Here is a 115343-nt window from a genome sequence, read left to right as displayed (position 1 = left end):
GGATCCAATGGCCACGCTGATTCCAAGCCGCAGCACCTGCCTGCCACGCATGACGTCGGGAGAACGCCGCTTTTCTTCCCGACTGGACGACAAGCTCGACGATGACTATCTCTGTTGGTACGACGTGCCGGTCGGGCCGCACTACCGGCATCCGGACTTTGTCGTTCTGCATCCCTCCCGGGGTTTTCTGGTCCTGGAGGTCAAGGACTGGAAGCCGGATACGCTGGCCGAGCTGGACCGGGACCGGGCCATCCTCAACACCGAACGCGGCCGCGTGACCCAGGCCAACCCGTTGCGGCAGGCGCGGGACTACGCGATGGAGATCGTGCGCCTGCTGCAGGACGATCCGGCCCTCTGCCACCCACCCGGCGACAAGCGCGCGGGCAAGCTGCTGATGCCCTGGGGCTTCGGCGTGGTGCTGGCCAACATCACCCGCAACCAGTTCGATCAGATGGAACTGGAGCACTTCCTGCCGCCGGGCAGCGTGATCTGCCGCGACGAGATGACCGAAGGAGTGGACGCGGAAGAGTTCCAGAAGCGGCTCTGGGACATGTTCCTGATGCCCTTTCCCTGCCTGCTCGGCCTGCCGCAGATCGAGCGCGTGCGTTGGCATCTGTTTCCGCAGCTGCGCATCCAGGTGCAAGGCGACCTGTTGTCGGCGCCAAGCCAGTCTGAGGCCGCACCAGTCGAGATCCCGGACATCATCCGGGTGATGGACCTGCAGCAGGAGCAGTTGGCGCGCTCGCTGGGCGACGGGCACCGCGTGATCCACGGTGTGGCCGGCTCCGGCAAGACGATGATCCTGGGCTACCGCTGCGTCGAGCTCGCCCGCCGGCAGCACAAGCCGGTGCTGGTGCTCTGCTACAACAAGACACTGGCCAGCCGCCTCGAGCATCTGATGCACGGCCACGGTGTGCAGGACCGGGTGGCCGTGCGCAACTTCCATGAGTGGTGTGGCGAACAGCTCAAGACTTACGGGCTGCGCAAGCCCGCCTTTCAGAAGGGCGATGGCGCGTACTGGCAGAAGCTGGTGCAGGCGGTGATCGACGGAGTAGAGTCCAAGGCCATTCCGCGCGGACAGTACGGAGCGGTTCTGATCGACGAAGGCCACGACTTCGCACCGGAATGGCTGCGGCTCGTCGCGCAGATGGTGGACCCCGAGACGAACGCGCTGCTGTTGCTCTACGACGATGCTCAGACACTGTACGGCAGCAGCACCCAGCGGAAGTTCTCCTTCGCCAGCGTCGGAATCCAGGCCCAGGGCCGCACCACCATCCTGCGTCTGAACTACCGCAACACCCTGGAAGTACTGGCGGTCGCCAAGGCCTTCGCCGAGGAGGTGCTGACCGGACAGGACGCCGATGACGACCACGTGCCGGTCATTGCGCCCGAGAGCGCCGGCCGCCGCGGCCCGATGCCCGAGCTGCGGCGGGCGCGCAACATCTGGGCCGAAGCCGATTTCATCGCCGCCCGGATCCGGGACGCGATCGACAACGGTGCCAATCCCAACGACTTCGCCGTGCTATGCCATTCCAACCGGCTGTCCGGATTGATCGCCGCGCAACTGCAGAAGCGAGGCTTGCCCGTATTGCTGGCCTCGGACGACCAGCGGCGCGCCATGTTCAACGGGCCAGCCTCGGTCAAGGTGATGACCATGCACTCCAGCAAGGGACTGGAGTTCGATACCGTGTTCATTCCAGGGATCTGCGAGTTGGCGGCCCCGAGCGATGACGTGGACCGCAAGCGACAGCAGGTGCGCGTGCTCTATGTCGCCATGACCCGCGCGCTGCGGCAGCTGGAGATGTCGCACCATGGAGACGGCGCGACGGTGGAGCAGATCCGCAGCGTGGTGGAGGGCGTTTCGCGGCGGCTCGCGGCGTAAGGATCTTGGTCGGCCCTGGAAAGTCTCTTACCGCTTTGCCTCAACGCAGCAATGCCTGCCTGTGGGCATGGTGACGTGCTCAGAAAGTGCACTCTGACGCCCGAAGGCGGCGGCGCGCAGGCTAGAGGTGGAAATGGCCTGTGGCTTCGGGCTGGTAAAGCACCTTTTCGATCCGGATATGGCGAGTCCTGTCCGGCATCCGCCAGTCGAGCGCATCGCCCGCCCGGTAACCGAGGATGGCGGTGCCGATGCCCGAGCACACCGACAGCTTCCCGGCCCTGCAGTCCGCGTCCTCCGGATAGACCAGGGTCACCTCCAAGGTCTCGTCATCCAGTTGCAGCAAAGCCCTGGAGTTCATCGTGACCACATCACCCGGTACCTCTCCCGGGTCGACCACGATGGCGCGCTCGATCTCGTGTTCCAACTCGAACGCTGCCGGGTCCTGCACGAATGCAAGCAGACGGCCGAGCCGGTCCTTGTCGATCTCGGTGATCTGGATACCGGCGCCATGGCTAGCGGGGCTTCCGCGCAGGCGCTGGCGGTAGCGCGCCGAGGTCAAGGCGTAGGACGTCAGGGCAGGCGTGTGGCTGTCCGGCAGGAACCCGCAGCGCTCGAAGGCTTTCAGCGAACGCACGTTGTCCGGGTGGATCCTGGCGATGAGCCTCTCGGCCCGCATGTCCAGGAAGGCGAGCTTCATCGCTTCGCGGATGGCGGCGGCCCCGAGTCGGCGACCCCAGTCGTTGCGATTGCCGATGACCAGAACCATCTCGCAATCCGCCCCGGTCCTGACCAGGCGCACGAAGCCCACCCGCGCATCATGCCGGTCGTAGGCCATGAAGAACCGGCCGCCCTGGTTGAACAGGGGGGTCAGGATCGGCAACCGGACCCGACCGAGGACCTGCTCGATGAACCGTGAGACATGACGCGAGTCGCTCAGGTAGCGGGTGACGCACTCGTCTTCCAGCCAGTCCATCAGCGCAAGCGCGTCTGTCCGCGTGATTTCCGAACACAGCGAAACGAAAGGCCCGTTCATCTCCACCCTCATCCTGGCAGCAAGAATGAAAGCCCTTCCTGGCGCCGCCATGACGGTTCTTTCGACACATGGATGTTAGCCCGGCGTGCGGATGCAGTCATCCGATCCCCTGCTCGGCCGTGCCGGCGTCGCGTGCAGGCTTCCTCCAGCAGGATGCAGCGTGCTTTGAATGGCACCGCTACCGGACCGTGGCCCCGGCGATTCGGGTGGCTGATCGCGCCAGGTCGAAATCCGCCGCTACTGGTCCAGCGATACAAGTCCAGGAATCCATTCCAGTCAACCCGGATGGCCGCCTCCGGCCGGAAGCGGACTATTGGCTGAAACACTCGACTTACGTTTCAGTCTTCCAGCTGACTCAATGCCCGGATTATGTCTTCCTCCGTGTCAATGGGAACTAGGGAGCCGATTAATGCCCGCAACTCATCCAGATCCTCACCTGCGTCGCGGTTGCTGACAAAGAATTCCAAGGACAGTCCTGCGCTGACACGATTGATGTCTGTAACGCTAAAGTGCGTCGCGACTCCGGGTCGGCGGCCGACAATGCAGCGCACGGGAGAAGATGGCAGGAACACCATATTCACCTCAACATTGTTGTCAAATGCGGTGAGCGCCAACCTAGGTTTTCCGTCGGAGAAAACTGCAGCGGGGCCGCAGTCACCTAAGATGAAGAATTCACCTGACGGGGCATCAAGTAACTCAAACACCATCTCAGCAGCCATGCGTCTTGCGCGGATGTGCATCTCCGGATCCTTCGCCAGAGCTGCAAGGTAGGCGCCATCAGCAATAGTGTCGGCCTCTGCGCGAGCCCTTGCCAACACTGTGTACGCCAGTTGCCAAGCGTCGGCGACCAGCTTGTCTTGTTGATCAGCTACATGGGTCTTCCACCGCGGAAGCAGCGCGCCATAGATCTTGGCGCGCTGCTCGCGGGGCAGCGGGCCGAAGCGTTTATCGATCTGCTCGTAGATGAGTCGCTTCCTTTCCGTCGAGTTGGTCAGGCTGGCCACAAGATCCTGGCGCGGGCGTGTGATGTCGAGCAGACGGACGCGGAACGCAGAAAGCAGCGCAGGAAACAACCCGATTAACGCCTCGCGCATGGCCTTTGTGCGGAAAGCCAAGGCACAGATGAGGATGGCGATGTCCACGGGAGCCACATCGGCACCTTGATTTACGGCCTGCACTGTCTCTGCCAATTCACCCTCCCCCCGGGTGATGGCGTCATCTAAGCTCGTGTCATCAGGCCCGCCGTAAAAATCCAGTTCCTTGCCTAGGCCACGGGTGTTAGGAGTGAATCGGCCGCGAGTGCGATGATGGGCGTGGACATAGAACTCCTTACCCTGTCGGCGATAGGCGAATGGACGCTGAATGAACTGAGGCAAGTAGTGGTGTTGGCGGCCGGCCATTATCGAAGGGTAGCCTGTCACAGATGTTCTAAAGAGAAGTACTCCTCCTCAGAGCGGCAACAGGTCACGGATATAGAGGACAGGTCGTCCCACCCTGCGATCGCGCTCGTCCCACGCGCGCTTGTGCGACCGAAACGTGTTCCATTCGATTCCACGAAGGCGCCAAGCGCGGGCATTGTCCACATCCCGATGCCCGAACTCATTGATCGCAATGGAAGTTCCAGGTTAGGAGCGCCATGTCGCCAGAAGGTCGCCGGCCGGAGGCCGCGGATGCGGGTGCGCGGGCGGACCGGCATCGGGATGCGCCTGCGTGGGGATGGCGATTGGGCCGGAGCACCACGCGTAGGCGGCGGCCCGGGCGCGCCTGCGAATCCGCGCGAAGCGCTAGTCCGCGCCCAGTCTCCACGCCAGTCCCGATACACGCCGCACGTGCCGCGACAGTGCCTGGCGCAGTACCGGCTCACTCGCGACCAGGTGCAGCTCGTTCCTGGCGCGGGTCAGTCCGGTGTAGACCAGCTCGCGCGAGAGCACCCGGTTGTCGCGCACGGGCAGCAGCAGCCAGACCGCGTCGAACTCCGAGCCCTGCGCCTTGTGCACGGTCATGGCGAAGGCGCTGTCGTGCGCCGGCAGGGTGGCGGGATGGAAGGCGCGCGGATTGCCGGGCGTGTCGCCGGGGAACCAGGCCACGAGGTGGCCGTCGCCGTCCTGCAGGCAGATGCCGATGTCGCCATTGAACAGGCGGTGGCGATAGCTGTTCTCGGTGACCAGGACCAGGCGGCCGTGGAAGCCCTCCTGCGCCGGGCCTCCGCGGCTGCGCGGCGAGGCGTCGAGGCGGCCGCGCAGCAGCGCTTCGATCCGCGCGTTGAGCGTGCGCGCGCCCTGCGGGCCTTCGCGCACTGCGGTGAGGATGCGCAAGCGCGTGGCCTCGGCGAGCGCGGCGGCAGGAGTGTCGGCTTCGGCCAGGGCCTGCCAGTGGCCGAGCAGGCGCTCGCGATGCGCCTGCAGCGGGTCGCCCCCGTCCTCGTAATGCACGTTCGACAAGCGCCCCGCGCGCAGCAGCGACAGCGCCTGGTCGCCATCGCCTTCGCGCACCGCTTTGGCCAGCGGCGCGAGTTCCAGCCTGTCGGACTGGCGGTAGCCGCGGACGAGGTGGACGCGGCGTCCGCCGAACGCGGACTGGGTGCTGGCGGCCCCGGTCGGGGACGCGGGCGTCCCCAGCAGCGGCGCCATCGCTCGGCCCTCTTCGGCATCGAGCGCGTCGCCGGGGCCGGCGGCGCGCAGGATCGCGGCCAGCACGTCGCCGGCTTCGACCGAGGGCAGCTGGTCGGGATCGCCGAGCAGGACCAGGCGGGTGCCGTCGGCGACGGCGTCGACCAGCTTGGCCATCAGCGGCAGGTCGATCATCGAGGCCTCGTCGACCACGACCACGTCGTATTCGAGCGGATTGGCCGCGTCGTGGCGGAAGCGCGGCGAGTCCGGCAGGGTGCCGAGCAGGCGGTGCAGGGTGCTGCCGCTGGCGGGCAGCGCGGCGCACAGCGCGGGGTCGATGCCGGCCACTTCCAGTTTCGCCAGCGCATTGCGCACGCTCTCGGCCATGCGCTCGGCGGCGCGGCCCGTGGGCGCCGCCAGCGCGATGCGCGGCGCGGGCGCGCCGGACTGCGCCGCCTGCGCGGCCAACAGCACCAGCAGGCGGGTGATGGTGGTGGTCTTGCCGGTGCCGGGGCCGCCGGTGACCAGCAGCAGGCTGTGGCGCAGCGCCAGCGCGGCGGCGCGGGCCTGGTGGTCCGGCGCGTGCTCGCTGCTTGCCTGCGGCGCGGCGGCGAACAGGTCGCGCGAAGCGCCTTCTTCCAGCTGCGCGGGCACGGCGCCGGGAAACAGCTGCGCGAACAGCGGCGCCAGCGCCGCCACGTCGGCGGCCGGTGGCGGATGCGCGGCGATGCGCCGCAGGCCCAGCGCCAGCGCACGCTCGTATTCGCGGTAGCGGCGCAGGTAGAGCAGGCCGCGTTCGAGCACCAGTGGTGCATCGGCGCGCGCCGGGTCGTCGCCGTGGCCGGGCTGGTCGACCCAGGGCGAGGCCGACAGCGCGCGCTCCCAGGCGTCGGGCGCGGGCCAGTCGGCGTCGGCATCGACCAACAGCCCGGGTGCGGCGAGGTCGAGCCCGGCATGGCCGGCGGAGACCGCGTGCGCGGCCAGGGCGGCGGCGACCAGCACGGCATCGGGCGTGTCCGGATCGAGCCGGCGCAGGCTGTGGGCGAAGGCATGGTCGAGGGTGCGCAGGGCACCGTCGCGGCGGAGCTGTTCGAGCAGGCTCATGCGGGGGGCTCCGCCTGGCCAGACTGCTGTGGATGTCCCGGGTCCGACCTTCCCGCGCGCGCGCGGAAGGTGGCTTCGAGCGGCGGCTTCCGCATGCGAGCGAAAGCCGGGAAGCACCCCGCCGCCGGCGCCTTCCCCCGCCTGCGGGGGAAGCTTGGGATGGGGGCAGGTTCCCACGTGGCGTCATTGATCGCGGCGACCGGGACGCGCCCCCACCCCAACCCTCCCCCGCCAGCGGGGGAGGGGGTGGACGCGTCGAGGGGGCGGGACTGGCCGCCGCGCCAGAGGGTGTCGGGCAAGGTCATGCGGAGGACTCCGCTTGGCCAGGCGGCTGCGGGGACGCCGACCCCTGCCCTCCTCCCCCGTGGACCGGGGAGGGAGCGAAAGCGTCGGCGATGTCGGGGTGCGCTTCGCCCGCGAACAGCGCATCGACCGCATGCACCAGCGCGGGCGCGAAGGTCCAGGCCTGCACGCCGGGCGAATCCGCGCGCGTGGCGTCGATGCCGCGGCAGAACAGGTAGCGCACGCCGCCGAAGTCACGCGCGTAGTCGTAGCCCGCACCAAGCCGGAAGCGCAGCCAGCGGTGCAGGGCCACGGTGTAGATCAGCGCCTGCAGCGTGTATTCGCTGTGCTCCATCGCCTCCGACAGCTGCGCCGGTCCGTAGCCGGGCAGGCGGTTGGACTTGTAGTCGAGCACGTACCAGCGGCCATCGTGCTGGTAGGTGAGGTCGATCAGGCCGGTCATCAGGCCCTCGAGGCGGCGGCGCGCGCCGAAGGCTTGGCGGCCGCGCACCAGGCCGTGCCGGTGCAGCAGCGACAGCAGCGCATCGACGCGGGTGGGCGCGAGCGCGAACTGGAATTCGATTTCCGGGCGCCGGCGTCCGGGCGGCAGTCCGGCCAGCGCGATGCCTTCCGGCAGGGCGACGGTGAGGGTGTGGCCGACCAGGGCGGCGAGGAAGGCTGCGCCTGCCTCCATGTCGCCGGCCGCGTATCCGCCGCGGCCCAGGGCGTCGAGCAGGTGCTGGCGCTCGCTCGCCGGCGCGGCGTCGCCGGGACGCCAGTCGCGCCAGGCCTGGAAGTCGGTGTGCTCGAAGACATCGTGCAGTACCACGCCGAAGCGGGTGCCGCCGAAGCGCGGATCGGCCTCGTCGGCCACCGGCGCCACGTCCTCGGCCTCGCCGGCCGGCTCGTCGCGCCCACCGGCGGCGGGCTGGGTCGCGGCGCTGGACGGATCCTGCCCGGCATCGGCATTGGCGAGCTGGGTGAAGCTGTAGACCCACCAGTCGCTGGCCAGGTGGCGGATGGCGCTGCGCGCGGGCGGCACCTCGCCTTCCTGCTCCGGCGCCAGCCAGGGCAGGCGCGCGGGCGGCGCCGCGGTGCCGAGCACGATCTCGCCGGGCGCGGCATCGGCCAGCGCCTCGAAGTTGCGCAGCATCGGCGCCAGCGGCGACTGGCCGTGGTTGTAGAACGGGCCGCCGGCCAGCCACAGCGCGTCGCGCGCGCGGGTGAGGCCGACGTAGAGCAGGCGCGCGTCCTCGGCGTCCTGCGCCAGCTTCCAGCGCGCGGCCGCTTCGTCCCAGCCGCTGGTGGCCGCCTGCAGCTTCCACTGCAGCACGCGCCCTTCGCCGGCGTGCACCACCACGCGCCGTCCGGGATCCGGCGTCTTGCCGCCGATGCCGACATAGGGCAGGAACACCAGCGGGTATTCGAGGCCCTTGCTCTTGTGCAGGGTGACCACCTGCACGCGGTGCGCATCCGACTCCAGGCGCAGCAGCTGCGCCTCGTCGTCGGCATCGGCCTCGGCGATCATGCGTTCCAGCCAGTCCACCAGGCCATGCAGTCCCAGCGTGCTGCGCTGCGCTTCCTGCAGCTGCTCGGCCAGCTGCAGGTAGTTGGTGAGCCGGCGTTCGCCATCGAACAGGCCGAGCAGGCGCGGCGCCTGCGTGGCGCACAGCTCGCCCACCAGGGCCAGCGGCCCGCCGCGGCGCAGGCGTTCGCGCCAGGCCAGCGCCTGCATCCGCCACTGGCGCAGCGCGTCGCCGGCCTCGTCGAGCGCGGCGATGCGTTGCGCGTCCTCGCCGACCAGGACCGTGGCCAGCGCGGTGCGCAGGCGGCCATCGTCGGCGCCATGCAGCAGCGCCTGCAGCAGGGCGTACAGCTCATGCGCCTCGGCGGTGGCGAACAGGCTCTGCTTGCCGGCCGAGACCGCGGGAATGCCGACCGCCGCCAGCGCCTCGCGGATGCGCGTGGCCTCGTGGTGCTTGCGCACCAGCACCGCGATGTCTCCCGGACGCACCGGACGGCCGTCGACCAGCGCCCTGCCGGCACGCGCATCGACCAGGACCGCGTGGATGGCGGCGACGCAGGCGTCGGTGGCGAGCTCGCGCGAACGCGTCGCGCTCCATGGCTTCTGCCTGCCGTTGCGATCGGGCGGCGGCGCCGGTGCGCGCCACAGGACCAGCGCCGGCGCGGGGACGCCGTCGCGCAGGTAGTCGGCGTCGTCTCGCTTCCCGCCCGGCGCAACGCGATGGAAGGCGATGCGGCGATCGACGAAGGCCGCCTCGCCGGCATTGGCGTAGAGCGCGTCGATCGCGCGCAGCACCGAGGGCCGCGAACGGAAGTTCTGCGAGAGCGGCGGCGCGGCCTCGGCCGTGGCGCGCGCGGCGAGATAGGTCTCGACATCGCCGCCGCGGAAACCGTAGATCGCCTGCTTGGGATCTCCGATCACGAACAGCGCCGGATCGCCGCTGCCGGCGCCGAAGACCCGGTCGAAGATCCGCCACTGGCGCGGATCGGTGTCCTGGAACTCGTCGACCAGGGCGATGCGGTACTGCGCGCGCAGGCGCTGCACCAGGGCGTCGGCCTGGTCGCCTTCGAGCGCGTCGGCGACGCGGTCGATCAGGTCGTCGTAGGTCTGCACCCGCAGCTCGCGCTTGTGCAGGGCGAGGCGGCGGCGCGCGTCCCCGCGCAGGCGGTGCAGCAGGGCGACCTGCTGCGCCTCGCGGTAGTCGCCCATCGCCGCCAGCGCGCCGGCGTATTCCTCGACCGCGCCGCACAGCGGTGAATCGGGCGTGCGGCCCTGGCCGGACTTGCTGGTGCGCGCGCGCAGGGTCTCGCGATGCAGCTGCGCGAGCTTCTGGTGCGAGAAGGGCTGCTGCGTATCGCCCGACGCGCACCAGGCCTTGAGCGCCTCGAACAGGTCCGCGATCCACTCCGCCTTGTAGCTGCCGCCATGCAGCACCTTGCCCTCGACCGCGCGCAGCAGTTCGTCGCGGAAGCTGTCGCCATGCATGCGGCCGGCGTCGACCAGGCCCTGCGCCGCGGCCTGCAGCATGGGCGTGGGATCGGGGAGCGCGGGTGCGGGCTCGGGCAGCAGCACGCTTTCGCGCACCAGCGGCGGCAGGTCGCGCGCCAGGGCTTCCGGCCCATCGGGCCAGAGCCCGGCCAGCGCATCGACCGCGGCGGCATCGGTGGCATGCGCACGCCAGAGGTCGGCGGCGATGGCTTCGCGCAGCGCGCCATCGTTGGCCAGCAGTTCGGGGGCGTCGAAGCCCTGGCCGCTTTCCAGCGCGTGCTCGCGCAGCACCCGCGCGCAGAAGCCGTGGATGGTGAAGATCGCGGCGAGGTCGATGCCGTCGGCCGCCGCACGCAGGCGGCGCTGCAGCGCGGGACGCGCTTCGCCGCCGCTGGACAGATGCGCTTCGATCAGCCCGCGCGTGAGCGCCGCTTCCGGCGATTCGTCCTCCGCGCCGGGCACCGCGGTTTCGGCCGCGATCTCCGCTGCCAGCAGCAGGCGACGGCGGACGCGCGCGCGCAGTTCCTGGGTGGCCGCCTCGGTGAAGGTGACCGCCAGGATCTGGCCGATGCTGATGTTCCGCTCCAGCACCAGGCGCACGACCAGGGTGGCGAGGGTGAAGGTCTTGCCGGTGCCGGCCGAGGCCTCGATGGCGCGCACGCCCTCGAGCGGCAGCGACAGGTAGGCGTCCTGCGCCGTGCTCATGCGCCGCCCTCCGCATCGACGGCAGCGGCCAGGCCGGCCAGCGCGCCGGCATCGACGCCGCCGTAGACCTTGCCGAGCTGCAGGGCGGAGAACACGGTGAGCGCGACGTCGGCGAAGCGCAGCAGGGCCTCGTCGTCGGCGAAGGGGTCACGGCCGCGCAGCGCCAGGCGCAGGGCCGGCGCCTCGGCCTCGGCGAATCCGCGGCCGTTGCCGCGCCATTTCTCCGCGGCCAGGCGCACCGCGCGATCGAAGGTGTCGCCGTGCAGGAACAGCTCCCAGCTGCTGTAGGGCGCGAACGGCAGCGGCTCGCGCAGGCCGCGCGCGCGCAGCTGCAGCAGCTGCCGCAGCGCGCGCTGCGCGTCTTCGGGCGACAGCACCGGACGCGCGTGCGGGCCCAACCGGTCGTCGTCGCCCTGGTGGAATTCCGCCATGGGCAGGTCGAGGCCAGCCGCACACGCCAGCAGCCAGTCGAGGCCGTTGCGGATCGCGGCCGGGCCGTTGGGCTTGCCGAAGCGCAGGCGCGCAAGGCCATGCGGATAGGCGTCGTCGAGCTTGCCGTACACGCGCACGCCGTCGATCAGCGCTTCCGCGGGCAGCGAGGTCGGCGCGGCGTCACTGCGCCAGCCGGAGAACGCGACGACATAGGGCGCCAGCTGCGCCTGCTGTGCCGCCAGCACGCGATGGCCCAGCGGTCCGGACGGCAGCAGCCCGCGTGCGCGCAGGTCGGCATGGATGGCGGCGGGCCGCTCGCCGCGCAGCAGCGCGTCGAACACCGCGCGCTGCAGGCGGGCGCGCTCCAGCCCGCCGGCGGGTGCGGCCAAGGGCTCGATGTCCTCGCCGCGCGCCTCGACCTCGGGCAGGCGCAGGCCCATCCGCGCCAGCAGCTGCTCGGCCGGGCGCAGCAGGAAGCGGCGCAGCGCGTCGATCGACAGCGCAGGCTCTTCCTCCAGCGGATCCAGTGCCTCGCCGTCGAACCAGGGCGGCAGCGCCACGCGCTTCGCGGTGGAACCGGCGGCGGCAACGCGCCAGTGCTCGCGGTAGGAGAAGCGGCGCGGCTCGCCGCCGGCGCCGAAGGCCGCGGGCGAGAACGGCTGCAGCGGATGCTGGACCACGAGGTCCGAGGCTTCGACGCCGGGCCCGTGTTGCGCACGCGCCACGTCGAGCAGTTCGGACACCAGCACCGAGGGTTCGCGCGCGCTGCCGTCGCGCGGATCCGCACCCTGCCAGCTGACGTAGAACACGTCCTGCGCCGCGGCCAGCAGCTGCAGGAACAGGAAGCGGTCGTCCTCGCGGGTGGAGCGGTCGCCGATGCGGCGCGCATCGCCGCCGAGTTCCGCGGTCAGGCGGTTGAGGCCAGCGGCCGGATCGCGGCGCGGAAAGTCGCCGTCGTTCATGCCGAGCACGCAGATCACGCGGAACGGCAGCAGGCGCATCGGCACCATGCGCCCGATGCTGACGCCGCCGGTGAGCAGCGGCGCGCGTGTATCGGCCTCGCCCAGCACGGCGGCGAAGTGCGCGCGCACCGCCTCGGCCGGGACCGGCGCGTCGAAACCGGCGCGGGTGGCGCCGTTGGCGAAGTCGTCGACCAGCGAACGCAGCCGGTCGAGCGCGCGCCCGGTGGCGGGATTCGACGGCGGGCGCGGCAGCAGCGCGTCGAGCAGGCCGAGCAGGCGCTCGCGCCAGGCGGACGGCGGCAGCGACTCGCCCAGCGCGCGCGCGTTGTGGGCCAGCACCCGCAGCAGGCGCACGAGGGTGTCGAGCGCGTCGAGCGCCCCGCCTTCGAGTTCCGGCATCGGCGCGACCAGCACGCCCGAGGCGGTCGGGATCGGCGCGTCGCTGCCGCTGGCGTGGCCGAGCAGCAGGCGGTCGAGCGCGAAGGCCCAGGTATAGGCATCGTCCTCCGGCGCATCGAAGCGGCGTCGATGCGCGGCATCGATGCCCCAGCGCGCGCCGGCCGCGGAGAGCCACAGCTGCAGGCGGTCGATATCGGCCGCCTCGAGGCGGTTGGCCTCGGCCAGCGGCGGGCTGGCGAGCAGGTCCAGTGTCTCGTGCAGGCCGAAGCGCGAGACCGGCAGCGCCAGCAGGCGCAGGAACACTTCGGCCAGCGGTTCGCCGGCCAGCGGGCTGGCGTCGGCGAGCGCATAGGGAATCGCGTCCTCCTGCGCGCGGCTGCCGAACACCGCTTCGAGGTAGGGCAGGTAGGGATCGATGTCCGGCGCCAGCACCGCGACCTCGCGCGGCTGCAGCGGCGGGTCGAAACGCGGGTCGTCGAACAGGCCGCGCAGCTGGTCGTGCAGCACCTGCAGTTCGCGCAGGCGGGTGTGGCAGGCATGCAGCTGCAGGCTGGGATCGGCGGGGTCGACCGCCTCGCGCAGCGGCCAGCCCGGCGCGCCGCGGCGATGGTAGAGGTCGGACTGCAGGCGGCGCAGCAGGCTGCCGTGCAGCGCGCCGCCACCTTCGCCCGGATCGGCATGCACCTCGAACTCGGCCGAGGCATGGACCACCTCGTAGCCGCCGATCATGCGCATGAAGTCGACGCCGGCCGCGCCCCAGCGCTGCAGCAGCGGGTTCTCCGCCTCGAGCGCCATGGACGCCCCGGTGCCGCCCTGGCGCCAGCGCTGCAGGTCGCCCCAGTAGTCGCGGGCCGGCGAGGGCACGAAGAAATGCAGGGTGCCGACCCGCGCCTGGGTGGCGATCACGCGCAGCACGTCAGGCGAGACGTTGAGCGTGGCGAAGGCCGAGAGCCGCGCCGGCAGGCCGGCGGGCAGCGGGCCGTCGGCCGCGCCGTGGCGGTCGAGGTACTGCTGGATGCGGCGCGCGCGATGCAGCCGGCCCTGGGCGACACGGCGCCAGAGGATGGCCTGCGGATCGGCAGGATCTGCCCCGGCCTCCCAGCGCAGCAGCCAGTCGCGGCGCCAGGCCTGGTATTTCTCGAACACGCCGGCCAGCTCGCCCGCCAGCGACCAGGCGCGCAGCGGGTCGTCGCCGGCGACATGCGCCGCGATCGCCGCCAGCGCCGGCTCGGCCAGCACCGCGCGGTCGGTCAGCGCCGCGTACAGGTGCCAGCGCAGCGCCACCGCGTCGAGTTCGTCGCGTACCACACCCGGCTCGACGCCGGCCGGCGGATTGGCGGCCAGCGCGCGTCCGACGAACTCGCCCGGGGTGAGGAACTCGATGTTGGCCGCGACGCCGTGCTCGGCGGCGAGCGTGGCCTGCAGCCAGCGGCGCATCGCGACCTGCGGGATCAGCACCACGTCCGGCTCCAGCAAGCCCTGGCCGGGGACCGGCGTGCGCAGCTCGGCGGCCAGCAGCCCCGCCAGCACGTCCAGGGCGTTGGAGTGGTAGAGGCGGAAGTCGGTCCGGGCGCGGGTCTGCATGGGCCCGGGCATTGTGCAGCAAGCCGTCGCGGCCCTTGAGACGCGGCCGGGCCGGGCACCGGGGTGGGTCCGGCGGGCTTTGGTGTTTATACTGCGGGGCTAGCTGCGGCTCCGTCTGCCGCGGGCAAAGGTGCTTTCGTGCGCAATTACGACCTCGAGTTCCTCAAGCGCTTCTCGCTGGTGATCGGCTTCCTCGTGCTGCTGACGCTGGGCCTGATCATCGCCGCCGCGTTCCTGCACCGCGCACTGCCGACGGAGGTCGATCCGGCCGCCGCCAGGCGCACCGAGAACCGCATCGCGCCGTCGGGCGCGGTCTACGCCGGCAGCACCGGCGCCGCGGCCCAGGCCGCTGCCGCCGCGGCCGCCGCCGCCCAGGCCGCGTCGCAGGTCGCCTATGGCGGCACCCTGGACGGCTCGGTGATCTACCAGAACCTGTGCGCGGGCTGCCACACCTCCGGCGCCGGCGGTGCACCGACCCTGGCCCGTGGCCAGTGGACCGCGCGCCTGGCCCAGGGCACCGAGACCCTGTACCGCCATGCGATCGAAGGCTTCACCGGCGAGACCGGCGTGATGCCCGCCAAGGGCGGCAACCCCGCGCTGACCGCCGAGCAGGTGGAAGCCACGGTCGACTGGATGGTCGACAACCTGCAGTAATCGCGACCGCCCGGGCGGTCGCCGCAACGCCGCCCCCGGGGCGGCGTTTTCGTGTCCGCGCTACGAGAAACCGGAATGGCCCTGTCCAGTTCCCTGTCGCCGCTCGCATTGGCCGCCCTGCTCGCGGCCTGCGGCACGCCCGCGGTCGAGTCTCCCGCCACCGTGCCGGCGCGCGCCGACGGCGTGCTCGCCATCGGCCAGGTCCAGGGCCGCGGCGAGGCGAGCCCCCTGCTCGACCGCACGGTCATGGTCGAGGGCGTGGTCACCGGCAACTTCGGCCGCCACCTCGGCGGCTGGTTCGTGCAGGACGCGGGCGATGGCGACACGGCCACCTCCGACGCCGTCTTCGTGGTCGCCGATGTCGATCCTGGCCTGCGCGCCGGCCAGCGGGTGCGCGTGCGCGGCCGGGTGGTCGAACATGGCGAACGCGCGCGCGGCACCCTGACCACGCTGCAGGCAGCCTCGATCGAGCCGCTGGGCGAGGGCCAGGCCCCGGCGCCGGTGGCGCTGTCCGCACCGCCGGCCGACTGGGAGCCGCTGGAAGGCATGCGCGTGCGCATCGACACCCCGCTCGTCATCGGCGGCCAGCACGAGCTGTCGCGGCGCGGCGTGCTGCACGCCAGCTTCGGCGAGCGCCTGCGCACGCCCACCGAACTCGCGCCGCCCGGCCCCGATGCGGCCCGGGTCGCGGCCGACAACGCCCGCCGCCGGCTGCTGCTCGACGATGCCCGCGCGGACGAGCGGCCGTCCAGGATCTGGTACCTCGACGGCGCGCCCGCGCCGCGCTCGGGCAGCCTGGTCCATGGCGCCGAAGGCATCGTCGAGCAGCGCTGGGGCGAGTGGCGCCTGCAGCTGACCGCGGTGCCGCACATCGAGGCCGCGCCGCGCCCGGACGCTCCCTCCGTGCCGGGCCGCGTGCGCCTGGCCTCGTTCAACCTGGGCAACCTGTTCAACGGCGACGGCCGCGGCGGCGGCTTTCCGACTCCGCGCGGCGCCCGTACCGAGGCCCAGTGGCAGGCGCAGCTGGCCCGCGCCGTCGCGACCCTGCGCGAACTGGACCCGCACGTGGCCGCGCTGATGGAGCTGGAGAACGACGGCGACGGCCCGGAATCGACCATCGCCCAGCTGGTGGAAGCGCTCAACGCCGGCGGCGGCGACTGGGCCTTCGTGCGCACGGGCAACGGTCCCGGCAGCGATGCGATCCGGGTCGGGCTCATCTACCGCAGCGCGCGGCTGCGCCCCGAGGGCGCGCCCGCCACCCTGCGCAGCGGCCCCTTCGGGCGCAACAGCCGGGTGCCCCTGGCCCAGGCCTTCGTGCCGGTGGTGCAGGGTCGCGACGCCGGTCCGGCGTTCGTGGTCGTGGCCAACCACTTCAAGTCCAAGGGCTGCGGCGAAGCCGGCGGCGACAACGCCGACCAGGGCGACGGCCAGGCCTGCTGGAACCCGGTGCGGGTCGAGTCCGCGCGCCTGCTGGACCAGTGGCTGGGCAGCGATCCCACCAGAACCGGCAGTGATCTTGTCGCCATCGTGGGCGATCTGAACGCCTACGCGCAGGAAGACCCGCTGCGCCTGCTGCGCGGCGAGGGCTGGGTGGATGCGCTGGCGGCAATCGCGACGCAGCGCCACAGCTTCGTGTTCGACGGCATGGCCGGACGGCTGGACCACGTGCTGCTGAGTCCGGCGCTGGCCGGGCGCCTGGCGGGCGCGGCCATCTGGCACAGCAATGCCGACGAGCCGGCCAGCGCCCGCGACCGCGGCGAGGCCGGCGCGAGCGCCCTGCCCTGGCGCAGCTCCGACCACGATCCGCTGCTGGTCGGCCTGGACCTCTGAGACCTGGCGCATGCTCGCCTGGCCTGCGCAGGGCCGCGGGTATCATTCGGCCATGCCCTCGCATCCCGACATGCCCGCCGAAGGCGGCAGCCTGCTGCTCCCCGGCCCCGCCGGCGCGCTGGAGGTGGCCGTCGATCCGCCCGAGGGCGACGCCCCCGCCCTGCCGCTGGTGGCCATCGTCTGCCATCCGCTCCCGACCGAGGGCGGCACCATGCACAACAAGGTGGTGACCATGGCCGCGCGCGCCCTGCGCGAGTCGGGCGCCACCACGGTGCGCTTCAACTTCCGCGGCACCGGCCAGTCGCAAGGCGAGTTCGACAACGGCGACGGCGAGCTGGACGACCTGCGCGCGATCGCGGCCTGGGTGCGCGCGCAGCGGCCCGGCCATGCGCTGTGGCTGGCTGGCTTCAGCTTCGGCGCCTATGTCTCGCTGCGCGCGGCGGCCGAACTGCAGCCGGGGCTGCTGATCTCGATCGCGCCGCCGGCGGGGCGCTGGGACTTCCAGGCCATCGACCTGCCCACCATGCCCTGGCTGGTGATCCAGGGCGAGGCCGACGAGATCGTCGATCCGCAGGCGGTGTACGACTGGCTGGAGCGCAGCGGCGCCCAGGCCGAACTGGTGCGCATGCCCGACACCAGCCACTTCTTCCACCGCAAGCTGATCGACCTGCGCGGCGCGATCCGCCACGGCGTACGCGCCTACCTGCCGCCCGCCGATGTCTGAGCCGGACGCGGCACCGCCGTCGGCGCGCTACCTGGCCGGCGTCGAACGCGGCGAGTGGGGCGATGATCCCGCCCAGCGCGAGGCGCTGCGGGCGCTGGACCGCATCCACGCGGCACTGCTGCAGCCGGAGCCGCGGGGCATGTTCGCGCGCCTGCTCGGCCAGCGCGCCGAGGTGCCGCAGGGCCTGTACCTGTGGGGTGGCGTGGGCCGCGGCAAGACCTTCCTGGTCGATCTGTTCTACGCCGGCCTGCCCCTGCCCGAGGTCCGCGGCGCCAGCCTGGCCAGCGGCGCGCTGCCGCAGCGCGCCCCCGCGCGCGGCCCCGCCGGCAAGCGCCGCACCCACTTCCACCGCTTCATGCGCAGCGTGCACGCGCAGCTGCGCGCCCACGGCGGCGAGCGCGACCCGCTGGCGACGATCGTGCACGACTGGCGCCGGCAGATGCGCGTGCTGGTGCTGGACGAGTTCTTCGTCAACGACATCGGCGACGCGATGATCCTGGCGCGGCTGCTCGAGCGCATGTTCGCCGAGGGCATCGTGCTGGTGACCACCTCCAACGTCGACCCGCCCGACCTGTACCGGGACGGCCTGCAGCGCGCGCGCTTCCTGCCGGCGATCGAGCTGCTGCAGCGCCACTGCCAGGTCGTGTACCTGGACAGCGACACCGACTACCGGCTGCGTGCGCTGACCCGCTCGCCGGTGTACCGCGCGCCGCTGGACGCGCAGTCCGACGCCTGGCTGGACACGCGCTGGCGCGAACTCGGCGGCGACGATGCGCATCGCGACGCCGGCATCGAGATCGACGGTCGCCGCATCCCGGTGCGCGCGCGCTGCAAGGACATGGCCTGGTTCGATTTCGCGGCCCTGTGCGAAGGCCCGCGCGGCACGACCGACTACATCGAGATCGCGCGCGAGTTCCATACCCTGCTGCTGGGCGGCATCCCGGTGTTCGACGAGTCCCGCAACGACGCGGCGCGGCGGTTCGTGCACCTGGTCGACGAGCTCTACGACAGCCAGGTCAACCTGGTCTGTACCGCCGCCGCGCCCGCGCATGCGCTGTACGCGGGCGAGCGGCTGGCGGGCGCGTTCGAGCGCACCGCCTCGCGCCTGGTCGAGATGCAGGGCGCGGAGTACCTGGCGGCCGAGCACCGCGGCGGCTGAGGGCGCCGGACGGCCGGATCCGCGCCCGCGCGAAGGACATCCGCGGGCGCATGGCGCCGACGTCAGGCCGGCGGCGCAGGCCACTACATTTTCGGTTGACCGCACCCGGGGACCCCACTATCTTGTGGCCGTCGGTTCTCCGCGCCTGGCGCGGGGATGAAAAGGGAAGCCCGGTGACGCCCGTCCATCGCGACGCGGCCAGTCCGGCACTGCCCCGCAGCGGTAACCGGGAACGAACCCGCCACCAGCACTGGAGCCTGCGCTCCGGGAAGCGGCGGGGGAGGTGGACGCCCCAGGCGTTCCGGACCCGGGAGTCCGAAGACCTGCCGACAGCCGCGCGCATGCACGCCGCGCGGTGCCGGCCGCGGAATCTCCGGGGGGAGATGGCTGGTGGAGCAGTCCGGGCCGCGCCCTGCGCCGTCCCGGGTTCTGCGACGCCGCTTGTCCACCCTGCCTCCAACGCCACGCCCGCCTGCGAGGGACAGGCCGGTCGTGCGACACCGCGGAGGACGCATGCCCCAGATCCACGACACCCCAGACACCGTCGCCACCGCCAGCGCGGGCCGGAACCGGGCGACGACGCCCGGCGAGCCCGCCGATGCCGCCCGCGCGCCATCGGACGGCGCCGACGGCGGCGACACGATCCCCACCCCGCGGGCCGACGCCACGCCCGGGGCCGACGCGGCCACCGGCCAGTGCGTCGACACCTGGATCACCAAGGAAGCCGGCAACCGCCGCATGCCGTTCGACCGCGCCCGGCTTGAGCGTGCCATCGACCGCGTCCATGCCGAGTTCCCCGCGCTCGACGTCACCGACTACAAGCGCAGCGTGCTGGGCTTCGTCGAGCGCAAGGAGGCGCTCAGCGCCGACGACCTCACCGACCACCTGATCCGCGAGGCCGAGGCCCGGGTCGACGTGGCCGCGCCGGAATGGGAGCTGTTCGCCGCGCGCCTGTACCTGCACCGGCTGTACAAGCGCGCCAGCCGCAACCGCTTCTACGACGTCGAGCAGAAGTACGGCTCCTACGTCGGCCTGCAGGAATCGCTGGCCGACCGCAACATCTATTCCAACGACATCCTGCGCGCCTACTCCAAGGAGGAGCTGCAGGACGCCGCGCGCATGATCGATCCGGATCGCGACCGGCTGTTCGCGTACAACGGCCTGTACCTGCTGGCCACGCGCTACCTGGCCACCGACCACGCGCGCAATGTCTACGAGCTGCCGCAGGAGCGCTGGCTGACCATCGCCCTGTACCTGATGCAGGACGAACGCCCGCGCGAGCGCCGCATGCAGCTGGTGGGCGAGGCCTACTGGGCGCTCTCGAACCTGTTCATGACGGTGGCCACGCCGACCCTGCAGAACGCGGGCAAGGTGGGCGGCCAGCTGTCGAGCTGCTTCATCGACACCGTCGACGATTCGCTGCAGGGCATCTACGACTCCAACACCGACATCGCCCGCGTGTCCAAGGGCGGCGGCGGCGTGGGCGCCTACCTCGGCTACGTGCGCGCCGCCGGCGCGCCGATCCGCGGCGTGCCCAACTCCTCCGGCGGCGTGGTGCCGTGGATCAAGCAGCTCAACAACACCGCGGTGTCGGTGGACCAGCTCGGCCAGCGCAAGGGCGCGGTGGCGGTGTACCTGGACATCTGGCACCGCGACATCGAGGCCTTCCTCGACCTGCGCCTCAACAACGGCGACCAGCGCCTGCGCGCGCACGACGTGTTCACCTCGGTCTGCATCCCCGACCTGTTCATGGAGGCGGTGGAGCGCCGCGGCGACTGGTACCTGTTCTGCCCGTACGAGGTGAAGCGGGTGAAGGGCTGGTACCTGCAGGACTTCTACGACGAAACGCGGGGCGCGGGCAGCTTCCGGGCAAGGTACGAGGAAGTCGTCGCCGACGAACGCATCCCGCGCAGGACCGTCAAGGCGATCGACCTGTTCAAGCGGATCATGGTCTCGCAGCTGGAGACCGGCAACCCGTTCATGTTCTACCGAGACGAGGTCAACCGGAAGAACCCGAACAGGCACGCCGGCATGGTGTACTCGTCAAACCTGTGCACCGAGATCCTGCAGAACATGAGCCCGACCCGGCTCATGCAGGAAATCATCTCCGGCAACCAGATCGTGACCACGAAGCAGGCCGGCGATTTCGTGGTCTGCAACCTGTCCTCGATCAACCTCGGCCGCGCCGTCGTCCCGCAGGATGGCCAGGGCGACCTGATCACCGACGTTCTGGAGCGGCTGATTCCGATCCAGGTGCGCATGCTCGACAACGTGATCGAGCTCAACGCGCTCCCGGTGCCGCAGGCGACCATCACCAACCGCAAGTACCGCGCGATCGGGCTGGGCACGTTCGGCTGGCACCACCTGCTGGCGCTCAAGGGCATCCACTGGAACGATCCCGAGGCCGAAGGCTTCAGCGATGCGCTGTACGAGCGGATCAACTTCCTGACCATCCAGGCCAGCATGGAACTGGCGAAGGAAAAAGGCACCTATCCGGCGTTCACCGGCAGCGACTGGCACACCGGCGCCTACTTCCGCGACCGCGGATACGTCTCACCGCAGTGGCTGGACCTGGCGGCGCAGGTGGCGGTGAACGGCCTGCGCAACGGCTGGCTGCTGGCGGTGGCGCCGAACATGTCGACCGCGCAGATCGCCGGCAGCACCGCCTCGATCGACCCGATCTACTCGGCCTTCTACTACGAGGAAAAGAAGGACTATCGCCGGCCGGTGGCGGCGCCGGGGCTGTCGCTGGAGACCTGGCCGTACTACGGAAAGGGCGCCTACCAGGTCGACCAGTTCGCCTCGGTGCGCCAGAACGCGCGACGCCAGCGCCATGTCGACCAGTCAGTCAGCTTCAACTTCTACGTGCCCGCGACGATCCGCGCCTCGACCCTGCTGGAGCTGCACATGACGGCGTGGCGGGAAGGGCTGAAGACGACGTACTACGTGCGCTCGAACGATATCGATATCGACGAGTGCGAATGGTGCAGTAGCTAAAGCGCATTCGCGCTTTCGCTTCCACGGTTCGCATGGCGAACCGTGGACCCTGCACTCATCGAACAGCCACACCCCTGCGCCTTCGGCGCGCCCCCCTGACTCAGGGGGGCTTTCCTCCCGACAGATCCGTTCGCCCGCAATCGGAGAAGAGCAAGCCAATCATGTCCGCCACCGCACCGCTCACCCGTACCCCGCTCGAGCGCATCCGCATCCTCGAGCCGCGCCATCCGAACCGCTCGACCGGGATCATCAACGGCCGCACCTCGGGCATCCTCAACTGGAACGACATTCCGTATCCGTCGTTCTACCGCGCCTACAAGGAGCTTTCGACCAACTTCTGGATCCCCGACGAGGTCGACATGAAGGGCGATGCGCGCCAGTACGGCGAGCTGTCGGCGCGCGAGAAGTACGCCTTCGATTCGATCATCGGCCTGCTGGCCACGCTCGACTCGCCGCAGACGCGCTTCATCTACAACGTCGCCGAGTACATCACCGACCCGGCCGCGCACGCCAACGCCGCGATCATCGGCCAGCAGGAGGTGATCCACAACGAGAGCTACAGCTACGTGCTGGCCTCGATCACCGACCTGGCCAACCAGAACCGGATCTTCGAGATCGCGCGCACCCATCCGACCATCCTGCGCCGCAACGCGCCGATCATGGCGTCCTACGACGACTTCATGCGCGAGAAGACCGCCGAGACCCTGCTGCGTTCGCTGATCCAGTCCTCGATCCTCGAGGGCATCAACTTCTATTCCGGCTTCGCCTACTTCTACAACCTGGTGCGGCAGAACCGGATGACCGGCACCGGCAAGATCATCAGCTTCATCAACCGCGACGAGCTGGCCCACACCAAGTTCATCAGCGAGGTGATCCGCGCCATCGTCGGCGAGAACCCGGAGCTGCAGACCGACGAACTGGCCGACTACGTGCACACGGCCTTCGCCCACGCGATCGAGCTGGAGACGCAGTGGACCGGCGAGGTGCTCGACGGCATCGACGGCATCGACGTCGACGAGATGATCCGCTACGTGAAGTACCGCGCCAACAAGATGGCCGGCATGCTCGGCATCGAGCAGCTGTACCCCGGCGCCGGCGACAACGTGATGCCCTGGATCCGCGCCTACGCCGACAACTTCACCGAGACCAAGACCGACTTCTTCGAGATGCGCAATGCCTCGTACAAGAAGACCAATGCGGACAACGGTTTCGACGATCTGTGATTCGGGCGTGATTGGTGATTGGTGATTGGTGATTGGTGATTGGTGATTCGATGAAGCGTGAGTATGTCCGGCAACCCACGACCGCAAATCGCAGCATGCGCATCCTGATTGCCTTCGCTTCGCTCAGCGGCAACACGCGCGACCTCGCGCGGATGGTGCGCGCGCGCTGCCAGTTGCGCGGGCATGCGGTGAGCTGGGTCGAGGCCGACATCGCCGGGCTCGCCGCAGCCGGCGCCGACCCGCGCCATGACGCCTACCTGCTTGGCGCCTGGACCGACAACGGCGGACGCACGCCGGCGGAGATGAAGCGCTTCATCGCCGAACTGGTCGAGGCGGTGGGCAAGCCGCGCCATGTCGCGGTCTTCGGCACCGGCGAGACCCAGTGGGGCGAGGCCTACTACTGCGGCGCAGTGCGGCGAATGGCGCGCTTCTTCGGCTCGCCCCATCCGCGACTGGAGATCGAGCAGATGCCGCACGGCGCGCGCGACGCGCACCGGATCCAGCAATGGACGGACCAGATCCTGACATCCATCGAGAACACGCCCGATGCAGACCCTGCACGCATCATCGCCTGACGACTATTTCGCCACCCTCGCCGCGCACCCGCGCCTGCTGGTGGACTACTACAAGGACGACTGCCCCGGCTGCCGGATGCTGGACATGTCGCTGCAGAAGTTCGCCGGCGAGTCCGCCGCCGCGGGACTGGTCCTGCTCAAGGTCAAGCTGGAGACGGTGGGCGAGGAATTCTTCCGCGCGCTCGGGCTGCGCCAGACGCCCACGCTCGCGCTGTTCGACCGCGGCGCCGAGGCCAGGCGGCTGCCCGGGTTCCAGGCGCCCGGCCAGATCCTGCGCGAGGTACAGCTGTGGCTGCCGGTCGCCGAACCGGTGGACGCATAGACGCGCCCACGCCGTGCGCGCATGCGGCCGGAGGACGCCGGAGCGCGCATGCCCGGACCGTGCTGCGCGATCGCAAGGCCCCGCGTCCGCTCTGGCGGCATGGATGACCCGGCGGCTTCTCGATGTCCCGCGCTTCGCGCGGGACACGGTGGTCGCCGCGCCTGCGGGGCAGGACCTCCGGCGGCATCCGGCACGGCCGCTGGCCGCAGCGTTGTCGGCGTGCTGGACGACGGCCCGCGGTGCAGTGGGAGCGGGCATGGCCGGCGCCCTGCGCCCCCTTGCGCGCGAGGCTGCACCGTGACGGCACGCTGGACGGGGCGGATGCTGCGCTCACGCCGCGTTGGCGGGCGCGCCGCGATCCTGCCGTCCCGGCCGGCGGCGGCCATTGGCGAAGGCGCGACGTGGACGAGACCAGCCCCACCATGACCCATCTCTTCGAGCAGCTGGGCCTGGATGCCGGCCCGGAGGCGATCGCCGGCTTCATCGGCGCGCACCAGCTGCCTGGCGAGGTGCACGTCCACGAGGCGCCGTTCTGGAACGCGGGCCAGCGACAGTTCCTGGCCGAGAGCATCGGCGCCGACGCGAAGTGGGCCATCGTGGTCGACCAGCTCAACGAGTCGCTGCACGCTGACGCGGTCCGGCACCAGACGGGATTCTGACGGGGCGCCTTTCGTTGCCGGCGCAACCGAAACTGCGGGCATCCCCGTCGCTGTGACATAGTCCCGCGCCCGCCTTCCGCCGCGACGCGATGTCCCGCGACCACATCCTGACCCTGTCCTGCCCCGACCGCACCGGCATCGTCCACGGCGTGTCGGGCCTGCTGTTCGAGCATGGCTGCAACATCATCGACGCCCAGCAGTTCGGCGATCCCGAATCCGGGCGCTTCTTCCTGCGCGTACATTTCGACGTGCCGGCGAGTACGCCGGTGGACACGGTGCGCGAGGCCTTCGCGCCGCTGGCCGCCGCGCACGCCATGGACTGGGCCATGCACGACGCGCGCAGGCGCGCGCGCCTGCTGGTGCTGGTGAGCCGGCAGGGCCACTGCCTCAACGACCTGCTGTTTCGCACCCACAGCCGGCAGCTGCGCGCCGACATCGCCGCGGTGGCCTCCAACCACGCCGATTACGCCCGGCTGGCCGGCAGCTACGGCGTGCCGTTCCACCATTTCCCGGTGGACGCCGGCACGCGCGAGGCGCAGGAGCAGCGGATCCTCGACCTGGTCGAGCGCGAGCGCATCGACCTGGTCGTGCTGGCGCGCTACATGCAGATCCTCTCGCCGCGGCTGTGCGAGGCGCTGGCCGGGCGCGCGATCAACATCCACCACAGCTTCCTGCCCAGCTTCAAGGGCGCGCAGCCCTACCACCAGGCGCACGCGCGCGGGGTCAAGATCATCGGCGCCACCGCGCACTACGTGACGCCCGACCTCGACGAAGGCCCGATCATCGACCAGGACGTGGCCCACGTGGACCACGCGATGACCCCGGCGGCGCTGATCCGCATCGGCAGCGACGTCGAGTCGCGGGTGCTGGCGCGCGCGGTGCGCCTGCACGTGGAGCACCGGATCCTGCTCAACGGCCATCGCACGGTGGTGTTCCGCTGACGCCCCCACGCTGCGCGGCGCGTCAGCAGATCCACAGCATCGCGTTCGCAGCGACGCATATTCCGGGGCACCCGGGGGCCGCAGCACGGTCCGCCGCGTGCTGCACGGCGCCTCCGGGTCCAGACGAAGATCGCGCGGTCCCGCCCGTCCGGAAGGTCCGGCCTTGACCGACGCCCCAACCAGGCGTACCGTCCACGCCGCCAAGGTATGTATCGCTTAATCTCGATAGAGCGATATGTTCAAAAGGGAAGCCGGTAGGACCCCCGGGTCGAAGCCGGCACTGCCCCGCAGCGGTATGTGGAAACGACCTTCGCCATGAAGCACTGGGCCATGCCCGGGAAGCGGCGAACAGTAGGAAGGGCGAGAACCGTCCTGTGTCCACGAGTCCGAAGACCTGCCTGGCCGGAGAACGATCTCCGTCGACCTGGCGCCCGTGGGAGGTGCGGGGAGCCGTGCCCCTCGACCGGGCGCGTGTCTTCGCGCGTGTCTCACGGCTCCGAATCGCCCGAGGGGGCGACCACGAATCGAGGATGACACGCACATGACCACCGTATGCAACCTGGGCTTCCCGCGCATCGGCCTGCGACGGGAGCTGAAGAAGGCTGTCGAAGCCTACTGGCGCGGCGACGCCACCGCCGCACAGCTGCACGACCAGGCCAGGACACTCCGGCTGAGGCACTGGCAGCTCCAGCACGCCACTGGCGCGGACGTCGTGCCCTGCAACGATTTCTCGCTGTACGACCACGTGCTGGACACGGCCGTGCTGTTCGACGCCGTCCCGCAGCGTTACAGGTCGCTGCTCGAATCGGACCCCCTGCGCGGCTACTTCGCGATGGCGCGCGGCGACCAGCGCGATGGGCTCGACCTGCCTGCGCTGGAAATGACCAAGTGGTTCGACACGAACTACCACTACCTGGTCCCGGAACTCGAGGCTCGACAGTCGTTCCGGCTGCGCGGCGACAAGCCGGTCGCCGAGTTCATCGAGGCGCGCGACGCAGGCGCGAAGGCACGCCCGGTGCTGCTGGGTCCAGTGAGCTTCCTGCTGCTGTCCAAGTGCGTCGATGGCAGTCGGCCGCTGGAGCTGCTGCCGGCGCTGCTGCCTGTCTACGCGCAACTGCTGGTTGCGCTGCGACGCGCGGGCGCCGAGTGGGTGCAACTGGATGAGCCCTGCCTGGTGCTCGACCTCGACGAAGATGCGGCCCAGGCCTTCCAGCATGCCTACGCTGTGCTCACAAAAGCCGGCGGGCCGAAGCTGCTGCTGGCGACGTATTTCGGGCCGCTCGGACCGCGCCTGCCGCTTGCCGCATCGCTGCCGGTCGATGGCCTGCACGTGGATCTGGTGCGTGCGCCCGAGCAGCTGGACGCGGTGCTGGACGCACTGCGCGTGGAGTGTGTGCTGTCGCTGGGGGTTGTCGACGGGCGTAACATCTGGCGGACCGATCTCGATCGGGCGGTGACGCTTGTCCGCTCGGCCGCGGACAGAATCGGCAACGACCGCCTGCAGGTGGCGCCCTCGTGTTCGCTGCTGCACGTCCCCATCGACGCGAGCCTCGAAACCGGGCTGGCGGGCGAACTGCGCGGCTGGCTCGCCTTCGCCAGGGAGAAGATCGGCGAGCTGCGCGTGATGGCCGACGCCGTGAACGGCCTCGCATCGGCCGGCGCCACGCTGGAGCTCGCGCGCGAGCGTCTCCAGGCCCGCCGCGGCTCGCGCCGTGTCCACCGTCCCGAGGTGGCCGCGCGGGTCGCCGGCGTGTCGCCGGACGAGACCCGCCGCGCGACGCCCTACGCCCAGCGGAGCAGGCTGCAGCAAGACCGCCTGCAGCTGCCGCCATTCCCGACCACAACGATCGGGTCGTTTCCCCAAACCCCTGAGATTCGCAAGGCGCGCGCCGCGTTCAGGGCTGGTCGGCTGGACGGGGCGGCGTACGAGGCCTTCCTCGAAGCGCAGACCGCGCGCTGCGTCGAGGCCCAGGAGCGTCTCGGCATCGACGTGCTGGTGCACGGCGAGTTCGAACGCAACGACATGGTCGAATACTTCGGCGAACAACTGGAAGGATTCGCCTTTACCCGCAATGGCTGGGTGCAGAGCTACGGCTCGCGCTGCGTGAAACCGCCGATCATCTACGGCGACGTGTCGCGTCCCGCGCCGATGACGGTGCGCTGGTCGACGCACGCGCAGTCGCTCACGCGCCGGCCGATGAAGGGCATGCTCACCGGCCCGGTGACGATGCTGCAGTGGTCGTTCGTGCGCGACGACCAGCCGCGCGCCGAGACCTGCCGGCAGATCGCGATCGCCCTGCGGGACGAAGTGGAGGACCTGGAGGCGGCGGGCATCGGCATCATCCAGGTCGACGAACCCGCTCTGCGCGAAGGCCTGCCCCTGCTGCGCCAGGACTGGGGCGAGTACCTCGGCTGGGCGGTGGAATGTTTCCGCATCACCACCGCGTCGGTGGGCGATTGCACGCAGATCCACACCCACATGTGCTATTCCGAGTTCAACGACATCATCGAAGCGGTCGCGGCGATGGATGCGGACGTGATCTCGATCGAAACCTCCCGCTCGCGCATGGAACTGCTGGATGCGTTCGTGCGGTTCCGCTATCCCAATGCGATCGGACCGGGCATCTACGACATCCATTCGCCGCGCGTGCCCGACCGCCGGGAAATGAGCGAACTGCTGCGCAAGGCCATGTCGGTCATCCCTGCCGACCAGCTCTGGGTCAATCCGGACTGCGGGCTCAAGACCCGCGGCTGGACCGAAACGATGGCCGCGCTTGAGGCGATGGTCGCGGCGGCCCGGGCGCTGCGCTCGGGCCAGGCCGCAGCGTAGGCGCCACGGCCTCCCGGCCGGATCACTCCTAGGCCAGCGATGCACCCACCGCGTTCAATGCGGCGCGCGTGGGTGCGTCGCCCTCCGGCGTCACCGGTCGGGTGAGCTGCCACAGGAAGCGCACGCGGAACCCGGCCTCGACCGCATCCTGCGCCGACCACAGCACGCAGTAGTCGCGCGCCAGGCCGCACATGTGCAGCTCCTCGATGCCGCGCTCGCGCAGCCAGCCGGCCAGGCCGGTCGGCGGGCGACTGCCGTCCGGGCCGATGTTCTCGCGCAGGGCGCTGTAGGAATCGACCTGGGGGTTGCTGCCCTTGCGCAGGACCAGGTCGAGCGGGCTCCAGTCCACGCGCGGATCCAGCGCCGCGCCCGGCGTGCCCTGCACGCAGTGGTCGGGCCACAGCACCTGGGGATGGCCGTGCAGTTCGACGGTGTCGAACGGCCGGCGGCCGGCATGGCTGGAAGCGAACGAGGCGTGTCCCGGCGGATGCCAGTCCTGGGTGGCGACCACGGTGCGGTAGCGGCGCGAGGCCAGCAGTCCGGCGATGCCCGGCACCACCGCATCGCCCTCGTGGCAGGGCAGGGCGCCGCCGGGCATGAAGTCCGGCTGCAGGTCGATGACGAGCAGGGCGGTGGTGTCGGGATGTTGCGACATCGGTCAGCCCTCGGAGCCCGGCGCGATGCCGGGCTCCGCGTGCGTCAGGCGATCGAAGCCTGGTAGATCGACTCGATCGACGCGTCCAGCGCCTGGTTGTAGGCCGCATCGTCCTGCTGCGCACTCAGGCCTTCGGTCAACGCGCGGCTGAAGCTGGCAATCACACCCGGGTTGCGGGCCAGGCGGGCGTTGGCCTCGTCGCGGCTGTAGCCGCCCGACAGCGCCACCACCTTGAGCACGGCCGGATGGTCGACCAGTTCCTGGAAGTAGCCGTCCACCTCGGGCAGGGTCAGCTTGAGCATCACCGGGGTGGCCGGATCGATCTTGTCCAGGCGCGCGAGCAGGCCCTGCTTGAGCGCGACCTCGATCGCCTGCTTGTCGACCGACTTGATGTCGACTTCCGGTTCGATGATCGGCACCAGGCCGGCGTCGAGCACCTGCTGGCCGAGTTCGAACTGCTGGTCCAGCACCGCGGCGATGCCCTGGGCGTTGTTGGCCTTGATGACCGAACGCTCCTTGGTGCCGAACACGCCCCTGGTCTTGGCCCGCGCCAGCAGGTCGGCCAGGCCCGGGATCGGCTTCATCAGCTGCACGCCGTCGGCCTCGTCGGCCAGGCCCTTGTCGATCTTCAGGAACGGCACCACGCCCTTGTCTTCCCACAGGTAGGCGACCGCGTTCTTGCCGGCGAAATCCTCGTCCATGGTGCGCTCGAACAGGATCGCGCCGAGCACGCGCTCGCCGCTGAAGGCCGGGCTGGTGACGATGCGGGTGCGCATCGCGTGGACCTGGTCGAACATCTCCTGCTCGTTCGAATACGCCGATTCGTCGACGCCGTAGAGCTTGAGCGCCTTGGGCGTGCTGCCGCCGCTCTGGTCGAGCGCGGCAATGAAGCCCTTGCCGGAGGCGATGCGGTCGCGTTGCTGGGGATTGATGGCCACGGTCGGGGTGTTCCTGTGCGATGGCGGGACATGCGCCGGAGCCGGGCATGATAGCGCCGCCCGCCGGCGGCTGCCGCCAGGAGGGAGCCCCGGACGCTGCGGCAATGCGCGCGCGGCGGGCGCCGCCGCCGCGGCCGCTCAGGCCTCGCGGTCTTCGGCCTCGCCGGCCGCTGCCGCCGCGAGGATCTCGCCGCTGTGCTGGCCCAGGGTGGGCGCGGCGAAGGGCTCGGGTCCCGGCGTGCGGCCGAAGCGGATCGGCCGCGCCACGCCGCGGTAGCTGCCCAGCACCGGATGCGGGATCTCGGCGATCATGCCCTCGGCCAGCACCTGCGGATGGTCGAACATGTCCTCGACCTGGCGCGCCGCGGCGCAGGGCACCTCGTCGGCGAAGATCCGCTCCCACTCCAGCGCGGCGTGCGCCTGCAGCGCCCGGTGCAGCTGCGGCAGGATCTCGTCGGCGTGCAGGGCGCGCTTGCGCACGCTGTCCAGGCGCGGGTCGTCGGCCAGCGCGTGCAGCCCGGTCTTCTCGCACAGCGCGCGCCAGAAGCGCGGCGTGTTCGCCGAGATGTAGAGGAAGCCCTCGCGCGTGGGATGGATGCCGGTCACGCCGCCCGAGCGCATGTCGCGGCTGATGTCGTGCCCCTCCCCCTGCGCCCAGACCATGCGCGCGGACTGCATGGTCAGCGCGCTGCGCAGCAGCGACACGCCCACGTACTGGCCCTGGCCGCTGCGCTCGCGCTCGTACAGCGCCGAGGACACGCCTGCGGCCAGCAGCGCGGCGGCGTAGTAGTCCACCACCGAGCCGTAGATCAGCTCCGGCGGGCCGCCGCGCTTGCCCTGCATGGCGCACATGCCGGTCATGGTCTGCAGCACCTGGTCGTAGCCGGCCTTGTCCTTCATCGGCCCGGTCTCGCCGTAGCCGGTGACGGCGCAGTAGACCAGGCGCGGATGCAGCGCCGACAGCGACTGGTAGCCGATGCCCAGCCGCTCGGGCACGCCGGGGCGGAAGTTGTGCACCAGCACGTCGGTCTCGCGCAGCAGCCGGTAAAGCACGGCGCGCTCGTCCTCGCGCTTGAGGTCCAGCACCACCCCGCGCTTGCTGCGGTTCACGCCGAGGAAGGCGCGGCTCTCGGCCTCCAGGGTGGAGGGATAGTTGCGCAGGTTGTCGCCGCCGGGCGGCTCGACCTTGATCACGTCCGCGCCCTGGTCGGCCAGCAGCGAGCAGCCGTAGGGCCCGGCGATGTAGGCGCTCAGGTCGAGCACCCGCACGCCGGACAGCGGACCGGCATCGCCGCCGCGGCCGTGGTGGAAGACAGGACTCAACGGGGCCTCCAGCGGGTCGTCCATGGTCGTGGATGCGCAAGTCTTGCCGATGCACCGGCGGCGTGACAGCGCGGGCGCCTATCTTCAGCGCACAGGGAATCTTGCTTGAGCGCGGGCATCGTCACAGCGCGCCGCAGTCGTCTTCGGCGCGGCCGTCCGGCGTGGGCGCCAGGTGCAGCCAGGTGAGGCGCCAGCTGCGGTCGCGCCGGTCGCCGATCGCGTACCAGGGCGCGAACTCCAGCGGCGCGCGATCGTCGAAATGCAGGCGCAGGCGGACGGCGTGCGCGCCTTGCGCCGGCGGCAGCTCCTCGATCCGCAGCGCGGCGTCGTCTTCTGGCAGGCGCACGGTTTCGCGCGGCTTGTAGCCGTCGACCAGGCCGGTGGCATAGGCCAGCGGACCGCGCGACAGCGCCAGCCAGGCGTTGTGCAGCACCTGCTGGCGCACCGGCGAGCCGTCGGGCGCGCGCGACTCCTGCACGTTGCGGTGCACGCGGCGGTGCACGCGCGGGCGCATCGGCAGCGCCAGCAGCAGCGCATCGCCGGGCGACCATGTGCGTTCGACGTCGGCGTATTCGCCGGCGACCACGCCGGCAGCGGGTTCGCCGCCGACCGCCAGCGTCGCGCCGTCGGCCCAGGCGGGCACGCGCAGGCGCAGGCGGAAATGCGCGGGCGCGTCGGACTCGACCTCGATGTGCACGCTGCCATCGAAGGGATAGCCGGTGCGCTGGCGCAACCGCACGCTGCCGCCTCCCGGCAGCGGCAGCCGCGCCTCGCCCGGGCCGAGCAGGTTGACCACCACGCCGGCGTCGTCGTGCGCCCAGGCCACCGCCGGCAGCTCCTCCAGCGCCATCGCGCCGCTGGACTTGCAGCAGCGCCAGTAGTTGGTGTGGATGCGGCGGCCGTTGGCGTAGGAGTAGTAGACCCAGTTTTCCCCGTCGGGCGCCTGCGCGCCGAGCAGGTCGTTGTAGGCGCTGCGCTCGATCTCCTCGGCATAGCGCGCCTGCCCGGTGATCGCCAGCAGCTCGCGGTTGAGCTGGATCCAGGCCAGCACCGAGCAGGTTTCGATGTAGGCCTCGGGGTCGAACACGCCGGCCGGGTTGAACACCTCGCGCGAGCGATGGCCGATGCCGCCGAACGGGCCGCCGCCGAGGCTCAGGTGATGGTCGCGGATCGCCTGCCACTGGCGGTCGACCGCCTCGCGGTAGTCGTCGCGGCCGGTGGCGCGGTGCAGGCGGGCCAGGCCGACCAGGTTCCAGCACAGCTGGTAGGCCTTGCCGGTGGCGATCTCGGAGGGGTCGGCGCCGCCCAGCGCGCGCTCGAGCAGGGCCAGGCGCGGGTTGGCGTCGGCCTGCGCGAGCACGCGTTCGGCAAGCTCCAGGTAGCGCGGCTCGCCGGTGAGCAGGTAGAGCTCGGCCGCCGGGTCGAGCAGCACCGTGGCCGACATGCCGTGGTGGTTGCCGACGCTGGTGATGTCCAGGCCGTCCCGGCAGAAGCTGCGCCAGCACAGGTCGGCGATGCGGCACGCGGCCTCCAGGTGCTGCGGCTGGCCGAAGCAGCGGTGCACTTCGACCAGGCCCAGCAGCAGGTAGCTGTGGGTCCAGATGTCCCAGGTGCGCAGCGCAGGCTCGCCGTTCCAGCTTTCCGGCTTCGGCGGCTGCGGCACCATGAAGCGGCGCTGCGGCGCGTAGTTGCCGAGGTAGCCGTCCGCGTCCTGGACCGCGGCCAGGTGGTCGGCCACCCCCAGCACGCGCGCGCGCAGCGGCGCGTCGTCGGCGCGCGCGGCGGCCTTGGCCGCGGCCGCCAGCCACTTGCCGGCGTGCTCGCCGTACCAGTCGCCTTCCTCGTTGTGCTCGCGGTGGGCGGGATCGAAGATCGCGATCGCCGGGCTGTCCGGCCCGGTGATGAAGTGCGACAGCCGCCCGCGCCGGTTGGCCTCCAGCGCCTCGCCCAGCAAGCCCTCGAGCCGCACCTGCCCCGGACGCGACAGCTGTTGCGCCTGCGCGCCGCGCTCAGCCACGGGCCGGCTCCGCGTCGACCACGCAGCGGAAGCCGATCGTGCCCGAACGGTCCTTGCACGGCGCCATCAGCAGGTACTTGCCGTGCTGGTCGAGCCGGTAGGCCTGCGGGAAGTACCAGTGCGAGGTCTGCGGCTGGTAGCTGCTGCCGCCGCGCAGGATCGCCGCGCGGGTGTGTTCGTCGACGAACTCGTCGGTCCACTGCCAGACGTGGCCGACCAGGTCCTCGACGCCGAACGGCGAGGCGCCCTGCGGGTGCTGGCCGATCCCGTCAGGCGGCAGCAGCCGGCGGCCGCGGTTGATCCGCGGCACGTAGGCCTCGTTCCAATCGTTGCCCCAGGGATACAGCCGGCCGTCGCCGCCCTGCGCCGCGTACTGCCATTCCCATTCGCGCGGCAGGCGCTTGCCGGCCCAGGCGGCGTAGGCGCGCGCATCCTCCAGCGACACCCAGGTCACCGGCCGATGCTCCCAGCCCGGGCGCGGCGCGCCGTCGACCCAGTGGCGCAGGAAGTTGGCCGCATCGCGCGGCGCGTAGCCGCTGTCCTGCAGGAAACGCTGGAACTGCGCATTGGTCACCGGGTGGCGGTCGATGTGGAACGCCGGCAGCTGCATGCGCCGGTGGTGGTGGCGGCGCGGACCGGGCTCCCAGGGGTACTGCACGTCCACGCCGGCCCAGTTGAAGCCCTCGATCTCGATGCCGTCGACCTTGAACAGGAACTCGCCCGCCGGCACCGTGACCATGCCCTCCGGCGCCGTGGCCTGCGGCGCGGTCGGCGCCACCTCGACCATCGTCTGCGGCAGCGCGCGCCAGGCGCCCGAATGGGCATTGAGCGGCTGCCGCGCCTGCGCGGCGATGGTGGCGAGGAAACCGTCGAGCCCCGGTTCCTCGACGCCCGGCGCCAGCGCCAGCACCGCGCCGAACCCGCGCGCCTCCATTCCCAGTTCGATCAGCGCCTGGCCGTCGACCACCCGCGGCGACAGCGCGCGCCCGTGCCAGACGTCGTAGTAGCGCGTGCCCTCGACATGCTCGACCGCGAACTGCTCGCCGTCGACGTCGTATTCGTTGCGGTTGGCCATCGTCCACAGCACCCGGCCCTCGCCGGGGAAGCGGCTGATGAACACGTTGCGCTGGGCGGTGAGCTGGTACGGCGCCCAGTCCATGCTGACCACCAGCGCGGGGAAGCGCCGGTAGATGGTGGCGATGCGGCGCAGCGCCTCGGCATTGCGCGGAGTGAACTGGTTCCAGATGCCCCAGATGTTTTCCCAGGCGTTGTAGCCGATGCCATTGAGGAAGCAGTACTGCAGGTCGTGGGTGCGGTCGCGGCCCCAGCGGTTCTCGTAGTTCACCATGTGGCGCGGCTCGAGCCACTTCCACTTCGACACCGGCGGCACCGGGCCGTCGGGCGCCTTCTTGCCCCAGCTCTGCACGTTCCAGATCAGCTGCTCCTCGGCGCTGATCGTGGATTCGGGCTGCACCACCACCGGGTGGCCGATGCGGTCGCAGGCGTCGAAAAACGCGCGCGGCACGCCGTTGAAGGTATCGCCGTTGATGCCGTCGGCGCCGACCGCCTTGACGATCTCGGCCAGGCCTTCCCAGTGCGTGCAGCCCGGGTCGCGGGTGCCGTGGTCCCAGGGCTTGGCCGGCAGGAACACCTTGACCCCGCGGCGGTGGAAGGCGTCGACCGCCTGCTTGAGGCCTTCAAGGCCGCCGGGCAGGTCGTGCGCCAGGTCGAACTGGTTGCGGTCGTCGATGCCGATGTTGGGGTAGATGTACCAGACCAGCACCGAGTCCAGGCCGCCGAAGCGCGCTTCCAGGTCGTCGAGATAGCGGTCGACGGTGTACTGCCCGGTCTCGACGTCGAAGAAGTAGCGGTCCTCGACCATCATCTGCGCGTGCACGAAGTTGCGCTGCGCCCACTGCAGCTCCGGCCGCCGGTAGTTGGCGTCGTCGTAGCCGATGCGCACCAGGTGCTCGCGGCGCCAGTCGCGCAGCTCGGCCAGCCAGTCGGCCGAGCTCTCGTTGGCGTCGATCATCCAGTGGCCGATGTCGGCGAACGGCCAGGCCGGCGCCTTGCCCGGGGTGGGCAGGTAGCGGCCGGTGGTGACGTGCGAGAACTTGTACTCGGTGCGCGGCGGCAGCGAGCCGTGGTCGGCGCCGTCGGGATCGTGCTCGGGGATGTCGTAGGGAGAAGTCATGGTGCGCTTGATCGTAGGGGAATGCGGGTCCTGCCGCAGGCATCGCGCAATGGCGGCGCGCTCGTCGCTCGGGGACGGCACATGCGGCGCCGCCGGCGGCTGCGCTCAGCCGCGCGTGCCGCGGCGGTGCGCCGGGCCCGCGCCTGCGCGGCGCGCGCCCGCGTCTCGCGCCTCGAGCATCGCCTGCACCGCCGCGCGCCCGGGAATGCTCGACTGCGCGCCTGCCGCGGTGCAGGCCAGGGCCGAGGCCGCGCTGGCCTCGCGCAGTGCGTGCGCCAGCGGCTCGCCGCGCGCCAGCGCCGCCACCAGCACGCCGCAGAAGGTGTCGCCGGCGGCGGTGGTGTCCACCACGTCGACGCGGAACGCGCCCTGGCGCAGGATCGCCTCGCCGTCGCGCGCCACGCAGCCGTCGCCGCCCAGGGTCACGATCGCGCAGGGCACGGGCAGGCGCCGCAGCGCGGCCTCCAGGTCGCCGGTGTCGCCGGCGAGCATCGCCAGCTCGCCTTCGTTGACCACGAGGATGTCGATGGCCGCCAGCAGCCGCGGCGGCAGCGTGCGCGCCGGCGCGGCGTTGAGCACCACGGTGACGCCGGCCGCGCGCGCGCGTTCGGCATAGGCGGTGACGCTGGCCAGCGGCGTCTCCAGCTGCAGCAGCAGGTGGCTGATGCCATCGAGCGGCGGCAGGTCCTCCCCGGCCAGCAGCTCGTTGGCGCCGGGCGCGACCACGATCGAGTTCTCGCCCGAATCGGCGATGCAGATGAAGGCCACGCCGCTGGCGACGCCCGGCGCGCGCTTCTCGACCAGGGCCACGCCCGCGTCCCGCAGCGAATCGCGCAGGCGCGCGCCCTGCGGATCGTCGCCCAGCGCCACCAGCATCGTGGTCGGCGCATCGCCGGCGCGCGCGCAGGCCACCGCCTGGTTGGCACCCTTGCCGCCGGGGAAGGTCTGCAGCCCGCCGCCGAGCACGGTTTCGCCGGGCGCCGGCGCGCGCGGCGCGCGCACCACGAAATCCAGATTGGCCGAGCCGGCCACCAGCACCCGCCTGCGCGGCATCGTGTTCATTGCGCCAGCACCTCCTGCACGTGGTTGTAGAAGGGCAGCGCCACGCGCGGCAGCTCGTGGGCGCCGTCGCCGGGCAGATGCTGCAGCATGAGGATGCCGATGCCGCCGCTCGCCGGATCGATCACGAAATAGGTCGAGGCCGAGCCGGTCCAGCCGGCCTGGCCCGGCGCGCCGCTGCGTCCGATCGCGGCCGGATCGAGCAGCACCGACAGCCCCAGCCCGAAGCCGCGGCCGCGCCCTTCCTCGATCCAGGGATGGGCCAGGCACATCGGCGCGAGCTGGTCGCGCAGCATCTCGTCCACCAGCCTGGCCGGCACCAGTTCGGCGTCGCCGTGGCGGCCACGCGCAAGCAGCATGCGCGCGAAGGCGAGGTAGTCGGCGGCCGTGGAGTACAGCCCGCCGGCGGCGCTGGGATAGGGGCGCAGCGCCGTGCCCGGCACGTGGCCAGCCGGTTCGGTCGCGGCCGCCAGGCGGCCGTCGGCGCCCATGCGCGAGAGCTCCACCAGCCGGTGGCGCTGGGCCTCGGGCACGCTGAAGCCGGTATCGCGCATGCCCAGCGGTTCGAAGAAGGTCGCCTGCAGGTAGGCATCGAGCGGCTGCCCGCTCCAGACCTCGACCAGTCGCCCGAGCACGTCGGTGGCCAGGCCGTCGTAGACGAAGGCGGTGCCCGGATCGCGCTCCAGCGGCACCCCGTGCAGGCGCTCGACCAGGTCGGCCAGATCGCGGCTGCGCTCCAGCTGCGCGGCTTCGCGCTGCTCGAGCGCCGGGCCTGCGTCCACCGCGAAGCCGGCGGTGTGGGTAAGCAGGTGGCGCACCGTGACCGGCCTGGCCGGTTCGCGCAGCTGTCCGCCATCGAGCACCTGCAGCCCGTCCAGCGCGGACAGGTGCGCGGCCACGGGATCGTCCAGGCCCGCATGCCCTTCGCCGATCAGGCGCAGCGCCGCGGCCGAGACGACCGGCTTGGTCATGGAGTGGATGCGGTAGATCGCGTCCGGATGCAGCGGCCGCGTGCGCGCGATGTCGGCATGTCCGGCGGCGAGATCGACGGGCACGGCCCCGTCCCTGGCGATCAGCAGGCGTGCGCCGGGATAACCGGGCTCGAGCACGGCCTCGCGCAGCCAGGCCCCGGACTCGGCATGGGCCGGGCGATCGGCGGCAGTGGCCACCAGGCAGGCCGACCAGGCGGCGAACAGGAACAGGATGCGGAAGGGTCTGGGGGACATGTGGTCGAAGGGCAGGTGCCGCGCCGCTCCTGAAGGGGAGGTCGAAGCGGCGCAGCACCGCCGGGAAACGGACCGGGCCGCCCGGTGGCGGCCCGGCGGCGGCGGGGCCGTGCCCGCCGCGTCCGTCCATCAGAACGTGATGGTGTGGCTCAGCGAGAACATGCGGCCGCGGCCCGCCATCCAGTCGTCGTTGCTGGTGCTCGATTCGGAACCGAACAGGATGTACTGCTTGTCCAGCAGGTTCTCGATGCCCACGGTCAGGCGGCCGTAGTCGCCGGTGTCGTAGCCCAGGGTCAGGTCGAGCAGGGTGCGGCCCGAGGTCTCCTCGCCGGTGTTGAGGCTGCGCCCGCGGTAGGTGGTCGAGGCCAGCACCAGCTCGGCATTGGGCGCGAAGCCCCATTCCACGTTCAGGCCGAACTTGTCGGGGCTGATGTCGCCGGCGCCCATGTGCTTGTCCAGCGGACCGCCGGCGGTCCACCAGGTGCGGCCCAGGGCGCGCGAGTACATCGCGGTCGCGCGCAGCGCGTCGGTGAAGGCGAAGCTGCCCAGCAGCTCCAGGCCGTCGATCTCGACCGGGCCGCGGTTCATCACGAAATCGCCGGTCTCCGGGTTGGTGCTCAGCGAGACGCCGAACTCGGAGTAGCTGCGGTACAGCGAGGCGCTCGCCGTGGTCCGCTGGCCGCGGTAGTTGAAGCCGATCTCCTTGTTCTCCACCACGATCGCCTGCAGGTCGAGGATGCCTTCGACCGTATTGCCCGGGGTGTTGATGTTGCGCAGCGGGATGCCGACGTTGGGCAGGCTGAAGCCTTCCGAGTACGAGGCATAGGCCGACCACTCGTCGTTGAAGCGCCAGACCATGCCCACGTTGGGCAGGGTGGCGCGGTAGTCGAGCGATCCGCCCTCCACGAGCACGCGGTTGTTGTACCAGGTGGTGGTGTAGCTATCGACCGACAGCTCGCCGCGCTCGCGGCGCACGCCGGCGCTCAGGGTCAGCTGGTCGAGATCGTAGGAAACCTGCAGGTAGGGCGCGGTGCTGGTGTACTCCATCGGCGGCACCCATACGCGCTGGGTCAGCGCCAGGCGCTGGTCGGTGGTGTCGGTGACGTGGTCCACGCCGCCGCGCAGCTCCAGGCCGGCGATGCCGAACGCGTCGCCGCGGGCGTAGGAGGCGCGCGCGCCGCGCTTGGCCGAGTTGACCTCGGACTGGTCGATCAGCGTGCCGATCGGCGCGATCTCCGGATCCTGGCGGTCGCTGCCGTCCTCGGCCGGGTAGCGCATGGCCTGGTCGGCGCGGTAGGCGTCCACCAGCAGGCTGCCGCCGAACAGGTCGTCGTGGCGGTACTGCAGCTGCACCTGGTCGAAGTCGTTGAACTCGGTCTTGGCGCCCAGCGGGGTGCCGCGCACCACGGTGTTGGTGATGTTGTTGGCGCGGTCGCCGTCGACGCCGGTGTAGTTGCCCTTGCCGACCAGGTGGAACTTGCTGATGGTGGCCTGCAGGCGCTGCATGCCGTCCTCGCCGAAGTTGGTGCCGAACTTCAGGAACAGGTTGCGCGACTCGGAGTCGTTGATCGTGCCCGAACCGCGCATGCCGATCGCGCGGCCGTTGCCGTCGTAGGCCATGCCGCGGTCGACGAACGAGGCCGACATCAGCACGTCGTACTCGTCCTGGCCGTGGCCGACGGTCATGCCGACCTTCCAGCCGTGGCTGTCGCCCTTGCCCTGCGTGCTCCAGCGGGTGCTGAGCGTGGCCTCCGTGCCGTCGACCGGGCGCTTGGAGATGTAGTTGATGATGCCGCCGGCCGCGCCGATGCCCTCGGCCGCGGACGGGCCGTTGATCACCTCGATGCGCTCGACGATGCCCAGGTCGGTGAAGCTGCCGGCGCGATTGGTCTCGCGCAGCGGCGAGGTCTGCGGCACGCCGTCGAACAGGCGCAGCGCGATGCGGCCGCGCAGGGTCTCGCCCGAGTTGGTCAGCGCCTGCGAGGATTCCGAATAGCCCGGGATCATGCGCGAGAGCACCGCGGTGGCGTCCTCGGTCAGGCTCAGCGAGTTGCTGATCTCCTCGCGGGTGATCACGCTCACCGCGCCGGGGATGCGGTCGGCGGCGCGCGGCATGCGCGTGCCGGTGACGATCACGTTGTCCAGCGTGGCCGGCGTGGCGGCTGCCGGCTCGGCGGCCGCGGCATCGGCGGACTCGTCCTGCGCGTGCGCGGGCTGGAGCGTGCTGAGGACGAGCGCCGTCGCGACAGCGAGACTGAGCGGCTTGAGCATGGGTCGGTGGCTCCGATGTGGTTCGGGAAAGGCCGGACGCGGGTCCGGCGGCGGAGCGCATGGTAGGTGGGGGTGCACGCGGCACGGAGCGCATAACGCTACGTTCACTCGACAGTTTTTATTGCCTTTGATGTCAGGCAATCTATGTTGCGGCGCAGCAACACTGGGCCGGGCGCTGCGGACGCGGCGCCCGGTCCAGCCCGTCGCAACAGGGGAATGCCGCGCATGAGTTCTTTCCGTCTTCCGTGCATCGCCGCCGCGCTCGCGCTGGCGACGTCGGGCTGCATGCATCCGCCGGCGTCCGCGTCCGCATCGCATCCGCCGACTGCGGCCACGCTCGTGCCGGAAGCGGCGCCCGCGCCGGAAACCGCCGCCTGGTGGTACCGCAACGGCGCGCTGCACGCGCAGCGGCTGGGCGCGGGCAAGGCCGACGCGCGCAACGTGATCGTGTTCCTGGGCGACGGCATGAGCCTGACCACCGTCGCGGCCGCGCGCATCCTGGCCGGCCAGCGCGAAGGGCGTAGCGGCGAGGAGCACCAGCTGGCGTGGGAGCACTTCCCTTACACCGCGCTCAGCAAGACCTACAACACCGACCACCAGACCCCGGACTCGGCCGGCACCATGACCGCGATCGCCACCGGGGTGAAAACCCACATGGGCGCGATCGGCGTGGCGGCCGGGACGGTCGACGACTGTCGAGGCAGCCGGCAGCGGCAGCTGCTGTCCTGGCTGCGGCTGGCGTCGAGCGCCGGCATGGCCACCGGCATCGTCACCACCGCGCGGCTGAGCCATGCGACCCCGGCGGCCGCGTACGCGCATGCGCCCAGTCGCGAGTGGGAAAGCGATCGCGAGACGCCGGCCGAGGCGCTGGCGGCAGGCTGTCGCGACATCGCGCAGCAGCTGCTCGACTTCGCGCCCGGCCGCGGCCCGCGCGTGCTGCTGGGCGGCGGGCTCGGGCGTTTCCTGCCCGAGTCCGCGGACGCAGGCGCCGCGCCCGGACGCCGACGCGACGGCCGCGACCTGACCCGCGAATGGACCGAGCGCAATCCCGGCGGCGTGGTCGCGCGCACGACCGCGCAGCTGCGCCAGGCCGCCGCCGCGCCGGCGGTGCTGGGACTGTTCGCCACCGACCACATGCCCTACCACCACGACCGGGATCCGGGCGAGGGCGGCACGCCCGACCTGGCCGAGATGACGCGCATCGCGATCGAGCGGCTGTCGCGCGAGCCGGAAGGATTCGTGCTGCTGGTGGAAAGCGCGCGCATCGACCACGCCCACCACGCCGGCAACGCCTACCGCGCCCTGGACGAGACCATCGCCTTGTCGCGCGCGGTGGAAGCGGCTCTGGCGGCGACCTCGCCGCAGGACACGCTGGTCGTGGTCACCGCCGACCACGCGCACACGCTCAGCTTCGCCGGCTACCCCGCGCGCGGCAACCCGATCCTGGGCACGGTGCGCGGCCGCCTGTCGCCCGACGGCCGCGCCGACGGCGAGATGCTCGACAGCCTCGGCCTGCCCTACACCACGCTGTCCTATGCCAACGGCTCGGGCTACGCCGGGAGCAGCGCGAGCCAGCCCGGGGGGCCCAAGCGCTTTCCACACAAGCCCGGCGGGTTTTCGCCCGCGCTGGGGCGTCCCGACCTCGCGGCGGTGGACACCACCGATCCGGACTACCTGCAGGAAGCGCTGGTGCCGATGCACGACGAGACCCACGGCGGCGAGGACGTGGGCGTCTGGGCGCAGGGTCCGGGCAGCGAGGCGTTCCGCGGCACCCTCGAGCAGAACGTGCTCTACCACCTGATCGTGCAGGCGGTGCCGCGGCTGCGCCAGCGCCTGTGCGCCGCCGGCACCTGCGACGGCGGGGGCGTGCCGGTGCGCCTGCCCGATCCTGCCGACTTCCGCGACTGACGCGGCGCCACGCGCTACAGCGTGGCGCAGACCTTCAGGCATTCCTCGCGCAGCGCCGCCACCGCCCGCGCGCGTACGCTGCTGGCCGACCAGACGATGCCGATGCGCCGCGCCTCGCTCTGCTCGGGCAGGCGCAGCCGCGCCAGGCGCAGGCCCTCGGGCCAGGGCGGCAGCCAGTCCGGGACCAGCGACACGCCCAGCCCGCGGTCGACCATCACCGCGATGGAGTTGAGCGCGTTCAGCTCGAAGCGCTCGCGCGGGACGATGCCCACCCGGCGCAGGTATTCCTCGGCCAGGCGCCCGCCCCACTGGTGGCGGTCGTAGCGGATCAGCGGCTCGTTGGCCAGCACCTCGTGCGGATCGCGGTGCGCGAACTTCTCCGGCACCAGCACCACCAGCGGCTCCTCGCGCAGCAGCTCCCAGCGGCAGGTCTTGGGCAGTTCGAACGGCGCCTGCAGCACCAGCGCCGCGTCCAGCTCGCCGCGCTCGACGTCCCCGTACAGCTCGGCCGAATGCCCGGGCTTGATGAACACGTTGATCTGCGGCAGGCGGCTGACCATGCGCGCCAGCACGTCCGGCAGCATGCCCACCAGCACGGTCGGGCAGGCGCCCAGGCGCAGCTCGCCGGCGATCGCGCGGTCGTTGGCGACGCTGCGCAGGTCGGACACGTCGCGCAGCACCGCGCGCACGCGCTCCAGGATGCGCGCACCCTCCTCGGTGACATTGACCGTGCGCCCGGCGCGGGCGATCAGCGGCACGCCCAGCTCGCGCTCCAGGGTGCGGATCTGCTGCGCCACCGCGGCGGGGGTGATGTTGAGGAAGCGGGCCGCGGCGGCCATCGAGCCGCGGTCGACCACGTTGACGAAGGTGTAGAGAAACTGCGTATCCAACTGCCCTGCCCCGGTCGCGCGCCGGGCAGGCGCGCGCAATGCGGGCGCCATGATGACACCCGCGCCGCCGCGTGGGGCGCGCGGGTGTCCGCGGGTTCAGCCCGCGGCCGGCGTGTGGATGGTCAGCCCTTCCAGCGAACGCGACGGCGGCGGGAAGAACAGGCTGGCGAGGTAGCCGATCACGATGCACAGCGCGATCGAGATCGCCAGGTAGAAATACGGATGCACCAGGTCCATCGACCAGCACACCAGGGTGATCACGATCGAGCCGGCCACCCCGATCGCCACCCCCGCGGTGTTGGCGCGGCGCGTGAACATGCCCAGGGTGTAGGCGCCGGCGAATCCGCCGCCGAGCAGGCCGGCCAGCTCAATCGACACGTCGAACAGCGAATGGATGTCGTAGCGGCTCATCACCAGCGCGATCGCGATGCCGACCAGGCCCACGCCCACGCCCGACCATTCGGCGATGCGCAGCGCGGTCTTCTCGTCCGGGTTGCGGGCGATCTTCTGGTAGAAATCCACCGAGACCAGGGTCGAGACCGAGTTGATGATGCTCGACAGGGTCGACATCGCCGCGGCGAAGATGCCGGCGATGATCAGTCCGGTCACGCCGGCCGGCAGCTCGGCGGCGATGAACAACGGGAACGTCGCGTCGATCGGCAGCAGCGGATTGAGCCGCTCGGGATTGTTGCGGTAGTACATCCACAGCGCGGTGCCGATGCCGTAGAACACGATGCCGCCGGGGATCATCATCGCCGCGAAGGCCCAGATCGAGCGGCCGGCGGCCTTGTCGTCCTTCGTCGACAAGGTGCGCTGCATCAGCACCTGGTCCTTGGGGAAGGTCAGCACCACGTCGAACACGACCAGGAAGACGAAGCCCCAGACCGTGGCCTTGGTGAGGTCGAAGCTGAAATCGAGCAGCCGGGTCTTGTCCTGCGCCGCGGCCGCGTCGATCAGCTGCGGCAGGTCCGCGCCGGACTGCCAGAACATGAAGCCGACCGCGAACAGCGCGCCGCCGAACATCACCACCACCTGCACCACGTCGGTCCAGATCACCGCCTTGGAGCCGCCGACGGTGGAATAGACGATGGTGAACACGCCCATCAGCAGGATCGACCAGACCACGTCCACGCCGGTGATGGTCGAGATCGCCAGCGCCGGCAGGAACAGGATCACGCTCATGCGCGCGCCGATCTGCATCACGATGCACAGCGCGCTCGAAAGCATGCGGATCGCGGGGTGGAAGCGCGTCTCCAGGTAGGAGAACACGCTCATCAGGTCGAGCCTGCGCAGCAGCGGCACGATCCACACCGCCACGAACATCAACCCGACCACCGCCATCAGGTTGTTGGTCATGTACTGCCAGTTGGTGTCGAAGGCCTTGGCTGGGATCGCGATGAAGCTGATCGAACTGGTGTTGGTGGCGTACAGGCTGATGCCGGCGGCCCAGAACGGGATGCTGCGGCCACCGACGAAGAAATCGGAGGTGCTGTCGGCCTGGTCGCGGAAATAGAACCAGAAGCCCATGCCCAGCATCGCCGCCAGGTAGAGGGAGATCACCACCCAGTCCAGCGCGCGCAGCAGGTGCCTGCCGGCCTGCAGCTGGCTGGAGGTCAGCGCACCGCCGGCGCCGCGCCAGAGCACGCCATCGCCATGCACGCGGCCCGAAGCGGCCGCTGGGGTCGCGCCGGGCCAGTCGGCCCAGGCCTCGGTGATCACGTGGAACAGCCGCGGCTGCGCGCCGCCCGGCGACTGCAGAAGGTAGAGCAGGTGCGCCTGGCCGATCGCGCCGACCTGGCCGGGGATCGCCGCGGCGGGCAGCGCGGCCCGTCGCGACCAGCCGGCGTCAGAGGTCCAGCGCCAGAGCGCGCCGTCGTCGTCGGCGAGGTAGAGCGCCGACTTCTGCGCCGCCAGCGATTGCGGCGCGGCATCACCCGGCCAGCCGTCGAGCGAGCGCCAGGCGCCGTGTCCCGTTCCCGTCCGAGGCAGGACCCAGAGCCGGGCGCGACCGTCGGTGGCCAGGCCGACCAGGTACAGGGCGTCGCCGAGCACGGCCGCCTGCGGGTCACGCAGCGGTTCGGGCAGGGCCGGCACCGGCGTGGCCACCAGGCGGTCGCCCGACCAGGCCAGGGCATCGATGCGCTGCAGCGCTTGGTCGCCGAGCAGGCGGTAGCCGCGCGGGCCGTCGACCGCGGTCGCCTGCAGCGCGAGGCCGCCGTCGTCGGGCAGCCGCACCGGGCGCCAGGCGGCCGCCCCGGGCGCCAGTGCCCAGCCGGTGTCCTGGCCTTGAACCACCAGCTGGCCCGCCAGCGCGGTCAGCGCGGCCGGCTCGGCCCCGTCCGGCAGCTGCGGCAGCGCGCGCTCGCGGGTCAGCGCCACGCTTTCGGCCCGGGCCGGGAGCGCCAGGGCCGCCAGCAGCGTCAGCAGTGCCAGCCACCAGATCCGCGACGTCCACGGCCGGGCCCGTCCGGGCAGGCGCACAGGGGTCACGGCTCGCCGGCCTGGGCCAGCAGGCGTTCGGCCCGGCGCAGGTAGGGCGGATCGACCATGCGCCCGTCCACGGCGAAGGCGCCGCGCGACTGCGCCCTGGCCTCGGCCGCGGCGGCCACCACCCTGCGCGCCCAGGCCAGCGCCTGCTCGTCGGGCGTGAAGACCGCATGCGCCCACTCGACCTGGCGCGGATGGATGCAGCTCTTGCCGACGAATCCCAGGCCCTGGGCCATCCGCGCTTCACGCTCGAACGCGGCCGGGTCGCGGAAATCGGGATGCGCGCCGTCGCAGGCCCACACCCCGGCCTCGGCCGCGGCCATCGCCACGGCAAACATCGCGGCGTGCACGTTGGCGGGGTCGTCGCGGCGGATGCCCTGGGCTTCGAACAGGTCGCCCAGGCCGAGCTGCAGGCCCGCCACGCGCGGGTGGGCCGCGGCGATCTCGGCGGCGGCGCGCAGGCCACGCGGGGTTTCGATGTTGAGCAGCAGCCGCGGCGCGCAAGGACCAGGGCCGGACTTCTCCAGCGCCGCCGCCACCGCCTGCACCTGCTGGGCGCTCTCGAGCTTGGGCACGTTGATCAGGTCGGGACCCGCGCCCACGATCGCGGCCAGGTCGGCGTCGAAGTGCGGGGTCCCCGGCGCGTTGACGCGCACGATCACCCGCTTGCCGTTGCGCTGGCGGGTGGCGACGAACGTGGCCACGTCGGCGCGGGCGGTGGCCTTGCCCTCCTCGAGCACGGCGTCCTCCAGATCGAAGGACACCGCATCGGCGGCACTGGCATAGGCCTTGGCGAACAGATCCGGACGCCCGCCCGGTACGAACAGCTTGCTGCGCATCACCTCTCCCGCTATCGCGGGCAGTGTGCGCAATCCGGGCCGCCACCAATAGGCGACGCCGCGATGTTCAGAAGATAAATTTGCTTTCGTCCGGCTTGCCGCGCGATACCCGCTGCTTCAAGCTGCGCCGTCGAGACCGGCGCCGCGTGCCGGCAGGAATCCCGCATGCATCCGTCCCTGTCCATCGTCCCTGATCTTCGCCGCCCGGGCGGCGGGACGTGACGCGGCTGCTGCCCGCCTGGCTGCAGTCCTGGCCGGAGGAAGTCACGGCGCTGCTGCAGGTGGCGCTGGTGGTGGTGTGCGCGCTGCTGCTGCGCTGGGTGCTGCTGCGGGTGGTGCGCCGGGTGGCGCAGCGCTACGAGCTGCCGGCCGAGATCGTGATCATCGCGCGGCGCATCATCGGGTTCCTGGTCGGGTTCGCGGCGCTGCTGCTGGTGTTGCGCGTGCTGGGCGTGTCGGGCGCGGTGCTGTGGGGCGCGTTCACCGGCTTCGCGACCGTGGCGGCGGTGGCGTTCTTCGCGCTGTGGAGCGTGCTGACCAACGTGTTCTGCGCGCTGCTGATCCTGATCACGCGTCCGTTCCGCCTGCTCGACCACATCGAACTGGTGGAGAGCGGCGACAAGCCCGGCCTGCGCGGCCGGGTGATCGACATGAACCTGGTCTACGTGACCCTGGAAGAGCAGCACCCGGGCGGCGGAGAGAGCGTGCTGCGCGTGCCCAACAGCCTGTTCTTCCAGCGCGCGACCCGGCGCTGGCGGGGCGAGCCGCCGCCGCGCCTCGAGCCCGCCGCGCCGTCCCAGGCCGGCGACGACAGCCCGCGCCCGCCCGCTGCCGGCGGTGGCGGCAGCGCCGTGGCGACCCCGTTCCCCTGACGGACCCGCGTCCGGGCCGCCGCTGGCCCGGCCCGTTGCGGGGCGACGGAACACCGGGCCGCCCCGGTCGAGCCCCGCGCCACCTGGCATAGGATGCGGGGGCCACCGCGTCCATGGACTTCCGCATGCTCCGACCTGTCCCCGCCCTGCTCGCCCTGGCCCTGGCGCCCTTGCACCTGTCCGCCCAGGCGGCCGGGCCCGACGCCGCCGCGCGCGCCCTGCAGCCGAAGGTGGTCGAGTGGCGCCGCGACCTGCACCGGCATCCGGAGCTCGGCAACCAGGAGACGCGCACCGCGGGCGTCGTCGCCGACCACCTGCGCGCGCTCGGCCTGGCGCCGCGCACCGGCATCGGCCCCACTGGCGTGGTCGCGGTGCTCAAGGGCGGCAGGCCGGGCCCGCGCATCGCGCTGCGCGCCGACATGGACGCGCTCCCGGTCACCGAGGCGACCGGCCTGCCGTTTGCCTCGACCGTGAAAAGCGAGTACCGCGGCCAGCCGGTCGGGGTGATGCACGCCTGCGGCCACGACATGCACGTGGCCATCCTGATGGGCGTGGCCGAGGCGCTGGCCGGCATGCGCGAGGAGCTGGCCGGCGAGGTGATGTTCGTATTCCAGCCTGCCGAGGAGGGGCCGCCGGTGGCCGGCGAGGTGGCCGGCGCCAGGCGCATGCTCGACGAGGGCATCTGGAAGGAGTTCCGGCCCGACGCGGTGCTGGGCCTGCACGTGTGGTCGCGCCTGCATGCCGGCCAGCTGGGCGTGCGCGCCGGCCCGTTCATGGCCAGCGCCGACGAGTGGACGCTGAAGATCCGCGGACGCCAGACCCATGGTTCGCAGCCCTGGGCGGGCGTGGATCCGCTCACCGTCGCCGCGCAGGTGCTGCTGGGCGCGCAGTCGATCATCGCCCGCCAGGTCGACATCACCGCGCATCCGGTGGTGCTCACCGCCGGCCAGATCCAGGGCGGCACGCGCTTCAACATCATCCCGGACGAGGCGACGATGGTGGGCACGCTGCGCACCTTCGACCCGCAGGTGCGCGAGGACGTGATCGCGCGCCTGCGCAGCACCGCCGAGCACTTCGCCGCCGCCAGCGGCGCGACCGCCACCCTCGAGGTCGCCGGCAACGCGCCGGCCACCAGCAACGATCCCGAGCTGCTGCAGCGGCTGCGCCCGGCGCTGGAACGGGCCGCCGGCGCCGGCAACCTGGTCGAGGTGCCGCGCTACACCATCGCCGAGGATTTCTCGGTGTTCGCCAACGAGGTGCCGGGCCTGTACTTCTTCGTCGGCACCACGCCCGCCGGCCAGGACCTGGCCACGGCGCCGATGAACCATTCGCCGCACTACGCGCCGGACGAAAGCGCGCTCGACCTGGGCGTGCGCGCGATGCTGCAGGCCACGCTGGCGTTCCTGGAAGGCGGCTGAAGCCGCAGCGAAAGGTCCCGGCAATCCCGTCGTTCCCGCGAAAGCGGGAACCATGCGCGGACCTGCACCAACCTCCACGCCTGCTGGATCCCCCGCTTGCGCGGGGACGATGGACACGGGCTTGCCGGAGTCCGGGCGCTTGAACCCCGCTTCCGCGGGGATGGCGCACAGGGGGCCTGTTTCGAGCCCGGCTAGAGTCCGACCCACTGCCGCAGCGGGTGCGCCGGGTCGGCCAGCAGCCTCACCGCCAGCGCCAGCGAGACCACCACCAGCAGCGGCCGGATCACGCGTGCGCCCTGGCGCATGGCGAAACGCGAGCCCAGGCGCGCGCCGATCCACTGGCCCACGCCCATCACCAGGCCGACCTTCCACAGCACCGCGCCGGCGGCCAGGAACACCAGCAGCGAACCGGCGTTGGAGCCGAAGTTGAGCAGCTTGGTGTGCGCCGTGGCCTTGAGGATGCCGAAGCCGGCCAGCGAGATGAAGCCCAGCATCAGGAACGAGCCCGTGCCGGGGCCGAACACGCCGTCGTAGAAGCCGATCGCCGGCACGAAGGTCAGGCCGAACAGCAGCGGGCTGATGCGGCGCTGGCGCTCGATCTCGCCGACACCGCGCTTGAAGCCGAAGTACAGCGCGATCGCCACCAGCAGCACGGGCAGCACGGCCTGCAGCCAGTCGGTGGGCATCGCCGTGGCCAGCAGCGCGCCAGCCGCCGCGCCCACTGCCGCGGTCAGCGCCATCGGCCACTGCGCGCGCAGGTCGACGTGGCCGTGGCGCGCATAGCTCAGGCTGGCGGTGCCCGAACCGAACACCGCCTGCAGCTTGTTGGTGCCCAGCACCTGCAGCGGCGGGATCCCGGCCAGCAGCATCGCCGGGATGGTGACCATGCCACCGCCGCCGGCGATGGCGTCGATGAAGCCGGCCAGCAGCGCGGCAAGGAACAGCCACGCCAGCAGGTGCAGGGCGAGTTCGTGCATCGGCGGAAGGGGACTGGTCGCGGGCGCCGCGGGGAGCCGCGCATTGTACGCGGCCACGCCCGGCCCGACCCGGTAGCATCGGTGCCATCCCCGACCGGAGAGAGACGATGCGCCCGAGCCTTCAGCCGCTGTGGTTCGCACTGGCCGCCTGCCTGGCCCTGCCCGCCTTCGCGCAGGACGCACAGCGCGCCGAGGTCATCGATGCCGCGCGCAAGTTGCAGGCCCCCGTGGTGGAATGGCGCCGCGACCTGCATCGCCATCCCGAGCTCGGCAACCGCGAGACGCGCACCGCCGGCGTGGTCGCCGAACACCTGCGCGCGCTGGGCCTGGAGCCGCGCACCGGTATCGCCACCACCGGCGTCACCGCCGTGCTCAAGGGCGGCAAGCCCGGCCCCCGCATCGCGCTGCGCGCGGACATGGACGCGCTGCCGGTGACCGAGCGCACCGGCCTGCCCTTCGCCTCGACCGCCACCGCCACCTATCGCGGCGAGACCACCGGCGTGATGCACGCCTGCGGCCACGATGCGCACACCGCGATCCTGATGGGCGTGGCGCAGGCGCTGGTGGCGATGCGCGACGAGCTGCCGGGCGAAGTGCTGTTCGTCTTCCAGCCGGCCGAGGAAGGCCCGCCCGACGGCGAGGAAGGCGGCGCCGAGGAGATGCTGGCGCAGGGCCTGTTCGACGACTTCAAGCCCGACGCGATCTTCGGCCTGCACGTGTTCTCGACCCTCAACGCCGGCCAGATCGGCGTGCGCGGCGGCCCGCTGATGGCGGCCTCGGACCGCTTCAACATCGTGGTGCAGGGCCGGCAGACGCATGGCTCGCGGCCCTGGGGCGGGATCGACCCGATCGTGGCCGCCGCCGATGTCGTGGGCACCGCGCAGAGCATCGTCAGCCGCCGCCAGAACATCTCCAGGCAGCCGGTGGTGGTGAGCTTCGGCGCGATCCGCGGCGGCATCCGCTACAACATCATTCCCGACAGCGTGGAGCTGGTGGGCACCATCCGCACCTTCGACGAGGACATGCGCCAGCAGGTCTTCGCCGACCTCGCCAACGTGGCCGGGAAGGTGGCGCAGGCCCACGGCGCCACCGCGGTGGCCAAGGTGCCCGATACCAAGGGCAACCCGGTGACGGTCAACGATCCGGGGCTCACCGCGCGCATGCGCCCGAGCCTGGAGAAGGTGGTCGGCGCCGGCAGCGTGATCGACCCGGGCCTGACCATGGGCGCGGAGGATTTCTCGTTCTACGCGCGGGAAGTGCCGGCGATGTTCTTCTTCGTCGGCGCCACGCCTGCCGGCCAGGATCCGCTCAAGGCGCCGAGCAACCACTCACCGGAGTTCTTCCTCGACGAATCGGCGCTGGACGTGGGCCTGCGCGCACTGCTGCAGGTCTCGCTCGACTACCTGCACGACGCGCCAGCCGCAGGGGGCTGAGGCGCCGCGGCTAGAATGGGCGCATGTCACGACCCGAAGACTCGCTGCTCGGCCGCGAGGTCGCCTATCCCCGCCAGTACGACCCCGGGCTGCTGTTCCCGATTCCGCGGACGGCGGGACGCCAGGGGCTGGCGCCGGGCGACGCGCTGCCGTTCATCGGGCACGACCGCTGGCACGCCTACGAACTGTCGTGGCTGGATCCGCGCGGCAAACCGCTGGTCGCAACCGCGACCCTGACCGTGCCGGCCGCCACGCCCAACCTGGTCGAATCCAAGTCGCTCAAGCTCTACCTGAACTCGCTCAACGGCGCGCGCTTCGACGATGCCGAAGCCGCACGCGCGGCGATCGCGGCGGACGTGTCGCGCGCGGCCGGCGGCGACGTGGAGGTGCGCTTCGGGCTGCCGCCGCTGTCGGGAGCGGACGACGTCGCCTGCATCGACGGCCTCGACGTGGCGATCGCGCGCTACGGCCCGCCCGATCCTTCGCTGCTGCTGGCCGAAGATGGCGCCATCGTCGAGGAAACCCTGCGCAGCGAACTGCTCAAGTCGAACTGCCCGGTCACCGGCCAGCCCGACTGGGCCACCGTGGACATCGCCTACCGCGGCCCGCGCATCGATCGCGCCTCGCTGCTGCGCTACCTGGTCTCGTTCCGCGAGCACGCCGGCTTCCACGAGCAGTGCGTGGAGCAGATCTTCGTCGACCTGCTGGCGCGCTGCCGGCCGCAGGCGCTGTCGGTGGAGGCGCGCTACACGCGGCGCGGTGGCCTGGACATCAATCCCTGGCGGGCCACGCCCGGCCTCGCGCCGCCGCCGGCCCGGCGCGATCCACGGCAATAGCCTCCGCTGCCGCCACCATGCGCCCTTAACACCCTGCGTGCCACCGTCCTGCCGCACACCCACTGGCCAGGAGCCCGGCGGTCATGAGCAACGACAGGAAACCCGATTTCTCCAACGTCCAGAGCGGTGCCAACAGCAAGCCCGCCGACGCCGGCAACAAGCCGCTCGCGGGCGCCAGGCCCGACTTCTCCAACGTCTCCAGCGGCGCCGATACCGTACCCACCGCCCAGGGCGGACCGGGGAGCATCGGCGCGCGCAGCTACACCATCGAGAAGGGAGACACGCTGTCGGCGATCGCGCAGCGGGTGTACGGCAAGGCCAGCCACTGGCAGCGCATCTTCGAAGCCAACCGCGACACCATCGACAACCCGGACCGCATCTTTCCCGGACAGGTGATCGTCCTGCCGGAGATCGAGCAGGACGGCACGGGCAAGGGCCCGCCGCCGTCCGGCGACTGAGCGCTTCCGACGAACCCGACCCTTGAGGACACCGCCATGAATCGCACCCGTTCGACCCAGGCCCTGTTCGCCGCCCTCGTCGGCGCCGCCGCCCTCGCCGGCTGCAAGCGCGACGAACCCGCGCCCGTCGCCACGCCCTCGACCCCGGCCGAGACCACGCCCGCCACCACGCCACCGCCGGCGCCGGCGCCCGCTCCGGCACCGGCCAGCACGGCCAGGGTCACCCTGGGCAACGCCATCGACGCCAACAACACCATCGCCACGCCGCTGACCTCGTTCTCGGCCGGCGACACCATCCACGCCTCGGTCGCCACCGACGGCGCCAGCCCCAGCCGCCTCACCGCGAAGTGGACGCACCTGGACAGCAACCAGACTGTCGCCGAAGAAACCAAGGACATCGCCGCCGGCGCGCAGACCACCGATTTCCACATCAGCAAGCCGGACGGCTGGCCGACGGGCCGCTATCGCGTCGAGATCTCGCAGGACGGCAACGTGATCAACAGCAGCGAGTTCGAGGTCAAGTAACCGCCCATTCCAGGCGTCTGGACGGGAAGCGCGGCGCGAGCCGCGCTTCTTCCGTTCCGCGGCACGGACTGCTGCGCGCTGCCCGCATCGGCTTGCCGGGTTGCGCCGCTTCGCCTGGGAAACGCCCGAACCCGTCACCTCACCAGCGGGCAGCGAGCGCCCGCATGTCCGTGTGTTGCCCTGCCACGTTGTCCGCGCAGGTCTGAGCCGCCGCGTCCGGTGGACCTGCGCAGCGAGATCACGGAAGAGGCATGCGTGGCGCGCATGCCGGCGAAATGCACGGAGCAGGCCCACCGGCAGCGGCGGCCTCTCGGTCGCGATCGCCCCATCAACCGGCACGCGTTCCCGACAAGGCGCTGGGCGAGGCAGCGCGTCGACATCGAAGGCATACGCCCCCGTTTTGCCCTGCACTGGCCGAAAGCGCGACAATGGCGCGTTGACCGATCCCGCCATTCGAGCCGAGACCCGCGCATGTCCGATACGCCGAAGATCCTCTACACCCTCACCGACGAAGCGCCGTTCCTGGCCACCGCTTCGCTGCTGCCGATCGTGCAGGCGTTCGCGGGCGCCGCGGGCATCGCGGTGGAAACGCGCGACATCTCGCTGTCGGGCCGGATCCTGGCGCAGTTCCCCGAACTGCTGGGCGGGCGCGCGGTGGGCGACGACCTGGCCGAGCTGGGCGCGCTGGCCAAGACGCCGGAAGCCAACATCATCAAGCTGCCCAACATCAGCGCCTCGGTGCCGCAGCTCAAGGCCGCGGTCAAGGAACTGCAGGCGCAGGGCTGGCCGCTGCCCGACTATCCGGACGAGCCTGCCGACGACGCGCAGCGCGACATCAAGGCGCGCTACGGCAAGGCCATGGGCAGCGCGGTCAACCCGGTGCTGCGCGAGGGTAATTCGGACCGCCGCGCGCCGGCGTCGGTCAAGAGCTACGCGCGCAAGCATCCGCATCGCATGGGCGCGTGGTCGGCCGGTTCGAAGTCGCACGTCGCGCACATGGACGACGGCGATTTCTACGGCAGCGAGCAGTCCGCGACGATGCCCGCCGACGACGTCCTGTCCATCGCCTTCCACGGCAATGACGGCAGCACGAAGGTGCTGAAGGATGCGCTGAAGGTGCAGGCCGGCGAGATCGTCGACGCCGCGCGCATGTCGCGCGGGGCGCTGTCCGCCTTCATCGCGCGCGAAATCGAGGACGCGAAGGCGCAGGGCGTGCTGTTCTCGCTGCACCTCAAGGCCACCATGATGAAGGTCTCCGACCCGATCATGTTCGGCGTGGTGGTCGGGGAGTTCTACCGCCCGGTGCTGGACAAGCACGCCGACGCGCTGGCCGCGGCCGGCTTCAACCCGAACAACGGCATCGGCGACCTGTACGCGCGCGCCGGTGCGATCGAGGGCGGCGAGGCGATCGTCGCCGAACTCGAAGCGCTCTACGCGCAGCGCCCGGCGCTGGCGATGGTCAATTCCGACAAGGGCATCACCAACCTGCACGTGCCGTCCGACGTGATCGTGGATGCCTCGATGCCGGCGATGATCCGCGACTCGGGCGGCATGTGGAACGCCGAAGGCAAGCTGCAGGACGCCAAGGCGGTGATCCCGGACCGCTGCTACGCCGGCATCTACCAGGCGGTGATCGAGGACTGCAAGGCCAATGGCGCCTTCGACCCGGCCACCATGGGCAGCGTGCCCAACGTCGGCCTGATGGCGCAGAAGGCCGAGGAGTACGGCAGCCACGACAAGACCTTCCAGGCGCCGGGCGATGGCCTGATCCGGGTGACGAACTCCAAGGGCGAGACCGTGTTCGAGCACGCGGTCGAGGCCGGCGACATCTGGCGCGCCTGCCAGACCAAGGACGCGCCGATCCGCGACTGGGTGAAGCTGGCGGTGGACCGCGCCGCGATCAGCCAGACGCCGGCGGTGTTCTGGCTCGACAGCGCGCGCGCGCACGACGCGCAGGTGATCGCCAAGGTCGAGCGGTACCTCAAGGAGCACAGCACGGGCGCGCTCGACATCCGCATCCTGCCTCCGGTGGAGGCGATGAAGCTCTCGCTCGAGCGCATCCGCAGGGGCGAGGACGCCATCTCGGTCACCGGCAACGTGCTGCGCGACTACCTCACCGACCTGTTCCCGATCATGGAGCTGGGCACCAGCGCCAAGATGCTGTCGATCGTGCCGCTGATGGCCGGCGGCGGCCTGTTCGAGACCGGCGCCGGCGGCAGCGCGCCCAAGCACGTGCAGCAGTTCCTGGAAGAGAACTACCTGCGCTGGGATTCGCTGGGCGAATTCCTGGCGCTGGCCGCATCGCTCGAGCACATCAGCCACCGCTGGCTCAATTCCGCCGCGCCGGCGCTGGCCAGGGCCCTGGACGAGGCCAATGGCCGCTTCCTCGACAACAACAAGTCGCCCGGCCGCAAGCTCGGCACGATCGACAACCGCGGCAGCCACTACTACCTGGCCCTGTACTGGGCGCAGGCGCTGGCCGCGCAGGACGAGGACCCGGGCCTGAAGGCGAAGTTCGCGCCACTGGCGCAGGCGCTTGCCGCACAGGAGGAGACGATCGTCGCCGAACTCAACGGCGTGCAGGGGCGCGCGGTGGACATCGGCGGCTACTACCGTCCGGACATGGACAAGGTCGCGGCGGCGATGCGCCCCAGCGAAACCTTCAACGCCGCGCTTGCGACGCTGGCCGGCTGACCCGGTCCCGCCCCGGTCGCCCGCGACCGGGGCGTTCGGCTGAAGGCCCGGACCGCGCCTTCAGCGGAACGCCGAGAGCAGCGCCGCCCACAGCTCCACCCCGACCACGCGGCCGCGCCCCTGGAGCAGGCGCGCGGCGTCTTCGCGCGTGCCCGGCCGGGCGGTGGCGGGCGGACCTTCGCCCGCCGCAGGCGCAGGCGCCGGTCCCGGTGCCTCCGACAGCATCCGTGCCGTCTCCACGTCCTGGACGTGGCCCTGGTTGAACAGCAGTCCGGCGTAGAGGTTCATCGCCTTGCTCCTTCGTTGAGTACGGCGAAAGTTAGGAGCATCATCTACGCCGTAAAAGCGACGTTTTCGCAAGCCAGTCTTGAAGGTATCTCAAGATGTCCCGACCTCCGCTGCATGCGCTCCAGGGCTTTGTCGCCGCCGTCCGGCACGGCAACCTGACCCGCGCCGCCGAGTCGCTCAACCTCACCGTCAGCGCGCTCAGCCACCAGATGCGGGCGCTCGAGGAGCGGCTGGGCTATGCCCTGCTGGCGCGCGGCGCACGCGGGGTCAGCCCGACCGCCGACGGACAGCGCCTGCTCGAGCGCATCGCCCCGCACCTGGAGGCGATCGCCGACGCGCTGCATCCCTACGCCGCCCGCCGCGGCCAGGTGCTGACCATCAGCCTGCTGCCGTCGATGGCTTCGGCCTGGCTGCTGCCGCGGCTGGGCGGTTTCCTGTCCGCGCACCCGGACATCGAGGTCAACGTGCAGTCGCAGACCGGGGTCGTGGACTTCGAGCGCTCGCCCGACGTCGACGCAGCGCTGCGGGTCGGGCGCGGGCAGTGGCCCGGGACGGTGGCCGAACACCTGTTCGACGACGAGCTGGCGCCGATGGCCAGCCCCGACCTGGTCGCGCGCATGGGCGGCATCGACGCGCGCCCGCTGCCGGAATGGCCGCTGCTGGGCGACGGGGACGGGCAGTGGAACCGATGGTTCGCGCAGGCCGGACAGCAGCCGCCCTCGCGCTACGTGGCCGTGCTCGACGACACCGAGGCGCACCATCGCGCGGCCGCCGCCGGGGTGGGCGTCGCCCTGGGCAGGATGACGCGCGCGCGCCTGCTGCTCGAGGCCGGCCAGCTGGTGCTGCTGTCGCCGCGGCGGTTGCGCACCGCCAACGGCCACTGGCTGGTGTATCCCGAGCGCTCGCGCCAGCACCGCGGCTTCACCCTGTTCCGGGAGTGGCTGCTGGAACAGGCGACCGCCTACGCGCAGTCGGACGGCAGCCGGCCGGGATGACACCGGCGGACGCGGGATGTGGCAGGCTGCGCCCACCTGACGTCACCGGAGATCCCGATGCGCCGCACTTCCGCTTTCCCGATCCGTGCTTCCCTGCTGGTCCTCGCCCTCGCCACCGCGGGCGCGATCCCGGCACTGGCCCAGGACGCACCGGCGCCCGCTTCGCAGCCGGCCGCCGACGCCGCGCTGCAGGCCGTGCTGGCCGGCGACTGGCGCAGCGCCGACAACCGCGCGCGCGACGCCTACCGCCACCCGGCCGAGACCCTGGCCTTCTTCGGCCTGGCCCCGGGCCAGACCGTGGTCGAGATCACCCCCGGCGGCGGCTGGTACGCCGAGATCCTCGCGCCCTACCTGCGCGGCAACGGCCAGTACGTCGCGGCCATCGTCGACCCCGCCGCGGTAGCCGAAGGCCGCGGCCGCGACTACCAGCAGCGCGGCAAGGACGCGCTGGAGAAGCGCTTCGCCGACGCGCCCGCCCAGTACGACGCGGCGAAGATCGTGGCCTACGACCCGGCGGCGCCGAAGTTCGGCGACGCGGGCTCGGCCGACCTGGTGCTGACCTTCCGCAACGTGCACAACTGGCGCGGCGCCGGCCAGGCCGAAGGCATGTTCAAGGGCTTCTTCGAGGTGCTCAAGCCGGGCGGGGTACTGGGCGTGGTGGAGCACCGCGCCGCCCAGGACGTGCCGGCGGACGACCGCAGCGGCTACGTGGGCCAGGCGCAGGTGATCGCGATGGCCGAGGCCGCGGGTTTCGTGCTCGACGGCAAGAGCGAGGTCAACGCCAACCCGAAGGACACCAAGGACCATCCCAACGGCGTGTGGACCCTGCCCCCGGGCAACAACCACGATGCCGCCGACGCGGCGAAGTACCGCGCCATCGGCGAGAGCGACCGCATGACCCTGCGCTTCGTGAAGCCCGCCCGCGACTGACCACCGGCCTTGTCGGGGCCCACACCGCGGGCGCCGGCGACATCGCCTGGCGGCCCGTTCCCGGGCACCTGGCCAGCTGCCCGCGCGCGCGATCGGCGCCGCCGCTGCCCCGGGGCCTCGGCCCCGTCCAGCGCAACCTCCCTCTAAGCTATGCCTCCCCGGGCGGGGAGCCCGGGGACCGTTGCCGCGCGGCGCGCCGCGGCCACGTGCCACGCGCGCGCCAGCCACAGGACTCCCATGCGCAAAACCCTTCTCGCCCTGAGCCTCGCCGCCGCCGCAGTGCCGGCCTTCGCCGCGCAGCCGCTGTCGATCGGCACCTCCGTGCAGGGCCAGCTCCAGGCCACCGACCGTTCCAGCGACCGCGGCGGCCGCAGCCACGACTACACCCTGCGCCTGGCCGAGGGCCAGCTGGTGGCGGTCACGGTGAAGTCGACCGACTTCGATCCGGTGGTGATCGTGTTCAAGCCCGACGGCGACCTGCTGGGCGAGAACGACGACCGCGAGGACGGCAGCACCAATTCGCTGCTGGTGGTCACCGCGCCCGAGGCCGGCGACTACACCGTGCGCGTGAACTCGCTGCCGATGGGCGAAGGCCACCTGGGCGCCTACACCCTGCGCGCCAGCGTGATCGCCGACGACTGACCGCGCCGGCATGGCGCTGATCGCGCTCAACAAGCCGTTCGGCGTGCTGTGCCAGTTCACCGACCGCAGCGTGCCGCCCCGGCGCACGCTCGCGGAGTTCGGACTGCCGGCAGGCGTCTATCCCGCCGGCCGCCTCGACCACGACAGCGAAGGCCTGCTGCTGCTCACCGACGACGGCCGGCTCGCCCATCGCATCACCGACCCGCGCCACAAGCAGCCCAAGACCTACCTCGTGCAGGTCGAGGGCGCGCCGTCGCCGGAGCAGCTGGCGCGGCTGCGCGCGGGCGTCGAGCTCAACGACGGGCCCACCCTGCCGGCCGACGCGGCGCTGGTCGAACCGCCGGCGCTGTGGCCGCGCGATCCGCCGGTACGCTACCGGCGCAGCGTGCCCGACGCCTGGCTGCGGCTGGCGATCCGCGAGGGCCGCAACCGCCAGGTGCGGCGCATGACCGCCGCAGTCGGGCTGCCGACCCTGCGGCTGGTGCGCGTGGCGGTCGGGGACTGGTCGCTGGGCGCGCTCGCGCCCGGACAATGGCGCGAACTCTCCGGCCCGAGCGGCCGCCGCGGCTGAGCGGAACCGCCGATTCCCGGCCGTACCGCGGGTCTGCTAACGTGTCCGGCCGAGGCGCCCGTCCAGGCAGCCGGCGCAGACAGGGACCTCCAGAGGCAAATGCCGACGAGCAAGAACATCGCTGGGCGCGTGCTGGTGGTCGACGACCAGCCGTCGAACCTGCGCATCATCAGCGCGCTGCTGTCGCGCCAGGGCTATACGGTGCACACCGCCGAAAGCGGCGAGGAGGCGCTGGAGGCGCTCGAACGCCAGAGCGCCGACCTGCTGCTGCTGGACATGATGATGCCGGGCATGGACGGCTTCGAACTGCTCGAGGAAGTGCGCCGCCACCCGGCGTGCTCTTCGCTGCCGGTGGTGTTCCTGACCGCGGCGCACGACCGCGACCTGCTGCTGCGCGCGTTCGATTCGGGCGCGGTCGACTACGTCACCAAGCCCTTCATGCCCGAGGAACTGCTGGCGCGGGTGCAGGCCCATATCGGGCTCAAGCTCACCCGCGACCGGCTCGAGCGCGTCGCGCGCGAGCGCCAGGAGCTGGTCAACCTGGTCGCACACGACCTCAAGAACCCGCTGAGCAGCATCTTCTTCGCCAGCGACCTGCTGATCACCGGGCAGACGCGCGAGGACCGCATCCCGCGCTACCTGCAGATGATCCGCGACAGCGCCGAGGACGCGCTGGGCTACATCCGCCGCTATCTCGAGACCCAGGCCTCGGCGCGTCCCCGCGACGATGCCGACGCGCGCGCCTGCCTGGCCGAACTGGTGCAGTGGATCGAGCGCCGCTACGCGCTGCAGCTCGAGGAGCGCGGCTCGCGCCTGCACATCGGCGAGCTGCCCGCGCAGACGCTCGTCTCGATCGACGCGCTGGTGGTGCGCCAGGTCTGCGAGAACCTGATCAGCAACGCGATCAAGTACGCGCCCGGCAGCGACATCGAACTCTCGTTCCGGCCCGGGGCGCCCGGCTACTGGCAGCTGCGCGTCGAGGATCGCGGACCGGGCATTCCGCCGGACAAGCAGTCGGCGCTGTTCACGCCGTTCTTCCGGATCAGCTCGGGCGATGCCGCCACCGACCAGGTCTCGACCGGCCTCGGGCTCTCGCTGGCACGGCAGATCGTGGCGGCGTCGGGCGGCGAGCTGCGCTACGAGGACCGCGACGGCGGCGGCGCCAGTTTCGTGCTGGAACTGCGCCAGGCGCACTGACGCGCGGCCCGGCACCCGGACGCCGCGCGCAACCGGGTAGGCTGCGCGCGGCGTCCGCCTGCAATGACTTACTCGTCCGCCGCCTGCGCGGCAGCCGCCTTGCGGCGCGTGCTGTTGCGGCGCGCGGTGGCCGAAGGCTCGATGCGGCGCGACTGCCCGTCGAGGGTCTCGCCGGCCGCCTGCTTCTTGCGATAGCGGTGCACGGCGTACCAGGCGGCACCCGCGCCGATCACGGTCGCCACCACCAGGGCGGGATTGCGCCGCAGGAAGTGGCCGGCCACGCGGCTGCCGGTGCGCGCAGCGCCCAAGGCCGCACCGGTGCGCAGCAGGGTGCCGTTGCGGGTGGGCATGTGGTCGCGGATGCCGTCGCCGACCTGGCCGACGAGGTCCATCACCCTGTCTGAAATCGAGTCGAGTCTGCTCATGGAAAAGGTCCTGGGGTCGATGCCTGCGGAGTGTGCGACAGGCCGCGTGGCGTCGGCGTGATCCGCACGGCGGCCGGAGCGCGACGGTTCACCATGCCGCACGCCCTGCGCCGGCGCCGATCGTGGCGTCCCGCCGGCCGCGCGGCCCAGGTCCGCGCGGCTTGGCGCGATGGGGCCGGTGCATTCCAGGGATCCTCGGGCCGCGCCGCAGGGGGTCTGCCGACGTCGGGATGCCGCACCGTCGCCACGGGCGAAGCGGGTGAACGGGCGTTGCCCCAGGTGCCACGCGGCTTGGCGCGATGGGTGGCCGGTGCATTCCAGGAATCTTCGGGCCGCGCCGCAGGGGTCCTGTCGACGTCGGGAGCCGCACCGTCGCCCCGGGCGAAGCGGGTGAGCGGGCGTTGCCTCAGGTGCCACGCGGCTTGGCGCGATGGGTGGCCGGTGCATTCCAGGGATCTTCGGGCCGCGCCGCAGGGATCCTCTCAACGTCGGGATGCCGCACCGTCGCCACGGGCGAAGCGGGTGAACGGGCGTTGCCTCAGGTGCCGCGCGGCTTGGCGCGATGGGTGGCCGGTGCATTCCAGGGATCTTCGGGCCGCGCCGCAGGGATCCTCTCGACGTCGGGATGCCGCACCGTCGCACGGGCGAAGCGGGTGAGCGGGCGTTGCCTCAGGTGCCACGCGGCTTGGCGCGATGGGTGGCCGCTGCATTCCAGGGATCTTCGGGCCAAGGGTGGCGCGGGTAGCGCCCCTTCATCTCGCGCCGCACTTCCGGCCAGGTCCGCTCCCAGAAGCTGCGCAGGTCGCGCGTGACCTGCAGCGGGCGCCCGGCCGGCGAGAGGAGGTGCAGGGTCAGCGGCACGCGGCCGTCGACGATGGCCGGCGTTTCGCCCAGGCCGAACAGTTCCTGCAGCTTGATCGCCAGCACCGGCGGTTCCGGCTCGCCATCGTGCCCCAGCGCGTAGGCGATGCCGCGCTCCATGCCGGACGGCACGCGGATGCGCGCCGGCGCCAGCGCGTCGAGCTGGCGTCGCTGCTCCCAGGCCAGCCGCGCGCGCAGCGCATCGGACAGCGCCTGCGCCGGCAGCGCGTCGATCCGGCTGGCGCCCTCGAACAGCGGGCGCAGCCAGTCCTCGCGCGTCGCCATCAGGGCGGCATCGGACAGGTCGGGCAGGCCCAGATCCGGCGCCCAGGCGCGCAGCGACTGCACCCGCGCGCGCCACTGGCGCAGCTCGTCGCTCCAGGGCAGCGCGTCCAGGCCGAGTGCGGCGACCGCATCGGTGAGCGCCTGCGCGGCGAGGGCCGGATCGACGCGTCCGGCGGGCCGCACATCGAGCACGATGCCGTCGAACCGGGCGACGCGCTCGGCCACCAGCGCGCGCCGCTCGGCATCCCAGCGCACTTCGTCGCGCTCGAGGAACCGCGCCGGCCAGGCCCGGCGCAGGTGGGCCTCGTCCACCGGTGCGCCGCGCAGCACCAGCGAATCGCGATGTTCGAAGCGCAGCTCGCTGGCCACGATCCAGGGCTCGCCGCGCAGGCCGCTGTCGTCGGCCAGGCGCGCCATGCGGCCGTTGGCCAGGACGTAGCGCTGCGGATCGCGCGGATGCACCCGGCCGATGCGGTCGGGGAACGCATGGGCGAGCACGTCGCCAGCCAGGTGCGCCGGCAGCGACGCCGGTGGCGGGCCGCCCGCGCCGACGCGGCGCCGCCACTGTCTGGCGGCGGCGTCGATCGTGGCGAGCGCGCCGCGATGGGCTTCGCCGGACACCCGCCCGTCGCGGAAGGCGGCCAGCGCCAGCCAGCGCTCCCGCCAGCCGTCGCTGCGCGTGCGCAGGGGATCCCGCGCCTCCACCAGGGCGGCGAGGTCGCAGGCCAGCGCGCGCACCTCGCCTTCGGGCGCGGCCAGCAGCATGGCCGCCAGCCGCGGATGCGTGCCCAGCGCGAGCATGCGCCGGCCCATGGACGTGATCGTGCCGTCGGCGCCGAGCGCGTCGAGCCGCTGCAGGAGTTCGCGCGCGGCCGCCAGCGCGCCCGGCGGCGGCGGGTCGAGGAAACGCAGGCCGGCATCGCCCCAGGCGGCCAGCTCCAGCGCCAGGCCGGCCAGTTCCACCTGCGCGATTTCCGGCCGGCGCTGCGGCTCCAGCCGCTGCGAGGCGGGCCACAGCCGGTAGGACCAGCCCTCGGCGACGCGTCCGGCGCGCCCGGCACGCTGGTCGGCCGAGGCCTGCGACACCGTCACCGCGTCCAGCCGCGAGAAGCCGCTGTTGGGGTCGTAGCGCGGCTCGCGCGCCAGGCCGCTGTCGACCACCACGCGCACGCCGGGCAGGGTGACGCTGGACTCGGCGACGTTGGTGGCGAGCACGACGCGCCGGCGACCATCGGGCCCAGGCTGCAGCACGCGGGCCTGCTGCTCGACCGGCAGGTCGCCGTGCAGCTGCAGGATATCCACGCCCTCGCGCCCGGCACCCTCCGTCAACGCCTGCTGCAGCGCCGCTTCCGCGCGTGCGATCTCGCGCCGACCCGGCAGGAAGGCCAGCACGTCGCCGGGATGGCGCGCCAGCGCCTGTTCGACCGCGCGCCGCAGCTGCGCCTCCAGCGCCTCGTCGCGGCGCGCCGGGAAATGCTCGATCGCCACCGGGTGGCTGCGCCCCGCGCTCGACAGGCGTGGCGCGTCGAGGAAGGCGGCCAGGCGCTCGCCATCGAGCGTGGCCGACATCACCACCAGGCGCAGGTCCTTGCGCAAGGCCGACTGCACGTCCAGCGCCAGCGCCAGGCCGAGGTCGCCGGCGAGATGGCGCTCGTGGAACTCGTCGAACAGGAGCGCGCCGACGCCCGCCAGCTCCGGATCGTCCTGGATCATCCGGGTGAGGATGCCCTCGGTGACTACCTCGATCCGGGTGGCGGCCGAGACGCGGTGCTCGAAGCGGATGCGATAGCCGACCGTGCCGCCGACCTCCTCGCCCAGCTGCCGCGCCATGAACATCGCCGCGCTGCGTGCCGCCACCCGCCGCGGCTCGAGCATCACGATCTTCCGGCCCGCGAGCCACGGCGCGTCGCGCAGCGCCAGCGGCACCTGGGTGGTCTTGCCCGCGCCCGGCGGCGCCTCCAGCACCAGGCGTGGATGCGCGGCGAGGCTGCGCTGGATTTCCGGCAGCAGGGCGGTGATCGGGAAATCCATGGGCGGCAGCATGATAGCGGCGCGGCCGGGTGGCGCCGCGGCAGTCGATGGCTGCAACGCGCCTTGCGCGATGCAGGACGCCCGCGCGTGCCCGGATCCGCCGGATGGTGCAGGCCCGCGGCGAACCCGTCCGCTGCGCGGACCGCGACAGGCACGCGGGTAAACTGGCCGTTTTCGCCAGTCCGCGCGCCATGCAACTGATCGACATCGGCCTCAACCTCACCCACGACAGCTTCGACCGCGACCGCGACGCGGTGTGGCAGCGGGCGCGGGAGGCCGGGGTGGCGCGCGCCATCCTCACCGGCGCCAGCCGCGCGCACTCGCCCAAGGCGCTGGCGCTGGCGCGCACCCGCCCGGGGGAATGGTTCGCCACCGCCGGCGTGCATCCGCACCACGCCAGCGAATACACCGCCGAGTGCGATGCCGAGATGCGCGCGCTGCATGCGCACCCGGAAGTGGTGGCGGTGGGCGAATGCGGCCTGGACTACTTCCGCGACTTCTCGCCGCGCCCCGCGCAGCGCCGCGCGTTCGAGCTGCAGCTGGAGATCGCGGCGGAGACCGGCAAGCCGCTGTTCCTGCACCAGCGTGACGCGCAAGCCGACTTCCTCGCGGTGATGCGCGGTTTCGAGGGCCGGATCGGGCCGGTGGTGGTGCACTGCTTCACCGGCACGCGCGAGGAACTGTTCGACTACCTCGACCGCGACTGGCACATCGGCATCACCGGCTGGCTGTGCGACGAGCGCCGCGGCCAGCACCTGCGCGAGATCGTGGGCAACATCCCCGCGCAGCGGCTGATGGTGGAAACCGACGCGCCCTACCTGCTGCCGCGCACGCTCCGGCCCACGCCCAAGGACCGGCGCAACGAGCCGGCCTTCCTGCCGCATATCGTCGAGGAACTGGCGCGCGACCGCGGCGAGGAGGCGGAGGTGACCGCCGCACACGCCACGGCCACCACCCAGCTGTTCTTCCGCCTGCCCGCCTGAGCCCCGCCGGCCGCGATCGGTCCCGTGGGGCGGCGCCCCACGCGCTGCAGGTCGCCGCACCTCCTGCCAGGCTCCACGGGGCGTGGCCTGCGCGAAGGCCTGGCCGGCCCGGACGAGGCCGGCGTCGACCTGCGAGTCGGTGACCGTGCCCACCGTCGCCTTCTGCTGCTGCCGACGCAGGCGTTCGCGTTCGGCATCGTGGCAGTCCGCCCCGCGGGAGTCCGCGCCCGCGTGCACCGCCGCGCCGAGGCGCAGCGGCTGGCGGTGCTGGCCCGGCCGGACCGTCGGCAGATCCTTGCGACGTCGCGCACACCTGCGCGAGCGGGGCACTGGCCGCGGTCGCGGTCGCGGGGGACGCCGCTTTGCCGACGGGGCCACGGCCATCGCTGCCGGCAACATTGGCCACCAGCGCCGACGGCGCGAGCAGGACGCGCCCGGGGCTGGACCTGCGCGTGGGACGCCTGGGTCGCGCCCGGGAACGCCGGCCGGCGGACGCGCGATGCCGCCCGCGACCGCAACAGCCGCTCGCGGCTGCGCCGCTGCCCTCAGCGCCGGACCAGTTCGACGCGGCGGTTGCGCGCGCGCCCTTCGTCGGTGGCGTTGTCGCCCACCGGGCGCGAATCGCCGAAGCCGGCGGACGACAGTCGCGCGGCCGCGATGCCCTGCGCCGTCAGCGCCGCGACCACCGCCTGCGCGCGTTCCTCTGACAGCTCGCGGTTGCGCGCCGCGGTGCCGGTGTTGTCGGTATGGCCTTCCACCGACAGCCGCAGGGCCGGATCCTGCTCCAGCACGGCGAGCACCTGCGCGATCTGCGGCTGCGAGTCGGGCAGGATGTCGGCCTTGTCCACGGCGAAGTTGACCTGGATCGCAACGCGCCCGTCGGCATCGAGCTTCTGCTTCAGCGCACCGGCCGGCAGCAGCGCAGCGGTCTGCACGAAGCCCTCGCGCTCCACGACCACCCAGCCGGCGCTCATGTACTCCAGGCGCGCGTGCACCCAGACCTGGCGCCCGTCCGGACGATCGACGCGATACACGCGCGATTCGTAATCGTCCCAGCTGAAACCCGTGCCATCGCTGTAGGGACCCTTGAGGTCGTTGCCGTAGCGCTCGGAGGCCTCGCGCGGGATGCGTCCCTCGAACACCAGCACGCCGCCGGCCTCGTCCATCATGGCCTCGAGGTTGCGGCGCACCTCGTGCATCGAGCGGTTGCGCTCGTCCGCCACGACCTGGCCGGCCCAGGTCCGGCCTTCGACTTCCTCGAACGCGCTGCCGGTCCAGAACGGATACATGTCGAAGTCCCGCTGCTTCGGCCGGTTGCCCTGGTCGTAGCCCTCGGGCGCGGACAGGTAAGGGAACTCGTCGCGCCAGCGCGCGGTGGGCTCGAACGACGTTTCCTCCACGATCACCAGTCCGGCCTCGTTGGAGGTGGTGGCCAGCTGCACCCAGACATTGCGGTCGGCCTGGCGGATGACGTGCACGCTGGTCTGCGCGTCCTGGTCGAGGTTCACGGCCTCGATGAAGCCGCCGCCGATCTCGTCTTCGAGCTGGCCGTAGTACATGTTCCGGCGCAGCGGGCCTTCGAATACCGCCTGCGCGCCGGCCTCGGCCAGGACCGCCTCGAGGTTGCGCCGCAGTTCGCGCGCCGAGAATTCCTTGTCGCGCCGCTGGTCGCGGTCGACGACGATCTTCGCGTTCCAGCTCGCGCCCTCCACCCAGTGCAGGCCGTCGCCGATGCGGAACGGAAAGCGGGCGTAGCGGCGCACGTGCGGGCGGTTCTGCGGGCCGTAGCCCGCCGGCAGCGAGAAGAACGGCAGGTCGCCGAGCGCGACGTTGCTGGCAGGGACGCGCTCGACGTCGAACGCGAGCAGTGGGACCGGATTGCCGTCCCGATCGAGGACGTGATCGCCGGATGCGGCGGCGTCGGTCGGCACGGCGTCGGCCGGCGCGGCCTCGGCCGGCGCGGACTGGGCTGCGCCGCTGTCCGCCGCTGCGGGCGTCTCCAGATCAGCCTGCGGCGCCGCGCTGTCCTGCGGTGCATCGCCGCACGCCGCCAACGCCAACGCCATCGTCATCGCCCACGCGACCAGGGTGTCCTTGCGCATCCGTTACTCCGTTTCGGCACGAAGCGCGGAGCGTACACGACTGTCGCGACTTGTCGCAGCGTGGTCGCGGCGCTTCGGCGGCGCGATGCAGCGTCGCCTGGACTCAGTCCCCGCGCCGCTGCCGTTCGTAGGCCTGCAGATGCACCCACGCCGCATGCAGGCAGGGTGCGGCGATGCCGGCCGACCGCGCGCGCCGCAGCATGTCGCCCACGATGTGTCCGGCTTCCACGCGTGCGCCGGCCTCGAGATCGCGCAGCATCGACGCCTTCACCGCGGACGCCGGGTCGACCAGGGTGGCGCGCGCGATATCGCGTGCCTTCTCCGGCACCGGCTGGCCCCCGGCCGCGGCAACGGCCAGGCATTCGTCGTGCAGCGCGGCCATGAACGCTGCACCGCCTTCGGCCGCGACGATCTCGCCGACGCTGGCGCGCATCAGGCAGGTACCGGCGGCCAGCGCGGCGAGGAAGCTGAACTTGATCCACTGCTCCTGCGCGATGTCCGCGGTGGCGCGATGGTCGATGCCGGCGCGGGCGCACAGCGCGGCGAACGCGTCCACGCGTGCGCTGGAGCCGCCATCGCGCTCGCCGAAGGTGATCGAGGCCGGACGGCCCAGGTGCTCGATCGCGCCGTCGGCGGCGAGGGTGGCGCTGATGAAGCACAGCCCGCCCAGCACCCGCTCGCGCCCGAACCGCGCGTCCAGCACCGGGTAGTGCAGCAGGCCGTTGAGGATCGGCAGCAGGGTGGTGGCGGCCCCCATCGCGGGAGCGACGGCCTCGATCGCCTCGTCCAGGCCGTAGGCCTTGCACGAGAGCACGACCAGGTCGAACGGCGCCTGCGCCACCGCCGCCGGCAGCGTGTCGCCGGTGAGGGTGCGCACCGGCAGCTGCGCGTCGCCGAGCGGGCTGCGGATGCGCAGGCCGTCGCGCTGCAGCTGCGCCGCGCGCGCAGGACGCACCAGGAAGCTGACGTCGGCGCCCGACTGCGCCAGGCGGCCGCCGAAGTAGCCGCCGGTGCCGCCAGCGCCGAGCACCAGCACCCGCATCAGCTGCGCAGCCCGACGCCGCGGCGCAGCAGCCACAGCGACAACGTGCCCAGGCCGGCGATGAAGGCCAGCATCAGCGCGTAGGCGACCCACAGCGGCACGTCGGAGGTGCCGAGCAGGCCGTAGCGGAAGGCGTTGACCATGTAGAAGATCGGGTTGGCGTGGGTGGCCGCCTGCGCCCAGCCCGGCAGCAGGGTGATCGAATAGAACACGCCGCCCAGGTAGGTGAGCGGGGTCAGGATGAAGACCGGCACGATCGCCACGTCGTCGAACTTCCGGGCGTAGACCGCGTTGACGAAACCGGCCAGCGAGAAGATCGTGGCACCCAGCAATACCGTGCTCAGGGTCACCAGTGGATGCGGGATGCGCACGCTGGTGAACAGCATGGCGATGCACAGCACGATCGCGCCCACCATCAGCCCGCGCAGCACCGCGCCGGCGACGTAGCCGCCCAGGATCACCCAGCTCGGCATCGGGCTGACCAGCATTTCCTCGATGTGGCGGCCGAACTTGGCGCCGAAGAAGCTCGAGGAGATGTTGCCGTAGCTGTTCTGGATCACGCTCATCATCACCAGCCCGGGGACGATGAACTCCATATAGGAGTAGCCGCCCATGTCGCCGATGCGCGATCCGATCAGGCCGCCGAAGATCAGGAAGTACAGCGTCATCGTGATCGCCGGCGGCACCAGGGTCTGGCCCCAGATCCGCAGGATCCGCGCGACCTCGCGCCGCATGATGGTGAACAGCGCGACCCAGTGCAGGCGCGCATCCGTTGCCGGCGCCGCGGTGTCGATGTCGTTGCGCACGCTGCTCATGCCGCCTGCTCCTGGGCGCGGGCGCCGCTGCCGGTCATGCGTACGAACAGTTCCTCGAGCCGGTTGGACTTGGTGCGCATCGAGCGCACCCGGATGCCGGCGGCATCGAGGCTGGCGAACACCCGGTTGAGGTCCATCGCGCGCGGCATGTCGAGATCGAGCGTGTGGTCGTCGAGCGCGACCAGGGTGGCGCCCTCGATCGCCGGCAGCGGCGCGGGCAGCGTGTCCTCGACGTCGAGCAGGAAGCCCTCGACGTCGAGCTTGGCCAGCAGCGCGCGCATCGGCCCCTGCTCGACGATGGTGCCGCGGTCGATGATCGCCAGGTTGCGGCACAGCGACTCGGCTTCCTCGAGGTAGTGCGTGGTGAGGATGATGGTGGTGCCGGCGGCGTTGATCTCGCGCAGCACGCGCCACATGTCGCGGCGGATCTCGATGTCCACGCCGGCGGTGGGCTCGTCGAGGATCAGCAGCCGCGGCCGGGTCATCATCGCCCGCGCGATCATCAGCCGGCGCTTCATGCCGCCCGAGAGCGTGCGGCTCATCATCCGCGCCTTGTCCCAGAGGAACGCCCGCTTGAGTTCCTCCTCGGCGCGGGCCAGCGCCTGCGCGCGCGGCACGCCGTAGAAGCCGGCGTAGTTGACCAGGATGTCGAGCGGCTTCTCGAACATGTTGAAGTTGATTTCCTGCGGCACCAGGCCGATCTGGCGCATGGCCGCGCCGCGCTGCGCGGCCAGGTCGATGCCGAACACCGAAACCTCGCCCGCGGTCTTGTTCACCAGCGAGGAGATGACGCCGATCAGGGTGCTCTTGCCGGCGCCGTTGGGGCCGAGCAGGGCGTAGAAGTCGCCGGGCAGCACGTCCAGGGACACGCCCTTGAGCGCCTGCACGCCGTTGTCGTAGGTCTTGCGGAGGTCGCGGATCCGCAGCGCGGGCGCGCCGGGAGCCGCCGGGGAATCGATGGGCATCGGGGTCCGTCGCGGGGGCTTTGGCCGCGCCGTTCGCGGCAAGCCGCTAGTATAGGCGGCCCGTCGACCCACTCCCGGGCCGCACCGTCCCATTCCCGTCTTGGCCATCGTCCAGTTCCCGCTCAGGCTCACCGGACGGCGCATGCTCGCGCCGTCGGTCGCGCACCTCACCTTTTCCCGCGACGACGGGCAGCCGCTGGATTTCATCCCCGGACAGTTCATCCAGGTGCACTTCCAGTACGCGGACGGCACGCCGACCAAGCGCTCGTATTCGCTGGCGACGATCCACGACCACGCGCTGGGGCCGGGCGATGCGGTGGAGATCGCGGTCAGCTACGTGCCAGGGGGCGCGGCGACCGCGCTGTTCGAGAACCTCGCGGAAGGCGGCACGGTGCAGGCCAGCGGTCCGTTCGGGCGCTTCTGCCTGATGCCGAACGATGCCAACCGCCGCTACCTGCTGATCGGGACCGGCACCGGCGTGACCCCGTACCGCGCCATGCTGCCCCTGCTGGAGAAGGCGATCGCCGAACGCGGCATCGAGGTCGTGCTGCTGTTCGGCGCGCGCAGCCCGGCCGAGCTGCTGTACGGCGACGAGTTCCGCGCCTTCGCGCGACGCAATCCCGGCTTCCGCTTCGTGCCCTGCTTCTCGCGGGAACTTCCGGAGGCGGGCTCGCCGCAGGCGCATGCGGACGTGCGCTCCGGCTATGTGCAGCAGTTCCTGGCCGAGTTCGCGCCCGATGCCGGGGGCGACATCGCCTACCTGTGCGGCAACCCGAACATGGTCGACGCCTGCTTCGAGGCGCTGAAGGACGCGGGCCTGCCGGTACCGCGGATCCGCCGCGAGAAGTACGTCAGCAGCAAGTAGGCGCAGGTCCGCCGAGGACGCACCGCCTGGCCCCGCGGCCCGGGCGTCGCCGGGGAGGCCGCAATCGCGGGCGCGTGCATGGATGTCGGTCCACGGCGGCATGTCAAGCTTGCTTGACACGGCCGGCGCGCGGCGGCATCCTGATGTCAAGCTTCCTTGACAACGGGATCGCGATGTCCCTGCCACTACTTCCCGCCGGGCTGCGCCCATGCGCATGAGCGGCCGCGCCGTCACCCTCGGGCTGGCGCTGCTGCTGGGCGCGCCTGGGGTGGCCCGCCTGGTCGCCCCCGGCCTGCTGCCGGGACTGGATCGCGGGTCGGCCGTGGTGCTGTGCGTCGGAGCGCTGCTGATCGGCGCGATGTGCCTGACCAACCGGGACCCGATGGGCATCGACGTCGCGTCGCCACCGGTCGCCCGCCGCTACCTGCTCGAGGGCGGCATGGCGATGCTGGCCTACGTACTGGCGCTGGCGACTTCGCTCTGGCTGCTCAAGCGGGTCGATCCGATGCCGCTGCGGGCGGCGGTCGCGCTGCTACCGCTGCTGCCGATCGTGGCCGCCCTGCTGGCGATGGCGCGCTACCTGCGCGCGCTCGACGAGCTGCAGCAGCGCATCGAGCTCGTCTCGCTCGCCGTCGCCTCGGGGGTAGTCTCGCTGCTGTACATGGCCGGCGGCCTGCTGCAGTCGGCGCGGCTGGTCGAGATCGCGGCCCGCGACGCGATGATCTGGGTCTTCCCGCTGATCTGCGCCGCCTACGGCGTGGGTCGCGGCGCCATCGCGCGGCGTTACGAATGAGTGCGCGATGAGGAACCGCGTCCGCGAACTGCGCGAGGCGCACGGCTGGTCACAAGCGCAGCTCGGCGAGCGTCTCGAAGTGTCGAGACAGACCATCAACTCGATCGAAACCGGCAAGTACGATCCCAGCCTGCCGCTGGCGTTCCGGATCGCGGCCGTGTTCGACGCCACCATCGAATCGATTTTCTTCCCGGAGACTTCCGCATGAAGCGCCTGCTCTACCTGGTCCCCCTCGCCGGCAGCCTGATGCTGGCGTCCTGCGACGGCGGCGGCGGCCGCGGCACCGGCCCGCAGGCCGACGCGCAGGGTCGCGTGCACTACGGCGAACTCGCGTTCGAGCCCTGCTCCCTGCCCGGTCCCGGCAACAACGCGGTCGAGGCGCAGTGCGGCACGCTCGAGGTGCCCGAGAACCACGACGCGCCCGATGGACGCCGCATCGCGCTGGCGATCGCGCTGGTGCCGGCCAAGGGCATGGCCGAGGCCGATCCGATCTTCATGATCGCCGGCGGCCCGGGACAGTCGGCGCTGGAGAGCTACCCGTCGGTCGCCGAGGCCTTCGCCGACGCGCGTCGCAACCGCCACGTGGTGCTGGTGGACGCGCGCGGCACCGGCGGCTCCAACCCGCTGCACTGTCCGGACTTCAACAACGAGGAGGTGCTGGCGGATCCGGAGAACGACAGCATCGAGGCGCTGGTGCGGCTGACCGAGGCCTGCCGCGACACGCTGCAGGAGAGCAGCGACCTGCGCTTCTACACCACCGGCGACCACGTCCGCGACCTCGACCTGGTGCGGAGCCGCCTGGGCGTCGAAAAGATCAACCTGGTCGGCGTGTCCTACGGCACGCGCGTGGCGCAGCAGTACGCGGCCGCATACCCGCAGCACACGCGCACCGTGGTGCTCGACTCGGTGGTGCCCAACTCGCTGGTGCTCGGTCTCGACCACGCGCGCAACCTGGAGGATGCGCTGGATGCGCAGTTCCAGCGCTGCCGCGCCAGCGAGGCCTGCCTGGCCAACCTCGGCGACCCGCGCCAGCAGCTGACCGTGGTGCGCGAGCGGCTGCAGGCCGGCGGTATCGCGCCGGTGCGCTACCGCGACCCCGTCTCCGGTGAGTGGCGCGAGGAAGTGCCGCGGTACGTGCACCTGGCCAGCCTGCTGCGCCTGTACGCCTACCAGCCGTCGATGGCGGCCACCTTGCCGCTGGTGCTGCACGAGGCCTCGCAGCAGCGCTACGAAAGCCTGCTGGCGCAGTCGCGCATGCTCGCCGGGCAGATGGGCGACGCGATGGCGGTCGGCATGGGCCTGTCGGTGAGCTGCAGCGAGGACGCCGACGAGTTCGGCGAAGCCGGCGCGGACGACGCGGGCACCGTGCTCGGCCCGATCCTGGTCGACACCCTGCGCGCGCAGTGCGCGGTGTGGCCGAAGGGCACGCGCAGCGAGCGCTTCCGCGACCCGCTGGCGGGCGACCTGCCGGTGCTCGCGATCAGCGGCGAGTACGACCCGGTCACCCCGCCCCGCTACGGCGACGAGGTGGTCCAAGGGCTGCCCAATGGCCGCCACTTGGTGCTGCCGGGCCAGGGCCACAGCGTGCTCGGCACCGGCTGCATGCCCAAGCTGTTCGCGCAGTTCGTCGAAGGCGCCGATGCGTCCGCGCTCGACGCCACCTGCCTGGAGCGCCTGAGCGCGCAGCCGCCGTTCGCCGGCAACTACGGCTGGGAGCCGTAATCGCGCTGTGCGCTCCACACCCCATTCGAGAACACGGACCTTCCCATGATCCGCATCGACAACCTGCATAAATCGTTCAAGAGCAAGACCGGCACCGTGCACGCGGTGAAGGGCGTCGGCTTCGAGGCGCGCGACGGCGAGATCACCGGGCTGCTCGGCCCCAACGGCGCCGGCAAGACCACCACGCTGCGCATGCTCTACACCCTGATGTCGCCCGACCAGGGCCGGATCGAGGTCGACGGCATCGACGTCGCCGCGGATCCGACCGCGGTGCGCCAGCGCCTGGGCGTGCTGCCCGACGCGCGCGGCATCTACAAGCGACTGACCGCGCGCGAGAACATCGCCTACTTCGGCCGCCTGCACGGGCTGGACGAGGCGACCATCCGCGAGCGCACCGCGGCGATGGCGAAGACCCTGGTGATGGAGGACTTCCTCGACCGCCGCACCGAGGGCTTCAGCCAGGGCCAGCGCACCAAGACCGCGATCGCGCGCGCGCTGGTGCACGCGCCGCGCAACGTGATCCTCGACGAACCGACCAACGGCCTGGACGTGATGACCACGCGCGGGCTGCGCAGCTTCCTGCGCGGGCTGCGCGACGAAGGCCGCTGCGTGATCTTCTCCAGCCACATCATGCAGGAGGTCGCCGCCCTGTGCGATCGCATCGTGGTGGTCGCGCACGGCGAGGTGCGCGCGGTGGGATCGCCGGATCAACTGCGCGAGCAGACGGGACTGTCCGACCTGGAGGACGTGTTCGTCCGCCTGGCCGGCCTCGAGGGAGAAGCCGCATGAGCATGAGTGCGATCTGGACCGTCGCGAAGAAGGAGCTGGTGGACCTGTTCCGCGACCGCAAGACCATGGCGCTGGGCCTGCTGATGGGCCCGATCCTGATCCCGGCGCTGATCCTGGGCCTGGGCGCGATGGCCGAGAAGAAGATGCGGACCCAGCTCGAATCGACGCTGGAGCTGCCGGTGGTCGGCGCCGAACACGCGCCCAACCTGGTCGCCTTCCTCAAGGGCCGCAACATCGACACGATCGATGCCCCGCAGGATCCCGAAGGCGCGGTGCGCAGCCAGGACTTCGACGTGGTGCTGAAGATCGACCCGGAGTTCGGCGAGCGCTGGCGGGGCAGCCGGCCGGCGCGCGTCGAGCTGATCTACGACAGTTCGCGCCAGGATTCGCAGATCCCGGTCAACCGCGTGCGCGGCGTGCTGCTCGAGTACAGCCGCACGGTCGGCGTGCTGCGCGGGATCAACCGCGGGGTCAGTCCCGAGGCCGGATTCGCGGTGCAGGTCGGCCAGCGCGACGTGGCCACGCCCGAGGCGCGGCGCGGGATGCTGCTGGCGTTCCTGCCCTACCTGCTGATCCTGCTGAGCTTCCTCGGCGGCGCGGCGCTGGTGATCGACGTGACCGCGGGCGAGCGCGAGCGGCAGTCGCTGGAGCCGCTGCTGGCCACGCCGGCGGCGCGCGCGTCGATCATGAGCGGCAAGATCCTCGCCGCCTGCCTGTTCGGCATGCTCTCGCTGCTGCTGGTGGTGCTGTCGCTGAAGTTCTCCTTCCAGCTGGCGCCGGGCCCGATGCAGTTGGTGGACGTGTCCACGCCGGTGATCGCCAAGCTGCTGCTGGTGCTGCTGCCGATGGTGCTGATCGGCACCACCCTGCTGACCCTGATCGCGGCCAGCGTGAAGTCGGTCAAGGAGGCGCAGAGCTACATGAGCGTGCTGATGTTCCTGCCGGTGATCCCCACCATCGTGCTGATGGTGAACCCGGTGAAGAACCAGCTCTGGCAGTTCGCGGTGCCGTTCCTGGCGCAGAACCAGATGATCTTGAAGCTGGTGCGCAGCGAGGCGGTGGCCGCGCAGGAATGGGCGGTGTACCTGGGCGCGGGCTTCGGACTGGCGCTGGTGCTGTGGCTGCTGGCCGCCCGCCTGTACCACCGGGAGAAGCTGGCGATCTCGGCCTGACGCGGCCGCGCCGCGGGCGTCCGGCCGGGTGCCGGACCAGAAAAAAAGCCCGGCGAGCGCCGGGCTTTTTTCGTTGCGACGGACGGACCGGTTACTGGGTCGGATTGAAGTTGATGGTGCGGCGGGTGGTGACCGGCGCGCCCACCGGTTCGAAGCGCCAGCGACGCACCGCGTTGACCGCCTCGCGGTCGAAGACGCGCGGCGGATTGGCGCGCACCACGCGCACGCCGTCCACGGAGCCGTCGACGCCGACCGTGAACTCGACCTGCACTTCGCCGGACGTGCCCGCCCGCAGCGCGTCGGGCGGATAGCGCGGTGCCGGCGTGCTGATCGGGCGCAGGTCGCTGGCGGCCGCCGCGGCCGGACGCGGCGCGGCCTGGCGTGCCGCCTCCTGGCGCGCGGCTTCCTGGCGCGCCGCCTCCTGCCGCGCGGCTTCCTGGCGGGCGGCCTCCTGTCGCGCGGCTTCCTGGCGGGTGGCCTCCTGCTGCGCGGCCGCCTGCTGGGCGGCGAGATCGCGCGCCGCCTGCTCCTGGGCTTGGCGCTGCTGTTCCTGGCGCTCGCGCTCGAGCTGCTGGCGGCGCTCGGCCTCCTGCTCGGCGGTGAGCTGCTCCTGCTGCGCACGCCGGGCGGCGTCGGTCTCGGCGCTGGCGATCGTGTTCTTGAGCCGCTCGACCGCAGGGTAGGACGAGTCGGTCTTTTCGATCAGCGCGAGCAGGCGGCGGGCCTCGGCGAAGTCGCCGCGGTCGCGGCTCTGCTCGGTCGCGATCACGGTCATCGGCAGCAGGTCGACCAGGGCGCTTGCGACGCCGGCGTTGGCCGGCTCCTTGTCGCGCAATGCGAGGTAGTACTCCATCGCGTTGTCGCCGCCAGGCGCGTAGAGGCGGCTTTCCTGGTAGGCCTTGGAGGCGGCTTCCCGCAGTTCGTCCGAGCTGAGCGCGGCGACCTCGGCCGATACGGCCTCTGCGGGCTGTTGCTCCGCGGCGGGTCCCTGCGTTCCCGCCGCAGGGGCGGCGCCCGGCGCCGGCGCGGGCTCGTCCTTGCCGCAGGAAGCCAGGGTGGCGAGGGCCAGAGCGAGCGCGGTGCCGGTGAGCAGCCGACGCGGCCCCCTCCGGCCGCCCGCGGTGGTGTTGGTGGACATCGATTTCCCCTGTTGAGACGGATCCCGTGTGCGTCTAGGACGCGACAGCGCGCCTGGTTTGTCAACCGGCGCGGCCGGTCCTGCCGAGTCTGGCTGGCCCGGTGCCCGGGAAACTGTGATGGAGTTTGCGAAAGACGCCCGGACGGGCGCGCCGCCGCTACTTGCCGATGCAGAAGGTCGAGAAGATCCGGCCCAGCAGGTCGTCGGGCAGGGTGCGCCCGGTGATCTCGCCCAGGGCGTCATGGCCGAGGCGCAGCGCCTCGGCGGCGAGGTCGAGCTGCTCGTGGGCGAGTACGGTGGCCGCATCGGCCAGCGCCTGCGCGGCGCGGTGCAGGGCATCGAGATGGCGCGCCCGGGCGGTGAACACGCCCTCCGCCGGCGCGCTGCCCTCGGCGGCCTCGCGCAGCCGCGCGTGCAGCGCTTCGAGCCCGGCGCCGGTACGCGCCGAGACCGCGATCGCGCCGGCCTGCAGGGACGGCGTGCCGACCAGGTCGCACTTGTTGTGGATCAGGATGCGCTGCGGCACCCCGGCGATGTCGGCCGCGACCGCGCGCAGCCCGGCGTCGGCCTCGCGCGCGTCGAGCACCACCAGGGCCAGGTCGGCGCGCCGCAGCTCGGCGCGGGCGCGGCGCATGCCCTCGCGCTCGATCGCATCGCCGTCCTCGCGCAGCCCGGCGGTATCGACCAGGTTGAGCTCGAAGCCGTCGATGCGCAGCGTTTCGTGCAGCAGGTCGCGGGTGGTGCCGGCGATGTCGGTCACGATGGCGCGCTCGCTGCCGGCCAGCGCGTTGAGCAGCGAACTCTTGCCGGCGTTGGGCGGACCGACGATCACCGCGTGCAGGCCGTCGCGCAGCTTGCGGCCGCGCGCGGCGGCGGCCTGCAGCGCGTCCAGGTCGGCGCGCGCCTCGTCCAGCCCCCTGCGCAGGGCCGGGCCGCCGAGCGTGTCGATCGGTTCGTCGGCGAAGTCGATTGCCGCCTCGACATGCACGCGCAGCCGCAGCACGCGTTCGGCCAGCGCGTCCACGCGCCGGGAAAACTCGCCGTCGAGCGCGCGCCGCGCGGCACGTGCGGCGCGCTCGTCGCCGGCGGCGATCAGGTCGGCCACGGCCTCGGCCTGGGCCAGGTCGAGGCGGCCGTTGAGGTAGGCGCGCTCGCTGAATTCCCCGGGCCGCGCGATGCGCGCGCCCAGCGCGCAACAGCGGGCCAGCAGTTGCCGCAGCACCGGCGCGCTGCCGTGGGCCTGCAGCTCGACCACGTCCTCGCCGGTGTAGCTGGACGGGCCGACGAAGGCCAGGACGATGCCGTCGTCGAGCACCGTGCCGTCGTGGTCCCGGAAGCGCACGTGGTGCGCATGCCGCGGCTGCAGCCGCCGCGCGCACAGCGCCTGGCCGATCGCCAGCGCGGCCGGGCCCGACATCCGCACGATGCCCACGCCGCCGGCCCCGGCAGGGGTGGCGATGGCGGCGATGGTGTCGGCGGGGGGAGGCGCGGCGTTCATGGCGTCGCAAGCGCGAAGCCCGCCGGGCGGCGGGCTTCGGCAGGCATCAGGCCTTGGCCGGCGCGTCGCCGTACTTGCGCAGCATGTACCACTGCTGGAGCAGGCCGAGGCCGCCGTTGGTGACCCAGTACAGCACCAGGCCGGCCGGGAAGAACACCATCATGACGCCGAACACCACCGGCATCATCTGCATCATGCGCTGCTGCATCGGGTCCATGCCGGTCATCGGCGAGATTTTCTGCGTGGCCCACATCACCGCGATGTTGATCACCGGCAGGATGAACCAGGGATCGCGCGCGGTCAGGTCCTGGATCCAGCCGATCCACGGCGCATGGCGCAGTTCCACCGATTCGAGCAGCACCCAGTACAGGGCGAAGAAGATCGGCATCTGCAGCAGCACCGGCAGGCAGCCGCCCGCGGGATTGATCTTCTCCTTCTTGTACAGCTCCATCATCGCGACCTGGTACTTCTGCCGGTCGTCGCCGTAGCGTTCCTTGAGCTGCTGCATGCGCGGCTGGAACTTGCGCATCTTGGCCATCGACTTGTACTGGGCGGTCGCCAGCGGGAACAGCAGGATCTTGACCAGCACCACCAGGCCGACGATCGCCCAGCCCCAGTTGCCGAACAGGCCGTGCAGCTTCTCCAGCACCCAGAACAGGCCCTCGCCCAGCCAGGCCATGATCGAGAAGCGGCTGTAGTCGACCACGCGGTCCAGGCCCGGCACCTGCTGCGCCTTGATCTGGCCGACCAGCTTGGGGCCGACCCACAGCCGGGCGGTGTCCACCGCCTGCTGGCCCGGGGCGACCACGACCGGGGCGCTGGCCATCTCGCGGATCAGGTAGCGCGGCGCGCCGCTGCTGGTGTCGGTGTCGAGGGTGATCGCGTTCTTCGCGCCGCCCGACTCGCCCGGCAGCCAGGCACCGAAGAAGTGGTGCTGGACGAAGGCGATCCAGGTGTTGCTGTCGGTGGCGTTGATCGCCCCGTCTTCGTAATCGGTGAACCAGCGGCGCGCGTAGCCGCCTTCGTCGCCGTACCAGGTCGCGCCGGTCAGGCTGAACGACTCCGGGTTGGTCATGCCGCGCTTGACGTTGGGCGTGCCGCGCAGCAGCTGGCGGTAGGCGTAGCCCTGCCACGGCTGGCTGCCGGTGTTGACGATCTCGTCGCGCACGCCGATCGCGTACTCGCCGCGCTTGAGCACATAGCTGCGGCGGATCTCCACGCCGTCCGGGCCGCGCCAGACGAAGGGCACGACCAGCTGATCCTGGCCGGGGGCGAGCACGAAGCTGCGTTCGTCGCCGGCCGGCACGAAACCCTGCTCGTGGTTCGGCGCCGGGCCGCCGGTGCTGACCCAGCCGCTCTGCGCGGCGTAGTAGTGCTGCGGGGCGCTGTCGAACAGCACCACCGGCGGGCTGGCCTCGTCGCGGGTCTGCGGATAGGCCAGCAGCTCGGCGCGCAGCACGCTGCCGCCGTCGATGGCCAGACGCAGCACGTCGGTCTCCACCTGCACGGCGCCCGCGCGCGCCGGCGTGGCGCTGCTCTCGGGCACGGCGCCTGGCGCCTGCGGCACCGCCGGGGCGGCCGGCACGCCGCCCTGGGCGAGTACAGGCGAAGCCGGGATCGCGCTGCCGGAGGCGAGTTCGGTCGCGGCCGGTTCCGGCGCCGGCGGCGCGGCCTGCTCCTTGTTCCATTCCATCCACAGCAGGACCGACACCATCAGCCAGGCAACGATCAGGAAGGTGCGGGTCTGGTTCATCGGACAGGCAGGCTCATTCGCCGGACGGACGCGGCGTGGTGGAAGGAGGCGGGGAGGCCGGGCGGGAATTCGCGGCGGGCATTGTGCCGTCCGCTGCCGGGGGCGGCAACGCACCGGCGCGCCGCAGCAGGCTCGCCATGGCCTCGCGCAGTTGCATGGAACTGGCGGTCGCGGCGGGCGGGCGGGCGACCAGGACATAGGCGCCCGCGGGCAGCGCGGCGCGGCGCTGGCGGAACTCGTCCCGCAGGATGCGCTTGATGCGGTTGCGGCCGACGGCGCGGCGGTCGACCTTGCGCGACACCGCCAGTCCCAGGCGCGGCGCCTGGCCATCGGCCAGCCAGTGCAGGGCCAGCATCGGCAGCGCGACGCGGCGCCCGCCCTGGAAGATCAGGTCGAAATCGGCGCGCGCGCGTACCCGCGCCTGCCGCGGGAAACCGGCGTCGATCATCGATGGGACATGTCCCGGCCGGTCATGCGGCCGGGCTGCAACGACTCGGCGCGGTTCAGGCCGACAGGCGCTTGCGGCCCTTGGCGCGGCGACGGGCCAGGATCTTGCGGCCGTCTGCGGTCGCCATGCGGGCACGGAAGCCGTGGTCGCGCTTGCGCTTGAGGTTGCTGGGCTGGTAGGTGCGCTTGGTGGCCATGGCGTGGTCTGACGTGCAGCGGGCGGAAAGAACCGGCAATTCTAGCGACCTCCCCCCGGCAGGGTCAAGCAGCCCTGGCAGGCGACCCTCCGCCGGCGGATGCGCGGTACGGGGTCGGGTGGTAGTCTGCCCTCCCCTTTTCGACCTCCCGACCGGCCGCAGCCGCGCGCCGGGCGCGTCTGTTTTCCACCTTTGTTTTCCACCAAGACAGCGACACGAAGTTCTATGGATGCCTGGCCCCGCTGCCTCGAACGCCTGGAAGCCGAACTGCCGGCCGAGGATGTGCACACCTGGCTCAAGCCGCTGCAGGCGCGCCGCGACGACAGCCGCACCGTGCTGTATGCGCCCAACGCCTTCGTGCGCGACGAGGTCGAAAGCCGCTACCTGCAGCGCATCCGCGAGCTGCTGGCCCATTTCGCCGGCAGCGGCGACGTCCAGCTGGAGATCGGATCGCTGCCGCGCACCACGCCGGCCCCGGTCCCGACCGCGGCAGTCGCCGCCGCGCCAGCGGCGCGCCCGGCGCCGGCGGTGGCCTTCGCCGGCCACCTGGATAGCCACTACACCTTCGAGAACTTCGTCGAGGGACGCAGCAACCAGCTCGGCCGCGCCGCCGCCTGGCAGGCCGCGCTCAAGCCCGGCGACCGCGCCCACAATCCGCTGCTGCTCTACGGCGGCACCGGCCTGGGCAAGACCCACCTGATGTTCGCGGCCGGCAACGCCATGCGCCAGGCCAATCCGTCGGCGCGCGTGCTGTACCTGCGCTCGGAAGAGTTCTACAGCGCCTTCTTCCGCTCGATCCAGGAGAAGACCTCCGACCAGTTCAAGCGCCAGTTCCGCCAGATCGATGCGCTGCTGATCGACGACATCCAGTTCTTCGCGGGCAAGGACCGCACCCAGGAAGAGTTCTTCCACACCTTCAACACGCTGTTCGACAGCCGCCAGCAGATCATCATGACCTGCGACCGCTACCCGCGCGAGGTCGAAGGCCTGGAGCCGCGGCTGAAGTCGCGCCTGGCCTGGGGCCTGTCGGTGGCGATCGACCCGCCGGATTTCGAGACGCGCGCGGCGATCGTGCTGGCCAAGGCGCGCGAGCGCGGCACGATGGTGCCCGACGAGGTCGCCTTCCTGCTGGCCAAGAAGATGCACGGCAACGTGCGCGACCTCGAGGGCGCGCTCAACTCGCTGGCCGCGCGCGCCAACTTCACCGGTCGCACCATCACCGTCGAGTTCGCCCAGGAGACCCTGCGCGACCTGCTGCGCGCGCAGCAGCAGTCGATCGGCATCCCCAACATCCAGAAGGTCGTGGCCGACTACTACGGGCTGCAGATCAAGGACCTGCTGTCCAAGCGGCGCACGCGCTCGCTGGCGCGCCCGCGGCAGATGGCGATGGCGCTGGCCAAGGAGCTGACCGAGCACAGCCTGCCCGAGATCGGCGATGCCTTCGCCGGCCGCGACCACACCACCGTCCTGCACGCCTGCCGCCAGATCCGCAATCTGATGGAGACCGACGGCAAGCTGCGCGAGGACTGGGACAAGCTCATCCGCAAGCTGTCCGAATAACGGCGGCCGGTCGCCGGCGACGCCGTCGCGACGCATCCGCGGGGACGTGCCCGCGCAGGCGTGCGCGTTGCGGTGGCGGCGATGTCTGTCCATGCGCGGCAGCCCGGACGCCGGCCATGGCCGCGCGCTCCGGCGCGTCGCCACCTGCAGCGACGCGCCCCCCGCGACCATCCGGCCCGCCGCCATCGCGCACACCCCTCCACCGACGCTTCGTCCGATCGGACGCGGCCGTGTACGCCCTCCGCTGCCGCGGGCCGGCCGCCGACGCCTGCGGTCTACGCGACCGCGGCCCCGCAGCGCCTGTGCAGCGGACGCGGCCCTGGGCACCGCTTCGGACCTGGACGCCACCGGCCTGCAGCCACCGCTGGAGGCTGCCCTGGCGCCGAAGCCACGCCACGTGCCCCTCATGCATGGCGCTGCGCTGGCCCCTGCAACCTTCGTTACACTACATGTTGTGTGTTCGTGGACAGCGTCCGCACAAGCTGTGGACAAGTGCAGGGGGTCGAAACCATCCACAGCTTGCCCAGACCGGGCCGCCGTCCTTGTCCACACCCGCATCCAGCCATAATTTCCAGCGAAATCAAACAGTTATCTGTGTTGTGCCCGCTGTGCAGGCCCCCCAGCACCACCGCTTTTAAAGTTCTTATCCTTTTCTAGAAGCCTTGCCACAGGAATCCAACGCATGCGTTTCAGCCTGCAACGCGAAGCTCTCCTGAAGCCGCTCGCGCAAGTGGTCAACGTCGTCGAGCGTCGCCAGACCCTGCCCGTGCTGGCCAACCTGCTCACCCAGGTCTCGGGTGGACAGCTCTCGCTGACCGGTACCGACCTGGAAGTCGAGATGGTCTCGCGTGTCGCGGTCGACGATGCCCAGGATGGCGAGACCACGATTCCCGCGCGCAAGCTGTTCGACATCGTGCGCGCCCTTCCGGACGGCTCGAAGGTCACCCTGAGCCAGTCGGGCGACAAGATCACGGTGCAGGCCGGCCGCAGCCGCTTCACGCTGTCCAGCCTGCCGGCCAACGACTTCCCCTCGGTGGACGAGGTCGAGGCGACCGAGCGGGTCAGCGTGCCGGAGACCGCGCTCAAGGAGCTGATCGAGCGCACCGCGTTCGCCATGGCCCAGCAGGACGTGCGTTACTACCTCAACGGCCTGCTGTTCGACCTGGCCGACAAGCGCCTGCGCTGCGTCGCCACCGACGGCCACCGCCTCGCCCTGTGCGAGACCGCCCTGGACGACGCGGTGCCGACCAAGCGCCAGATCATCGTGCCGCGCAAGGGTGTGCAGGAACTGCAGCGCCTGCTGGAGGGCGGGGACCGCGCCGTCGTGCTGGAAATGGGCCGCAACCACATCCGCATCAAGCGCGACGATGTCACTTTCACCAGCAAGCTGATCGACGGCCGCTTCCCGGATTACGAGGCCGTGATCCCGATCGGCGCGGACCGGGAAGTGCTGATCGACCGCGAGGCCCTGCGCGCCTCGCTGCAGCGCGCCGCGATCCTGTCCAACGAGAAGTACCGCGGGGTGCGGCTGGAAATGTCGCCGGGCCTGGTCCGGATCAACGCGCACAACCCTGAGCAGGAAGAAGCGCAGGAAGAAGTCGAGGCCGAGACCCGCGTCGACGGGCTGGCCGTCGGCTTCAACGTCAACTACCTGCTCGACGCCCTCTCGGCCCTGCGCGACGAACAGGTGGTCCTGCAGCTGCGCGACGCGAATTCTTCCGCCCTGGTCCGTGAGGCGTCGAGCGAGCGCTGTCGGCACGTGGTGATGCCGCTGCGCCTCTGATGGCCGGGCGCGTGTTCCACGTGGAACCACCGCTTCGCCCGGCTTCGGCCGGGCGAAGTCGTTTGGTGACGGTGGATCGGCCCCGGTCGACGTTCGCGGAGCCCCCCCCATGCAGCTGACGCGGCTGGTGGTCTCCGGAGTCCGCAATCTCCAGCCCCTGGAGCTGGCGCCGGGGCCGCAGCTCAATCTCGTCGTGGGCGCAAACGGCGCAGGCAAAACCAGCCTGCTGGAAGCCATCCACCTGCTTGCCTACGGGCGGAGTTTCCGCGGGCGCGTGCGCGACGGCCTGGTGCGTACCGGCGCCGAGGCGGCCGAGGTGTTCGCCGAATGGGCGGAGCCCGGCGGCGTACGTCGCCGGGCCGGGCTGCGCCATACCGGGCAGGAGTGGACCGGGCGGCTGGACGGAGAGGCCGTCCGGCAGCTGGGCGACCTGTGCGCGGCGTTGGCCGCCGTCAGCTTCGAGCCAGGCAGCCATACCCTGGTGACCGGCAGCGCCGAGGCGCGTCGCCGCTACCTGGATTGGGGCTTGTTCCACGTGGAACATGGCGAGGGCCGGTTCCATCCCCTGTGGCGCCGCTATGCGAGGGCGCTGAAGCAGCGCAACGTCCTGCTCAAGCAGCGCGCACCGGGCCATCAGCTCGACGCCTGGGATGCCGAGCTTGCGTCGGCTGGCGAGCATCTGGACCAGGAGCGTCGCCGGTACGTGGAGCGCCTGCAGCCGCGTTTCGCGGCGCTGTCCGCCTCCCTGGCCCCCGGTCTGGGCGAGGCGGGACTCGACTACCGCCCGGGGTGGCGCCGGGACCAGATGCCACTGGCCGATGCCCTCCTGCTCGCGCGGGAGCGCGACCAGGTCGCCGGCTTCACTTCGGTCGGCCCGCACCGGGCGGACTGGCGCGTGGGCCACCTGCTGCGCCCCGCGCAGGAGGCCCTCTCCCGGGGCCAGGCCAAGCTGACTGCCCTCGCCTGCCTGCTGGCGCAGGCGGAGGACTTTGCCGACGTGCGTGGTCACTGGCCGGTGTTCCTGCTCGACGATCTGGCGTCGGAGCTCGACCGGGACCATCAGAGGCGCCTGCTGGAGCGCCTTCGGGGCAGCGGGGCCCAGGTTTTCGTGACCGGAACCGACCCGATCCCCGCCCTTCTGGAAGCAGACTGGCCGATCGCCATGTTCCACGTGGAACATGGCAGGCTGCGCGCGGCCTGAATCGCCTACCAAGCCCGTGCTGGCGCGCGGAGAGCCCGGCCCAAGCCCTGCGGCGGGCGCGGTATAATTCCCGCTTCCGTTCCAATAACTAAAGTGTCGCGTCGGCGGGCCTGTCCGGCCGTCGACGGCGCGACGGTGGATACGAATGACCGAAGAGAACCAGACCCCCTCGCCCGCGTCCGGCCAGGCCTACGATTCGAGCAGGATCACCGTGCTGCGGGGCCTCGAGGCCGTGCGCAAGCGTCCCGGCATGTACATCGGCGACGTGCACGACGGTACCGGCCTGCACCACATGGTGTTCGAGGTGGTCGACAACTCGATCGACGAGGCCCTCGCCGGCCACGCCGACGAGGTGGTGGTGACGATCCACGAGGACGGGTCGGTGTCGGTGTCCGACAACGGTCGCGGCATCCCGGTCGACATCCACAAGGAAGAAAACCGGTCGGCGGCCGAGGTCATCCTCACCGTGCTCCACGCCGGCGGCAAGTTCGACGACAACAGCTACAAGGTGTCCGGCGGCCTGCACGGCGTGGGCGTGTCCGTGGTCAACGCGCTGTCGTCCAGGCTGCTGCTCGAGATCTGGCGCGACGGCTTCCACCACCAGCAGGAATACGCGCTGGGCGAACCGGTCTACCCGCTCAAGCAGCTGGAGCCTTCGACCCGCAAGGGCACCACCCTGCGCTTCTGGCCCTCGGCCGAGACCTTCAGCGACACCGAGTTCCATTACGACATCCTGGCCCGGCGCCTGCGCGAGCTGTCGTTCCTCAATTCGGGGGTGAAGATCGTCCTGAGCGACGAGCGCGGCGAGGGCCGCCGCGACGTGTTCCAGTACGAAGGCGGCATCCGCAGCTTCGTCGAGCACCTGGCGCAGCTGAAGACCCCGCTGCATCCGAACGTGATCTCGGTGTCCGGCGAGCAGAACGGCATCACCGTCGAAGTGGCGCTGCAGTGGACCGACTCCTACCAGGAGACGATGTTCTGCTTCACCAACAACATCCCGCAGAAGGATGGCGGCACCCACCTGCAGGGCTTCCGTTCGGCGCTCACCCGCACGCTCAGCCATTACATCGAGCAGAACGGCATCGCCAAGCAGGCCAAGGTCAGCTTCTCGGGCGATGACATGCGCGAGGGCCTGATTGCCGTGCTGTCGGTCAAGGTGCCGGATCCGAGCTTTTCCTCGCAGACCAAGGAAAAGCTGGTCTCATCGGATGTGAGACCGGTTGTTGACAGCACGTTCGCTGCACGTTTGGAGGAGTTCCTGCAGGAACACCCCAACGAGGCCAAGGCCATCGCGGGTAAGATCGTTGACGCGGCGCGCGCGCGCGAGGCGGCGCGCAAAGCCCGCGACCTGACCCGCCGCAAGGGCGCGCTGGATATCGCCGGCCTGCCGGGCAAGCTGGCCGACTGCCAGGAAAAGGATCCGGCGCTCAGCGAACTGTTCATCGTCGAGGGCGACTCGGCGGGCGGCTCGGCCAAGCAGGGCCGCAACCGCAAGAATCAGGCGGTGCTGCCGCTGCGCGGCAAGATCCTCAACGTCGAGCGCGCGCGCTTCGACCGCATGCTCTCCAGCGCCGAGGTCGGCACCCTGATCACCGCGCTGGGCACCGGCATCGGCAAGGACGAGTACAACCCGGACAAGCTGCGCTACCACCGCATCATCATCATGACCGACGCGGACGTGGACGGCTCGCACATCCGCACCCTGCTGCTGACCTTCTTCTACCGGCAGATGCCGGAGCTGCTCGAGCGCGGCCACATCTACATCGGCCTGCCGCCGCTGTACAAGATCAAGCAGGGCAAGACCGAGCTCTACCTCAAGGACGACGCGGCGCTCGACGCCTACCTGGCCGGCAACGCCGTGGAAGGCGCCGCGCTGGTGCCGGCCGACGGCGAGCCGCCGATCGAAGGCCCCGCGCTGGAGAAACTGCTGCTGGCCTATGCCGGCGCGCGCGAGGCGATCGCCCGCAACGCGCATCGCTACGACCCGCTGCTGCTCGAGGCGCTGATCGATTTCACCCCGCTCGACCCGGAAGCCCTGAGCGCCAACACCGACGAGCGGCATGAGCTCGAAGTGCTGGAAAAGCGCCTCAACCGCGATGGCCTGGGCCGTCCGCGCTACGCGCTGGAATGGCAGCCGGCACGCGAGGACCGCCCCGCCGCGCTGATCGCCCGACGCCGCCACATGGGCGTCGAGGCGGTGCAGGTGCTGCCGCTGTCGGCGTTCGAGGGCGGCGAGCTGCGCGCGCTCAAGGAGGCCGCGGCCCTGCTGCATGGCCTGATCCGAGAGGGTGCGCAGATCCTGCGCGGCAACCGCGCCCAGGCCATCACCAGCTTCGCCCAGGCCCAGGCCTGGCTGCTGGAAGAAGCCAAGAAGGGCCGCCAGATCCAGCGCTTCAAGGGCCTGGGCGAGATGAACCCCGAGCAGCTCTGGGACACCACGGTCAACCCCGAGACCAGGCGCCTGCTGCAGGTGCGGATCGAGGATGCGGTTGCCGCCGACCAGATCTTCAGTACCCTGATGGGCGACGTGGTCGAGCCGCGTCGGGAATTCATCGAGGACAACGCGCTGAAGGTGTCCAACCTGGATATCTGACGCGGACCGCCGCGGCGTTCACGCGGCGGAAACACCGTCCGCACCAGCGAGGCGCAAGGGACCCTGCGCCTTTTCCCGGCGGCGCCTGGCGCCGCCGGATTGACGAAAACTTAAGACGTCCGCCGCCACACTCGCGGCGAAACGCAAGGGTCCCCCCCATGAGGCACACCATCGCATCGCTGGTCATCGTCGCGTCGCTCGCGGCATGTGCCACCACCACCTCCTCGACTGGACGGACCCAGTACGTCGGCGCTGTTTCCGAGCAGCAGCTCAACCAGCTCGGCGCGCAGGCATTCACCGAAGCCAAGCAGAAGGGCCCGCTGAGCACCGACGCGCGCCAGAACGCGTATGTGCGCTGCGTGGTCGACGCGCTGGTGCGCCAGCTGCCGGCGGGCCAGCGCGCCTTCGCCTGGGAAAGCGCGGTCTTCGCCGAGAAGGAACCCAACGCCTACGCTCTGCCCGGCGGCAAGGTCGGCATCAACACCGGCCTGTTCGACGTCGCCCGGAACCAGGACCAGCTGGCCGCGGTGGTTGCGCACGAGATCGGCCACGTGGTCGAGCGCCACCACGACGAACGCATCACCCGGCAGATGGGCGCCTCCGGCGCAGTGCAGCTGCTCGGCGCGCTGGCCGGCGACTACGGTGCGCTCGCCACCCAGGGCGGCAGCATCCTGGCCCAGACCGGTTTCCTGCTGCCCGGCTCCCGCGCCCAGGAGACCGAGGCCGACGTGGTCGGCCAGCGGATGATGGCCCAGGCCGGCTTCGATCCGCGCGCCGCGGTGGCCCTGTGGCAGAACATGATCTCCGCCGGCGGCAACCGCCCGCCGCAGTGGCTGTCCACGCATCCGGACCCGCAGAGCCGCATCGCCGAACTGCAGGCGCGCGCCGACCAGCTGGTGCCGACCTGGGAACAGGCCCGCGCCGCCGGGCGCCGCCCCAGCTGCGGCTGATCCGCCGCGGGACTTCCCGCGCCGCCCGCTTCACGACATCCTTCCCAGCCCTTGCGCCGGCCGGCGCATGAAACAAGGTGAGACCCATGCCCAAGACGATGCTCCCCACCCGCCTGCTGACCGCGATGATGGCCACCGGCCTGCTGCTGGCCACGACCACCGCGCTGGCGCAGGGCGCGCCGACGCGCGCCGAGGAGCGTCGGGCCGAGCGCAACGCCAAGAAGAACGAGACCCAGGCCGACAAGCCTGCGCCCCGCTATGCCGGCGCCACCCGCCAGGAGCCGGAAGGCAAGGCCTCGCGTTCGGCCTCGGCGCGCCTGGGCAAGCTCTCGGATGCGTACGAAGCGCAGGACGTCGAGACGACCCAGAGCCTGGCCGCCGAGATCATCGCCGACGGGAAGTCCAACGATTACGACAAGTCGATGGCCGCGCGCATCGCCGGCGCGACCGTGCTCGGCCAGGACGACGCCAAGGCGGTGGAGTACTTCCAGCAGGCGCTGCAGTTCAATGGCCTGAAGAACGAAGAGCATTACGAGGTCATGTACATCCTGGCCCAGCTGCACGCCCAGGACGAGCGCTACGACCAGGCGCTGGCGACCATCGAGCAGCTGCTCACCGAGACCGGCACCACCGACCCGGCCATCGCCGCACTCAAGGGCAACGTGCTGCTGCGCATGGAGCGTTACCCCGAGGCGATCGCAGTGCTGCGCCCGCTGGCCGAGGCGGCCGACGCCAAGCCCGAGTACCAGCAGCTGCTGATGGCCGCCTATGCCGAAGCCGGCCAGGGCGCCGAGGCCAGCCGCCTGGCCGAGCAGATCGCCGCGCGCACGCCCGACGACAAGCGCTCGCAGCTCAACCTCGCCGCCACCTACCTGCAGACCGACCAGTACGACAAGGCCGCCGCGGTGTACGAAGGCCTGCGCGCCAAGGGCGAGCTGACCGAGGAACGCGAGTACCGCAACCTGATGGCCTCGTACCTGAGCCTGGACGACGCCCAGGCCAAGGCCATCGAGATCATCAACGAAGGCCTGCAGAAGAACATCCTCAAGCCCGACCACCAGACCTACGTCGCCCTCGCCCAGGCCTACTATTTCGGCGAGCCGCAGCAGATCCCGCAGGCCATCGAGGCCTACCAGAAGGCCGCGCCGCTGGCCCCCACCGGCGAAACCTATCTCAACCTGTCCAAGCTGCTGGCCAACGAGGGCCGCCTGCCCGAAGCGAAGCAGGCCGCGCAGGCGGCACTTGACAAGGGGATCAAGAATCCGGACGAGGCCAAGCGCATTCTTTCCAGGAGCAACTGATCCTGCGTCACGTGGGAAACCGGTTGGTATCGCGCCCGCGGATTGGTATAAGCTTGGAAATTCCCGTCGCCGAAATGCCGGCAGCGGATACGACACGAACCCGGGCGCGCGGCGCCCGGCCAGACTTGAGTTCAACGCATGACCGACCGCTTGCCGAAGACCGACAAGAAAGACGAAGACGAAGGTCTGGACTGGGCGCGAATCGCCGGCTTCACCCTGGTGGTGGCGATCCACGCCGCGGCGCTTCTGCTGCTGCTGGCGCCTGCCACCCCGCCCCAAGCCGAGAAGCAGGACGACGATGCCACCCGCGTGGTGATCATCGAGCCGCCGCCGCCGCCGCCCCCGCCGCCGCCGCCGCCGCCGGAGCCGCCCAAGCCCCAGCCGATCAAGGAGCTGGTGCCGCCGCAGCCGACGCCGCTGCCGCCTCCGCCGGAAGAGCCGCCGGTGGTGTTCGATGAGCCGTCGCCGGTCGACACGCCCGCGCCGCCGCCGGCCCCGCCTGCGCCGCCCGCGGCCCAGCCGGACATCGGTGCCAGCGTCGACATCTCCTCGCGCGCCATGAATCCTCCCCAGTACCCGCCGTCCGCCCTGCGCGCCGGCATCGAGGGCACCGTGATCCTGGTGGTGGACGTGGACGCGAACGGCAACGTGACCAACGTGTCGGTCGAGAAGTCCAGCCGCAATCGCGATCTCGACCGCGCCGCGATGCAGGCCGCACGCAGGTGGCGTTTCAACCCCTCGATCGTCAATGGCCAGCCGGCCGCCGGGCGCGTCCGCGTGCCGGTGGACTTCAACCTCGGCGGCTGATCGACTCGCAACAGTTCCACGCGTTACACCGTTCCACTCCTACACTTCAACAACATTCAAAAAGGTAAGCGTCATGCTGCAGGAAACCACCGCCGCCCCATCGACCGGAGGCAACGCCGAAGCACTGACCCAGATGGGCTTCGCGAACCTGATCGAACACATGACAGTGGTCAACTGGATCGTGTTCATCGTCCTGATCCTCATGTCGGTGCTCTCGATCTACTGGATCATCTACAACTTCTTCAAGCACATCCGCCTGAAGTCGAATTCCGACCGCGTCATCGCCACCTTCTGGGAAACCCCCAACGCGCAGGACGCGATCCGCTTCATGGAAGAGCAGCCGCGCAGCGAACCTTTCTCCAAGGTCGCGCTGGACGCCGCCCAGGCCGCCGCGCACCACCAGCGCCATGACGGTTCGCGCCTGGCCGAGTCGCTCAGCCGCTCCGAGTTCGTGGACCGCGCCCTGCGCCAGGCCGTGACCCGCGAATCGGCCGGTCTGGAAGACGGCCTGACCGTGCTCGCCACCGTCGGTGCGACCGCGCCGTTCGTCGGCCTGCTCGGCACGGTGTGGGGCATCTACAACGCGCTGATCCGCATCGGTGCCACCGGCCAGGCCGACATCGGCGCGGTCGCGGGTCCCGTGGGCGAGGCGCTGATCATGACCGCGATCGGTCTGGCCGTCGCGATCCCGGCGGTGCTGGGCTACAACTTCTTCGTCCGCCTCAACCGCGGCGTGAATGCCAAGCTCGACACCTTCGCGCACGACCTGCACGACTTCTTCGCCACGGGCGCCCGCGTCGGCGAAGCCCGCTGATCGATACCAGACTGACGGAGATCCGACATGGCCTTCAGCTCAGGCGGTGACGGCGGCCACGACAAGGTCAACGCCACGATCAACATCGTGCCGCTGGTCGACGTGATGCTGGTGCTGCTGATCATCTTCATGGTCACCGCGCCGCTCATGGCCCACAAGGTCAAGGTCGACCTGCCCGAGGCCAATCTCGACGAACGTCCCAGCGAGGCGCCTCCCGCGCCTCCGCTGACCGTCGCGATCACGTCCAATGGCAACCTGTACCTCAACGACCAGCCGGTGACGCTGGACGTGCTCGACAGCACGCTGGCGGTGGAAGCGCAGAAGACGCCGCAACCCGCCGTCAACGTGCGTGGCGACGCGACCACGCCGTACCGGATCGTCAATGAGGTGGTGACCCTTGCGCAGCAGAAGGGCATGCGCAAGGTGGGCTTCGTCTCGGCCCGCGAAAAGAACTGATCGGAGAACGCACGATGGCTTTTTCATCCGGTGGTGGTGATGGCGCGCCGATGGCCGAGATCAACATCATTCCGCTGTGCGACATCATGCTGGTGCTGTTGATCATCTTCATGGTCACCGCGCCGCAGGTGTCCTATCCGATCGACATCGACCTTCCGCAGCGCTCGCTCAATCCGCCGACGAACCCGCAGGATCCGCCCGAGCCGATCCGCCTGCGGATCGACGCGGGTGGCACCGTCTACTGGAACGACAGCCCGACGCCGATTTCGGCGCTGCGCCAGATGATGGATGCCGAGGTCCAGCGCGATCCGGCCAACCAGCCGACGCTGGAGATCGACATGAGCGAGGACGCGGAGTACGGCGTGCTGGCCAAGGTGCTCGCCTCGGCCAAGAACGCGCACATGCAGAAGATCGGTTTCGTCAAGAAGTAACCGCACGACCGTCCGGCGTCGCCTGCAGCGCGCCGGCCGCTTACCGCAGCAATCTTCAACGCCGCCCATCGGGCGGCGTTTTTTTTGGGCGTGGCAGGGCCGACCAAGGTCGTACTTGCGGGGCGGGGGAGGGCGGCGTAGCGTCGAAGGCGCATCCACCCAGGCAGGAGGTGCGTCATGGCGTACGGCAGCCGGGCCGACCGGGGGAATCCCGCGATGGCCGAGATCAACATCATTCCGTTGTGCGACGTCCTGCTGGTCCTGCTCATCATCTTCATGGTTACCGCGCCGGCGCTGTCGCGGTCCATCGACCTCGACCTTCCCCAGGCGAGCCCGCCGGACCGGCAGCCGGCGGCGCCGGTCACGCTGCGCATCGCCGCCTCGGGCGAACTGTTCTGGAACGGCGAGGACACCAGCCGCACGCAGTTGCTGGCGCGGATGCGGGAAGCCGCACGCGGTGGAGTGGAGACGCAGCCGATGCTGCAGATCGACGCCGCCGGCGATGCCGACTACCAGGCGGTGGTGCAGGTCCTGGCCGAGGCCGAGCGGGCGGGCCTGGCAAGGATCGGGTTCCTGCGGCAGTGAGCCGGCGCGCTCAGCCGGCGCGGTCGATGATCGCCAGGTAGCGCGAGACGGTGGTGGCGAGGCCGTCGTACAGGGCCTCGCCGATCAGGGCGTGGCCGATCGAGACCTCTTCGACGCCCGGAACGGCGGCGAGGAAGGCGCCCAGATTGGCCTGGCTCAGGTCGTGGCCGGCATTGATGCCCAGGCCTGCGTCCGTCGCCGCGCGGGCCGTTGCGGCGAAGGCGGGCAGCGCCTCGGCCCCGTGTCCGGAAGAGAACGCTTCGGCCCACGGGCCGGTATAGAGCTCGAGCCGGTCGGCGCCGATGGCCGCCGCGGCTCCCACGTCGCAGCCGGCGTCGGCGAACAGGCTGACCCGGCAGCCCAGCGCCCTGAGCCGGGCGACCAGCGGCGCCAGCGACGCGCCATCGCGCACGAAATCGAAGCCGTGGTCGGAGGTCAGCTGGGCATCCGCGTCCGGCACCAGGGTCGCCTGGGCGGGACGCACCAGTTCGCACAGGGCGACGAAACCGGCGTAGCCCTCGCGCGGTGGCGCAAACGGATTGCCTTCGAGGTTGAACTCCACGCCGCGCGCATCGCACAGGGCGGACAGCGCCACGACGTCGTCGTGGCGGGTGTGGCGCGCATCGGGGCGCGGGTGCACGGTGATGCCGTGGGCCCCCGCGTCGAGGCAGGTCGTGGCCGCGCGCAGGATGTCGGGCTCGACGCCGCCGCGCGAATTGCGCAGCACCGCGATCTTGTTGAGGTTGACGCTGAGGCGGCAGCTCATGCGTCGCGCCCCCCGTGACGCATGCTCACCGGAGCTGCGACTCGTCGGCGGTCGCGGGGGCGGGAGCGGGCACTCCGGGCGTCGCGGCGGCACGGCGCGCCTCGGCCAGTTCGCGCATGCGCTGCAGCTCGCGTGGATCGAGCATCTGGCTGTCGTCCCGACTCTGCGTATCGATCCGCTGCGACAGCAGGCCCAGGATCCAGAGGCACAGCAGCACCAGCGCCGCGACCAGGCAGATCACCACCAGTGCCACGGACGAGGTCATGAAGGCGATCGCCAGCGCGGCGACCGCGAGCAACAGGAACAACCAGGGCATGGGGCAGGCTCCGCTGCGGGCGTGGACGCAGTCTAACGCCAAGCGTCCACGCGGCATGCCGTTCGGGCGGCGGCCCGCACCGCTGGTCGCGCGGGCGGGCCGCGCGGCCGGATCCGCCAGCGGCAGGACGCGGCTACAGCAGCGGCGACAGCAGCCGCGCCAGCGCCTCGGGCAGGCGCGCGCGCAGCAGGCTGCGGCGCGGACCCAGGCGCACCCGTGGCGCGCTGGCCAGTTCGCCTTCGACCAGTTCGGCCAGTGCGGCGCCCAGCCGCGCATCGTCGAACAGTACCGAGACCTCGAAGTTGAGCCGGAAGCTGCGGTGGTCGAAGTTGGCGCTGCCGATCACGACCGTGCTGTCGTCCACCAGCAGCGCCTTGGTATGCAGCATCCGCGGGCCGTACTCATAGACCTTGACCCCGGCCTTGAGCAGAGGACCGAAGTACGAGCGGGCGGCGAGGGTCACCAGGCGCGAGTCGCTCATCTTGGGCACCAGCAGGCGTACGTCCAGGCCGGCCAGGGCGGCCGAGGTCAGCGACATCATCGCCGCCTCGCCCGGGACGAAGTAGGGCGTCACCAGCCAGACGCGCTGCCTGGCGGCGTGGATCGCGCCGACGTGGGCGCGGTGGATGGCTTCCCACGGCGAATCGGGACCCGACGTGATCACCTGCGCGCAGACGTCGCCGCGCGGCAGCGGCGGGCTTTGGCGCTCGACTTCGCCGATGAACTCGCGCTCGCCCGTCGCATAGGCCCAATCCTCGACGAACACCAGCTGCAGCGCCCGCACCAGGTTGCCCTCCACGCGCAGGTGCAGGTCACGGTAGGCCGCCGGATTGACGCGCTCGTTCTGGTCGTCGGTGACGTTCATGCCGCCGGTGTAGGCGATGCGGCCGTCGATCACGACGATCTTGCGGTGGCTGCGCAGGTTGGTCCACGGGCGCTGCCAGACGCGGCCGAAGCGGGTGGGGTGGAACCAGGCCACTTCGCCGCCTGCCTCCAGCAGGGAAGCGAAGAAGCGCTGGCAACGCGCCGCGCCCAGGGCGTCGACCAGCAGGCGCACCTTCACCCCGGCACGGGCGCGCTCGACCAGGGCATCGCGCAGCGCCGCGCCGGTCGTGTCGGGATGCCAGATGTAGTACTCGAGGTGGATGTGGTGGCGGGCGCGGGCCACGTCCTCGAGCAGGGCGTCGTACTTGGCCGCGCCGTCGACCAGCAGGTGCACGTCACTGGCGGTGGTCATCGGCAGCCCGGTCGATGCGCGCACCATGCGCGCCAGTTCGGCCACCTCCTCGTTCTCGGCCAGCGCTTGCGCCGGCAGCTCGCCGCGGACCCGCGCCCGGCGCAGCCGCTGGCGCTCGATCCGCTGCGGACCGAACACGTGGTAGATCAGGAAGCCCACGTAGGGCAGCAGCGCCAGGCCGAGGAGCCAGCTGACGGTCGCGACCGGTTCGCGCTTCTGGAGGATGATCCAGCCGCCCAGCAGCAGCAGGTACAGCGCCCAGCCCGCGGTGAGGTACAGGCGCAGGTGGGGAACGGCGCCGAGCCAATCCCAGCCCTGGCGCAGCAGATCGAGTATCGGCACGGCCCTTCCGTCGTCGCTGCGGCTGCGACGCCCGCAACTAGGCTAGCGGGATGGCAGTGACGGCGGAAGCGGATGCGCCTGCCCGGCCGCTCGAGGCCCGTGCATGCAGCAAGGCCCGACGCCGCAGCAGGGCAGTCAGCGTCGCCGCGATGGCCGTTTCCCGGCCGCGCACCCGCGCAGCGCAGGCGATCGCGCGCGCGTACCGCCGGCAAGCCGCAGCCGATCCCAGTCGGCCGTGCCGGGACGGGGCCGCCCGCGCACGGACTGCCGGCCCACTGCCACCCGCCGCCCGTAGAGGCCGGCGCCCAGAAGACCGGTGCCGAACAGGAGCAGCAGTGCGGGCAGGCCCATGATCTCGAAAGGCGAATCGATGCGGGCCAACGTCGTGCCATCGGCCAGCACGCGGTGGCGGACCACCAAGGCGCTGGCGATGGGCGGCGCCTTGGACTCGTCGCGGGGCATGTTGCCGATGACGCGGGCCGACCGGCCGTCCGCACCCCTGTAGGCCACGACGGGCACCACGTTGGAACTGACGTAACGGCCCGTCAGGTCGCGGATGCCGCCGTCCCGCCCCTGGTGCGCGACGACGATGCCGGAAGTGAGCGTGCTTTCCCGGCAGAACTGCCAGGCGGCGGCAGCCAGCAGCAAGCCCACCGCCAGCGCCAGCGCGCCGAGCACGATCCATCCCCACGACAGCCGGTGCAGGGCGCGATCCCCGCCGTTCACTTCATGCGTACGGTGATGCGCCCGCCCTGCGCCGGCAGTGCGAACGCGATGCGATCGAAACCGGGGCGCGCGAACAGGACAGGGTTGTTGGAGAACCCGTAATCGTCCCTGGGGATACCGAGCGGCCCGATGTCGAATTTGCGGTTGCCGTCCTTGTCGTGCAGCACCATCACCCCGTAACGGCCGGCCTTGAGCCCATCGAAGCGCACCTGCAGCCGATCGCTGCCGTCGGGATAGGCGCGCTGCATCCGCAGTGCGTCGCGCTGGCTGTTCCAGGCCTCCTCGGAATCGTAGACAAACACCGTCAGCCGTCCCGTCTGGGCACCGACGCGCTCGATGTCCACCACCAGCTCGACCGCGAATGCGGGCAAGACCAGGGCGGAAGCGAGCAGGGGCAGAAGCAGGAGCGGCCGTCGCCGGCGTGATGGGTCCATGTCGGGTCTCCGGAATACGGGCGGGGGTCAGGCGTGCGCGACCGGTCTGCCGCGCGGCAGCGGCGCGATGCGGTAGTGCCGGTCCAGCCAGAGTCGCGTCGCCACCGCCAGCAGCACCGGCCCGAACCAGGCCAGGTAGAACCAGGCCGGTCCCTGCAGCACCGGCACCAGTCGCGGCAGGCCGATCGACAGGAAGGCGATATGGGTGGCGGCGGCATTGGCGACCATCGCCCCGTAGTGTTCCTGCAGCCACCAGCGCGGCTGTGCCGGAATGCTCCGTCGACGGCGCAGCATGTCGATACCGGTCAGGATGCCCACCAGGGAGAAGCCGGCGAGCAGCGGCTGGCCGCGATCCACGCCCAGCCACAGCACCGCCAGGCCCGCCAGCGGGTTGGCCAGCGCCAGGAGGTGGTAGGTCCGGCCCAGGTAACGGGCAGGCTGTGCCCGGTCGCGGACCGCGCGCCACGACAGCCACACCGATGTGCCCACAAGCAGCAGCAGGTATCCCAAGAACGCCGCGCCCGCCACCTGCCCGGCCGACAGGCGCGCGAGCGTGAGCGGAACGCCGCTGGCAATCACCAGGCACATGGCCACCAGGTAGACACGGCCGCACAGCCGGTGTGCGTGGCTGCCCTTGCGCAGTGACGCCGACAGCCAGAACGTGCCCAGGGCGATGGTTCCGGCGGCGATGTGCATGGCGACGAAGCTGGCGGATCCGGGCATGGCCACACCCCTGGGACAGGCCTGCCAGCGTGCGGAACGCAGGCGCCGGGCCGCAGTGCCGGGGGTCATCGATCCGGGGTGCCGGAAGTCACTTTCTGCGCAGGTGGCGTTGCCAGCGCCACGCCGCGCACAGCACGATGGCCGCCCGATCCCGGGAGCCCGCCATGCACGGCCAGCTCAAGCCGCTGCTGCAGCCATTGAACCTCGCCGCCCTGGTGACGCTGGCGACCGTGGCCTGGTCGGTCGATGGCGAGCTCGGTGGCCATCGGCTGGCGGGCTGGGCCCTGCTGGGCCTGTTCGCGCTCGTTCTCATGCGGATGGACGCACTGGGACAACGCCCGCGCCTGCGCGTGGCCGGCTACGCGGTGCTCGCGGCCTGCGCGATGGCGGTGGTGGCCCTGGCCCCGCGCACCGGCACCTCGCCGATCCTGGTGGTGGTGCTGGTGGCGGCGCTCGCCGTGGACTACCCGGCCTGGCGGGTGCTGCCGGCGGCGGCCGCACTCAACCTGCTGCTCTATCTGGTGCTCCGCGCGGGGGGCCACGCCGCCCCGGGCATGGCGGTGGGCGTGTTCCTGGGCTTCCAGGCGTTCGCCGCGCTGGTGGCCCACTACGCCCGCAGCGCGGAGGCTGCGCGCGATCGCCTCGCGCAGGTCAACGCCGATCTCCTCGCCACCCGCGCCCTGCTGGCCGACAGCATCCGTGACGCCGAACGGCTGCGGGTCGCGCGCGAACTGCATGACGTGGCCGGGCACCGGCTCACCGCGCTGACGCTGAACCTGCGGGCCCTGGCCGACGTGCCGGCGCTGGCCGGACGCCCCGAGCTGCAGGTCGCGCGCACCATGGCCGCCGAGCTGATGGGCGACCTGCGCCAGGTGGTGCAGGCGCTGCGCCAGGACCGCGGCGTCGATCTCGCCACCGCGCTGCACGCCATCGCCGCGCCGTTCCCGCGCCCCGCGCTGCGGCTGGCGATGGCCCAGGACGTCCGCATCGAGGATGCAGGCACCGCTGAAGCGCTGATGCGCATGGTCCAGGAGGCCATGACCAATGCCGCCCGCCACGGGCAGGCCCGCCATCTGGACGTGGCGATCCGGCGGCAGGACAACCGCATCGGCGTAACGATCGAGGACGACGGTCGGGCACACGCGCCGCTGCGCGAGGGCAATGGCCTGTCGGGCATGCGTGAGCGCCTGGCCGAGGCCGGCGGCACCCTGGCGCTCTCGATGTCGGCACGCGGCGGGCTGCGCATCGAGGCGAGCCTCCCCGCATGAGCGGGCCGCGGATCGCGCTCGCCGACGACCAGGCGCTCGTGCGCGCGGGGTTGCGCGCGCTGCTCGAGCGCCAGGGCATCACCATCGCCTTCGAGGCGGACGATGGGGCATCGCTGCTCGACGGCCTCGCCGCGACCCCCGTCGACGTGGTGCTCAGCGACATCCGCATGCCCGGCATCGACGGCATCGAAGCCCTGGTGCGGCTGCGTGCCCGTGGCGACCGGACTCCCGTGCTGCTGCTCACGACCTTCGACGAGAGCGATCTGATGCTGCGCGCCGCCGGCGCGGGCGCGCAGGGCTTCCTGCTCAAGGATGCCGCTCCCGAGCAGCTGCGCGAGGCCATCGTGCGCATTGCCGCCGGCGACGCGCTGCTGCAGCCGGTCAGTACCGATCCGGTACGCGCGCGCTACCGCTATCACGCCGCCGACGCGCCCGCCGAGCCCTTCAGCGTCCGCGAGGTCGCCATCCTCCGCCTGCTTGCGGGCGGGTACTCCAATCGCGAGATCGCCCGTTCGCTGTTCCTGGCCGAGGGCACCGTGAAGAACTACGTCTCGACCATCCTGGACAAGCTCGGTACCCGCGACCGCACCCGCGCGGTGCTGAAGGCGATCACCCTGCGGGTGATCTGACCGGCCTTCGCGGCGGAGCCCCGGCGGTGACGGCCGCGCGCGCCACGGGAGCGTGTCGCGTCGGTTGAGACGCCGCTAGCGCACACTGGACCGATGTCGATGGCGACCAAAGCCAGGGTCGTGGCCACCGCCCCGCTCAAGGGCCGCGGCGCGGCCTCTCATGTGCCCGGCCGGTACCAGACCGCGACCGTCCACGCCGAGGACGACGGCTGGGACAGCCTGCAGGCCCGCGACGACACCGATCCGGCGCCGCATCCGGAGACGCAGGTGCACGAGGAGACCGCGCGCGGCATCGTCAGCCGGAACGATTCGCCGGACGTGGGCTTCAGCCAGTCGGTCAACCCGTACCGTGGCTGCGAGCACGGCTGCGTGTACTGCTTCGCCCGCCCCTCGCACGCCTATCTCGACCTCTCGCCCGGTCTCGACTTCGAAACCCGCCTGTTCGCAAAGACCAACGCGCCGCAGCGGCTGCGTGCGGAGTTCTCGCGCAAGGGGTACCGCTGTTCGCCGATCGCGCTGGGCATCAATACCGACGCCTACCAGCCGATCGAGCGCCGCTACCGCATCACCCGCGCGCTGATCGAGGTGATGGCCGAATTCCGCCACCCGTTCAGCCTGCTGACCAAGAGCGCGCTGGTCACGCGCGATATCGACCTGCTGGCGCCGCTGGCGCGCCAAGGCCTGGTCACCGTGCACTTCTCGGTGACCACGCTCGACAACCGGCTCTCGGCGCGGCTGGAGCCGCGTGCGGCGGCACCCCACGCGCGGCTGCGGGCGATGCGCGAGATCGCCGAGGCGGGGATACCGGTGGGTGTGATGGTGGCGCCGGTCATCCCTGCCATCAACGACCACGAGATCGAGGCCATCCTCGAGGCGGCGCGCGACGCGGGCGCGCGGTCGGCGGGGCACGTGCTGCTGCGCCTGCCGCACGAGCTCAAGGAGATCTGGCGCGAATGGCTGCAGCTGCACCATCCCGATCGCGCCGCGCACGTCATGAGCCTGGTGCAGCAGATGCGCGGTGGCCGCGACTACGACAGTGGCTTCGGCACGCGCATGCGCGGACAGGGGCCGTTCGCGGACCTGATTGCTGCGCGGTTCCGGCGTGCGCGGCGGCGGCTGGGTTTCGAGGGCATGCCGCCGCTGGAGTGCGGACGCTTCCGCCCGCCGCCGGCAGCGGGCGACCAGCCCCAGCTGTTCTGAGCCTCGTTTAACGCTGCCTGCACCCGACCTCCACAAGGAACTTCCGTAGACTGTGCGCGTTGGCGCCTGCCGCAGCGACGTGAGCGATCGTGCAGTTCGATGGATCCGTGTACCAGGAAGCATTCGCCAATGCGGATGCGGGCCTGGCCGTGCTTGCGCCCGATGGAGCGTGGCTGGCGGCGAACGCGGCCCTGTCCCGGCGGCTGGGTCGGCCGGTTTCCGGCCTGGTGGGAACCCGGGCGCATGCCAGCGTGTTCGATGCCGCCACTGCGCGCCGCATCGATGCGGCGCTGTCCGGCGGCGAGGTACCGCGCGGCATCCTCGTGCAACACGGCGATGGCCGGGCCTGGCGCCTGACGGCCACGCCGCTGGCGCAGGGCCTGCTGCTGCAGCTCGACGATGCACCCGGCGCGACGGTCGAGCGGATGCAGGACCACCTGACCCACGGCATCTCCCACGACCTGCGCGCGCCGCTGCGCGGCATCGCCGGGTTCGCGGCGCGGCTGGAGGAGTCCGGTGCGGTGGCGGATGCCGGCATGGCGGACGTCGCGCGCATCCGCGCGGCTGCGACGCGCGCCGAACGGCTGGTCGACGGCCTGCTCGAACTGCTGCGAGCTTCGCGCCAGCCGCTGCGCGAGCAGGAGGTGGACGTCAGCCTGCTGTGCGAATGGGTCGCCGCCGAACTCGGCGACGCCGATCCGGATCGGGCTGCACGCGTCGACATCGCCCCCGGCCTGATGGCCAGGGGCGACGAGCACTGGCTCAAGGTGATGCTCGGTCATGTGCTGGGCAATGCGTGGAAGTTCTCGGCGCTGTGCGAGCGCGTCGAGATCCACGTCGAGGGGCAGGCGGTCGATGGGCGCCTGCAGCTGGCCGTGCACGACGCCGGCTGCGGTTTCGACATGCGATATGCTGACAAGCTGTTCGTGCCCTTCCAGCGCCTGCACGGTCCGGAGCAGGGAGGCGGCAACGGGCTTGGACTGGCGATCGCGCTGCAGGTCGCCGAGCGCCATGGGGGTCGCTTGCGGGGATCGTCGCGACCGGGCGGGGGCAGTACCTTCTTCATCGATCTGCCGGCCGCCACCGGCCGCGACCCGGACGAGCACCATGACGCCTAGCGAAATCCTGCTGATCGAAGACAATCCCGACGACGCGGAGCTGACCCGCATCGCCTTCGCCGAGGCGGGGATCGACCGCCAGCTGGTGGTGGTGCGCGATGGCGTGGAAGCGCTGGACTACCTGTTCGCGCGCGGCCGGCACGAGGGCCGCGACGCCGCGCAGCTGCCGGCGATCGTGCTGCTCGACCTCAACCTGCCCAGGATCGACGGACGCGAAGTGCTGCAGGCGATCCGCAGCGACGCCCGCACGCGCGCCCTGCCGGTGGTGGTGCTGACCACCAGCGACGAGCTGTTCGACGTCGAGGCCACCTACGCGCTCGGCGTGAACAGCTACATCCGCAAGCCGGTGGACTTCGACCAGTTCGTCGGCGTGGTCAAGCAGATCGGCCTTTACTGGCTGGTGCTCAACCAGCCGCGCGTGGCGGGCTGAGGTGCCGCAACACGATTAGCGCCCGCCGTACAGCGCCTCGGCGCGCTGGAACAGGATCCAGCTGGTGGCGATGAACTTGTCCGCGCCCTCGGGCCGGTTGCCGCGATGGGTGTGGGTGAAAGCCGTCGGCGCGATCAGCAGGTCGCCGGTGCGCGGCGCCACCTTGCGCTGCTGGAACAGGAACTCGGTCTCGCCGGCGCCGAAGCCCTCGTTGAGGTAGATCGTCCACAGCAGGTGCCGGTGCAGCGTTTCGCAGTCGGGCGCGCGCGGATACAGCTCGCAGTGCCAGTACGGATACCCGCCTTCGCCGGCGCGGTACCACTGCAGGTTGATCGCGCCCGGGCGCAGGCAGGTGCGCGCCAGCTGGCCCAGCGCCTTGTCGTCGAGCGCGGCGATGTCCTGCGCCGACAGCCGGCGCAGCCCGCCCTGGCCGTCGGCGTGCTGCAGCATCAGCGGCGCGATCAGCGCCTGCGGGTAGCGGCGCAGGTAGGCCAGCAGCCCGTCGTAGACCGCGACGTTGAGCGCCTGCGCGACGTCGGCCCAGTCCGGCCGCTCGCTGATGGACAGGTCGCGGCTGTGCTTGAGTTCCGGATGCACGCCGCCGCCGACCTGGCCGGGCTGCAGCGCATCGCTCGCGCGCATGCGCTCGACGATCGCGGCGCAGGCCGCGGCATCGAGCGCGCCCGGGTACACCTCGATGAAGTCGGCCGCCTGCACGCATCGATTGTAGCGCCGCCCACGTCATGCCGATCGGCAATGTGGTCCCAACCAATGCGCCTGCCCGGATAACGCCGGCTTTACGCATCCGGCCGCGCCCCTGCGTAGACAGGCAGGGCACAGGGATGAGGGAGCGGGCGATGCGGATCACCATCGTGGGCGGCGGGTTCTCGGGCGTGGCGCTGGCCGCCGCCCTGCAGCGCGTGGCGCCGACCGGCGCGCACATCCACGTGGTGGGCGTGGACCGCGGCTATGGCGGCGGCGTGGCCTACGGCGAGGCACGGCCGGAGCACGTGCTCAACGTGCGCGCGCGCGACATGGGCCTGTCGCCGGACCAGCCCGAGGACTTCGCCGACTGGTTCAACCTGTCCGATCGCGGCCGCAGCGCGTTCCTGCCGCGCCAGCTCTACGGCGATTACCTGCGCGACCGCCTGCACGGGCTGCTCGACGGGGCGGGCGCCCAGGTGCATGCGGTGCGCCGGGAGGTCGTGGCGATCGAGCGGCTCGACCGCGGCTTCGCCGTGCGCCTGGAGGACGGCGCGGCGATCATCAGCGACCAGGTGGTGCTGGCGGTGGGCGCCCTGCCGCCGCCGCCGCTGGCGGGCGTGGGTCCGCGCCTCGCGATCCATCCCGCCTACATCGGCTGGCCGTGGCAGGAGCACGCCATCGAGCGCATCGATCCGGATGCGCGGGTGCTGGTGGTGGGCACCGGCCTGACGATGGCCGACGTGCTGGCCACCCTGCGCCAGCGCGGACATCGCGGCGCGATCGACGCGCTCTCGCGCCACGGCCTGCTGCCGGCCGAACATACCGGGCAGCCGCTGGCGCCGGTGGAGCTGCCGCCGGCGATCCTGCAGGCGCTGGCCGAACACGACCTGCGCGAACTGCTGCGCCGCATCCGCGCCCTGTCGAAACTGGTGGACTGGCGCGCCCTGGTCGATGCGCTGCGGCCGCATACCCAGGCGTTCTGGCAGGGCCTGCCGGCGCCGCAGCGAGGCCAGTTCCTGCGCCACCTGCGCGCGTGGTGGGAGGTATCGCGGCACCGCATCGCGCCGCCCGTGGCCGCGCACCTGCATGCGCTGCGCGCCAGCGGCCAGTTGCGCGTGATCGCCGGGCGACTGGTGAGGGCAGGGCGCGCCGAGGACTGCGTGTCGGTGCTGATCCGGCCGCGCGGCGCCAGCGACGTGCGCCATGAACGCTACGACGTGCTGCTGCGCGCCACCGGCCTGAACACCGACGTCGCCCGCACCACGCATCCGCTGCTCGCGCAGCTGCGCGAGTCGGGCATGCTGCGCGCCGACGCCGACGAGCTGGGCCTGGACACCAGCGACGCATTCGAGGTGGTGGACGCGCGCGGCCGGGTGGTGCCTGGCCTGTACTGCCTCGGGCCGCTGCTGCGCGGGCGCTACTGGGAGATCACCGCGGTGCCCGAACTGCGCCTGGCCGCGCAGCGCCTGGCAGGCGTACTGGTGGCGCGGCATGCGCAGGATGCCGGCATTGCATCGGCGGCCCTGCTTCAGTCCGCGCCGGCCCGCCAGTCCCAGCGCAGCCCCAGCGTCAGCCCGCGGCCGGCACCCGGCTCGTAATAGCGGCCGTTGCCTTCGTTGACGATCACCGAGCCGACGTGGGCGCGATCGAACAGGTTGTCGACGCGGGCGAAGCCGCGCATCCGCCCGTGCGCGGTGTTCCAGGCCCGCGCGGCCTCCAGGTGCGCCAGCACATGGCCCGGTGCCCGGCGCGCGCCCGTGTCGCTCACCGCCACGGCCGAGCTGCCGCTGGCCTCGACCGCGAAGGTCCACTCGCGCGGCTGCCACTGCAGCCGCAGGTGGCCCTGCTGGCGCGCGGTCCCGGGGATCGCGCTGCCCGCGGCCACCAGCACCGACGGATCGGTGCAGCCGGCGCCGGTGCAGACCGGGAACGCGTCGCGGAACCGCGCATCGAGCCAGGTCCAGGCCAGGCGCAGCGACCACGCTTCGGCCAGCGGAAGCGTCGCGGCCAGCTCGGCGCCGTCGCGGCGCGAGCGCCCGACGTTGCGATAGCTGCTGCGGCCGCCGACGTTGCGCGCCACCGCGAGCTCGTCCTCGCTGTCGACGCGGAACAGGGCCGCGTCGACGCGCAGGCCCGAACCGTTGCGCCACTTGGTGCCCAGCTCCAGGTTGCGGCTCGTGACCGGCGCCAGGTCGAAGGCCAGGCCGGCGCCGCCGTCGGCGCGGTAGCCGAGTTCGTTGAAGGTCGGGGTTTCGAAACCGCGGCCCGCGGAGGCGTAGACGCGCCAGTCCGGCGTGGCCGCGAACGACAGGCCCAGCACCGGCGTGGTGCGCGCATAGTCCACGCGTCCGCTGTCGTCGGGATTGGCGGCGGTGACGTAGGCATCGCGCGACACGAAGCGCAGCTGGCTGCGGCGCGCGCCTGCGAGCAGCGACCAGCGCTCGGCCAGCTGCCACCAGGCCTGCGCGTACAGGTCGCGGTTGTCGACGCGGTTGTGCTCGTCGCGGCGCAGGGCCCCGCGCACGCCCAGCGTGGAGCCGTCGAAGTTCTCGTAGCCGCGCCGGTGCTGGCGCTGCCGGTCGGCGTTGCCGCCGGCGGTGAATTCCACCGTGCGACCTGCCAGCGAGCCGGCCCAGCGCCAGCGCAGGTCGAGCCCGCCGTAATCGTTGTCCAGGTCGATCACGCCGCCGGAACTGAGCGGGTTGGCCTGCGCGCCCACGGGCACCGACAGGAACTGCTCGATCGCGCGCCGGCCGCCGTAGAGCATCGCCTCGACCGCGTGCCCACCGGAGAGCGGCTGCTCCCAGCGCAGGCCGAGCTGGTCCTGGCGCGCGGACTTGCGGGTGTCGTACTGGTAGGCCACCGACGTGGCCTGGCGCGGATCGGCCTGCACCTGTTCCCAGTCCAGCCCCAACGGGTCGAGCGCGTCGGGCGCGTCGAAATGGTTGCCCACCAGCTGCAGGCGGCCGTCGCCGGGCAGGTCGGCGTGCAGCTTGAGGTTGAGCCAGCTGCGCCGCGCCGCGCTGTGCTCGCGCCAGCCGTCGGTGTCGAAGTGGCCCGCCGCCAGCGCATAGCCGAGCGTGTCGCCGGCGCCGCGCAGGCTGGCCGACAGCACGCGCGTCGCGTCGCGGCCGGCGCTGGCCTGCAGGTGGCCGCGCGCCGGCGCTTCGCCTTCCGCGCTGAACACCTGCACCACGCCGCCGGAGGAGTTGCCGTGCAGCGCCGAGAACGGCCCACGCAGTACCTCGATGCGCTCGGCCCCGGCCATGACCACGTGCGAGACCTGGCCCTGGCCGTCGGGCATCGTCGCCGGGATGCCGTCGACGTACAGGCGCAGGCCGCGCACGCCGAAGGTGGAGCGCGCGCCGAAGCCCCGGATCGACAGCTGCGTGTCCTGGGCGAAGTTCTGCCGTTCGCGCACCGCGAGGCCGGGCAGGCCCGACAGCGCTTCCGACACCGAGATGCCCGGCCGCGCTTCGCTGCCGTCGAGCACGATGCGGTCGAACGAGGCCGGCACGTCGAACGGCGCGACATGCTGCAGCCGGGTGGCGCTGACTTCGATGCGGTCCAGGGTGACCGGGTCGGGCTCCTGGGCGGCCGATGCGAGCGCGGCAGGCAGGATGAGGCCCAGCACCGCGCCCTGTGCGTACAGGCGGGCGTACGGGAAGTCGGAAGCGTCGGGCATCGGAAACCGGGGAGGGCGGGGCGCGTTGATGCAGTCTCGAGGGCGCGGCCTGAATGGGCCGTCGCGACCCGGTCATCGTAGCGGCGACCGCGGCCCGCACACGCACGCGGCATGCCGGACCCTTCACCGCCCATCGGTCGGCGACGCAGCCGCAGCGGACAGTGGGCGACGGGGGGTCTTCCGCCCTGGCGCAGGTGCGGCAGGGTCAGCTGACCGCCGCCACCGCCTGCGCCACGTAGTCCAGGTTCTTCGCGCTCAGCGCGGCCACGCAGATGCGGCCGGTGCCGACGGCGTAGATGCCGAACTCCTCGCGCAGGCGCTCGACCTGCGCCCTGGACAGGCCCGAGTACGAGAACATGCCGGCCTGGCGCTGGATGAAGTCGTACTGCGGCGCGCCGTGCGCGGCCAGGCGCTCGACCAGCCCGGCGCGCAGCGCATGGATGCGCGTGCGCATGCGGCCCAGTTCGTCTTCCCACTGCGCGCGCAGCCCGGGATCGTTGAGGACGCCCGCCACCAGCGCGGCGCCATGCGTGGACGGGCTGGAATAGTTGGCGCGCACCAGGCGCTTGATCTGCGACTGCACGCGCTTGCTCTCGTCGGCAGTGTCGCTGACCACGGTCAGCGCGCCCACGCGCTCGCCGTACAGCGAGAACGACTTGGAGTACGAGCTGGCGACGACGAAGTTGCGGATCGGCGAAGCGGCCAGCAGGCGGATCGCCAGCGCGTCCTCGGCGATGCCCTGGTCGAAGCCCTGGTAGGCCATGTCGATGAACGGGAACAGGTTGCGCTCGTGCAGCAGCGCGATCACCCGCTCCCACTGCGCCGGGGTGAGGTCGGCGCCGGTGGGGTTGTGGCAGCAGGCGTGCAGCAGCACCACGGTGCCGGCCTCGAGGCGGCGCAGGTCGGCGAGCATGCCGTCGAAATCCAGCCCGTGCGCGGCCGCGTCGAAATAGGTGTAGTCCACGACCTCGAAGCCGACCGCACCGAACACCGCGCGGTGGTTCTCCCAGCTCGGATCGCTGATGGCGATGCGCGCGGAGGGCAGGGTCTTCTTCAGCAGCTCCGCGCCCACGCGCAGCGCGCCGCTGCCGCCGATGGTCTGTGTGGTCGCCGCGCGTCCTTCGGCCACCAGCGCCGAGTCCGCGCCGAACAGCAGGTCGCGGGTGGCGCGGGTGTAGTCGGGCATGCCGTCGATGGGCAGGTAGCCGCGCGGCTTGCTGGCTTCGGCCAGCTGGCGCTCGACCTGCTGCACCGCGCCCAGTACCGGGATGCGGCCGTCCTCGTCGTAATAGATGCCCACGCCCAGGTTGACCCGGGTGGCGCGGGTGTCGGCGTTGTAGGCTTCGGTCAGGCCCAGGATCGGATCACCGGGGACCAGTTCAACATTCGCGAAAAAGGACACGGCAGCAGTCGTCGCAGAAGGGAGGGAGGGCGCCGGCACGCGGCGAAAAACCGCACGATTCTAGCAGTTGCGCGCGCTGCGGCCCGGGTCGTTGCGGACGGAACGGTTGCCGCGGCGCAGGCACGGCTGCCTGTCGCGAGGGACCCGTCGCCAGTCCGGCCGCGCACACGGCGCGGCGGGCCGCGCGTGCCTGCTTTCGTTGATGCGGGCGCCGCGCAAGCGCCCGGCGCTCAGACGTCCCCGTCGCTCGCCCAGCCCTCGCCGCTGCCGCGGTGCAGGACCGCATCGTCCGCCAGCACCTCGCCGGCCGGGACCGACGGCTGCTCGGCCAGGCGCGAGTAGATCGGGGTGAAGTCCGGTCGCGTGGCCTCGATCAGCTGCTCGAAGCTGTCGATCACGAAGTAGGTCTTCTGGTAGGTGTCGATGCGGTAGCGCGTGCGCATGATCCGCTCCAGGTCGAAGCCGATGCGGTTGGGCGCATCGCTCTCGAGCGCGTGGATCGACTCGCCCTTCGACGAGACGATGCCGCTGCCGTAGATGCGCAGGCCGCCGGATTCGCGGATCAGCCCGAACTCCACCGTGTACCAGTACAGCCGCGTGAGGTTCTGCAGCGCATCGGGGCCGATGGCGTGCGCCTTGACCCCGCCGCGGCCGTAGGCCTGCATGTAGTCGGCGAAGCGCGGATCCATCAGCAGCGGCACGTGCCCGAACAGGTCGTGGAACAGGTCGGGTTCTTCGATGTAGTCGATCTGTCCCGGCTTGCGGATCCACCAGGTGACCGGGAAGCGTCGGTTCGCGAGGTGGTCGAAGAAATCCAGCTCCGGCAGCAGGCCCTCCACGCCGATCAGCTGCCAGCCGGTGGCCTCGCCCAGCACGCGGTTGAGCTCGGCGTACTTCGGAATCGCGTGCGGACTCATGCCCATCGCATCCTGTGCGCGCAGGAAGGCGTCGCTGGCGCGGCCGGGCAGGATCTCCCGCTGCCGCGCGAACAGCGTGGCCCAGGTGGCATGGTCCTCCGCGCTGTAGTCGTCCCAGGGCTGCTCGACGATGCCGGTGGCATAGACGGGCACCTTGCCCTTGTCGGTGTGCAGGTTCTCGACGCGGCGCGGCTGTGCGGACATGGCGGGTCTCCGGCGCTGGGTCCCGCGCGGGCGGGACGGGGAGGGCGGTGGCCTCCGCAGGGTATCGCGGCACGTGCGCAACAGGCTTGCGAAGTTGCGCGTCCCACCGTGACCGACGCAAGATACTTGCAGAAATCCTGGAAACGGAGCATGAAATGGCCGCGGCAGCGCTTGATCGCACCGACCTGATGCTGCTGGCCGAGCTGCAGCGCGCCGGCCGCCAGACCAATGCCGAACTGGCTGAACGCGTGCACCTGTCCGCCTCGGCCTGCCTGCGCCGCGTGCAGCGGCTGGAGCGCGAAGGCGTGATCGCCGGGTACCGCGCCGAACTCGACGGCGAGAGCCTCGGCATCGGCTTCCAGGCCTTCGTGCGCGTGCACCTGGCCCGGCATGACGCAGCGTCGATCGCCGTGTTCGGTGACCACGTCAACGAATGGCCGGAAGTGATCGCCTGCCATGCCCTGACCGGCGACATGGACTACCTGCTTCACGTCGCGGTGGCGAGCCTGGAGCACTTCTCGCGCTTCCTGCTCGACAAGCTGCTGGCGCAGGCCGGCGTGGCCGACGTCAATTCGAGTTTCGTGCTGCGCACGGTCAAGGCCTATCGCGGGCTGCCGCTGCCGTCGCCGGGCTGAGGTCCAGCGGGCTGAGTACGCCGCGGCCGCCGCGGTTGAGCACATGCGTATAGATCTGGGTGGTGGCGACGTCCTTGTGCCCGAGCAGCTCCTGGATCGTGCGGATGTCGTATCCGGCTTCGAGCAGGTGGGTGGCGAACGAGTGCCGCAGCGTGTGCGCCGACACCGGCTTGTCGATCCCCGCGCGCAGCCGCGCCCGCCGGATCGCGCGCGAGAGACTGGCATCGTCCAGATGGTGCCGACGGACGCACCCGTCCTGCGGATCGACCGAGCGTCGCAGCGCGGGAAATACGTACTGCCAGGCGAACTCCCGGCCCGCCCCCATGTACTTGCGCGCAAGCGCGTGCGGCAACCAGACCTCGCCGAAGCCGGCATGGAGATCATCCCGATGCAGGATCCGCGCCCGCTCGATCTCCTCCTGCAGCGGAGCCGCCAGCGAGGCCGGCAGCAGCGTGCGCCGGTCGCGCCCGCCCTTGCCATCGCGGACCGTGATCTCGTTGCGGGCGAAGTCCACGTCCTTGACCCGCAGCCGCAGCCCCTCCATCAGGCGCAGGCCGGTGCCGTACAGCAGGCGCGCGACCAGCCCGTTGCGCCCATCCATGCAGGCGAGCAGCGACGCCACCTCGGCCTGTGACAGCACCACCGGCAGCCGTGCGGGCCGCTTGGCGCGGATCACGTCCTCCATCCACGGCAGCCGCACCTCCAGCACGTCCCGGTACAGGAACAGCAGCGCCGACAGCGCCTGGTTCTGGGTACTCGCCGCCACCTTGCCTTCCACAGCGAGCACGCTGAGAAAATGCTCGACCTCGCGGCCGCCCAGGTTCCTGGGATGGCGCCGCCCGTTGGCCAGAATGAACCGGCGGATCCATCCCAGGTAGGCGCGCTCCGTACGCAGACTGTAATGATGCAACCGCATCCTGCGGCGAACCTCGTCGAACAGCCGCGGGGCACGCGATTCCTTCGCGTCCATGTTTATCAGACGGTTCCGTGTCGATAAAAAATACTCCCCCACTTCGGGGGGCGCTTTATCCAAGAATGCAGCAGGGGATAGCGCACGCACACCGGGCAAGTCCTTGGCCCGGGGTAGGATTTCACCGAATTGACCGCGGATGCCCGAGGCTGAATACTCGGCGCTACACCCCGTTTATGGGGACTACTAGGTGTTAGGGCGCTCGCTGAGGCATCCCATGATCGGTATGTGGTCGCAGCAGCTCCATCCTCCTAGCGCAAGCCTGCCGCTCCAGATCGGCGCGCAGCAACTTCGCCCCCGACCGTTCCAGGCGCAAGCCGCTGGCTGGCGGTTCTCGACGGGGCAGCCGATTGCCGAGTTGCCTCTGGGCAAGCCCTGTGTGGCCATCGGTTGGCGTACAGTTCCCGCAACGGGGTCCGGCAGTTCTGTCGCCGGCGCCCTAACTATTCGTTCAAGCCGAACTTGTCCCGCTGCGCGGGCCAAGTCGGCTTAACTCAAGTGTTAGGCCGCACAGGGGGAGGGCTTATGTACATCCGAGTCATCGCAGCCATATTGCTCGTCGGTGCTGTACCGTCAGCGCACGCAGACATTTTTACACCATCGCATTCCTGCTCGAAGCCATACAAGCCCTACGAGTTCACCTCGGATTGGGAGATACAGAACTTCAGAAATGAGGTTGAGGACTACGAACGTTGCATCAATGACTTCGTAGAGGAGCAGGAGGATGCTATCCGCAAGCACCAAGAGGCTGCCCAGGACGCTATCGATGAGTGGAACAACTATGTGCGATACGAACTTCGATAGCATGCGGCCTAACGATTCATTCAAGCCGACGCCGCTTCGCGGCGCGGCTTAACTCGGGTGTTAGGCAGCTGAGTAACCACATCGTAAATTGAGAAGGCAATGGAAGACGACTACCAACTTGTAATGTCCCCGCTTTGCCAGTCGATCACCGACAAAGGGCATACCGTCCGCGTGGAGATCTATCGCGGGCCGGACACCGACTGGACGCTTGAGGCTGTTGATGAGTTCAACAACTCCACCGTCTGGGATGACTTATTTGCAACGGATCAGGCCGCCTTAGATGAGGCGACGCGCACCATACGGGATGAGGGCATTGAGTCCCTCGTTGGTCCACCCAGCGGCGTCCAGTAATGGGTCAGCCGCCTAACAATGCGTTCAAGCCGACACCGCTTCGTTACGCAAACCATATGGCAGGTAAAGCTTGCCATATGGTTTGCTCCACTACGCGGCGCGGCTTAACTTAGGCGTTAGGTGTCATGAGCAACTCTTCCAGCATCTTGAAAGGCATCAGAACCACATGGGCGGGGCTGCACGGCGAAGGCATGCAGCTTGAGTTGTCTTGTGAGATCTCAGGTCAGGAGCATTACTTCGCTAGCTTTGTTGCTGATGACACGGATGAGACGTTGTTCTTTGAGCTCGCTGTATCAGGGCATCGGGTTCGGATTCCCGTGTCGCAACTGGAGTCTCTCATTGTCGCTGCCAAGACTGACGTTCACTCAGAGTCTTGGTACGACAAGCAGCCGGTGGTCGGCAATGACACCTAACAATTCATTCAAGCCGACGCCGCTTCGCGGCGCGGCTTAACTCAGGCGTTAGGCATGCAACAAGCGCTGTCGCAGATTGAGAGCATTAGAAGCGCCCTTGTCGGCAGCTTCTATTCGCGCTTTGCGGTTGGAGATGGCTTCGATCTCTACTTTGACGGGTTCGTGCTCTCCGCTCGAGAGATCACCTCCCCTGACGAGACAAGCATCAACTCCACATTCGTAGACGCCTACCCACCTGCACAGTCCACCGCCAATTCCGGGTGCATCGCAAAAAGTGCGGTCATAGCCGCGTGTCTTAGCGCCCCAGTCTCGGCCGTTGAGCTTCTCGCGGACTCATCGCTGCTGCTCACGTTCAGCAACAATGTCGCAGTTCGCCTGCTTACGGACACCCCCATAGTCGACTGGCACTGGGCCATCACCGAGACCGGCGGAGATCCGTACACAGGATGTTTTGTTACGTGTGTTGCACCCGGCGACATCCAGGGCAGCATGCCTAACAATTCATTCAAGCCGAAGCCGCTTCGCGGCTCGGCTTAATTCACGCGTTAGGCCCCACAAGATGAGATCTGGGACACTTCGAGAAAAGCTCTCCAGCGCCCTGTTAGCCACGGGCATATCGGCCCTTCTGACCTTGGTGGTCAGTCCGCTTCTTTTCGTCGGCTCAGCCGCGCGTAGCGCAAATGTCCACAATCTGCCGCTAGTGTCGGTTGAGAACGCGTATGCGGCACTGCCACTCTTCGGCGCATCGGCTGGCGTGATATTTATTAGCTTGGTGATCGCAGGAGTCCGGCGTCGTGACGCCTAACCATTCATTCAAGCCGACGCCGCGTCGCGGCGCGGCTTAACTCAAGTGTTAGGCCCTATGCAGACAAGCCGCGGTCTTTCTCGAGCAATTGCTTACTCTGACTTCATACTGTCAGCTGCGCTGGCCGCATGGGGAGTCTTCTTGGCAACATCTCCCTGGCACCCGCTTCCCGGCGACTCCCACGGCGGCCTTATGGCTGTCTTTCCCGGCCTTCTTCTCGTTCTGTTGGCCGCACTTGCCTATGGTTCCGGCAAGCTTCTACTACGCAAACATATCTTGGGTTGGGTCTTACAAGCTCTCGTGGTCGTATGCCTAGGCCTCCTTGTCGTTATGCTTTTCACCTAGCAGGTCGCGGTGTCGGGGCCTAACCATTCATTCAAGCCGATGCCGCTTCGCGGCACGGCTTAATTCAAGCGTTAGGCCCCACAAGGAAGTTCTATGCAACCACAACAATGCTCTTGCGGTTCCGATAAACTTTTTCGCAGCCCTCCAATAAGATCGTTCTTGGGCTCCGAGGCTGGCGATCTACTGCCTGGCTTGAGCAAGTTTGCGGGTTCTGCGCGATTCACTTGGGTCGTCTGCAAAGACTGCGGGCTTGGTCAGTTCTATGCGACGACAGAGACACTTGAACGTATTGGTCCGAACAGCGGGTGGCACCGGTTGATATGAGGTGCATCGGTGTGGGGCCTAACAATTCATTCAAGCCGACGCCGCTTCGCGGCGCGGCTTAATTCAGGCGTTAGCCCGCATGAAATACGACGACGCATCTTGGCACTACGGCGGAGAGTTTCCAGCAGACCTCACAGGTGAGGCTGGTGCCACGCATACTGGCATGTACGTCGCATGGGCACTTTTGTCCGGCCTCTCGGGGGACATACACATCACGGACTTCCCTGAGGACATTCCAAAGCTAAAAGATCGTGCTGTAACGCCTGGAGCCTTCTTCCTCTCTGCCTGCGATGGCAAGTTCACGGACGAGGACTTGTCTGACGAGGGAAATGCTTTTACTGCACACTACTTCAACTTCGACAGTGGTCAGTACTTGGCAGACTACGAGCGCACCCTTGGTCAAGGGCTTCCTGACGGCCCAAACAGCCTGTACTACGTTACCGACAGTTGGGAGAACTTCGACAAGCTCAAACCCGTGCTGGACAGGCGGCTCTCGGAGTGGCGCGCAAATGCGGGCTAACAATTCATTTAAGCCGACGCCGCTTCGCGGCGCGGCTTAATTCAGGCGTTAGGCCGCTTGGAGAGAGGAATGACTGGCCAAAGAACAAACAGTGGTGTGCAACTCCAAAAGGAGTGGCGAGTTCCAGCTAGGCAGGTTCGCTATCACAAGGATGGAGTCTGGTTCATGCCGCTTGATCAATTTCCGGGCGCTCTATGTGACCCCAATGGTTACGTGCTCTTCGCATCCCAAAAAGAGTACGAGTCTTCTCGCCATCTAAGCATCGGCAACCGTGTCAATGTAAGGTCTGGTGTTTCATGCGTTCCGGGGTATGTCCGTGTTCGCTAGCCGCTGGCCTAACAATTCATTCAAGCCGACGCCGCTTCGCGGCGCGGCTTAATTCAGGTGTTAGCTTTGCTTGGAGAGGTCGATGCGGTTTTCAGAGAAGTACGGCTACCGAAGCGCACGGTCTTCGATCCAGGTCGAGTCGATGGACGAAGCACTGCGGAACTCGCTCTGGAACTCCATCCAAAGCATCATCTGGGACTCACACGAGGCCTATCGAGGCCAGTCATACACCTCTGCGTCCAACCTTTACGAGTTGATTCGATCGTGCTGGCGTGAGTTCTTCAAGATCCCAGTGGATCAGGTACCCATGTATACCCGGGAGGCGATCCAAGCCGTCCGAGGCTTCTTCTTTGAAGCCGAATGGTTTGAGGTTTACGACTTCGTTGAGTTTCTCTGCAGCAAACTCGGTAAGAGTCGCCCTGCCTTCATTGCCTCCTGCAATGAGGTGCTTGAGCGGGAAATGGCCGGCTATCGACTCGCGGACTGCACCATCACGCCGATTACGTCCGCTACAGAGCTGGAAGCGATTGACCAGGCATTGAGTGACACGAGCGCCTTTAAGGGCGCACACGCGCATCTGCAGCGCGCACTGGAACTCCTTAGTGACAGGCAAAGCCCTGACTATCGTAATTCTATTAAGGAATCCATCAGCTCCGTCGAGTCTATCGCCCAGTCGCTAACCAATAACTCGTCTGCGAGCCTTGGCGAGGCACTACGCTCTATATCTCAGGTAGCTCCAATGCATCCTGCGCTCAATCGCAGCTTAAGCTCCCTTTACGGCTATACGTCAGATGCACATGGGATTCGGCACGCACTGTTAGACGAGTCGAACTTGGATTTCGTGGATGCCAAGTTCATGCTTGTCGCTTGCGCTGCATTTGTCAGCTACTTGGCGGGCAAGGCGTCGTCGCCGCAAAGCTAACAATTCGTCCAAGCCGACGCCGCTTCGCGGCGCGGCTTAACTCAGGTGTTAGGGCGCTCGCTGAGGCATCCCATGACCGGTATGTGGTCGCAGCAGCTCCACCTTCCTAGCGCAAGCCTGCCGCTCCAGATCGGCGCGCAGCAACTTCGTTCCCGACGGCTCCAGGCGCGAGCCGCTGGCTGGCGGTCTTCCACGGGGCGACCGACTGCCGAGTTGCCTCTGGGCAAGCCCTGTAGGGCGATCGGTTGGCGTACAGTTCCGGCAACGGGGTCCGGCAGTTCTGTCGCCGGCGCCCTAACTATTCGTTCAAGCCGAACTTGCCCCGCTGCGCGGGCCAAGTCGGCTTAACTCAAGTGTTAGGCGGCAGGGGAAGACTATGACGACGGGAAGGTTGCTGGTGAAGATTGCGCTTCCCAGCAGGCATCACGAGATTGATGCAGATGAAATCGGAAAGCTTGTTCTGGAGCATCAAACAGAGTTTGAGCCGTTATTTGAGCGTGCGATAGATGTTGATGACGGTAGAGTCCAGCTAGTAGATGACAGTGTGGAGATTGAGCAGGTTGAGCTAGATGATGACGGGAAATCTGGCTGCGTGAGTGTAGAGTTCATGTCCTCGTTCTATGCAGGTTGCAAAGATTTGGACTCAACAGATTGGCATCAGGAGGATCTGCCTTTCTCTATTGAAGATGGCGTACTGATCTTTGACATCCCTATCCCGGTTCACTGGCGAGTTGATAACTAAGATCATGCCGCCTAACAATTCATTCAAGCCGACGCCGCTTCGCGGCGCGGCTTAACTCAAGCGTTAGGGGGCGCAATGAAGATTCCCGCAAGCCTCAGGTTTGCATTGATCGCTCCATTCTTGGCTGCCTGCCAGCCGGATCGACAGCCGACGCAAC

Annotated in this window: 95 protein-coding genes, 1 pseudogene and 2 riboswitches; of the genes and pseudogenes, 56 read left to right on the top strand and 40 right to left on the bottom strand. The window is 70.6% G+C overall.

Going from position 1 to position 115343, the window contains the following annotated elements:
- Positions 1-7: 7 nt before the first annotated feature.
- Positions 8-1882, top strand: coding sequence for a DEAD/DEAH box helicase (locus ACFQ2D_RS05175; protein ID WP_280943606.1), 1875 nt, complete (start codon positions 8-10; stop codon positions 1880-1882).
- Between the two features lie 121 nt (positions 1883-2003).
- Here ACFQ2D_RS05175 and ACFQ2D_RS05170 read toward each other — a convergent pair whose 3' ends face one another.
- From ACFQ2D_RS05170 to recC, 5 genes are all read right to left on the bottom strand, one after another.
- Complete coding sequence (locus tag ACFQ2D_RS05170) at positions 2004-2915, bottom strand: bifunctional GNAT family N-acetyltransferase/nucleoside diphosphate kinase regulator (protein ID WP_280943607.1); 912 nt, start codon at positions 2913-2915, stop codon at positions 2004-2006.
- Between the two features lie 338 nt (positions 2916-3253).
- Positions 3254-4315, bottom strand: a complete 1062-nt coding sequence (locus ACFQ2D_RS05165) for a DUF4238 domain-containing protein (RefSeq protein ID WP_280943608.1) — start codon at positions 4313-4315, stop codon at positions 3254-3256.
- Between the two features lie 384 nt (positions 4316-4699).
- Positions 4700-6628: an exodeoxyribonuclease V subunit alpha gene (gene recD / locus ACFQ2D_RS05160; protein ID WP_280943609.1), complete on the bottom strand. Its 1929-nt coding sequence runs from the start codon at positions 6626-6628 to the stop codon at positions 4700-4702.
- Positions 6629-6929: 301 nt separating this feature from the next.
- The gene (locus ACFQ2D_RS05155) at positions 6930-10628 is read right to left on the bottom strand and encodes a UvrD-helicase domain-containing protein (protein ID WP_280943610.1); all 3699 of its coding nucleotides are present in this window, start codon (positions 10626-10628) and stop codon (positions 6930-6932) included.
- On the bottom strand, positions 10625-14005 hold the full coding sequence (gene recC, locus ACFQ2D_RS05150; protein ID WP_280943611.1) for an exodeoxyribonuclease V subunit gamma: 3381 nt from the start codon (positions 14003-14005) through the stop codon (positions 10625-10627). Before recC ends, ACFQ2D_RS05155 begins: the two co-directional genes overlap by 4 nt.
- Positions 14006-14143: 138 nt before the next feature.
- On the opposite strand from recC, the gene ACFQ2D_RS05145 reads away from it, so the two are divergent.
- The 11 genes from ACFQ2D_RS05145 (at position 14144) to metE (ending at position 27919) form a co-directional block, all read left to right on the top strand.
- A complete protein-coding gene (locus ACFQ2D_RS05145; RefSeq protein ID WP_280943612.1) occupies positions 14144-14659 on the top strand; it encodes a c-type cytochrome in 516 nt (171 codons plus the stop codon).
- A gap of 93 nt (positions 14660-14752) precedes the next feature.
- Positions 14753-16489: an ExeM/NucH family extracellular endonuclease gene (locus tag ACFQ2D_RS05140; RefSeq protein WP_386795607.1), complete on the top strand. Its 1737-nt coding sequence runs from the start codon at positions 14753-14755 to the stop codon at positions 16487-16489.
- A gap of 52 nt (positions 16490-16541) precedes the next feature.
- Positions 16542-17213, top strand: a complete 672-nt coding sequence (locus ACFQ2D_RS05135) for an alpha/beta hydrolase (protein WP_280943614.1) — start codon at positions 16542-16544, stop codon at positions 17211-17213.
- Positions 17206-18372 carry a cell division protein ZapE gene (gene zapE, locus ACFQ2D_RS05130; protein WP_280943615.1) on the top strand — a complete coding sequence of 389 codons (1167 nt, stop codon included), beginning with the start codon at positions 17206-17208 and terminating at the stop codon, positions 18370-18372. The genes ACFQ2D_RS05135 and zapE overlap by 8 nt, the downstream gene beginning before the upstream one ends.
- A 115-nt stretch (positions 18373-18487) precedes the next feature.
- Positions 18488-18717, top strand: a riboswitch (cobalamin riboswitch).
- A 168-nt stretch (positions 18718-18885) separates the two neighbouring features.
- Positions 18886-21369, top strand: a complete 2484-nt coding sequence (locus ACFQ2D_RS05125; protein ID WP_280943616.1) for a ribonucleoside-diphosphate reductase subunit alpha — start codon at positions 18886-18888, stop codon at positions 21367-21369.
- Between the two features lie 161 nt (positions 21370-21530).
- Entirely contained in the window at positions 21531-22592 is a 1062-nt protein-coding gene (locus ACFQ2D_RS05120) for a ribonucleotide-diphosphate reductase subunit beta (protein ID WP_280943617.1), read from the top strand.
- Positions 22593-22687: 95 nt separating this feature from the next.
- Positions 22688-23167: a flavodoxin gene (locus tag ACFQ2D_RS05115; protein ID WP_280943618.1), complete on the top strand. Its 480-nt coding sequence runs from the start codon at positions 22688-22690 to the stop codon at positions 23165-23167.
- A complete protein-coding gene (locus ACFQ2D_RS05110) occupies positions 23139-23489 on the top strand; it encodes a thioredoxin family protein (protein WP_280943619.1) in 351 nt (116 codons plus the stop codon). The genes ACFQ2D_RS05115 and ACFQ2D_RS05110 overlap by 29 nt, the downstream gene beginning before the upstream one ends.
- A 401-nt stretch (positions 23490-23890) precedes the next feature.
- On the top strand, positions 23891-24148 hold the full coding sequence (locus tag ACFQ2D_RS05105) for a DUF2789 domain-containing protein (RefSeq protein WP_280943620.1): 258 nt from the start codon (positions 23891-23893) through the stop codon (positions 24146-24148).
- A gap of 89 nt (positions 24149-24237) precedes the next feature.
- Entirely contained in the window at positions 24238-25089 is an 852-nt protein-coding gene (purU, locus tag ACFQ2D_RS05100; RefSeq protein WP_280943621.1) for a formyltetrahydrofolate deformylase, read from the top strand.
- Positions 25090-25275: 186 nt separating this feature from the next.
- A riboswitch (cobalamin riboswitch) is annotated at positions 25276-25505 on the top strand.
- Positions 25506-25630: 125 nt separating this feature from the next.
- Complete coding sequence (metE, locus tag ACFQ2D_RS05095; protein ID WP_280943712.1) at positions 25631-27919, top strand: 5-methyltetrahydropteroyltriglutamate--homocysteine S-methyltransferase; 2289 nt, start codon at positions 25631-25633, stop codon at positions 27917-27919.
- 28 nt (positions 27920-27947) lie between these two features.
- Here metE and pncA read toward each other — a convergent pair whose 3' ends face one another.
- The 8 genes from pncA to ACFQ2D_RS05055 all read right to left on the bottom strand — a co-directional run bounded on the left by pncA (position 27948) and on the right by ACFQ2D_RS05055 (position 39602).
- Entirely contained in the window at positions 27948-28574 is a 627-nt protein-coding gene (gene pncA, locus ACFQ2D_RS05090) for a bifunctional nicotinamidase/pyrazinamidase (protein WP_280943622.1), read from the bottom strand.
- Positions 28575-28618: 44 nt separating this feature from the next.
- Positions 28619-29512, bottom strand: a complete 894-nt coding sequence (locus ACFQ2D_RS05085; protein WP_280943624.1) for a fructose bisphosphate aldolase — start codon at positions 29510-29512, stop codon at positions 28619-28621.
- Between the two features lie 138 nt (positions 29513-29650).
- A complete protein-coding gene (locus tag ACFQ2D_RS05080; protein ID WP_280943625.1) occupies positions 29651-30859 on the bottom strand; it encodes a CaiB/BaiF CoA transferase family protein in 1209 nt (402 codons plus the stop codon).
- A 97-nt stretch (positions 30860-30956) separates the two neighbouring features.
- Entirely contained in the window at positions 30957-32852 is a 1896-nt protein-coding gene (locus tag ACFQ2D_RS05075; RefSeq protein WP_280943626.1) for a glycoside hydrolase family 127 protein, read from the bottom strand.
- Positions 32845-35046 (bottom strand): formylglycine-generating enzyme family protein, encoded by a 2202-nt coding sequence (locus ACFQ2D_RS05070; RefSeq protein WP_280943627.1) that lies wholly within the window; start codon positions 35044-35046, stop codon positions 32845-32847. Before ACFQ2D_RS05070 ends, ACFQ2D_RS05075 begins: the two co-directional genes overlap by 8 nt.
- 105 nt (positions 35047-35151) lie before the next feature.
- Positions 35152-36108 carry a ribokinase gene (locus ACFQ2D_RS05065; RefSeq protein ID WP_280943628.1) on the bottom strand — a complete coding sequence of 319 codons (957 nt, stop codon included), beginning with the start codon at positions 36106-36108 and terminating at the stop codon, positions 35152-35154.
- The gene (locus ACFQ2D_RS05060) at positions 36105-37331 is read right to left on the bottom strand and encodes a serine hydrolase domain-containing protein (RefSeq protein WP_280943629.1); all 1227 of its coding nucleotides are present in this window, start codon (positions 37329-37331) and stop codon (positions 36105-36107) included. Before ACFQ2D_RS05060 ends, ACFQ2D_RS05065 begins: the two co-directional genes overlap by 4 nt.
- A gap of 129 nt (positions 37332-37460) precedes the next feature.
- The gene (locus tag ACFQ2D_RS05055) at positions 37461-39602 is read right to left on the bottom strand and encodes a TonB-dependent receptor (protein WP_280943630.1); all 2142 of its coding nucleotides are present in this window, start codon (positions 39600-39602) and stop codon (positions 37461-37463) included.
- Positions 39603-39818: 216 nt separating this feature from the next.
- Here ACFQ2D_RS05055 and ACFQ2D_RS05050 point away from each other — a divergent pair, with 216 nt between their 5' ends.
- Positions 39819-41510, top strand: a complete 1692-nt coding sequence (locus ACFQ2D_RS05050; RefSeq protein ID WP_425603634.1) for an alkaline phosphatase — start codon at positions 39819-39821, stop codon at positions 41508-41510.
- 14 nt (positions 41511-41524) lie between these two features.
- Here ACFQ2D_RS05050 and ACFQ2D_RS05045 read toward each other — a convergent pair whose 3' ends face one another.
- From ACFQ2D_RS05045 to ACFQ2D_RS05035, 3 genes are all read right to left on the bottom strand, one after another.
- Positions 41525-42400: a LysR family transcriptional regulator gene (locus tag ACFQ2D_RS05045; protein ID WP_280943631.1), complete on the bottom strand. Its 876-nt coding sequence runs from the start codon at positions 42398-42400 to the stop codon at positions 41525-41527.
- 96 nt (positions 42401-42496) lie between these two features.
- Positions 42497-44890 carry a sodium:solute symporter gene (locus ACFQ2D_RS05040; RefSeq protein WP_280943632.1) on the bottom strand — a complete coding sequence of 798 codons (2394 nt, stop codon included), beginning with the start codon at positions 44888-44890 and terminating at the stop codon, positions 42497-42499.
- Positions 44887-45726, bottom strand: coding sequence for an HpcH/HpaI aldolase/citrate lyase family protein (locus tag ACFQ2D_RS05035; protein WP_280943633.1), 840 nt, complete (start codon positions 45724-45726; stop codon positions 44887-44889). The genes ACFQ2D_RS05040 and ACFQ2D_RS05035 overlap by 4 nt, the downstream gene beginning before the upstream one ends.
- A 218-nt stretch (positions 45727-45944) precedes the next feature.
- Between ACFQ2D_RS05035 and ACFQ2D_RS05030 the strand changes: the two are divergent.
- Positions 45945-46484: pseudogene (locus ACFQ2D_RS05030) on the top strand (mechanosensitive ion channel domain-containing protein); the annotation flags it as partial.
- Positions 46485-46723: 239 nt separating this feature from the next.
- On the top strand, positions 46724-48016 hold the full coding sequence (locus ACFQ2D_RS05025; RefSeq protein ID WP_280943634.1) for an amidohydrolase: 1293 nt from the start codon (positions 46724-46726) through the stop codon (positions 48014-48016).
- Positions 48017-48207: 191 nt separating this feature from the next.
- On the opposite strand, the gene ACFQ2D_RS05020 is transcribed toward ACFQ2D_RS05025, so the two are convergent.
- Complete coding sequence (locus ACFQ2D_RS05020) at positions 48208-48993, bottom strand: TSUP family transporter (protein ID WP_280943635.1); 786 nt, start codon at positions 48991-48993, stop codon at positions 48208-48210.
- 107 nt (positions 48994-49100) lie between these two features.
- Between ACFQ2D_RS05020 and ACFQ2D_RS05015 the strand changes: the two genes are divergently transcribed.
- From ACFQ2D_RS05015 to ACFQ2D_RS04995, 5 genes are all read left to right on the top strand, one after another.
- On the top strand, positions 49101-50426 hold the full coding sequence (locus tag ACFQ2D_RS05015; protein ID WP_280943636.1) for an amidohydrolase: 1326 nt from the start codon (positions 49101-49103) through the stop codon (positions 50424-50426).
- A 23-nt stretch (positions 50427-50449) separates the two neighbouring features.
- The gene (gene queF / locus ACFQ2D_RS05010) at positions 50450-51262 is read left to right on the top strand and encodes an NADPH-dependent 7-cyano-7-deazaguanine reductase QueF (protein WP_280943637.1); all 813 of its coding nucleotides are present in this window, start codon (positions 50450-50452) and stop codon (positions 51260-51262) included.
- Positions 51263-51345: 83 nt separating this feature from the next.
- Entirely contained in the window at positions 51346-51720 is a 375-nt protein-coding gene (locus ACFQ2D_RS05005) for a LysM peptidoglycan-binding domain-containing protein (protein WP_280943639.1), read from the top strand.
- Between the two features lie 36 nt (positions 51721-51756).
- Positions 51757-52245: a hypothetical protein gene (locus tag ACFQ2D_RS05000; protein WP_280943640.1), complete on the top strand. Its 489-nt coding sequence runs from the start codon at positions 51757-51759 to the stop codon at positions 52243-52245.
- Positions 52246-52716: 471 nt separating this feature from the next.
- Positions 52717-54939 carry an NADP-dependent isocitrate dehydrogenase gene (locus ACFQ2D_RS04995; RefSeq protein WP_280943641.1) on the top strand — a complete coding sequence of 741 codons (2223 nt, stop codon included), beginning with the start codon at positions 52717-52719 and terminating at the stop codon, positions 54937-54939.
- A gap of 60 nt (positions 54940-54999) precedes the next feature.
- Here the strand turns inward: ACFQ2D_RS04995 and ACFQ2D_RS04990 are convergent, their stop codons facing one another.
- Positions 55000-55227 (bottom strand): hypothetical protein, encoded by a 228-nt coding sequence (locus ACFQ2D_RS04990; protein ID WP_280943642.1) that lies wholly within the window; start codon positions 55225-55227, stop codon positions 55000-55002.
- Positions 55228-55322: 95 nt separating this feature from the next.
- Between ACFQ2D_RS04990 and ACFQ2D_RS04985 the strand changes: the two genes are divergently transcribed.
- The 5 genes from ACFQ2D_RS04985 (at position 55323) to ACFQ2D_RS04965 (ending at position 59562) form a co-directional block, all read left to right on the top strand.
- Positions 55323-56222, top strand: coding sequence for a LysR substrate-binding domain-containing protein (locus ACFQ2D_RS04985; protein ID WP_280943643.1), 900 nt, complete (start codon positions 55323-55325; stop codon positions 56220-56222).
- Positions 56223-56279: 57 nt separating this feature from the next.
- The gene (locus ACFQ2D_RS04980; RefSeq protein WP_280943644.1) at positions 56280-57152 is read left to right on the top strand and encodes a class I SAM-dependent methyltransferase; all 873 of its coding nucleotides are present in this window, start codon (positions 56280-56282) and stop codon (positions 57150-57152) included.
- A gap of 237 nt (positions 57153-57389) precedes the next feature.
- Entirely contained in the window at positions 57390-57794 is a 405-nt protein-coding gene (locus ACFQ2D_RS04975; RefSeq protein WP_280943645.1) for a PPC domain-containing protein, read from the top strand.
- Positions 57795-57804: 10 nt separating this feature from the next.
- Positions 57805-58365, top strand: coding sequence for a pseudouridine synthase (locus tag ACFQ2D_RS04970; RefSeq protein WP_280943646.1), 561 nt, complete (start codon positions 57805-57807; stop codon positions 58363-58365).
- Positions 58366-58464: 99 nt separating this feature from the next.
- Entirely contained in the window at positions 58465-59562 is a 1098-nt protein-coding gene (locus ACFQ2D_RS04965; RefSeq protein WP_280943647.1) for a hybrid sensor histidine kinase/response regulator, read from the top strand.
- 68 nt (positions 59563-59630) lie between these two features.
- Here ACFQ2D_RS04965 and ACFQ2D_RS04960 read toward each other — a convergent pair whose 3' ends face one another.
- Together ACFQ2D_RS04960 and hrpB are read right to left on the bottom strand one after the other, a co-directional pair.
- Complete coding sequence (locus tag ACFQ2D_RS04960; protein ID WP_280943648.1) at positions 59631-59987, bottom strand: hypothetical protein; 357 nt, start codon at positions 59985-59987, stop codon at positions 59631-59633.
- 669 nt (positions 59988-60656) lie between these two features.
- Positions 60657-63164, bottom strand: a complete 2508-nt coding sequence (gene hrpB / locus ACFQ2D_RS04955; RefSeq protein WP_280943649.1) for an ATP-dependent helicase HrpB — start codon at positions 63162-63164, stop codon at positions 60657-60659.
- Positions 63165-63355: 191 nt separating this feature from the next.
- Between hrpB and ACFQ2D_RS04950 the strand changes: the two genes are divergently transcribed.
- Positions 63356-64147 carry a TatD family hydrolase gene (locus ACFQ2D_RS04950; protein ID WP_280943650.1) on the top strand — a complete coding sequence of 264 codons (792 nt, stop codon included), beginning with the start codon at positions 63356-63358 and terminating at the stop codon, positions 64145-64147.
- 545 nt (positions 64148-64692) lie between these two features.
- On the opposite strand, the gene ACFQ2D_RS04945 is transcribed toward ACFQ2D_RS04950, so the two are convergent.
- The 4 genes from ACFQ2D_RS04945 to ACFQ2D_RS04930 all read right to left on the bottom strand — a co-directional run bounded on the left by ACFQ2D_RS04945 (position 64693) and on the right by ACFQ2D_RS04930 (position 69071).
- A complete protein-coding gene (locus tag ACFQ2D_RS04945) occupies positions 64693-66249 on the bottom strand; it encodes an OmpA family protein (protein ID WP_280943651.1) in 1557 nt (518 codons plus the stop codon).
- 103 nt (positions 66250-66352) lie between these two features.
- The gene (panE, locus tag ACFQ2D_RS04940; RefSeq protein ID WP_280943652.1) at positions 66353-67291 is read right to left on the bottom strand and encodes a 2-dehydropantoate 2-reductase; all 939 of its coding nucleotides are present in this window, start codon (positions 67289-67291) and stop codon (positions 66353-66355) included.
- Positions 67291-68106 (bottom strand): ABC transporter permease, encoded by an 816-nt coding sequence (locus ACFQ2D_RS04935; protein WP_280943653.1) that lies wholly within the window; start codon positions 68104-68106, stop codon positions 67291-67293. Before ACFQ2D_RS04935 ends, panE begins: the two co-directional genes overlap by 1 nt.
- Positions 68103-69071, bottom strand: coding sequence for an ABC transporter ATP-binding protein (locus ACFQ2D_RS04930; RefSeq protein ID WP_280943654.1), 969 nt, complete (start codon positions 69069-69071; stop codon positions 68103-68105). Before ACFQ2D_RS04930 ends, ACFQ2D_RS04935 begins: the two co-directional genes overlap by 4 nt.
- Before the next feature lie 100 nt (positions 69072-69171).
- Here ACFQ2D_RS04930 and ACFQ2D_RS04925 point away from each other — a divergent pair, with 100 nt between their 5' ends.
- From ACFQ2D_RS04925 to ACFQ2D_RS04900, 6 genes are all read left to right on the top strand, one after another.
- Positions 69172-69936: a ferredoxin--NADP reductase gene (locus tag ACFQ2D_RS04925; RefSeq protein ID WP_386795555.1), complete on the top strand. Its 765-nt coding sequence runs from the start codon at positions 69172-69174 to the stop codon at positions 69934-69936.
- A gap of 214 nt (positions 69937-70150) precedes the next feature.
- Positions 70151-70729 carry a hypothetical protein gene (locus ACFQ2D_RS04920; protein WP_280943655.1) on the top strand — a complete coding sequence of 193 codons (579 nt, stop codon included), beginning with the start codon at positions 70151-70153 and terminating at the stop codon, positions 70727-70729.
- 7 nt (positions 70730-70736) lie between these two features.
- On the top strand, positions 70737-70937 hold the full coding sequence (locus tag ACFQ2D_RS04915; RefSeq protein WP_280943656.1) for a helix-turn-helix transcriptional regulator: 201 nt from the start codon (positions 70737-70739) through the stop codon (positions 70935-70937).
- Positions 70934-72451, top strand: coding sequence for an alpha/beta hydrolase (locus ACFQ2D_RS04910; RefSeq protein ID WP_280943658.1), 1518 nt, complete (start codon positions 70934-70936; stop codon positions 72449-72451). Before ACFQ2D_RS04915 ends, ACFQ2D_RS04910 begins: the two co-directional genes overlap by 4 nt.
- Positions 72452-72496: 45 nt before the next feature.
- Complete coding sequence (locus tag ACFQ2D_RS04905) at positions 72497-73240, top strand: ABC transporter ATP-binding protein (RefSeq protein WP_280943659.1); 744 nt, start codon at positions 72497-72499, stop codon at positions 73238-73240.
- Entirely contained in the window at positions 73237-74412 is a 1176-nt protein-coding gene (locus ACFQ2D_RS04900; protein WP_280943660.1) for an ABC transporter permease, read from the top strand. The genes ACFQ2D_RS04905 and ACFQ2D_RS04900 overlap by 4 nt, the downstream gene beginning before the upstream one ends.
- A gap of 91 nt (positions 74413-74503) precedes the next feature.
- Here the strand turns inward: ACFQ2D_RS04900 and ACFQ2D_RS04895 are convergent, their stop codons facing one another.
- The 5 genes from ACFQ2D_RS04895 to rpmH all read right to left on the bottom strand — a co-directional run bounded on the left by ACFQ2D_RS04895 (position 74504) and on the right by rpmH (position 79445).
- Positions 74504-75550, bottom strand: a complete 1047-nt coding sequence (locus ACFQ2D_RS04895) for an energy transducer TonB (RefSeq protein WP_280943661.1) — start codon at positions 75548-75550, stop codon at positions 74504-74506.
- 157 nt (positions 75551-75707) lie between these two features.
- Positions 75708-77048: a tRNA uridine-5-carboxymethylaminomethyl(34) synthesis GTPase MnmE gene (gene mnmE, locus ACFQ2D_RS04890; protein WP_280943662.1), complete on the bottom strand. Its 1341-nt coding sequence runs from the start codon at positions 77046-77048 to the stop codon at positions 75708-75710.
- Positions 77049-77094: 46 nt separating this feature from the next.
- Positions 77095-78801 (bottom strand): membrane protein insertase YidC, encoded by a 1707-nt coding sequence (yidC, locus tag ACFQ2D_RS04885; protein WP_280943663.1) that lies wholly within the window; start codon positions 78799-78801, stop codon positions 77095-77097.
- 13 nt (positions 78802-78814) lie between these two features.
- Positions 78815-79249 carry a ribonuclease P protein component gene (gene rnpA, locus ACFQ2D_RS04880; protein WP_280943664.1) on the bottom strand — a complete coding sequence of 145 codons (435 nt, stop codon included), beginning with the start codon at positions 79247-79249 and terminating at the stop codon, positions 78815-78817.
- Positions 79250-79304: 55 nt separating this feature from the next.
- Positions 79305-79445 carry a 50S ribosomal protein L34 gene (gene rpmH / locus ACFQ2D_RS04875; protein WP_027070414.1) on the bottom strand — a complete coding sequence of 47 codons (141 nt, stop codon included), beginning with the start codon at positions 79443-79445 and terminating at the stop codon, positions 79305-79307.
- A 225-nt stretch (positions 79446-79670) separates the two neighbouring features.
- On the opposite strand from rpmH, the gene dnaA reads away from it, so the two are divergent.
- The 11 genes from dnaA to ACFQ2D_RS04820 all read left to right on the top strand — a co-directional run bounded on the left by dnaA (position 79671) and on the right by ACFQ2D_RS04820 (position 91926).
- Positions 79671-81005, top strand: a complete 1335-nt coding sequence (gene dnaA / locus ACFQ2D_RS04870) for a chromosomal replication initiator protein DnaA (RefSeq protein ID WP_280943666.1) — start codon at positions 79671-79673, stop codon at positions 81003-81005.
- A gap of 682 nt (positions 81006-81687) precedes the next feature.
- Complete coding sequence (dnaN, locus tag ACFQ2D_RS04865; RefSeq protein WP_280943667.1) at positions 81688-82788, top strand: DNA polymerase III subunit beta; 1101 nt, start codon at positions 81688-81690, stop codon at positions 82786-82788.
- A 109-nt stretch (positions 82789-82897) separates the two neighbouring features.
- Positions 82898-83989, top strand: a complete 1092-nt coding sequence (gene recF / locus ACFQ2D_RS04860; RefSeq protein WP_280943668.1) for a DNA replication/repair protein RecF — start codon at positions 82898-82900, stop codon at positions 83987-83989.
- A 145-nt stretch (positions 83990-84134) separates the two neighbouring features.
- Positions 84135-86582, top strand: coding sequence for a DNA topoisomerase (ATP-hydrolyzing) subunit B (gene gyrB / locus ACFQ2D_RS04855; RefSeq protein ID WP_280943669.1), 2448 nt, complete (start codon positions 84135-84137; stop codon positions 86580-86582).
- Positions 86583-86740: 158 nt separating this feature from the next.
- Positions 86741-87532, top strand: coding sequence for a M48 family metallopeptidase (locus tag ACFQ2D_RS04850; protein ID WP_280943670.1), 792 nt, complete (start codon positions 86741-86743; stop codon positions 87530-87532).
- Between the two features lie 86 nt (positions 87533-87618).
- The gene (locus tag ACFQ2D_RS04845; protein ID WP_280943671.1) at positions 87619-88833 is read left to right on the top strand and encodes a tetratricopeptide repeat protein; all 1215 of its coding nucleotides are present in this window, start codon (positions 87619-87621) and stop codon (positions 88831-88833) included.
- Positions 88834-88971: 138 nt separating this feature from the next.
- Positions 88972-89640: an energy transducer TonB gene (locus ACFQ2D_RS04840; RefSeq protein ID WP_280943672.1), complete on the top strand. Its 669-nt coding sequence runs from the start codon at positions 88972-88974 to the stop codon at positions 89638-89640.
- Positions 89641-89713: 73 nt separating this feature from the next.
- Positions 89714-90454, top strand: coding sequence for a MotA/TolQ/ExbB proton channel family protein (locus ACFQ2D_RS04835; protein WP_280943673.1), 741 nt, complete (start codon positions 89714-89716; stop codon positions 90452-90454).
- A gap of 27 nt (positions 90455-90481) precedes the next feature.
- Positions 90482-90910: an ExbD/TolR family protein gene (locus tag ACFQ2D_RS04830; RefSeq protein WP_280943674.1), complete on the top strand. Its 429-nt coding sequence runs from the start codon at positions 90482-90484 to the stop codon at positions 90908-90910.
- 14 nt (positions 90911-90924) lie between these two features.
- Positions 90925-91341 carry an ExbD/TolR family protein gene (locus tag ACFQ2D_RS04825; RefSeq protein ID WP_280943675.1) on the top strand — a complete coding sequence of 139 codons (417 nt, stop codon included), beginning with the start codon at positions 90925-90927 and terminating at the stop codon, positions 91339-91341.
- Positions 91342-91557: 216 nt separating this feature from the next.
- Positions 91558-91926, top strand: a complete 369-nt coding sequence (locus tag ACFQ2D_RS04820; RefSeq protein WP_280943676.1) for an ExbD/TolR family protein — start codon at positions 91558-91560, stop codon at positions 91924-91926.
- A gap of 10 nt (positions 91927-91936) precedes the next feature.
- Here the strand turns inward: ACFQ2D_RS04820 and ACFQ2D_RS04815 are convergent, their stop codons facing one another.
- The 6 genes from ACFQ2D_RS04815 to ACFQ2D_RS04790 all read right to left on the bottom strand — a co-directional run bounded on the left by ACFQ2D_RS04815 (position 91937) and on the right by ACFQ2D_RS04790 (position 96470).
- A complete protein-coding gene (locus ACFQ2D_RS04815; protein WP_280943678.1) occupies positions 91937-92692 on the bottom strand; it encodes a pyridoxine 5'-phosphate synthase in 756 nt (251 codons plus the stop codon).
- 25 nt (positions 92693-92717) lie between these two features.
- Positions 92718-93008: a hypothetical protein gene (locus ACFQ2D_RS04810; RefSeq protein WP_280943679.1), complete on the bottom strand. Its 291-nt coding sequence runs from the start codon at positions 93006-93008 to the stop codon at positions 92718-92720.
- Between the two features lie 133 nt (positions 93009-93141).
- Positions 93142-94581, bottom strand: a complete 1440-nt coding sequence (cls, locus tag ACFQ2D_RS04805) for a cardiolipin synthase (protein ID WP_280943715.1) — start codon at positions 94579-94581, stop codon at positions 93142-93144.
- Between the two features lie 141 nt (positions 94582-94722).
- Complete coding sequence (locus ACFQ2D_RS04800) at positions 94723-95313, bottom strand: hypothetical protein (protein WP_386795554.1); 591 nt, start codon at positions 95311-95313, stop codon at positions 94723-94725.
- Positions 95310-95747, bottom strand: a complete 438-nt coding sequence (locus tag ACFQ2D_RS04795) for a DUF2141 domain-containing protein (protein WP_280943681.1) — start codon at positions 95745-95747, stop codon at positions 95310-95312. The genes ACFQ2D_RS04800 and ACFQ2D_RS04795 overlap by 4 nt, the downstream gene beginning before the upstream one ends.
- Positions 95748-95774: 27 nt before the next feature.
- A complete protein-coding gene (locus ACFQ2D_RS04790; protein ID WP_280943683.1) occupies positions 95775-96470 on the bottom strand; it encodes a hypothetical protein in 696 nt (231 codons plus the stop codon).
- Between the two features lie 164 nt (positions 96471-96634).
- On the opposite strand from ACFQ2D_RS04790, the gene ACFQ2D_RS04785 reads away from it, so the two are divergent.
- From ACFQ2D_RS04785 to ACFQ2D_RS04765, 5 genes are all read left to right on the top strand, one after another.
- Positions 96635-97738: a sensor histidine kinase gene (locus ACFQ2D_RS04785; protein ID WP_280943684.1), complete on the top strand. Its 1104-nt coding sequence runs from the start codon at positions 96635-96637 to the stop codon at positions 97736-97738.
- A complete protein-coding gene (locus ACFQ2D_RS04780; protein ID WP_280943686.1) occupies positions 97735-98367 on the top strand; it encodes a response regulator transcription factor in 633 nt (210 codons plus the stop codon). Before ACFQ2D_RS04785 ends, ACFQ2D_RS04780 begins: the two co-directional genes overlap by 4 nt.
- A 99-nt stretch (positions 98368-98466) precedes the next feature.
- Positions 98467-99567 (top strand): PA0069 family radical SAM protein, encoded by a 1101-nt coding sequence (locus ACFQ2D_RS04775; RefSeq protein ID WP_280943688.1) that lies wholly within the window; start codon positions 98467-98469, stop codon positions 99565-99567.
- A gap of 107 nt (positions 99568-99674) precedes the next feature.
- A complete protein-coding gene (locus ACFQ2D_RS04770) occupies positions 99675-100685 on the top strand; it encodes a sensor histidine kinase (RefSeq protein WP_280943689.1) in 1011 nt (336 codons plus the stop codon).
- Positions 100675-101115, top strand: coding sequence for a response regulator (locus ACFQ2D_RS04765; protein WP_280943690.1), 441 nt, complete (start codon positions 100675-100677; stop codon positions 101113-101115). Before ACFQ2D_RS04770 ends, ACFQ2D_RS04765 begins: the two co-directional genes overlap by 11 nt.
- 15 nt (positions 101116-101130) lie before the next feature.
- Here ACFQ2D_RS04765 and ACFQ2D_RS04760 read toward each other — a convergent pair whose 3' ends face one another.
- A complete protein-coding gene (locus ACFQ2D_RS04760; RefSeq protein WP_280943691.1) occupies positions 101131-101832 on the bottom strand; it encodes a 2OG-Fe(II) oxygenase in 702 nt (233 codons plus the stop codon).
- Between the two features lie 140 nt (positions 101833-101972).
- On the opposite strand from ACFQ2D_RS04760, the gene ACFQ2D_RS04755 reads away from it, so the two are divergent.
- On the top strand, positions 101973-103418 hold the full coding sequence (locus tag ACFQ2D_RS04755; protein ID WP_280943692.1) for an FAD/NAD(P)-binding protein: 1446 nt from the start codon (positions 101973-101975) through the stop codon (positions 103416-103418).
- Here the strand turns inward: ACFQ2D_RS04755 and ACFQ2D_RS04750 are convergent.
- The 3 genes from ACFQ2D_RS04750 to phhA all read right to left on the bottom strand — a co-directional run bounded on the left by ACFQ2D_RS04750 (position 103349) and on the right by phhA (position 108028).
- Positions 103349-105505, bottom strand: a complete 2157-nt coding sequence (locus ACFQ2D_RS04750; protein ID WP_280943693.1) for a TonB-dependent receptor family protein — start codon at positions 105503-105505, stop codon at positions 103349-103351. The genes ACFQ2D_RS04755 and ACFQ2D_RS04750 overlap by 70 nt on opposite strands.
- Before the next feature lie 205 nt (positions 105506-105710).
- Positions 105711-106907: an amino acid aminotransferase gene (locus ACFQ2D_RS04745; RefSeq protein WP_280943694.1), complete on the bottom strand. Its 1197-nt coding sequence runs from the start codon at positions 106905-106907 to the stop codon at positions 105711-105713.
- Positions 106908-107137: 230 nt separating this feature from the next.
- The gene (phhA, locus tag ACFQ2D_RS04740; protein ID WP_280943695.1) at positions 107138-108028 is read right to left on the bottom strand and encodes a phenylalanine 4-monooxygenase; all 891 of its coding nucleotides are present in this window, start codon (positions 108026-108028) and stop codon (positions 107138-107140) included.
- Between the two features lie 155 nt (positions 108029-108183).
- Here phhA and ACFQ2D_RS04735 point away from each other — a divergent pair, with 155 nt between their 5' ends.
- The gene (locus ACFQ2D_RS04735; RefSeq protein WP_280943696.1) at positions 108184-108663 is read left to right on the top strand and encodes an Lrp/AsnC family transcriptional regulator; all 480 of its coding nucleotides are present in this window, start codon (positions 108184-108186) and stop codon (positions 108661-108663) included.
- On the opposite strand, the gene ACFQ2D_RS04730 is transcribed toward ACFQ2D_RS04735, so the two are convergent.
- On the bottom strand, positions 108623-109633 hold the full coding sequence (locus tag ACFQ2D_RS04730; RefSeq protein ID WP_280943697.1) for an integron integrase: 1011 nt from the start codon (positions 109631-109633) through the stop codon (positions 108623-108625). The genes ACFQ2D_RS04735 and ACFQ2D_RS04730 overlap by 41 nt on opposite strands.
- Positions 109634-110536: 903 nt before the next feature.
- Between ACFQ2D_RS04730 and ACFQ2D_RS04725 the strand changes: the two genes are divergently transcribed.
- The 6 genes from ACFQ2D_RS04725 (at position 110537) to ACFQ2D_RS04700 (ending at position 115186) form a co-directional block, all read left to right on the top strand.
- The gene (locus ACFQ2D_RS04725) at positions 110537-110788 is read left to right on the top strand and encodes a hypothetical protein (RefSeq protein ID WP_280943698.1); all 252 of its coding nucleotides are present in this window, start codon (positions 110537-110539) and stop codon (positions 110786-110788) included.
- A gap of 125 nt (positions 110789-110913) precedes the next feature.
- On the top strand, positions 110914-111201 hold the full coding sequence (locus ACFQ2D_RS04720) for a hypothetical protein (RefSeq protein ID WP_280943699.1): 288 nt from the start codon (positions 110914-110916) through the stop codon (positions 111199-111201).
- A 54-nt stretch (positions 111202-111255) separates the two neighbouring features.
- Positions 111256-111738 (top strand): hypothetical protein, encoded by a 483-nt coding sequence (locus ACFQ2D_RS04715; protein WP_280943700.1) that lies wholly within the window; start codon positions 111256-111258, stop codon positions 111736-111738.
- 1016 nt (positions 111739-112754) lie between these two features.
- Positions 112755-113195 carry a DUF7832 domain-containing protein gene (locus ACFQ2D_RS04710; RefSeq protein WP_280943701.1) on the top strand — a complete coding sequence of 147 codons (441 nt, stop codon included), beginning with the start codon at positions 112755-112757 and terminating at the stop codon, positions 113193-113195.
- A gap of 409 nt (positions 113196-113604) precedes the next feature.
- A complete protein-coding gene (locus ACFQ2D_RS04705) occupies positions 113605-114444 on the top strand; it encodes an AbiJ-NTD4 domain-containing protein (protein WP_280943702.1) in 840 nt (279 codons plus the stop codon).
- 397 nt (positions 114445-114841) lie between these two features.
- Positions 114842-115186, top strand: coding sequence for a hypothetical protein (locus tag ACFQ2D_RS04700; protein ID WP_386795553.1), 345 nt, complete (start codon positions 114842-114844; stop codon positions 115184-115186).
- Positions 115187-115343 lie beyond the last annotated feature (157 nt).

It is taken from the genome of Luteimonas composti, assembly GCF_042678665.1.
GTDB classification, from domain to species: domain Bacteria; phylum Pseudomonadota; class Gammaproteobacteria; order Xanthomonadales; family Xanthomonadaceae; genus Luteimonas; species Luteimonas composti.
Note: the sequence above shows the minus strand (reverse complement) of the source record. Positions and strands in the feature narration are given on the sequence as shown.

Bases quoted from the DNA above. Each gene is read 5' to 3' on its own strand.
- ACFQ2D_RS05070 (WP_280943627.1), bottom strand. From the start codon at position 35,046: ATGACTTCTCCCTACGACATCCCCGAGCACGATCCCGACGGCGCCGAC.
- queF (WP_280943637.1), top strand. From the start codon at position 50,450: ATGTCACGACCCGAAGACTCGCTGCTCGGCCGCGAGGTCGCCTATCCC.
- ACFQ2D_RS04790 (WP_280943683.1), bottom strand. From the start codon at position 96,470: ATGCCCGGATCCGCCAGCTTCGTCGCCATGCACATCGCCGCCGGAACC.
- ACFQ2D_RS04965 (WP_280943647.1), top strand. From the start codon at position 58,465: ATGCCGACGAGCAAGAACATCGCTGGGCGCGTGCTGGTGGTCGACGAC.
- ACFQ2D_RS04755 (WP_280943692.1), top strand. From the start codon at position 101,973: ATGCGGATCACCATCGTGGGCGGCGGGTTCTCGGGCGTGGCGCTGGCC.
- ACFQ2D_RS04785 (WP_280943684.1), top strand. From the start codon at position 96,635: ATGCACGGCCAGCTCAAGCCGCTGCTGCAGCCATTGAACCTCGCCGCC.
- ACFQ2D_RS04990 (WP_280943642.1), bottom strand. From the start codon at position 55,227: ATGAACCTCTACGCCGGACTGCTGTTCAACCAGGGCCACGTCCAGGAC.
- ACFQ2D_RS05055 (WP_280943630.1), bottom strand. From the start codon at position 39,602: ATGCTCAAGCCGCTCAGTCTCGCTGTCGCGACGGCGCTCGTCCTCAGC.
- ACFQ2D_RS04815 (WP_280943678.1), bottom strand. From the start codon at position 92,692: ATGAGCTGCCGCCTCAGCGTCAACCTCAACAAGATCGCGGTGCTGCGC.
- ACFQ2D_RS05170 (WP_280943607.1), bottom strand. From the start codon at position 2,915: ATGAACGGGCCTTTCGTTTCGCTGTGTTCGGAAATCACGCGGACAGAC.
- ACFQ2D_RS04840 (WP_280943672.1), top strand. From the start codon at position 88,972: ATGACCGACCGCTTGCCGAAGACCGACAAGAAAGACGAAGACGAAGGT.
- ACFQ2D_RS04810 (WP_280943679.1), bottom strand. From the start codon at position 93,008: ATGCCCTGGTTGTTCCTGTTGCTCGCGGTCGCCGCGCTGGCGATCGCC.
- ACFQ2D_RS04710 (WP_280943701.1), top strand. From the start codon at position 112,755: ATGAAATACGACGACGCATCTTGGCACTACGGCGGAGAGTTTCCAGCA.
- ACFQ2D_RS04970 (WP_280943646.1), top strand. From the start codon at position 57,805: ATGGCGCTGATCGCGCTCAACAAGCCGTTCGGCGTGCTGTGCCAGTTC.
- ACFQ2D_RS04825 (WP_280943675.1), top strand. From the start codon at position 90,925: ATGGCTTTTTCATCCGGTGGTGGTGATGGCGCGCCGATGGCCGAGATC.
- phhA (WP_280943695.1), bottom strand. From the start codon at position 108,028: ATGTCCGCACAGCCGCGCCGCGTCGAGAACCTGCACACCGACAAGGGC.
- ACFQ2D_RS04915 (WP_280943656.1), top strand. From the start codon at position 70,737: ATGAGGAACCGCGTCCGCGAACTGCGCGAGGCGCACGGCTGGTCACAA.
- ACFQ2D_RS04725 (WP_280943698.1), top strand. From the start codon at position 110,537: ATGGAAGACGACTACCAACTTGTAATGTCCCCGCTTTGCCAGTCGATC.
- ACFQ2D_RS04735 (WP_280943696.1), top strand. From the start codon at position 108,184: ATGGCCGCGGCAGCGCTTGATCGCACCGACCTGATGCTGCTGGCCGAG.
- ACFQ2D_RS05165 (WP_280943608.1), bottom strand. From the start codon at position 4,315: ATGGCCGGCCGCCAACACCACTACTTGCCTCAGTTCATTCAGCGTCCA.
- ACFQ2D_RS04910 (WP_280943658.1), top strand. From the start codon at position 70,934: ATGAAGCGCCTGCTCTACCTGGTCCCCCTCGCCGGCAGCCTGATGCTG.
- ACFQ2D_RS05000 (WP_280943640.1), top strand. From the start codon at position 51,757: ATGAATCGCACCCGTTCGACCCAGGCCCTGTTCGCCGCCCTCGTCGGC.
- ACFQ2D_RS04895 (WP_280943661.1), bottom strand. From the start codon at position 75,550: ATGTCCACCAACACCACCGCGGGCGGCCGGAGGGGGCCGCGTCGGCTG.
- yidC (WP_280943663.1), bottom strand. From the start codon at position 78,801: ATGAACCAGACCCGCACCTTCCTGATCGTTGCCTGGCTGATGGTGTCG.
- ACFQ2D_RS04830 (WP_280943674.1), top strand. From the start codon at position 90,482: ATGGCCTTCAGCTCAGGCGGTGACGGCGGCCACGACAAGGTCAACGCC.
- recF (WP_280943668.1), top strand. From the start codon at position 82,898: ATGCAGCTGACGCGGCTGGTGGTCTCCGGAGTCCGCAATCTCCAGCCC.
- ACFQ2D_RS05125 (WP_280943616.1), top strand. From the start codon at position 18,886: ATGCCCCAGATCCACGACACCCCAGACACCGTCGCCACCGCCAGCGCG.
- ACFQ2D_RS04950 (WP_280943650.1), top strand. From the start codon at position 63,356: ATGCAACTGATCGACATCGGCCTCAACCTCACCCACGACAGCTTCGAC.
- ACFQ2D_RS04835 (WP_280943673.1), top strand. From the start codon at position 89,714: ATGCTGCAGGAAACCACCGCCGCCCCATCGACCGGAGGCAACGCCGAA.
- rnpA (WP_280943664.1), bottom strand. From the start codon at position 79,249: ATGATCGACGCCGGTTTCCCGCGGCAGGCGCGGGTACGCGCGCGCGCC.
- recC (WP_280943611.1), bottom strand. From the start codon at position 14,005: ATGCAGACCCGCGCCCGGACCGACTTCCGCCTCTACCACTCCAACGCC.
- ACFQ2D_RS05050 (WP_425603634.1), top strand. From the start codon at position 39,819: ATGCCGCGCATGAGTTCTTTCCGTCTTCCGTGCATCGCCGCCGCGCTC.
- ACFQ2D_RS04845 (WP_280943671.1), top strand. From the start codon at position 87,619: ATGCCCAAGACGATGCTCCCCACCCGCCTGCTGACCGCGATGATGGCC.
- ACFQ2D_RS04960 (WP_280943648.1), bottom strand. From the start codon at position 59,987: ATGAGCAGACTCGACTCGATTTCAGACAGGGTGATGGACCTCGTCGGC.
- ACFQ2D_RS05025 (WP_280943634.1), top strand. From the start codon at position 46,724: ATGCTCCGACCTGTCCCCGCCCTGCTCGCCCTGGCCCTGGCGCCCTTG.
- ACFQ2D_RS04730 (WP_280943697.1), bottom strand. From the start codon at position 109,633: ATGGACGCGAAGGAATCGCGTGCCCCGCGGCTGTTCGACGAGGTTCGC.
- ACFQ2D_RS05110 (WP_280943619.1), top strand. From the start codon at position 23,139: ATGCAGACCCTGCACGCATCATCGCCTGACGACTATTTCGCCACCCTC.
- ACFQ2D_RS04715 (WP_280943700.1), top strand. From the start codon at position 111,256: ATGCAACAAGCGCTGTCGCAGATTGAGAGCATTAGAAGCGCCCTTGTC.
- ACFQ2D_RS04975 (WP_280943645.1), top strand. From the start codon at position 57,390: ATGCGCAAAACCCTTCTCGCCCTGAGCCTCGCCGCCGCCGCAGTGCCG.
- zapE (WP_280943615.1), top strand. From the start codon at position 17,206: ATGTCTGAGCCGGACGCGGCACCGCCGTCGGCGCGCTACCTGGCCGGC.
- ACFQ2D_RS04850 (WP_280943670.1), top strand. From the start codon at position 86,741: ATGAGGCACACCATCGCATCGCTGGTCATCGTCGCGTCGCTCGCGGCA.
- ACFQ2D_RS05005 (WP_280943639.1), top strand. From the start codon at position 51,346: ATGAGCAACGACAGGAAACCCGATTTCTCCAACGTCCAGAGCGGTGCC.
- metE (WP_280943712.1), top strand. From the start codon at position 25,631: ATGACCACCGTATGCAACCTGGGCTTCCCGCGCATCGGCCTGCGACGG.
- ACFQ2D_RS04900 (WP_280943660.1), top strand. From the start codon at position 73,237: ATGAGCATGAGTGCGATCTGGACCGTCGCGAAGAAGGAGCTGGTGGAC.
- pncA (WP_280943622.1), bottom strand. From the start codon at position 28,574: ATGTCGCAACATCCCGACACCACCGCCCTGCTCGTCATCGACCTGCAG.
- ACFQ2D_RS05080 (WP_280943625.1), bottom strand. From the start codon at position 30,859: ATGGACGACCCGCTGGAGGCCCCGTTGAGTCCTGTCTTCCACCACGGC.
- ACFQ2D_RS04795 (WP_280943681.1), bottom strand. From the start codon at position 95,747: ATGGACCCATCACGCCGGCGACGGCCGCTCCTGCTTCTGCCCCTGCTC.
- ACFQ2D_RS04750 (WP_280943693.1), bottom strand. From the start codon at position 105,505: ATGCCCGACGCTTCCGACTTCCCGTACGCCCGCCTGTACGCACAGGGC.
- ACFQ2D_RS05155 (WP_280943610.1), bottom strand. From the start codon at position 10,628: ATGAGCACGGCGCAGGACGCCTACCTGTCGCTGCCGCTCGAGGGCGTG.
- ACFQ2D_RS04780 (WP_280943686.1), top strand. From the start codon at position 97,735: ATGAGCGGGCCGCGGATCGCGCTCGCCGACGACCAGGCGCTCGTGCGC.
- ACFQ2D_RS05020 (WP_280943635.1), bottom strand. From the start codon at position 48,993: ATGCACGAACTCGCCCTGCACCTGCTGGCGTGGCTGTTCCTTGCCGCG.
- ACFQ2D_RS04945 (WP_280943651.1), bottom strand. From the start codon at position 66,249: ATGCGCAAGGACACCCTGGTCGCGTGGGCGATGACGATGGCGTTGGCG.
- ACFQ2D_RS04820 (WP_280943676.1), top strand. From the start codon at position 91,558: ATGGCCGAGATCAACATCATTCCGTTGTGCGACGTCCTGCTGGTCCTG.
- ACFQ2D_RS05060 (WP_280943629.1), bottom strand. From the start codon at position 37,331: ATGTCCCCCAGACCCTTCCGCATCCTGTTCCTGTTCGCCGCCTGGTCG.
- panE (WP_280943652.1), bottom strand. From the start codon at position 67,291: ATGCGGGTGCTGGTGCTCGGCGCTGGCGGCACCGGCGGCTACTTCGGC.
- ACFQ2D_RS05120 (WP_280943617.1), top strand. From the start codon at position 21,531: ATGTCCGCCACCGCACCGCTCACCCGTACCCCGCTCGAGCGCATCCGC.
- dnaN (WP_280943667.1), top strand. From the start codon at position 81,688: ATGCGTTTCAGCCTGCAACGCGAAGCTCTCCTGAAGCCGCTCGCGCAA.
- ACFQ2D_RS04930 (WP_280943654.1), bottom strand. From the start codon at position 69,071: ATGCCCATCGATTCCCCGGCGGCTCCCGGCGCGCCCGCGCTGCGGATC.
- recD (WP_280943609.1), bottom strand. From the start codon at position 6,628: ATGAGCCTGCTCGAACAGCTCCGCCGCGACGGTGCCCTGCGCACCCTC.
- ACFQ2D_RS04920 (WP_280943655.1), top strand. From the start codon at position 70,151: ATGAGCGGCCGCGCCGTCACCCTCGGGCTGGCGCTGCTGCTGGGCGCG.
- mnmE (WP_280943662.1), bottom strand. From the start codon at position 77,048: ATGAACGCCGCGCCTCCCCCCGCCGACACCATCGCCGCCATCGCCACC.
- ACFQ2D_RS04935 (WP_280943653.1), bottom strand. From the start codon at position 68,106: ATGAGCAGCGTGCGCAACGACATCGACACCGCGGCGCCGGCAACGGAT.
- ACFQ2D_RS05065 (WP_280943628.1), bottom strand. From the start codon at position 36,108: ATGAACACGATGCCGCGCAGGCGGGTGCTGGTGGCCGGCTCGGCCAAT.
- gyrB (WP_280943669.1), top strand. From the start codon at position 84,135: ATGACCGAAGAGAACCAGACCCCCTCGCCCGCGTCCGGCCAGGCCTAC.
- ACFQ2D_RS05015 (WP_280943636.1), top strand. From the start codon at position 49,101: ATGCGCCCGAGCCTTCAGCCGCTGTGGTTCGCACTGGCCGCCTGCCTG.
- hrpB (WP_280943649.1), bottom strand. From the start codon at position 63,164: ATGGATTTCCCGATCACCGCCCTGCTGCCGGAAATCCAGCGCAGCCTC.
- ACFQ2D_RS04985 (WP_280943643.1), top strand. From the start codon at position 55,323: ATGTCCCGACCTCCGCTGCATGCGCTCCAGGGCTTTGTCGCCGCCGTC.
- ACFQ2D_RS04905 (WP_280943659.1), top strand. From the start codon at position 72,497: ATGATCCGCATCGACAACCTGCATAAATCGTTCAAGAGCAAGACCGGC.
- ACFQ2D_RS04775 (WP_280943688.1), top strand. From the start codon at position 98,467: ATGGCGACCAAAGCCAGGGTCGTGGCCACCGCCCCGCTCAAGGGCCGC.
- ACFQ2D_RS04995 (WP_280943641.1), top strand. From the start codon at position 52,717: ATGTCCGATACGCCGAAGATCCTCTACACCCTCACCGACGAAGCGCCG.
- ACFQ2D_RS05035 (WP_280943633.1), bottom strand. From the start codon at position 45,726: ATGCGCAGCAAGCTGTTCGTACCGGGCGGGCGTCCGGATCTGTTCGCC.
- ACFQ2D_RS04720 (WP_280943699.1), top strand. From the start codon at position 110,914: ATGAGCAACTCTTCCAGCATCTTGAAAGGCATCAGAACCACATGGGCG.
- ACFQ2D_RS04980 (WP_280943644.1), top strand. From the start codon at position 56,280: ATGCGCCGCACTTCCGCTTTCCCGATCCGTGCTTCCCTGCTGGTCCTC.
- rpmH (WP_027070414.1), bottom strand. From the start codon at position 79,445: ATGGCCACCAAGCGCACCTACCAGCCCAGCAACCTCAAGCGCAAGCGC.
- ACFQ2D_RS04765 (WP_280943690.1), top strand. From the start codon at position 100,675: ATGACGCCTAGCGAAATCCTGCTGATCGAAGACAATCCCGACGACGCG.
- ACFQ2D_RS05175 (WP_280943606.1), top strand. From the start codon at position 8: ATGGCCACGCTGATTCCAAGCCGCAGCACCTGCCTGCCACGCATGACG.
- ACFQ2D_RS05115 (WP_280943618.1), top strand. From the start codon at position 22,688: ATGCGCATCCTGATTGCCTTCGCTTCGCTCAGCGGCAACACGCGCGAC.
- ACFQ2D_RS04705 (WP_280943702.1), top strand. From the start codon at position 113,605: ATGCGGTTTTCAGAGAAGTACGGCTACCGAAGCGCACGGTCTTCGATC.
- purU (WP_280943621.1), top strand. From the start codon at position 24,238: ATGTCCCGCGACCACATCCTGACCCTGTCCTGCCCCGACCGCACCGGC.
- dnaA (WP_280943666.1), top strand. From the start codon at position 79,671: ATGGATGCCTGGCCCCGCTGCCTCGAACGCCTGGAAGCCGAACTGCCG.
- ACFQ2D_RS05135 (WP_280943614.1), top strand. From the start codon at position 16,542: ATGCCCTCGCATCCCGACATGCCCGCCGAAGGCGGCAGCCTGCTGCTC.